This is a genomic window from Bacillota bacterium (assembly GCA_012727955.1).
In the GTDB taxonomy this organism is placed as follows: Bacteria; Bacillota; Limnochordia; order DTU087; family JAAYGB01; genus JAAYGB01.
In genome coordinates this window covers 1-84678 of the sequence record JAAYGB010000014.1, presented here as the reverse complement: position 1 = coordinate 84678, position 84678 = coordinate 1, and the positions used below count along the sequence as shown (strand labels likewise).

The 84678-nt window shown below is 54.6% G+C and carries 81 protein-coding genes and 4 tRNA genes; 14 read left to right on the top strand and 71 right to left on the bottom strand.

Going from position 1 to position 84678, the window contains the following annotated elements; genetic code table 11:
• The 7 genes from GX030_03620 to GX030_03590 all read right to left on the bottom strand — a co-directional run.
• Positions 1-167: flagellin (locus tag GX030_03620; protein ID NLV91466.1), on the bottom strand; the 167-nt coding region annotated here is incomplete at its 3' end.
• Between the two features lie 151 nt (positions 168-318).
• On the bottom strand, positions 319-1422 hold the full coding sequence (locus tag GX030_03615; protein NLV91465.1) for a Gfo/Idh/MocA family oxidoreductase: 1104 nt from the start codon (positions 1420-1422) through the stop codon (positions 319-321).
• Positions 1423-1455: 33 nt separating this feature from the next.
• Positions 1456-2118, bottom strand: coding sequence for a hypothetical protein (locus GX030_03610; protein ID NLV91464.1), 663 nt, complete (start codon positions 2116-2118; stop codon positions 1456-1458).
• Positions 2119-2153: 35 nt separating this feature from the next.
• Positions 2154-3311, bottom strand: a complete 1158-nt coding sequence (locus GX030_03605) for a Gfo/Idh/MocA family oxidoreductase (protein ID NLV91463.1) — start codon at positions 3309-3311, stop codon at positions 2154-2156.
• Between the two features lie 85 nt (positions 3312-3396).
• Complete coding sequence (locus tag GX030_03600; GenBank protein ID NLV91462.1) at positions 3397-4590, bottom strand: MFS transporter; 1194 nt, start codon at positions 4588-4590, stop codon at positions 3397-3399.
• Between the two features lie 250 nt (positions 4591-4840).
• A complete protein-coding gene (locus tag GX030_03595; GenBank protein ID NLV91461.1) occupies positions 4841-7279 on the bottom strand; it encodes a copper-translocating P-type ATPase in 2439 nt (812 codons plus the stop codon).
• Positions 7280-7544: 265 nt separating this feature from the next.
• Positions 7545-7910: a DUF4180 domain-containing protein gene (locus GX030_03590; GenBank protein ID NLV91460.1), complete on the bottom strand. Its 366-nt coding sequence runs from the start codon at positions 7908-7910 to the stop codon at positions 7545-7547.
• 318 nt (positions 7911-8228) lie between these two features.
• Here GX030_03590 and GX030_03585 point away from each other — a divergent pair, with 318 nt between their 5' ends.
• On the top strand, positions 8229-8843 hold the full coding sequence (locus GX030_03585) for a folate family ECF transporter S component (protein ID NLV91459.1): 615 nt from the start codon (positions 8229-8231) through the stop codon (positions 8841-8843).
• Positions 8844-8909: 66 nt separating this feature from the next.
• On the opposite strand, the gene GX030_03580 is transcribed toward GX030_03585, so the two are convergent.
• From GX030_03580 to GX030_03535, 10 genes are all read right to left on the bottom strand, one after another.
• Positions 8910-8986, bottom strand: a tRNA-Met gene (locus GX030_03580).
• 51 nt (positions 8987-9037) lie between these two features.
• Positions 9038-9113: transfer RNA gene (locus GX030_03575), tRNA-Met, on the bottom strand.
• An 84-nt stretch (positions 9114-9197) separates the two neighbouring features.
• Positions 9198-9755: a UbiX family flavin prenyltransferase gene (locus tag GX030_03570; protein NLV91458.1), complete on the bottom strand. Its 558-nt coding sequence runs from the start codon at positions 9753-9755 to the stop codon at positions 9198-9200.
• Positions 9756-9853: 98 nt separating this feature from the next.
• Positions 9854-9943: transfer RNA gene (locus GX030_03565), tRNA-Leu, on the bottom strand.
• A gap of 70 nt (positions 9944-10013) precedes the next feature.
• The gene (locus tag GX030_03560) at positions 10014-11636 is read right to left on the bottom strand and encodes a DUF501 domain-containing protein (GenBank protein ID NLV91457.1); all 1623 of its coding nucleotides are present in this window, start codon (positions 11634-11636) and stop codon (positions 10014-10016) included.
• Between the two features lie 100 nt (positions 11637-11736).
• On the bottom strand, positions 11737-12114 hold the full coding sequence (locus tag GX030_03555) for a S1 RNA-binding domain-containing protein (GenBank protein ID NLV91456.1): 378 nt from the start codon (positions 12112-12114) through the stop codon (positions 11737-11739).
• Positions 12115-12228: 114 nt separating this feature from the next.
• Positions 12229-12558 carry a septum formation initiator family protein gene (locus tag GX030_03550; GenBank protein ID NLV91455.1) on the bottom strand — a complete coding sequence of 110 codons (330 nt, stop codon included), beginning with the start codon at positions 12556-12558 and terminating at the stop codon, positions 12229-12231.
• A gap of 85 nt (positions 12559-12643) precedes the next feature.
• Complete coding sequence (locus GX030_03545; GenBank protein NLV91454.1) at positions 12644-13141, bottom strand: hypothetical protein; 498 nt, start codon at positions 13139-13141, stop codon at positions 12644-12646.
• A gap of 77 nt (positions 13142-13218) precedes the next feature.
• Complete coding sequence (gene yabP / locus GX030_03540) at positions 13219-13485, bottom strand: sporulation protein YabP (protein NLV91453.1); 267 nt, start codon at positions 13483-13485, stop codon at positions 13219-13221.
• Positions 13486-13579: 94 nt separating this feature from the next.
• On the bottom strand, positions 13580-14566 hold the full coding sequence (locus GX030_03535; GenBank protein ID NLV91452.1) for a SpoIID/LytB domain-containing protein: 987 nt from the start codon (positions 14564-14566) through the stop codon (positions 13580-13582).
• Between the two features lie 208 nt (positions 14567-14774).
• Here GX030_03535 and GX030_03530 point away from each other — a divergent pair, with 208 nt between their 5' ends.
• Both GX030_03530 and mazG read left to right on the top strand, forming a co-directional pair.
• Positions 14775-15050 (top strand): HU family DNA-binding protein, encoded by a 276-nt coding sequence (locus GX030_03530; protein ID NLV91451.1) that lies wholly within the window; start codon positions 14775-14777, stop codon positions 15048-15050.
• A gap of 87 nt (positions 15051-15137) precedes the next feature.
• A complete protein-coding gene (mazG, locus tag GX030_03525) occupies positions 15138-16676 on the top strand; it encodes a nucleoside triphosphate pyrophosphohydrolase (GenBank protein NLV91450.1) in 1539 nt (512 codons plus the stop codon).
• A gap of 99 nt (positions 16677-16775) precedes the next feature.
• Here mazG and spoVT read toward each other — a convergent pair whose 3' ends face one another.
• The 26 genes from spoVT to GX030_03395 all read right to left on the bottom strand — a co-directional run bounded on the left by spoVT (position 16776) and on the right by GX030_03395 (position 44948).
• Positions 16776-17324 (bottom strand): stage V sporulation protein T, encoded by a 549-nt coding sequence (gene spoVT, locus GX030_03520; GenBank protein ID NLV91449.1) that lies wholly within the window; start codon positions 17322-17324, stop codon positions 16776-16778.
• Positions 17325-17420: 96 nt separating this feature from the next.
• Complete coding sequence (gene mfd / locus GX030_03515) at positions 17421-20960, bottom strand: transcription-repair coupling factor (GenBank protein NLV91448.1); 3540 nt, start codon at positions 20958-20960, stop codon at positions 17421-17423.
• A gap of 73 nt (positions 20961-21033) precedes the next feature.
• Positions 21034-21609 (bottom strand): aminoacyl-tRNA hydrolase, encoded by a 576-nt coding sequence (locus GX030_03510; protein ID NLV91447.1) that lies wholly within the window; start codon positions 21607-21609, stop codon positions 21034-21036.
• Positions 21610-21616: 7 nt separating this feature from the next.
• A complete protein-coding gene (locus GX030_03505; protein ID NLV91446.1) occupies positions 21617-22243 on the bottom strand; it encodes a 50S ribosomal protein L25 in 627 nt (208 codons plus the stop codon).
• A gap of 129 nt (positions 22244-22372) precedes the next feature.
• Positions 22373-23323 (bottom strand): ribose-phosphate pyrophosphokinase, encoded by a 951-nt coding sequence (locus GX030_03500; GenBank protein NLV91445.1) that lies wholly within the window; start codon positions 23321-23323, stop codon positions 22373-22375.
• A gap of 49 nt (positions 23324-23372) precedes the next feature.
• A complete protein-coding gene (gene glmU, locus GX030_03495; GenBank protein ID NLV91444.1) occupies positions 23373-24746 on the bottom strand; it encodes a bifunctional UDP-N-acetylglucosamine diphosphorylase/glucosamine-1-phosphate N-acetyltransferase GlmU in 1374 nt (457 codons plus the stop codon).
• Between the two features lie 164 nt (positions 24747-24910).
• Positions 24911-25150 carry a hypothetical protein gene (locus GX030_03490; protein ID NLV91443.1) on the bottom strand — a complete coding sequence of 80 codons (240 nt, stop codon included), beginning with the start codon at positions 25148-25150 and terminating at the stop codon, positions 24911-24913.
• 20 nt (positions 25151-25170) lie between these two features.
• Positions 25171-25245 (bottom strand) — tRNA-Gln (locus GX030_03485).
• A gap of 115 nt (positions 25246-25360) precedes the next feature.
• Entirely contained in the window at positions 25361-26176 is an 816-nt protein-coding gene (locus tag GX030_03480) for an NTP transferase domain-containing protein (GenBank protein NLV91442.1), read from the bottom strand.
• Positions 26177-26227: 51 nt separating this feature from the next.
• Positions 26228-26935: a GntR family transcriptional regulator gene (locus GX030_03475; protein NLV91441.1), complete on the bottom strand. Its 708-nt coding sequence runs from the start codon at positions 26933-26935 to the stop codon at positions 26228-26230.
• A gap of 20 nt (positions 26936-26955) precedes the next feature.
• A complete protein-coding gene (gene ispE / locus GX030_03470; protein NLV91440.1) occupies positions 26956-27924 on the bottom strand; it encodes a 4-(cytidine 5'-diphospho)-2-C-methyl-D-erythritol kinase in 969 nt (322 codons plus the stop codon).
• Between the two features lie 92 nt (positions 27925-28016).
• Positions 28017-30692, bottom strand: a complete 2676-nt coding sequence (gene cphA, locus GX030_03465; GenBank protein ID NLV91439.1) for a cyanophycin synthetase — start codon at positions 30690-30692, stop codon at positions 28017-28019.
• Positions 30693-30739: 47 nt separating this feature from the next.
• Complete coding sequence (locus tag GX030_03460; GenBank protein NLV91438.1) at positions 30740-31543, bottom strand: cyanophycinase; 804 nt, start codon at positions 31541-31543, stop codon at positions 30740-30742.
• Positions 31544-31576: 33 nt separating this feature from the next.
• Positions 31577-32761, bottom strand: coding sequence for a D-alanyl-D-alanine carboxypeptidase (locus tag GX030_03455; GenBank protein NLV91437.1), 1185 nt, complete (start codon positions 32759-32761; stop codon positions 31577-31579).
• A 189-nt stretch (positions 32762-32950) separates the two neighbouring features.
• Positions 32951-34081, bottom strand: coding sequence for a DUF342 domain-containing protein (locus GX030_03450; GenBank protein ID NLV91436.1), 1131 nt, complete (start codon positions 34079-34081; stop codon positions 32951-32953).
• A gap of 149 nt (positions 34082-34230) precedes the next feature.
• Positions 34231-35862 carry a DUF3794 domain-containing protein gene (locus GX030_03445; protein ID NLV91435.1) on the bottom strand — a complete coding sequence of 544 codons (1632 nt, stop codon included), beginning with the start codon at positions 35860-35862 and terminating at the stop codon, positions 34231-34233.
• Positions 35863-35966: 104 nt separating this feature from the next.
• Complete coding sequence (locus GX030_03440) at positions 35967-37169, bottom strand: hypothetical protein (GenBank protein NLV91434.1); 1203 nt, start codon at positions 37167-37169, stop codon at positions 35967-35969.
• Positions 37170-37344: 175 nt separating this feature from the next.
• The gene (locus tag GX030_03435; protein ID NLV91433.1) at positions 37345-37620 is read right to left on the bottom strand and encodes a hypothetical protein; all 276 of its coding nucleotides are present in this window, start codon (positions 37618-37620) and stop codon (positions 37345-37347) included.
• A gap of 95 nt (positions 37621-37715) precedes the next feature.
• A complete protein-coding gene (locus GX030_03430; GenBank protein NLV91432.1) occupies positions 37716-38540 on the bottom strand; it encodes an N-acetylmuramoyl-L-alanine amidase in 825 nt (274 codons plus the stop codon).
• 263 nt (positions 38541-38803) lie between these two features.
• A complete protein-coding gene (locus GX030_03425; GenBank protein ID NLV91431.1) occupies positions 38804-39286 on the bottom strand; it encodes a hypothetical protein in 483 nt (160 codons plus the stop codon).
• Positions 39204-40190 (bottom strand): 16S rRNA (adenine(1518)-N(6)/adenine(1519)-N(6))-dimethyltransferase RsmA, encoded by a 987-nt coding sequence (gene rsmA, locus GX030_03420; protein ID NLV91430.1) that lies wholly within the window; start codon positions 40188-40190, stop codon positions 39204-39206. The genes GX030_03425 and rsmA overlap by 83 nt, the downstream gene beginning before the upstream one ends.
• A gap of 83 nt (positions 40191-40273) precedes the next feature.
• Positions 40274-41284, bottom strand: coding sequence for a DUF348 domain-containing protein (locus GX030_03415; GenBank protein ID NLV91429.1), 1011 nt, complete (start codon positions 41282-41284; stop codon positions 40274-40276).
• Positions 41285-41403: 119 nt separating this feature from the next.
• Positions 41404-41568, bottom strand: a complete 165-nt coding sequence (locus GX030_03410; protein ID NLV91428.1) for a hypothetical protein — start codon at positions 41566-41568, stop codon at positions 41404-41406.
• 41 nt (positions 41569-41609) lie between these two features.
• Positions 41610-43016: a replicative DNA helicase gene (gene dnaB / locus GX030_03405; GenBank protein ID NLV91427.1), complete on the bottom strand. Its 1407-nt coding sequence runs from the start codon at positions 43014-43016 to the stop codon at positions 41610-41612.
• A gap of 10 nt (positions 43017-43026) precedes the next feature.
• Complete coding sequence (locus GX030_03400) at positions 43027-43704, bottom strand: DnaD domain protein (GenBank protein ID NLV91426.1); 678 nt, start codon at positions 43702-43704, stop codon at positions 43027-43029.
• A gap of 134 nt (positions 43705-43838) precedes the next feature.
• Complete coding sequence (locus GX030_03395; GenBank protein NLV91425.1) at positions 43839-44948, bottom strand: D-alanine--D-alanine ligase; 1110 nt, start codon at positions 44946-44948, stop codon at positions 43839-43841.
• A gap of 285 nt (positions 44949-45233) precedes the next feature.
• Here GX030_03395 and GX030_03390 point away from each other — a divergent pair, with 285 nt between their 5' ends.
• Together GX030_03390 and GX030_03385 are read left to right on the top strand one after the other, a co-directional pair.
• Positions 45234-45455, top strand: coding sequence for a hypothetical protein (locus GX030_03390; GenBank protein NLV91424.1), 222 nt, complete (start codon positions 45234-45236; stop codon positions 45453-45455).
• Between the two features lie 5 nt (positions 45456-45460).
• Positions 45461-46225, top strand: coding sequence for a hypothetical protein (locus GX030_03385; GenBank protein NLV91423.1), 765 nt, complete (start codon positions 45461-45463; stop codon positions 46223-46225).
• A gap of 121 nt (positions 46226-46346) precedes the next feature.
• On the opposite strand, the gene lonC is transcribed toward GX030_03385, so the two are convergent.
• The 9 genes from lonC to GX030_03340 all read right to left on the bottom strand — a co-directional run bounded on the left by lonC (position 46347) and on the right by GX030_03340 (position 52697).
• On the bottom strand, positions 46347-48311 hold the full coding sequence (lonC, locus tag GX030_03380; protein ID NLV91422.1) for an ATP-dependent protease, Lon family: 1965 nt from the start codon (positions 48309-48311) through the stop codon (positions 46347-46349).
• Between the two features lie 96 nt (positions 48312-48407).
• Positions 48408-48854 (bottom strand): 50S ribosomal protein L9, encoded by a 447-nt coding sequence (locus GX030_03375; protein NLV91421.1) that lies wholly within the window; start codon positions 48852-48854, stop codon positions 48408-48410.
• A gap of 14 nt (positions 48855-48868) precedes the next feature.
• Positions 48869-49807: a YybS family protein gene (locus GX030_03370; GenBank protein NLV91420.1), complete on the bottom strand. Its 939-nt coding sequence runs from the start codon at positions 49805-49807 to the stop codon at positions 48869-48871.
• Positions 49808-49815: 8 nt separating this feature from the next.
• Positions 49816-50142, bottom strand: a complete 327-nt coding sequence (locus GX030_03365) for a hypothetical protein (protein NLV91419.1) — start codon at positions 50140-50142, stop codon at positions 49816-49818.
• Between the two features lie 125 nt (positions 50143-50267).
• Entirely contained in the window at positions 50268-50504 is a 237-nt protein-coding gene (locus tag GX030_03360; GenBank protein ID NLV91418.1) for a 30S ribosomal protein S18, read from the bottom strand.
• Positions 50505-50525: 21 nt separating this feature from the next.
• Entirely contained in the window at positions 50526-50918 is a 393-nt protein-coding gene (locus GX030_03355) for a single-stranded DNA-binding protein (GenBank protein NLV91417.1), read from the bottom strand.
• A 51-nt stretch (positions 50919-50969) separates the two neighbouring features.
• The gene (locus GX030_03350) at positions 50970-51257 is read right to left on the bottom strand and encodes a 30S ribosomal protein S6 (GenBank protein NLV91416.1); all 288 of its coding nucleotides are present in this window, start codon (positions 51255-51257) and stop codon (positions 50970-50972) included.
• A gap of 113 nt (positions 51258-51370) precedes the next feature.
• A complete protein-coding gene (gene ychF, locus GX030_03345) occupies positions 51371-52480 on the bottom strand; it encodes a redox-regulated ATPase YchF (GenBank protein NLV91415.1) in 1110 nt (369 codons plus the stop codon).
• A complete protein-coding gene (locus tag GX030_03340; protein NLV91414.1) occupies positions 52473-52697 on the bottom strand; it encodes a DUF951 domain-containing protein in 225 nt (74 codons plus the stop codon). The genes ychF and GX030_03340 overlap by 8 nt, the downstream gene beginning before the upstream one ends.
• Positions 52698-52846: 149 nt before the next feature.
• Here GX030_03340 and GX030_03335 point away from each other — a divergent pair, with 149 nt between their 5' ends.
• On the top strand, positions 52847-53731 hold the full coding sequence (locus GX030_03335; GenBank protein ID NLV91413.1) for a foldase: 885 nt from the start codon (positions 52847-52849) through the stop codon (positions 53729-53731).
• Positions 53732-53907: 176 nt separating this feature from the next.
• Here GX030_03335 and GX030_03330 read toward each other — a convergent pair whose 3' ends face one another.
• From GX030_03330 to GX030_03300, 7 genes are all read right to left on the bottom strand, one after another.
• Positions 53908-55386, bottom strand: coding sequence for an aminomethyl-transferring glycine dehydrogenase subunit GcvPB (locus tag GX030_03330; GenBank protein NLV91412.1), 1479 nt, complete (start codon positions 55384-55386; stop codon positions 53908-53910).
• The gene (locus GX030_03325; protein ID NLV91411.1) at positions 55379-56749 is read right to left on the bottom strand and encodes an aminomethyl-transferring glycine dehydrogenase subunit GcvPA; all 1371 of its coding nucleotides are present in this window, start codon (positions 56747-56749) and stop codon (positions 55379-55381) included. Before GX030_03325 ends, GX030_03330 begins: the two co-directional genes overlap by 8 nt.
• A 28-nt stretch (positions 56750-56777) precedes the next feature.
• Positions 56778-57158 (bottom strand): glycine cleavage system protein GcvH, encoded by a 381-nt coding sequence (gene gcvH / locus GX030_03320; protein ID NLV91410.1) that lies wholly within the window; start codon positions 57156-57158, stop codon positions 56778-56780.
• Positions 57159-57197: 39 nt separating this feature from the next.
• Positions 57198-58319, bottom strand: coding sequence for a glycine cleavage system aminomethyltransferase GcvT (gene gcvT, locus GX030_03315; GenBank protein ID NLV91409.1), 1122 nt, complete (start codon positions 58317-58319; stop codon positions 57198-57200).
• Between the two features lie 393 nt (positions 58320-58712).
• Positions 58713-60071 carry a hypothetical protein gene (locus tag GX030_03310; GenBank protein ID NLV91408.1) on the bottom strand — a complete coding sequence of 453 codons (1359 nt, stop codon included), beginning with the start codon at positions 60069-60071 and terminating at the stop codon, positions 58713-58715.
• A gap of 46 nt (positions 60072-60117) precedes the next feature.
• Complete coding sequence (locus tag GX030_03305; protein ID NLV91407.1) at positions 60118-60672, bottom strand: tetratricopeptide repeat protein; 555 nt, start codon at positions 60670-60672, stop codon at positions 60118-60120.
• A 71-nt stretch (positions 60673-60743) separates the two neighbouring features.
• Positions 60744-61808 (bottom strand): hypothetical protein, encoded by a 1065-nt coding sequence (locus tag GX030_03300; GenBank protein ID NLV91406.1) that lies wholly within the window; start codon positions 61806-61808, stop codon positions 60744-60746.
• 154 nt (positions 61809-61962) lie between these two features.
• Between GX030_03300 and yyaC the strand changes: the two genes are divergently transcribed.
• Positions 61963-62592 carry a spore protease YyaC gene (gene yyaC, locus GX030_03295; GenBank protein ID NLV91405.1) on the top strand — a complete coding sequence of 210 codons (630 nt, stop codon included), beginning with the start codon at positions 61963-61965 and terminating at the stop codon, positions 62590-62592.
• A gap of 395 nt (positions 62593-62987) precedes the next feature.
• On the opposite strand, the gene GX030_03290 is transcribed toward yyaC, so the two are convergent.
• From GX030_03290 to rpmH, 12 genes are all read right to left on the bottom strand, one after another.
• A complete protein-coding gene (locus GX030_03290; GenBank protein ID NLV91404.1) occupies positions 62988-63914 on the bottom strand; it encodes a ParB/RepB/Spo0J family partition protein in 927 nt (308 codons plus the stop codon).
• The gene (locus tag GX030_03285) at positions 63847-64608 is read right to left on the bottom strand and encodes a ParA family protein (protein NLV91403.1); all 762 of its coding nucleotides are present in this window, start codon (positions 64606-64608) and stop codon (positions 63847-63849) included. The genes GX030_03290 and GX030_03285 overlap by 68 nt, the downstream gene beginning before the upstream one ends.
• A 78-nt stretch (positions 64609-64686) precedes the next feature.
• The gene (locus GX030_03280; GenBank protein NLV91402.1) at positions 64687-65544 is read right to left on the bottom strand and encodes a ParB/RepB/Spo0J family partition protein; all 858 of its coding nucleotides are present in this window, start codon (positions 65542-65544) and stop codon (positions 64687-64689) included.
• A gap of 110 nt (positions 65545-65654) precedes the next feature.
• Positions 65655-66338, bottom strand: a complete 684-nt coding sequence (gene rsmG / locus GX030_03275; protein NLV91401.1) for a 16S rRNA (guanine(527)-N(7))-methyltransferase RsmG — start codon at positions 66336-66338, stop codon at positions 65655-65657.
• A gap of 25 nt (positions 66339-66363) precedes the next feature.
• Positions 66364-68283: a tRNA uridine-5-carboxymethylaminomethyl(34) synthesis enzyme MnmG gene (mnmG, locus tag GX030_03270; protein ID NLV91400.1), complete on the bottom strand. Its 1920-nt coding sequence runs from the start codon at positions 68281-68283 to the stop codon at positions 66364-66366.
• Positions 68284-68293: 10 nt separating this feature from the next.
• Entirely contained in the window at positions 68294-70324 is a 2031-nt protein-coding gene (gene mnmG, locus GX030_03265; GenBank protein NLV91399.1) for a tRNA uridine-5-carboxymethylaminomethyl(34) synthesis enzyme MnmG, read from the bottom strand.
• Positions 70242-71624 (bottom strand): tRNA uridine-5-carboxymethylaminomethyl(34) synthesis GTPase MnmE, encoded by a 1383-nt coding sequence (mnmE, locus tag GX030_03260; GenBank protein ID NLV91398.1) that lies wholly within the window; start codon positions 71622-71624, stop codon positions 70242-70244. Before mnmE ends, mnmG (GX030_03265) begins: the two co-directional genes overlap by 83 nt.
• Positions 71625-71749: 125 nt before the next feature.
• Positions 71750-72382: a protein jag gene (locus GX030_03255; GenBank protein ID NLV91397.1), complete on the bottom strand. Its 633-nt coding sequence runs from the start codon at positions 72380-72382 to the stop codon at positions 71750-71752.
• 1 nt (position 72383) lies between these two features.
• A complete protein-coding gene (locus GX030_03250; protein NLV91396.1) occupies positions 72384-73004 on the bottom strand; it encodes a membrane protein insertase YidC in 621 nt (206 codons plus the stop codon).
• 48 nt (positions 73005-73052) lie between these two features.
• Positions 73053-73262 carry a membrane protein insertion efficiency factor YidD gene (gene yidD, locus GX030_03245; protein NLV91395.1) on the bottom strand — a complete coding sequence of 70 codons (210 nt, stop codon included), beginning with the start codon at positions 73260-73262 and terminating at the stop codon, positions 73053-73055.
• 6 nt (positions 73263-73268) lie between these two features.
• Positions 73269-73616: a ribonuclease P protein component gene (gene rnpA / locus GX030_03240; protein ID NLV91394.1), complete on the bottom strand. Its 348-nt coding sequence runs from the start codon at positions 73614-73616 to the stop codon at positions 73269-73271.
• A gap of 29 nt (positions 73617-73645) precedes the next feature.
• Positions 73646-73780 carry a 50S ribosomal protein L34 gene (rpmH, locus tag GX030_03235; protein ID NLV91393.1) on the bottom strand — a complete coding sequence of 45 codons (135 nt, stop codon included), beginning with the start codon at positions 73778-73780 and terminating at the stop codon, positions 73646-73648.
• A 565-nt stretch (positions 73781-74345) separates the two neighbouring features.
• Between rpmH and dnaA the strand changes: the two genes are divergently transcribed.
• From dnaA to gyrA, 7 genes are all read left to right on the top strand, one after another.
• Positions 74346-75716, top strand: coding sequence for a chromosomal replication initiator protein DnaA (gene dnaA, locus GX030_03230; protein NLV91392.1), 1371 nt, complete (start codon positions 74346-74348; stop codon positions 75714-75716).
• A 340-nt stretch (positions 75717-76056) separates the two neighbouring features.
• Entirely contained in the window at positions 76057-77184 is a 1128-nt protein-coding gene (gene dnaN / locus GX030_03225) for a DNA polymerase III subunit beta (protein NLV91391.1), read from the top strand.
• Between the two features lie 17 nt (positions 77185-77201).
• Positions 77202-77429, top strand: a complete 228-nt coding sequence (locus tag GX030_03220) for an RNA-binding S4 domain-containing protein (GenBank protein ID NLV91390.1) — start codon at positions 77202-77204, stop codon at positions 77427-77429.
• A complete protein-coding gene (recF, locus tag GX030_03215) occupies positions 77419-78582 on the top strand; it encodes a DNA replication/repair protein RecF (GenBank protein NLV91389.1) in 1164 nt (387 codons plus the stop codon). Before GX030_03220 ends, recF begins: the two co-directional genes overlap by 11 nt.
• A gap of 58 nt (positions 78583-78640) precedes the next feature.
• The gene (gene gyrB, locus GX030_03210) at positions 78641-80557 is read left to right on the top strand and encodes a DNA topoisomerase (ATP-hydrolyzing) subunit B (protein NLV91388.1); all 1917 of its coding nucleotides are present in this window, start codon (positions 78641-78643) and stop codon (positions 80555-80557) included.
• Between the two features lie 125 nt (positions 80558-80682).
• Positions 80683-81705 (top strand): Gfo/Idh/MocA family oxidoreductase, encoded by a 1023-nt coding sequence (locus GX030_03205; GenBank protein NLV91387.1) that lies wholly within the window; start codon positions 80683-80685, stop codon positions 81703-81705.
• Between the two features lie 216 nt (positions 81706-81921).
• Positions 81922-84354, top strand: a complete 2433-nt coding sequence (gyrA, locus tag GX030_03200) for a DNA gyrase subunit A (GenBank protein ID NLV91386.1) — start codon at positions 81922-81924, stop codon at positions 84352-84354.
• Positions 84355-84678 lie beyond the last annotated feature (324 nt).

The window sequence follows — 84678 nt, the reverse complement described above, 5'->3', positions numbered from 1 at the left end:
ATCTGACCTCTCATTTTTTCAGAGATAGCCAAGCCTGCTGCATCGTCGCCAGCACGGTTAATTCTCATACCGCTGGAGAGTCTTTCCATGCTCTTTGAGCTGTTAGCTTGGTTTACACCCAACTGCCAGTGGGCGTTGAGGGCCATGATGTTGTTGTTAATCCTCATCGTATCTTCCTCCTTGTTATGTTGCTGTCCATCCTTGGACTGCTTATTACTTACCTCGGCAGTGGGAGAAATGAACTTTAGCGAAAAAAAGTCCACTTGCCGAAGTTTGTGACTCGGCAGGTGGACTATGTAGGTATTTTGGTTATGCTTCTTATTCGTCCAGTTTGTGTCCCGGCAATCCTAAGGGTAGTGCCTTCGGTCTTTCGCAGGTACTGGTCATGACGTAGTGTTGGCCTTGGGTGGCGGCATCGTGGAATCCGTGCATCATCTCCAGTACATGGTACATCATCTCGCCGTTGGCGCGATGTGGTCTACCAGACTGAATGGCATAGGCCATATCGGCTACCCCAATTCCCCTGGAGTTAGTGCTGTATCCGTGGGTTAAGGGTATTTCCGTCCATTCTTCCGCTCCCATCCGGCGTACTCTTACTGGCCCACCGAAGGTGTTGGGATCTGGAACGATTAATGTGCCTTCCGTTCCGTAAACCTCGATGCGAGGCAAAGTAGTAGACCACACATCAAAGCTGGTCAGGATGGTTCCTACCGCACCACTGGCAAACTCCATGATTCCCGCCACATGGGTGGGCACATCGACGGTGATCTTGGTTCCAAACTTAGACTGACTGGTTATCGTCCGCTCCGGGAAGGTGATTTGGGTCGCCCCTGTGACCCGGGTTACTGGACCCATTAGCGACACCAGAGCCGTTAGGTAGTAGGGCCCCATATCAAACATTGGGCCACCGCCAACCTTGTAGTAAAACTCTGGATCGGGATGCCAGCTTTCATGGCCATGGCAAAGCATAAAGGCCGTGGCCCCAATAGGCTTGCCGATCCAACCGTCGTCGATGAGCTTTCGGCAAGTTTGCAGGCCCCCACCTAGGAAGGTATCGGGAGCTCCGCCTACCCGCAGACCCTTGGCCTTCGCAGCTTCTAACACCTTGAGGCCATCTTCTCTGGTCACCGCCAGGGGCTTTTCCACATAGACATGTTTGCCCGCTTCAATGGCCGCTAAGCTTACCTCAGCATGGGCCTGAGGGATAGTCAGATTCACTACGATCCCAATTTCTGGATCCGCCAGCAATTCTTCGGTGGTACAGGCCTTGGGGATACCGTACTTCTCCGCCGCTGCTTGGGCTCGCTCCGGGATTAAATCAGCACAGGCCACAATGTCCAGGATCTCAAAGGTCTGTCCTGCTTGAAAGTAGATTCCACTAATATTCCCGCAGCCAATCACACCGACTTTCACTTTGCGCATGCCCTTCCCTCCCTTTCTGCTTCTCTGTTCTGTCTACTTGGCCGCCCACAAAACGCCCCGGCGCATCGTTTCCAGGGCCTCGGGAATGTCAAAGATATCGGCGTGATGGCCCAGAGAACTGTAGAAGACTCTCCCCTTACCCCAGCGCTTGGTGTACATCACCGGGACCTCCACGGGACCATTGGCAGTATGGGGACCACTAGTTCCGGGAGCCGGGAAGATGGTAGTAGCCAATACTTCCACCGCCGGATCCACATGGATATAATACTGTTCACTGGCTACCTTGAAATCAGGGATTCCCTCGACGATGGGACTGGAACCCCGCTTAATGTACACCATGTACTCCACCCCATCGTTGCCGGGGTGGGCCACCCACTGGGAACCGGTCATGAACTGCCAGTCAGTGCTTTCCCGGAAGGCGTCACACATTCCCCCGTGGCATCCCGCCAATCCTACACCGCTTTCCACCGCGGCCAGTACCGGCTGCAGCTGTTCCTGGGTAATCTTACCCATGGTCCATACGGGAACGATTAAATTCAGGCTCTTCAATTTGTCTTCATCTAAGAAGGCATCCAGGGTATCAGAAACCTCTACCTCAAACCCTTCTTCCTCTAGGGTCTTTCGAAAGATCTCCGAGACCTCCTTGGGTTCATGGCCTTCCCAACCGCCCCACACGATTAACGCCTTTTTCGCCACTTTGTAGTCTCCTCTCCCAATCCGTAAGAGATAGCTTACTTAACCTGCACCCAAGTTCTCTCTACTACCGACTTCTCCACCGCCTCAATCACTCGCTGGCACTCAACACCATCGACGAAGTTAGGCTCCGGCATCCGATCCTCAACAATACACTCGAAGAAGTCCTTCATCTCGTGGATAAAGGTGTGCTCATAGCCAATAATGTGTCCCGCCGGCCACCAGGCCTCCATGTAAGGATGGCTGGGATGTGTAGCCTGGATCACTCGAAAGCCTCGGTAACCATCTTCATCCTCGCGGTTGTAATACTCCAGTTCATTCATCCGCTCGAAGTTGAAGCGAATAGCTCCCTTACTGCCGTTAATCTCAAACCAGTTGGTGTTATCGTGTCCCGTGGCAAACCGGGTCGCTTCAAAGGTTCCCATCGCACCATTGGCAAACCGGGCTAGGAAGGCGGTACCATCATCGACGGTGACCTCTCCCATCTCCGCGTTCTCGCCGCCACCGGTGGCGCTGAGACCCTCCATGGAAGTTGGCAGGGGACGCTCCTTAATGAAGGTCTCACTCATCCCCACTACCTCGGCAATCTCGCCCACCAGCCACCGAGCAATATCAATGGTATGGGCACCCAGATCCCCTAAGGATCCTGAACCGGCAATATCCCGGCGCAGACGCCACACTAATGGAAAGTTGGGATCAACGACAAAGTCCTGGAGATACTGACCACGGAAGTGATAGATCTTTCCTAACCGACCTTCCTCAACCATTCGCTTTGCCAAGGATAGCGCCGGAGCGCGGCGGTAGTTAAAACCGATCATGTGCTTCACGCCGGCCTTGGTCACTGCCTCCAGCATTTCTTTAGCATCGGCCAAGGTTAAGGCTAAGGGCTTTTCGCAGAAGATGTGCTTTCCGGCTTCCGCGGCAGCAAGGACAATCTCCTTGTGGACGTTGCTGGGAGCGGTGACATCGATGACATCAATGTCATCCCGCTGAACTAGCTTTCTCCAATCCGTTTCATAGCTGGCCCAGCCGAACTTTTGGGCAGAACGTTTCACCCAATCTTCGTCCCGGCCGCAAATGGCTTGCATCACCGGTTCCACCGGCAGATCGAAGAACATCCCCACGTCCTTATAGGCGTGGCTGTGGGCTTTACCCATAAACTTGTACCCAACGAGACCGATCCTCAGCTGTTGCATAGGTCCATCTCCCTTCCACCGTCAGAATTTTCCCGACATTAATAAACTACCGAAGGGCTTGGCTTTTTCCTTTCTACTCGTCCACCTATCCCGCCACCCCAGTGGGACGATGCACTCTTTGCTCCAAGGCTCGCACCCATAGCGCGGCGATCAACAGCCACAGGGCAGTGACAGCCCCAAGCCCCAGACCGAAGCGAAATCCCCTAGTCTCAGCTAAGACACCAATCAGCCAGGGAAGAGCGGTAGCTCCCGTGGACATCGCCACCGACATCACCCCGATGGTTGTCCCTGCCCCATCGGGAAAGAGGGTGTTGACATAGGCCAACCCCGTGGGATACAGCCCCGAAAGTGAAAAGCCCGCCAAAGTCACTCCCAGGGCGATAAGTAGTGGAGAGGTAGCCAACACTGCCAAGGGATAGAAGATTACACTGCCCAAGGCACAGAGCAGCAGGACCTTGGAGTAACCTAGGGAGTCAGAATAGACTCGGCAGGTAAAGCGCCCAGTGGTTAGTCCCAGATAAAACAAGGACACCAGTCCAGAGCCCACCAATACGGAAAAGTCCAGACTATCCATATAGGTATTGAGCCAACCTACCAGACCATGGGCCAGGCCGTTATAGACAAAGGCAATGCTCAATAGGAGTAAGAAGACCGGGTGGCGCAGCAGGTCTGACAAAGCCACGGTGCTCTGTTGGGTACGGCTTCTGCCGGCACGGCTTTGTCCTTGCGTCTGGGGAAATTTCTGAGTGGCCATCAACAATCCATAGAGGAGCCAGAAGCCGGCAACGGCACAAAAAACCGCCTGCCAGGAGACCTGCAGGGACAGTACAAACCCCACTAGCAATGGTCCCACCAGGGATCCCAGACCAAAAAGGGCGTGGAGGGTGTTTAGGGCAGCTCCCCGGCGGTGGGGATTAATATCGGAGATCAGTGCATTCAAGGGGATATTGACAAACCCGCCCCCGATTCCCGCCAAGGCAAAGAGGGCCAGTACCATCCACCACTGGGAACATAGGGCAATCATCGCCAAGGCAACGCCTTGAATCACACAGCCCCACAGAACTACCGGTTTTCGTCCCCAATAGTCAGAGAGCCTCCCGCCCAAGGGGGATCCGATTAAGGACCCAATGGACTTGGCGGGAAAGATCGCCCCGGCAGCCACTAAAGTGATCCCGAAGTTATCGATCATCAGGGGCAGTGCCGGAGCATAGACCAAACCGATGACTCCAATGAGAAAATAACCGATATAACAGCTGATTGTTAATGCCCGTTGATTCATCCTATACTCTCCTTCGTATGTGTAGATGTTTTCTTTGCCTTACTCCAAGGAAGTAGTTCCCCTCATCCCCGGCGATTCCTCGATGGATTACCCCTTACCACAAACAACAGAAACCCGAAAGGGGAAACTCCCCCTCCGGGTCTGATTAGTTCATATCTACCTAGATACATTACCTATCCATTAGCTTCGTTGTTGGTATTCAGTTGTCACCTATCTCCCACTGGTGCTAGTCGAGAACCTGCTTATCCTCTTACCCCTGCTGCCGGTAGCGCCACCGCCGCAGACGCAAGGCATTGGAGACCACGGAGACGGAACTAAAGGCCATCGCCGCTCCCGCTAGAATCGGAGGCAGGAAGCCAAAGGCGGCAACGGGAATCCCAAGGCTGTTGTACACTAAGGCCCAGAAGAGGTTCTGCTTGATGTTGCGCATAGTGCTGCGACTAAGCTGAATGGCCGCGGGAATCCCCTGCAGGTCTCCCTGCATCAGGGTAACATCCCCGGATTCAATGGCTACGTCGGTGCCGGTACCGATGGCAAAGCCAACATCGGCCGTTGCTAGAGCCGGGGCATCGTTGATGCCATCGCCCACCATACCAACGGTGAGACCCCGCTGCTGCAGTTTCTCGACTTCCCGGGCCTTCTCCTCAGGCAGTACTTCCGCCAGCACGTGCTGGGGATCAAGTCCCACCTGGGCGGCAATGGCCTGGGCGGTCCTTCTGTTATCCCCCGTTAGCATGTAAACATCAACGCCCATGGACTTGAGAACCTCAATGGCCTGTCGGGAGGTGGGTTTGACGGTATCGGCCACAGCCACAATTCCTGCCAGCTGGCCATCTACCGCCAGCAGCATCGCGGTCTTACCTTCAGACTCTAGCCGCTGCACCTTCTCATCGAGTTCTTCGGTGGAAATTCCCTGCTCTTCCATCAACCGACGGTTACCCAAATACACCGAGTGACCATCGACGGTGGCACTAATTCCCTGCCCCGGAATGGCAGCAAAGTTCTCAGGCTCGCTCTGGGCCAGCCCCTTGGCCTCGGCTCCGGTGATAATCGCCTGGCCGAGGGGGTGCTCTGAGCCCCTTTCCGCGACGGCCGCCAACTGCAGCACCTGATCCTCTGAGTAACCACCCACACCGATAACATCGGTCACCGCGGGTTCACCCTTGGTGATGGTACCGGTCTTATCCAAAACTACGGCATTTACCTTGTGGGCCAGTTCCAGATGCTCCCCACCCTTGAACAGAATCCCATTTTCCGCACCCTTACCGGTACCCACCATGATGGAAGTAGGAGTAGCTAAACCCAGGGCACAGGGACAGGCGATGCCCAATACCGCGGTCATGTTAATCAAGGCCCGACTGAAGTTGCCGGGATCGCCCCAGAGCCACCAAGCAAAGAAGGTAATTACCGCCACCGCGATGACCGCAGGGACAAATCTGCCGGAGATGACGTCGGCAAAGCGCTGAATCGGAGCCTTGGAGCCCTGGGCTTCCTCCACGATCTTGACGATTTGGGCCAAGGTGGTCTCAGCGCCCACTTTCCTGGCTTCAAACTTAAAGGAACCGTGTTTGTTAATGGTAGCACCGATGACCTCATCGCCCACCGTCTTATCCACGGGAACGCTCTCGCCGGTTAACATCGATTCATCTATCGAGGAACTGCCTTCGACGATGATGCCATCGACGGGAATCTTCTCTCCGGGACGCACTACAACGATATCCCCAACCACTACTTCCTCGATGGGAATGTCGATTTGCTCCCCGCCTCGAACCACCCGAGCTGTCTTGGCCTGCAGTTCCATCAGCTTGCGCATCGCCTCTGAGGTTCGTCCCTTGGCCCTAGCCTCAAGGAGCTTACCCAAGAGGACTAGGGTAATGATCACTGCGGAGCTTTCAAAGTAGACACCCTGCTGTTCAAAGAGGTGATCCCAGAGAATCACTGCGAGGCTGTAGAAATAAGCGGCACTAGTACCCAGGGCCACTAACACCGACATGTTGGCACTCCTGGCCCGCAGGGTATAGTAGGAATCCTTATAGAACTGCCAGCCGGCGATAAACTGTACCGGAGTGGCCAGGACCCACTGGACCATGGGATCCATCACCACATTGACCCACTTGCCGGTGATGCCCACCATATGGGCAATCATCCCCAACAGCATCGGTGCGGACAATACTGCAGACAAAATGAACATTCGCTGTTGACGGCGAATCTCACTCTCCCGGGCCGCCCTTTCAGCATCGGCTTCTTCACTATCGGCAATATCGTGGGCACTGTATCCCAAATCCGCCACGGTTTGCTTCAGCTGCGAGACACTGACGGTGGAGCTGTCGTACTCGATGACTGCCTTCTCCGCCGCCAGGTTGACCACTGCGTTGCTCACCCCTGGCAGCTTAGCCAGACCCTTTTCCACTCGGTTAGCACAAGCCGCACAGGTCATCCCGGTGATTCCCAGTTCCACCCGATCCCGAATCACTCGATACCCCTGGTCTTCAACAATTTCAGCCAATCTATTTAAATCCACCAGCTCGGGATCATACTCAACGGCAGCCTTTTCTGCAGCCAGGTTCACGTTGGCGCCCTTGACCCCTTCGGCCTTGGACAAGGCCCTTTCCACGCGATTGGCGCAGGCGGCGCAGGTCATTCCACCGATCTTGAGCGTCCCTTTGCGCATATCTTCTGTAGTTGCCATGATTGTCACCTCTATCGATAACAGTGCCCAATCTCAACTGGGCAAAACCCTCGATTCGATCAAGCATTTTGCATCCTACTACAATACCCCCGTACGGTATATATTGTAGAGGAGAAACCCAGTATTGTCAATCGTTAAGTGGTGGTCACTGACTAGGATACTTTCGCGGTATTCTACCAATGGATGACTGGCACAGGGTTTAGAGGTTGTCCTACTAGAGGATGCTCAGCAATAACGTATAAAAGCTTAGCGGGAGTTGCCAGATTCAACTCCCGCTAAGCTTCTCGATAGCCTCTTCCGTGGTGGAAACAAAGAAGACGTGGCGGCCCTGGTTGCTTTCATAGATAAAATCCGCCAGACTCTTGCTGGTGTACATGGAGAAATCCCCCACGATAGCCACCTTCAGTTGGTAGTTAACCACCTTCTGCAGCACCTCACCGGCAATCCCCGTTCGCAGGTTGAAAAAGTCCTCACAAATGACGGACTTATCGAGAACGATCCGATTGCACCCGCTCTCATAGGATACTGTCATCAATATGTCTAGTGCCGACTGTCCATCCTTGATCAGCACTTCACTGCTGTCCACCAGAGCTATCTCCACACCCTGGATATTTACCTTAGATATCTGCATAGGCAATCTCTCCTCACCTGTCGCTGTCTGACTAGTTTGTCCTGAGACGTTGATGGTACTAACCAAACAGCGCCCTTTGTCTTGCTTAGCAATACCACAACGGCTCCTCCTATTCCTATCGGATCCCTTTGAAATACCAAGCCATAGATAGGTCAGTCCAGTATTGCCCCCTCAATCCCAGAGTGATATGATCAGACTACAATCTCACGCGGCAGAGTAGGTACCATGCGTTAAGTGTCAGGGAATGGGACGTTGTCTCTGAACGAAGGGGAAACCCGCGGTATGGTATCGCGTCCGCTGCCCATCGAAGAGCGAACTATGAAGGACCCTCTTTGGTGTGGTGAGGCATGCCGCACATTATCAGAGGAGGGAGTAAGACTGAAGACGAGACAGTGGGTATTTTTGAGTTTACTGGTGGCCCTCAGTGTGGTGTTAGCCCGGGTGGCCAGTATCAGAATCGCGATTGCCGGTGTGGAAGGAATTAGGATTGGATTTGGTGGATTGCCCATCATCTTGGCGGGCCTGATGTTTGGTCCTCTGGCGGGGGCAATCGTAGGCGCGGTGGCCGACGTCCTAGGGTATATGATCAATCCCATGGGAGCCTATGTCCCCCATTTCACCTTGACCTCGGCCTTGACGGGAGCTATTCCCGGATGGATGATGCTGGCCCAGGGTAGGCAGTCAATCACCAAGCTCAAGCTGATCATCGCCATCGCCGTTGGCCAAGTGATTACCTCGGTACTGATGGTTCCCTGGTTCTTGAACATGCTCTTTGGGATTCCCTTTGCTCCCCTGCTGCTGCCGCGGATCGTCGCCCAAGTTATCCAGATTCCTGTCTTTGGCCTCCTTAGCTTTATTATCATGGAAAGAACGGCTAAGCAGTGGGGCTACAGCAGCTGGTCAGCGGTCCCCCGAGGCAACGAGGAGAAATAGAACAATCGCAAGTAAAAAGGGAAACCCCAGCTTCCCCCCAAAGGGGAAAGCTGGGGTTTTTGGCTTTGGTAGCGGCGACTGGATTCGAACCAGTGACACTACGGGTATGAACCGTATGCTCTAGCCAACTGAGCTACGCCGCCATCTTGATCGGCAAAATCCCTCAACCGGTGTGAGGGATTTACCATACTAATTGGTTGCGGGGGCCGGATTCGAACCGACAACCTTCGGGTTATGAGCCCGACGCGCTACCAGCTGCTCCACCCCGCGACGTTTGACTGCACTAATAGTATATCATACTTTTCGAAAAATACAAGTTTGGGAGGCTGTCAAAACCTGGTTCCAATGGGAATGCTACCCTTCCCACACCTGATACCCCGCTACCGAGAGGCCAAATCGGGCCAAGATCCTCCCGACAAACTGAGTGCAAATATCATCGACGGTGACGGGTTTGGTGTAAAAGGCCGGTACCGGCGGCATCACAATAGCCCCGGCCTGGGTCACCCGCAGCATGTTGTCCAGGTGAATGGCATTCAAAGGAGTTTCCCGCACCGCCAAAATCAAGGGGCGCCGCTCCTTGAGACAAACATCCGCGGCCCGCAAAATCAAGGACTCAGCATAACCGGAAGCAATGCCCGCCAGGGTCTTGACACTGCAGGGGACCACCACCATCCCGGTGACGGGAAAGGACCCACTGGCCAAGGCCGCGGACACATCCCGGTTGCTGTAGGTCCGATCCGCCAAGGAAGCTAAGTAATCCAGCTTGTAATCGGTCTCCAGCTCCAGCGTCTGCTGCGCCGCGTCACTCACCACTAAGTGAACTTCACAGTCCCTTTGGGCCAGCGCTTCCAAAAGCCGTACTGCCAGAATCGAGCCGCTGGCGCCGGTGACAGCTACCACTAACCTGGTCACCAAGACCCTCAATCCTTTCTTCGGGAAAACTTGTCTACCCGATCATCCAAGTGATAATCCCGATAAAAAGAAAAGACGACCTCAACAGGCCGTCACAGTGGTGCCGGGAGCGGGACTCGAACCCGCACGGGCACAAAGGGCCCAGGGGATTTTAAGTCCCCATTGTCTACCTGTTCCAACACCCCGGCGTCAACTCACTTTATTATAGTACGTCAAGGCAGCGACGTCAACTATCTATCGGCAGGCAACCCCAGGAAGCTAAGCCTTGACCTTCCCCGCCTGCAAAATCATTCCCAGCAGCATATCGTTGGTGGATACCATGACTCCATCGGCGCCCAGCTGCTGCAGTACAGCCAAGGCAATAGCAACTCCCTCGGTGATTATATCAGCCCTAGCCGGGGGAAGTCCAGGGATGTTGACCCGCTTTTCCGGCGGTAAGGCGAAGAGCCTTCTGCCAATCTGATCAAATTCCTCCAGGGCTAGCCCCATGCCCTCTACCTTTGCCCGGTGATAGTCCCTCACCTCACCCCTAATAGCCGCTAGGGTAGTAAAGGTACCCCCAACGCCCACCACTTGGCTAGATGGGACCAACTTCTGGCCCTGGGTGGCAAGGGCTGCTTCAACAGCCCTGGTAGCAAAGGTAAGTAGCTCTTCCCACTGACTAGAATCTCCGTAGGCACCGTTGCCCTCGCCCAGCCAGCGCTCCGTCAACCGCACCGCCCCCACCTCAAGGCTGAGGACGAGCTCTCCCTGCTGGCCCATTATCTCGGTGCTCCCGCCGCCGATGTCGATCACCGTTGCTTCCTTTCTCTGTTCCTCCGGCAGCTTCGCGGTGGCCCCGGCATAGGACAACCGAGCCTCCTCGCTCCCAGAGATAATCCTCAGGTCCACTCCCACCTCTGCCTTAACTCTATCAACAAACTCCTCGGCATTGGCAGCCTCCCGCAGCGCACCGGTTCCCGCCAGATCCACTAAAGCTGCACCCCAGATCTCTGTTTGGGCCAGTAATTGCTTGAGAGCCGCGATGGTGCGGTCCACCGCCTCGGGACTTAAGCTCTTGGTCTCATCGACCCCGGCGCCGATCCGGGACTCTACACTCCAGTCAGCGACGACGGTAAGGTCTTGGCTGCGGCTAGGCTCCCCTTGGGTGACAACAATTCTACAGGAATTCGTACCCACCTTGCCCGCGGCAAGGAGCTTGCCCGCTTCGACCTCGGTATCTGGCTGGATTTCGTCTTTGGCCTGGGTAAAGCAAGGGATACTGCCCCCTAGCCCTGCTTCTTGACAAGGCAGCCATCCTCGGAGCTTTAGCTCCTTGTGCACCAGCTCTCCCACGGGGTTATCACCGGTGGCGAGAAAGTCGGCGTAGTGGGTATGCAGGCACTTGATTCCGCTGCCTCGAATTCCTCCCACTCCCGTCTGACTGATCACCGTAAACTGTTGGGGCCAACGGCTGGCCCAAGCGGTGTCGGTGACCAGCTCCCGGCGCTGGCGAGCGTGGCGGGCATGGGCGGTTTGTAGTCTTTCGGTCAACCTGGGATCCTTGTCTATTATTTCCTGTAACTTGGAAACCATTCCCTCAGCCTCTAGGCGAGCCACCGCGGTCAACAGCTCTGGGCAGGTGAGCCAGTACAGGGTAGGCAAAATCCGAGGTGGTGACTGGGGATCCTCTTCGTCAAAGGTTACCGGGATATTCTTAATTACCTGGGGAGCTCCGCTGGGGCATCGGGTGACTATCTCCGCCACACCCTTGGGTCTTCTGCCCAGCTGTGCTTCGATTAGGTCAATGTCCCTGGGGTCGACTTCCTTCCCCCTTCTTTTTCCCGTCACTGACAACACCTCCACTGCTTCCTGTTCTAGGACTAATATGTCCGAGAGCATGTCTTGTCTGCCGCCTCCTTGCCCATCGCTTCCGGGACTTGGACCGCTGCACCATACAAAAAAGCATCCCCGCAGGGATGCGTTATTAGCAAATCCTTACCTAAAAAGTTCTGGCTCGACTGGGGCCCCCTCGACCTCCTCGCTTCGAATCCATGCTTCGCCTCAGGTCCGATTGCCGCTCGTCGCTATCCTTGATAAAGCGGTTTAACATCTCTTCAAAGGAGGTCTTCGGCTTCGCATTCCGGCGAGGCTGAGCCTGTTTGATCGACAAAGCCACCTTTCCGTCGCTGATACTCAGGACCTTAACCTTAACGATGTCCTCTTCCTTCAGATAATCCTTCACATCTTTGACGTAGGCATCGGCGATCTCCGAAATGTGCACTAAACCGGTCTGACCATCCCCCAGTTCCACAAAAGCACCGAAATGCGTGATGCCAGCAACTCTTCCCTCGACAATGCTCCCGACCTCGATGGACATACGTGTATGTACTCCTCCTAGAAAAACGAATAACGGTTACAGGCTAACCTGCAGTGCCATTATACTTTATTGGGAACTTTTTTGTCAACGCACTAGAATCTTCAAAAAGCCAAGCTAGGGCTTGGGATTCGTCTGGGGGATGTCGTAGGGAGCCGGGAAGTCTTGGGGCTCAGCGATCTTATATACCGTTTCCCCGGGCATCACCAGGCGAAGTTTTTCCCTGGCAACTTTCTCCACATACTCCGGACTGTTCATGTAGTCGATGAGTTCCTGCAGACGCTGGTTCCGGGCTTGGACCGCCTGGATCTCTGCCTGCACCCTGCGGATCTCCGCCTCAACCTGCTTGACCCGCAGGTGCCTGTGGACAAAGCCGACCCCGACGACCAGCAACAGCCCCACCAATAGGGCTGTGGCAAATCGGCGGGGATTCGTCAGCCGCTTCATCAACACCACCCCCGATAGTCTAGGGGGTTCGACGTGGCCGCGGGCAATTCCTTGCCGGTAGCTGACCTGTAGGGTTGTTTTCCCGTCACCGGCCCTGCCACCAGAAGAGCCTGGCCGCAATCCCTCCCCGCCAGCGCATTCCCGGCCGTGGGCGGTAATTCGAAGACTTGGGCAGCCGACTCCAGCGCCACCGCCAACTTAAGTGCCTAATTAAGGCCACCGGGGCCATTAGGATCCTGCCGGTACCAGAGATCAGCAAAGCCCCCAGCCCGCCCACCAGGCGCCCGATGGTGACCACGGTGTTAATTACCAACCAACTGAAGACAGTGAAATACAAAAATAGCCCTAAAACCACTCCCAAAAGAACATAAAATCTCAGGTCCATCCAATTAGCCAAGATAAACTGCACAATCATGGTGGGAGTCATCACCACCCAAAAGAGGACATCCATAATCGTAGCCCAGTGATGCCGGGGGCGGATACCTCCCCGAATCACCCGGTACAGATCATAGAGGATGCCGAAGACAAACCCACTGAGGATTGTGATCATAAATGCGGTGACCTGATGGGTTAGGGTATCCAAAGGGCAGCCCTCCTTACCAAATCTCCCTCTAAAGTCCCTATAACTTTAGACTATGCCGAGGGCCTGCTTTTGTGCCTCTATTTGAACACCCGACTGAAGAATCCCCCGCTCCTTCTGGTGGCCTTGTCCCCGATATACTCCAGGGTGGTGACAAATCCATTGACCTGCAGGCTGGCGGTGTCGAGGTTCAGCTCCTTAATGTGCAGGTCCTCCCCCCGCACCACCAACATCCCTTCCTCAGTCTCCAGTAGAATTTCATGCTCGTCGAAGCTTTCCACATTTAACACGCCGTCCACCGAGAGGCTTTCCCGCCCCTTAAGGGCCAGCTGATGTCCCCGGCGCATCACAAGTTTTTTCTCCTCCACCCCAATACACCCCCGCACGAGACTTGTACTCTCTAGTCATGTCTATGCAAGGGAGCGTCAACTGATAACTAAATTATTCCCAAAGGCGCTTAATCGTGGCCTTGGGGAAGAATTTGCGAACGATCTCCTCGGGACTGGCGCCCTCCTTGGCCAGCATATAGGCGTCCCATTGACTCAGGCCCACGCCATGGCCGAAGCCTGACCCCGACATAGTCAACGTCCCATCGGCCCAGGATACCTCCGTCAGGAGCAGGCTTTTCAGCACCTTGGGATCCACTGCAATGCGAAACTCCGGCGCCGAGACCTCGGTCTGGCCCTCACTGCCGACAAAGTTCAAAGTGATGGCCCGGTTGCTGGGCCCTGTCTCTCCGATTTTCACCTCTTCGATGGTCCCCACATCGGCACCGAGCTTACTAAGGGCCTGCATAACAGTATCCTCCTCCAGCTCCACCGTCCAGGACTTCAACTCCTCGGGAACATATTCATTTTCCGGCAGGTCAATGCTGGTGATATACTCCGGTTCCTCACCCTGGTAGTTGAGGCCCTCCTTGGCGCTGGCGGTCTGCCCGCCGCTGTAGCTGTGAAACCACCCTTTGATCACCTTGCCATTGTAGGTTAGCACCTCTCCCCGGGTCCTTTCCACCGCGGCCTTGATGGTGTCGGTGATGGCCTCGGGATTATAGGCCTGGGCCTCCTCTACATCGGTGGAAATGTCGGTACCGTACTGGGACTTCTTGTTAGCATCGAGCCAATTCACTGTGAAGCTTCGGGCCAGGATCGCTTGAGCGGCATAGGCCTCCTCGGGCCAGTCGGCCTCCATCTCCCCGGCCACTACCCCTTCCAGATACTCCTCTAGCTTCATTTCCTTTTTCTCTTCGGTGTCCACGATATAGACCGTTAAGGTGGGCTCCTCCCGCTGCTCTCCTTGATTTTGTGCCATGGGTGCTCGATCCTGATCCCGCTGCCGAGGTTCAAAAAGGGAGGCACACCCCCCGACAACCAGCAAAGTGATGAGAAACAACCCGATTATCCAATACCATCTATTTCTTGGGACTTTCACCTCTGTCTCCTCCTCAGTCCGAAAATGCTCTCGCATCCTATAGTTTGGACAAATTCACCGGCTTTAGCCCCGACTTAGGTGTATAACATCCTAAGATGAAAGATAATAATTGCGAAAACCTCGTATTGAGGCAGGATCGGACAACCATGCACAGAATATACTCGAGAAGATAGATAGGCATTTTCTCTAAGGAAGAGGAGGAAACCAAATGAACAAGACGGATCTGATTGCAGCGGTCGCGGAGAAGACCGGAACTACCAAGAAGAATGCCGGCACCATCGTTGATGCCGTATTCGAGACCATCTCCGAGGCTCTGTCTGCAGGGGACAAGGTTACCCTTGTAGGATTTGGTACCTTTGAGGTACGAGATCGTGCCGCTCGCAAGGGCGTCAATCCTTCCACCAAGGAAACCATCGAGATCCCAGCTTCTAAGGTCCCTGCTTTTAAGGCCGGTAAGGGCCTCAGAGAAGCCGTGGCTAAGTAACCTAAGGCCAGTACACACTAGGCTTGGGTCTGCCAAAGGACCTAAGCCTATCTTTTTTAGGAGGCGATACCGTTGCCAAACCCAAGGATTACCGTCGTCGGGTTAGGCCCCGGCTCTGCCGATTTGATTTCCCTGGGAGCCAAGGCCCAGCTGATGGCCGATGTTCCCGTTTACTTTCGTACCACTGTTCATCCCTTGGTTCCAGAGCTGATCCAGGAGATTCCCGGTCCCGTTCACTCCTTCGATGACATCTATGAGTCCGCGGAGGAGTTCTCCAAGGTCTACCAGCAGATTGTCGATGAGCTGCTTACTGCTGCGAGGGAAACCCCGATAGTCTACGCCGTTCCGGGACATCCCTTTGTTGCGGAGACCACCGTCACCCTGCTCTTGGAAAGGGCCAGGGAGGCAGGCGTTGAGGTTCAGGTAATTCCCAGTATGAGTGGACTGGAGGCGATGATGGCGGAACTGGCCATCGATCCCACCAATGGGCTGGTGATCTGTGACGCCCTGGACATGCCTTCCGGGATTGATACCCAAAGTCCCCTCCTAATTACCCAGGTGTACAACCGCTGGGTGGCCAGTGACCTGAAGCTTTTCCTTTTGGACCACTACGATGGGGAGCATCCCGTCACCCTAGTCAAAGCCGCCGGAATCCCCGGACAGGCCCGTCAGGAGACAATGCCCTTGTACCAACTGGACCAGGTGGACTGGATTGACCATCTGACCAGTCTTTATGTACCCAAGGTGACCGACGGGGAAAAGATTCAAACCCGATTTAGCCTGCTGCCCATCGTCAAGGTGATGCAGCGGCTGCGGGCCGAAGATGGCTGTCCTTGGGACAGTGAGCAAACCCACATCAGCCTCAAGCCCTACCTCATCGAAGAGGCCTATGAAGTAGCGGAGGCAGTAGATGAAGGCGATGATGACCAGCTGATGGAGGAGCTGGGAGACGTCCTGCTCCAGGTGATCTTCCATGCTCAAATTGCCGCGGAAAGAGGGGCCTTTGATGCCGACGATGTGGTCAGAGTTTTGGTGGAGAAGATGATTCGCCGCCATCCCCATGTCTTCGGTGACATCGAGGCGAAAACCGCCCAGGCCGTCACCGTCAATTGGGAGGAGATCAAGCGCAGGGAAAGGGCTGCCAAGGGCGAGACCCGAAGCTCTGTCCTGCAGGGCATTCCTCCAGGACTACCCGCGCTGATGACCGCCAGAAAGATTCAGCAAAAGGCCGCCAAGGTAGGCTTTGATTGGGACGAGGTCCAAGGAGCCTACGCCAAGGTACTAGAGGAGCTGCGGGAGTTTGAAGACGTAATTGCCCGTCAAGGGACTGCCGAGAAGCAGGGCCCCGAGGGTGGAGACCCAGAGCTAACGGGAGAGTTCGGCGACATCCTCTTTGCCCTGGTCAATGTGGCCCGGCACCTAAGATTTGACCCGGAAATCGCCCTTCTGCAGTCTGTCAATAAGTTTAAGCGCCGCTTCCTGTACATCGAAGCTAAGGCTAAGGAGCAGGGACGCTCCTTGACAGAGATGACCCTGGAGGAGATGGATCAGCTCTGGGAGGAAGCTAAGGCCAGCGAGGGCGGGAAGGAGTCAACCCTAAGCACTCATTCCGATAACAGCAGATAGGCGCAAAAAAGCCAAGACACGGTATCCGAAATCTTAACCATCGCTTGATACCCGTCTTGGCGTATTGTTTTCTGCCTGGCACAACAGTCTGTGCTGCTGCTATTGTTCCATTTGCTTGGCCAAGAACCCGGCCGCGGTCTCCGCCAGCTTCCGTTCCAACTCTCCGAGTTTGACGTTAGCTTCCTTAGAACCGATCATGACGACTCCAACGGGATCGCCCTCAGATATAATTGGAGCTGCCACCATGTTGGGGAAATACCACAGATCATCTTCATCGTCCACGAGCATGTTACCGGTGTCTTCCGGGAAAATCACCGACTTTCGCCCGCTCATAACCTCTTCCACCGGTGGAATGATCGACTTGTCGATCCAATTCTTCTTCGGGGCCCCCGCGACTGCAACCACCGCATCCCTGTCACAGATGATGGATATATATCCCGTTGATTCAAAGAGGGAATCAGCATATTCCTGGGCAAAGTCACCTAACTCCCCAATGGGAGAATACTTTTTCAGAATAACTTCGCCATCCCTGTCAACGAAGATCTCTAAGGGATCTCCTTCTCGAATTCTCAAGGTCCGGCGAATTTCCTTCGGGATCACTACCCGACCTAGATCGTCAATTCGCCTCACAATTCCCGTTGCCTTCATTCGCGTCCCTCCTTTGGCTCTGCCAGGCTATTACGGTATTCATAATTTACACCGGGGCCACCCTTTTTATTCGCAGCTGCCAACTCTACCCCAAACTCAAGAAGTCCCTTCGATTTGCTTTACCGCATCGGTGAGGATAGACTCCAATAGGCCCAGGACTTCTGCCTCGGAAAGGCCTCGGGTGTTGAGGCGGATTTGCAGCTGTTTGCCTTTGGCCACCGTCAGTCGACCGCGGTATTGCTTCGTCAAATAGCTCAGCACCGATTCCGCCGGCTCCATCCCGGGGTGAAGTCTAATCACCGTTAGATTTCTTTGCTGCTGAATCGAGGCTACGGCGCAGCGCCTGGCCAGATTCTTGATCTTGGCAGCTACCAGCAAATTGACCACAGGAAGCGGTAGATCCCCGAAGCGGTCCTCTAACTCCTCCGTCACATCCATCAGGTCCTCTTCGCTGGCGATGGCTGTGACCTTGCGGTACATTTCTACCTTTTGCTGACTATCGGAGATAAACTCATCGGGCAGATAGGCATCGACGCTCAAGTCCAGTACTGGTTCTGGAGGTTCTTCTTTGGTTTCTCCCTTTAACTCCTGGATCGATTGCTCTAACAATTTGCAGTATAGTTCAAAGCCAACGGAAGCAATAAACCCATGCTGCTCCGGTCCCAACAGGTTACCGGCTCCTCGGATTTCCAAGTCCCGCATCGCGATCTTGAAGCCGGAACCTAATTCGGTAAACTCCCTAATAGCCTGGAGGCGCTTTTCTGCAGCCTCTGACAGTATTTTGTCCCGTCGATAGGTAAAATACGCGTAAGCCACCCTGTTACTTCTCCCGACTCGTCCCCGCAACTGATACAGCTGTGATAGGCCCAAGTGATCAGCATCGTAGACGATGAGGGTGTTGACGTTGGGGATGTCCATTCCTGTTTCAATGATGGTGGTACAGAGGAGAATGTCGTACTCCTGGTTGAAAAAGTCCAGCATGATCTTTTCCAAGCGATTCTCATCCATCTGCCCATGGGCTACCGCGATCCTAGCCTCCGGTACCAGTTGCTGTAACTGTTGGGCGAGGGCGTCAATAGTTCTTACCCGATTGTAGACAAAGTAAACCTGTCCCTCCCGGGCAAGCTCCCGCAAAATCGCTTCTCGAATCTGTTCCTCCTCATACTCCACCACATAGGTCCTGACGGGAAAGCGGTTCTCCGGCGGCGTCTCGATGACGCTCATATCCCTAACCCCAACTAGGGCCATATGCATCGTCCTCGGGATGGGAGTGGCGGTGAGGGTGAGAACGTCTACCCCCTTGGAGATCTCCTTGAGCCGTTCCTTTTGGACCACACCAAAGCGCTGCTCCTCATCGATGATTACCAGGCCCAGATCCTTAAACTTAACGTCCTTAGAAAGCAGCCGGTGGGTACCGATAATCACATCCACCTGTCCCTCTTTCAGTCGCCGGAGGGTCTCCTTTTGCACCGTCGCGCTTTGGAAGCGACTGACAATCGCGATATTGGCTCCGGTGTTTTCAAAGCGTTCCTTAAAGGTGCGGTAATGCTGTTGCGCCAAAATCGTCGTTGGGACCAGGACCGCGACCTGTTTGCCGTCCATCACTGCCTTAAAGGCACCTCGGATGGCCACCTCCGTCTTGCCATAGCCGACGTCGCCACAAAGGAGTCGATCCATTGGTCGGGGACGCTGCATATCCTGCTTCATCTCGACAATGGCCCGGAGTTGATCCTCCGTTTCTCTGTAGGGAAAACTGTCTTCAAATTCCTTTTGCCACACCGTATCTTCGCTAAAGGCATAACCGGGCTGGGATTCCCGCTCCGCGTAGAGTTTAAGTAGTCCCCGGGCGATATTCTGTACCGAGTCCTTAACCCGCTGTTTTGTTCGGGCCCACTCGGTACCCCCTAACTTGTAGAGGCGAGGCTCCTGGTCCTCGGTTCCCACGTACTTTTGCAAAAGGTGCACCTGTTCCGTGGGGACATAGAGCTTATCCTCCCCGGCATACTGCAAAGTCAGGTAGTCCCTGTGAACTCCCGCCACCTCCAGGGTATGAACCCCGAGATAGCGACCGATCCCATGGTTGACATGGACCACGTAATCACCGGGCTGCAAATCGGAGTAGCGGGTGATTCTAACGGCTTCCTCCACCGAGGGACGGCGCCGTTGCTTGGCCCGCCGACCGTAGATCTCGGTATCAGACAGCACCACCAGCTTGGCCCCGGCAAGCTCAAAACCGCTTTGTAGGCCCCCTACGGTCACCACTACGTTACCGGGCTTCAGAGCATCGCCGAGCTCCTCTGCAAAGACCGCGGGCACATCCCTTTCTTGGATGGTGGAAACTAGGTGCTGCGCTTGAGTCCGACTGGAAACCGATAACAATACCCGATAGCCCTGCTGCCGCCAAAACTTCAGCCGCTCCTCCAACAGCTCCGGTTTACCGTGGAAGGTCTCTGCCCCTCGACTGGAGCTGTTAATGGTCTGGCTGGGCTGCATCCCCTGAGCTCTGGTAGACAGCGTTGAGACGTAGACGATGGGATGTTCCTTGCACTGACGCAGCACTTCCGGCCAATCACAGTAATTGTCGGTCACCAGGGGTAGGACCCTGCCCTTTTCCAAGAGGTTAGCCACCATCTGACCAAAGTCTTCCAGCATCGACTGCAGCTGATCCCGAACCCGAGCGGGCTCATCGATAACCACCAGGGCATCGGTGAAATAGTCGATAATCAAGGTCGAATCGGGTACCAAAAGGGGACGGTATTGCTCGATTCCCGGAAAGTACATCCCATTGGACAGCTTCTCAATATGCTCCCCAATGCGCTTTTCTAGGGCATCGGCAGCTTCCAACAGGTTGCTGGACTCTAACTTGCGCACCTGGCGCTCCAGCATCGACTGCAGCTGCGGTACGATGGCCTGCCGATCCTGCGAGGTGACCAGAAGTTCGATGGCCGGGGAGATAAATACCTCGCTGATTTTCTCCAGGGAGCGCTGGGACTCTAGATCAAATTCCCGCAGGGAATCCACTTCGTCGTCAAAGAGCTCGATTCTAACGGGACGCTGGGCCACTAAAGGAAAGACATCGATGATTCCACCCCGAATGGAAAACTGCCCCACGCCCTCCACCATCTCCACCCGCTCATAACCGGCATCCACCAGGTGCTGGGCTATCTGTTCGGTGTCAATTCTGGTATCCATGTCGATGTGCAAGATCCCTTGGGCGCAGGCCTGGGGTGGAACGATACGCTCCACCACTGCCTGAATCGGCGCGATACTAATGGCCAGACGCTTCAAGACGGCCGCGGTCATCACCTGGATCCGCTCCCGGGCCAGGTCTAAGTTGCGATTGACTTCTTCATGGGGGTAGACTTCATTGGCGGGATAGAGCAGAACCTCGGTGTCCGGTGCCAGGCTGGATAACTCCTGCCAAAGCCGTTCTGCCTGGAGGGGCGAATAGGTAATCACCAGCAAGGGGCGCTGCAGCTCGTTGACTACAGTATGCAATCCCGCCATCAAAGCCGGTTTGTAGGAGCCGCTGGCCCCCACCACCAATTGCTCTCTATGTCCCCGACGCAATCCTCCTACCAGGTAAGAAAACTCATCGGTGGTTTGTATTAAATCGATCAGTCCATGCAAAGCCAAAACGTAACCCCCTGGAACATGGCAAAACAGGGCTTTTACAAGAAAAGCCCCGTGCCCATCAATTTCTGTTCTCTTACGGTTTTCCCACGATGCCGTTGAACTTGCTCATCGCGACGGTGACTCCATCGGTGATCCACAGCTCAGCGGCATCGGCAGCGGTGGTAATCACTTCTTCAACGAGGGGTTGATCTGCCTTGGGAAAATTGCTTAAGACGTAATTGATCACTTCCTCGCTGTGCGTGGGACGGTCGATTCCCAAACGCAGACGGGCAAATTCCTGGGTGCCCAGGGCAGCAATGATGGATTTCATCCCATTGTGCCCACCGGCACTGCCCTTGGCCCGCAGTCGCACCTCACCTAAAGCCAGATCCAGGTCATCGTAGATAACTAAGATGTCCTCCGGTGCAATCCGGTAATAATTAGCCGCGGGCCCTACCGCTCTACCGCTGTTGTTCATAAAAGTCTGGGGCATTAATAAGATTACCTTTTCCCCGTTAATTCTAACACTACCGCTGAGCGCGGAAAAAGAGCCGGCGGTGAGAGTAACCCCATGCCGCCGGACTAGTTCCTCTATGACCATGAAACCAAAGTTGTGCCGTGTCTGAGCATACTTGAGCCCGGGATTACCCAGGCCCACAACCAATTTCATGACTCAACTACTCCTCGTCCCCGCCGTCCTCTTCACCGACTAGCTCCGGTTCCGTGGCCTCATCCTCGTCCTCTGCAGGCTCAGCAGCAGGCAGAACCACAGAGACTACAGCCTCCGCTGGATCGACATCGGTTTCCACACCTTCCGGCAGCGTCAAATCGCCAACGGAAATGGCATCCCCAACGGTCAGGCCGGAAACGTCTACCGGGATGGACTCCGGAATGTTGGTGGGCAAGGACTTGACCTCAAGTTCAAAGAGAACTTGGGTAACAATTCCGCCGTCGCTGGCCCGGGCATCTTCGCCGGTGATGACCACGGGAACCACAGTGGCAATTACCTCGTCCAGGCGTACTTCGTGGAAATCTACATGGACCAGATCGTCTCTCACTGGGTCCCGATCCACAAGCTTGATCAACACGGTCTTAGTTTCCCCGGAGAAATCCAGATCAACCAGGTTAGTATGTCCTGCTTCTTGGTACACACGGACAAACTCCCTGGTCGGGGTTTGTACAGCCACCGTGTCCTTACCCGGACCATAGACAACACCAGGAATGTAACCAGAACGGCGCAACTTGCGAGCTGCACCCTTACCTAAGTCTTCCCTTCGCTCCACTGCTAACGTGATATTAGCCATAAGCGAACCCCCTTTACAGTTAGAACTTTCGGCTTGGTCACTCGCCATAAATTGAAGTATATCACTTATTTGGATAAATAGCCAATTTCCCGCTCCTTCGCACCGTCACAAAGGGGGAAACGCCGGCAGCTAATCAAAGAGCTTGCTCACCGATAGCTCTTCGTAAATCCGTCGGATGGCTTCACTAAACAAGGGAGCTACCGACAGGACTTTAATCTTGTCAATTTGCTTCTCCTCGGGCAGCTGAATGCTGTTGGTGACAACCACTTCCGTCAAGCAGGAGTTAGCGATCCGCTCCACCGCCGGCGGCGACAATACTGGGTGGGAACAGCAGGCATAAACGGCCTTGGCTCCCCGCTGGGCCAAGGCTTCAGCGGCCTGGACAATGGTCCCGGCGGTATCGATGATGTCATCGACCAGGATAGCCACTTTGCCCTCGATGTCACCAATAACGTTCATCACTTCCGACACGTTGGGCTCTGGACGTCTCTTGTCCACAATGGCCAGACCACAGCTTAGGTGATTGGCAAACTCTCGAGCCCGGGATACTCCGCCAACGTCCGGGGAGACAACAACCACGTCTTCGAAATTCTTGGCGGCGAAATATTCGGCTAGAATGGGCATCGCTCGAAGGTTATCGCTGGGGATATCAAAGAAGCCCTGAATCTGACCGGCATGCAGGTCCATGGTCAATACCCGGTCAGCTCCCGCGGTGGTGATCATGTTGGCTACCAGCTTGGCAGTCACGGGATCCCGAGGCTGGGTCTTTCGATCCTGACGGGCATATCCGTAGTAGGGAACCACCGCCGCCACTTCCCGGGCCGACGCCCGGCGCATGGCATCGATCATGATCAACAGTTCCATTAAGTTAGTATCCGCGGGATTACTGGTGGGCTGCACGATAAAAACGTGGGCACCCCGGACAGTTTCCTTGATGCGGACGCTGATCTCACCGTCTTTGAAGCGCTTAACTTCGCAATCCCCTAAACTAGTCCCCAAAAACTTGGCGATGTCTCGGGCCAATTCCGGATTGGCTGTTCCGGAAAAGATCTTTAACCTCCGATTCTGTTCAATTAACACGGGTGTCACTTCCTATTCAATTATGATCCAGTCAGTACTTAAGTAAACTTTATTTTTTCTTACGACTTTCTACCCAGCCTTCTCGCACCGACTGTCGCGATCGCCCAATACCCAAAGCCTTGGCAGGCACGTCCTTGGTGATCGTGGAGCCGGCAGCAATATAGGCACCTTCACCAATGGATACCGGTGCCACCAAATTAGAGTTACTGCCGATAAAGGCATTGTCCGCGATTACAGTCCTGTGTTTTCTTTCACCATCAAAGTTACAGGTAATGGTCCCGGCACCCACATTGGCGTTGACACCTACATCGGCATCTCCCACGTAGCTCAGATGGGGGATCTTGGCATAGTCGGCAACGTTACTGTTCTTAATCTCAACAAAGTCACCGATGCGAACGTGGTCTCCAATCACGCTGTTGGGCCGCAGGTAAGCATAGGGGCCAACGGTAGTCTCTCGGCCCACCTTGGACTCCAGGAGAGTAGATTGAACAATCTCAGCTCCGGCACCAATCTCACAATCCACAATGCGAGTATGGGGACCGATGATCGCGGATTCATCGATCCTGGTCTTACCTTGTATTATCGTAAAGGGATAGATTACCGTATCCGGTGCAATCTTGACATCGGCGTCAATATAGGTTGTTGCCGGATCAATGATAGAAACTCCCGCCAGCATCAACTCTTCTAAGACCCGGGTCCGCATTACTGCCGCGGCTTCCGCCAGCTGCACCTTTGTATTGATCCCCAAAGTTTCTTCGGGATCGGGGCAAACCACCAAGGCAACCCTTTGACCCTTCTGGCGCAAAATCGCCGGCACATCGGTCAGATAGTACTCTCCCTGGGCATTGTCGTTGTTCACTTCCTCCAGACAGGCAAAGAGGGCTTCCCGTTGGTAGACGCCGACTCCGGTATTAATCTCGCAGATCTTCTTCTGTTCCGGGTCGGCATCCTTTTCCTCAACGATGGCGGCAAAATTCCCCTCTTCGTCTCGAACAATCCGACCATAGCCCGTGGGATCGCGATAAATAGCCGACAGGCAGGTACAAGCTGCACCCTCGGCTTCATGCTGCTCAAAGAGTTTTGCCAATGTCTCGGGACGATACAAGGGAGAATCTCCGTAACCCACCAAGACCGGACCAGACCCATCGGCCAAGGCCTGCCGGGCCTGCATGACCGCATGTCCCGTTCCCAACTGCTCCCGTTGCCAGACAACTTCTACCGCTGCGTAATCTTGCAGAAACTTTTCTACTTCGGCCCCCTGATGTCCCACCACTACGATGATCCGGTCGATGCCGGCCGCCAAGTAGGTCTCAACGACGTGGGCAATCATCGGCTTGCCCCAAATTTCGTGGAGCACCTTGGCCTTATTTGAACGCATCCGCGTTCCGTGACCCGCAGCTAGGACAACTGCGGCCTTCTCCATGTTCTATCCCTTCTTCCCTTGATGTGCTTTCGGCTCAGCACTTCGGCAAAGACTGCCATAAGTCCTTCCCTATAAGTATTGTTCCCAATGCAAAAGAAAAATGAAAAAAGCCCACCTATTGGCAGGCTTTACCTCACCGCGGTTTGCTATACATCAATGCCACCCTACCGGGACTTTAGGATCTCTTCCCGCTGCTTCTCTTCCGCGGCAATTTCCGCTTCGGCAGCGGCAATACAGGCCCGGGCGCTTCCGCCATCAACCATCCCACACCGCCGGTTATCCATGGTGGGGACCCCATCGACGGAGCCAATGGTGCCAATCTCCTGCTTATAACGATCCAGTTGAGACAAAGCCCGGCGCAAACTGGCCTGGCGGGATTCTACCCGTTGATTACCTTCTGTCATGACCAGTACCCCCCAAATCTTGGCTGGGGTGCCTGGATTCGAACCAGGGAATGCAGGAGTCAAAGTCCTGTGCCTTACCCCTTGGCTACACCCCAAGATACTGCCAAAGTACTGCAGTCTAAAACTGCAATGTTGCCATGCAGTAGTAATATCTCCGCTGCAGTCTCCGCCTAGACTGGGAATAAAAGCCAAGGTAGTGGTCATAGAGCTTTAGGCTTCCTGAATTTTCGCCTCACATCCCGCCGACTCTGCAACTTCGCCCTGCTGGTTCCCCTCCGTCGCTAAAATCCTTGTCACCAAATCCAAATCGCTGGGTTTATCAACGTCGACGCCAATTTGCGGGAAGGGGGATTCAATCGCCACTCCAGTAAACCCGAGAATTCTTTCTGCCCGCTTTTCAATCTCTGCTATCGTCAAGCGATTAAAGGCTAACCGAATGATAAAGGAAAGGCCCAACATCCGCACCAATTTCACCGGCTGCTTACGCAGGGCTACGACCCGCTCCAACAGTTGGTAACACTGGCTGATCACCTTGGGCTCCAACAGAGCCAGATTGCCACCGGTGAAGACTCCGTCCTTTAACTTCAGGTATGTGCGCTCCACGTTGGGATAGGCGGCTTCATTGCTCTCTTTCCGAACGATGGGATAGTAAATTGCCGCCTCATGGGCTTGGCACCGATGGAGAAAGTCGGTTACGGCTTCCCCGGTTAGTAGTGGAATATCCGCGGTCACTAACAACACCTTGGCCTCCGGCGAAACTTCCGTGAGTCCCACCTTTACATTCTCTACCATCGATTCTCGATGGAGCTTGACCCGGATCTTAGGATCCCGATACAGCTTCTGTAAAGACTTTGGTCCAACGATGATGATCCGGTCAATCTGGCCGCAATCCAGCAATGCCTGGACCACATAGTCCACCAAAGGACGGCCATTGACTGCAATCAGCGCCTCATATTCCGCCGCGGATCGGGTTTTTAATGGGCCATCGTTTCTCGCCCCGGCCAAGACAATCGCATCTACCTTCATCTGCTCACGGCCCTCTCTTTGAAATTGTGGGGCCACGCCTCCTCGTTGTGGCTACCGAGAATCCCCGGCCTTCATATAGGCCTGGGCAGCACTCTGGATATGCTCCTGGGAGCGCTCCTTGGCAGCTTGCAGCTCGCGACGAGCCACCGCGTCGACAATGGCACGGTGCTCTTTGAGTGCGATTGCCATTCGCCCCGGTTTTGCCAAAGACTGTAACCGAAATCTATGAACCTGTTTTCGCAACTGACTTAAGATTCCCTGCAGCTGCTGATTACCGCTGGCTGCGTACAACAACTCATGAAACTGGGTATCCAGTTCCACCACCCGCCGGAAATCTCCGGCCTCTATTGTCTCGTCGATCTTCTCCAACAGATCTTCCAGCTCCCGGATCTGTTCCTCGGTGGCCCTTTCGGCAGCCAGCCGGGCAGCTAGTCCCTCCAGGGCGTAACGAATCTCGAAGACATCGGCCAAATCACTCATAGAGATATCGGTGACGTAGGCTCCCTTGCGAGGAACTAGCTCCACCAATCCCTCTTGCTCCAGCTGCCGAATGGCCTCCCGTACTGGAGTGCGGGATACTCCTAGCTCCTCGGCCAACTGGACCTCCATTAACCTTTCCCCAGGGGCTAAGTCACCGCTGATAATAGCTTGTCGCAAGGTATCAAAGACAATCTCCCGCAATGGTCTATACTCATCTAAGCGTACCGGTTCCAAGGGTCTACCCACTGATATTCTCCTCCAGTCACTAATACCGGCCATCACCTACCCAAAACCTCTCCCTAGAGGATCCCAGCCCCCCGACGGCCAAGGCCGGTGACCAGGATCTGCCCGCCGGCCAGTTCACCGACAAGCTCCGGCTCCAACAACCTTGCTGCCCTGTGGGCCTGTGCCTGGTTGGGAAAAAGAGCAAAGAGGGTTGGACCACTGCCGGACATCAACAGGGCAAAGTCCTCTCCTTCCACAGCCTGACGGGCCGCCTCCCCTAGCTTTCCCTTCCACTGCTTCAGAGTCGGGGCCAGGGCAAAGCTAGCCGCCTCCAACCGGTTGAACACCGTCTGCCCCGTCTGGGTCAGATTTCTTTGCGCCAAGGCCTCCACCATCGGCTCTACGGACCGCAGCTCTCCTTGGGTCTCGGACATCTGATCTAGGGTTTGATACACTGCCTTGGTGGCCAAGGTCAGTGGCGGTTTGAGCAGCAAAACATACCAATCAGGGGTAACAGAAAGGGGTGATAACTGATCGCCTCGATGGGTGCAAAGCTGACAGCCCCCAGCCAGACAGAAGGGGACATCGGCGCCTAGGGTGGCCCCCAGCTCCAGCAGCTGGGAAAAGGGCAGCTGGAGCTGCCACAGCTGATTCAAGGCCACTAAAGTCGCCGCGGCATCGGCGCTGCCGCCGGCCAAACCTGCCGCCGCGGGAATGGCCTTGCTAATCGAAATTCGCGCCCCGGCACTCACCCCGGCAAATTCCCGCAGAGCCTCCGCGGCCTTCCAGGCCAAATTCCGAGCATCGGTGGGAATCTCCACCGCCAGATCATCCATGGCTGGTCCCACCGCCCAAGTGGCTCCCTGAGTGATTGGGTCAGCCCAATTCCACTCCAAACTAAGCTCCTTCGCTGGGGCGACGGTCACCAGATCGTGTAGGGCTAAGGTCTGCATCACCGACTCCAGCCGATGATAGCCATCGGGCAAAAGCCCCACAACCTCTAGATATAGATTAATTTTAGCATATCCCGCAGCCCGGATCATTTCCCTTTTACCCCCTACAATGGTGACGAGCAACATAAGGACTATAACTTCTTCCTGGAGGATGGGATCCCTTTTTTACCATCCTTACATCACTATACCATGGGTTGGGGGCGATGGGACAGGGCACCGGAGACCAATTCCGCTGGCATCGGAGCCCCGGAGGGTTCTGCCGTCTGCTCTAGAGTGTTAAGGGCCCTGGTGACGGCCTGCCAATCCTCGTAGAAGACGACAACCAAATCGCCGGGATCTGCCCTGCGGACGGCTTCCACAATGGCCTCCTCCTCATCGAGAACAATCGAAGTATTGCCAAGGGATAGAGTTTTACTCACTGCCGACTGAAGAATCCCCGCTACTTCTCCCTGGTGCCGGCCCCGCAGGTCCCGATCTTCTTTGATGATCGCAAAGTCCAGATACCGCCCGGCAATATGCCCCACCTCCTGCAGCAGGGCATCGGGGCGATCTCCCGGGGCTCCAATTACACCGATGATCCGCCCGGCGGTCAGCTGCTGAGCGGTTTCCAGCGCTGCCTGATACCCCGCGGGGTTGTGACCGTAGTCGATAAGGATGTTGACTCCGTTAATCTCCGTGAGGTTCATCCGTCCTTGGTTCATCTCTGCCGAGGCAGCAAAGGTCTCTAGGCCCCGCTTAATCAGTTCCACGGGCACTCCTGCTCCCAGAGCCGCCCCCACCGCAGCCAAGACGTTGGCCACGTTATGCCGGGCCCTTCCCTGCAGGGTGATGGGGATGGTGTCCACCGAGGCAATAATGGTCTCCTTTTTCCCGGCCCACACCACGATCCGACCCTCTTTACAGGCCACCACCAAATGACCCTGGGCTCCCAGCCGGCGAATGGCGGCATCGCTTTGGCTCATGGTAAAGAAAATGGGCTTTCCGTCGGAGTGATCCGCCATAGCTCGCACCCTGGGATCATCGCCGTTGAGCACCAGATACCCCCCAGGTTTCACACACTCACCGACTAAGCTTTTAACATAGGCGAGGTCCTCTAGGGTGTCAATTCCATCCTGACCGAGATGATCGGCACTGATATTGGTGATCACCGCGATATCGCTGTAGTCATAGCCTAGGCCGGAGCGAAGGATCCCTCCTCGGGCCACTTCCACCACCGCGGCCTGTACCCTGGGGTCCTTGAGGATCACACCGGTACTCCAGGGCCCGGTGGTGTCACCGGAGCAAATCAACTCCTCCCCGATTATGATCCCATCGGTAGTGGTCATCCCCACTGTCTCTCCAGTAAGGGAGATAATATGGCGAATCAGGCGGGTAACCGTGGTCTTGCCGGTGGTGCCTGTGACTGCGATCAAAGGGAGTCTCCCATTGTCTCCCAGGGGAAAGAGGTGATTGACAATTAACCCGGCCACGTCCCGGGGTTGCCCTTCCTCGGGGTAAAGATGCATCCGCAGGCCCGGCGAGGCGTTAATCTCAATGATATAGGCCCCAGCCTCTGCTAAGGGTGCTGTGATGTCTTTACAAACCAGGTCCACCCCGGCGATATCCAGTCCGATGGTGCGCACTGCCCGAAGGGCCATGGCCTTGTTCTCTGGGTGAACCTCATCGGTGACATCCAGGGAAGTTCCACCGGTACTGAGGTTCGCGGTGCGCCGCAGTACCACCACTTCCCCCTTAGCCGGGACACTGCCTGGAGTATAGCCTGCCTCGGCCAAGACCGCCAGAGACACAGGATCTAGGGCCAGTTTCGTCAGGGGTGTGGCGTGACCATCTCCCCGCCGGGGATCTTGATTGGTCGCGGCAACCAGTTGGGCGATGGTACTGGTTCCATCGCCGGTAACCGCTGCCGGCTTTCTCAGGGCGGCAGCCACCACTTCTTCTCCCACCACCAGCAGGCGATAGTCATCGCCAAAGACTTGCTCTTCGATGAGAACAGTGCCGTCCAGCTCCGCGGCCAAGGCATAGGCCTGCTGCAGCTCTTCCTTGGACCGCACTCCCACGGTGATTCCATTTCCGTGGTTGCCGGAAGCCGGTTTGACCACCACCGGCCCCTCAATCTCCTCCGCAGCCTTGAGGGCCCCTTCTAAACTCTCCACCAGTCTAGCCTTGGGGGTGGGAATTCCAATCTCTTCGAGAAACTGTTTCGTCAGGCACTTGTCGCAGGCGATATCCACACTGATACAGGAAGTAGAGCTGGTGGTGCTGGCTTGAATTCGCTTTTGCTTGGCCCCCCAACCCAACTGAATCAAGGAGCAATCACCGATGCGAATCACAGGAATTCCCCGAGCCAGCGCAGCCTCCACGATGGCTGCCGTGGTTGCCCCTAGGCCATACTGGGCCTTAAGCTGCCGCAAAGGCTCAAGAATCTCCTCCCTGGGCGGCAGTTCCTCACCGGCCAGCAGCCGATTAATCAGCTGCAGGGCAGTCTGGCCCGCGGCCTCCCCCACCTCGGGAACTTCATATTCATAGACCACTAGGGAGTGCCCCGACTGCTCCATTTCCCGGGCCCGGCCAAAGGAGACCTGGCAGCCCACCGCCGCCTGCAGTTCCAGGGCCAGATGCTCCATCACATGGGCCATATATGTACCTTCCCGCATCCGCCGGACAAACCCGCCGGGCACTCCCAGGGAACACTCATGACTGGCCAATCCGGGGACTACTGTGAGAAGACGTTCCGTGAAACCCGGTACCTCTGTCGTAGGGGTGTCCTTTGCCTCCTCCAAATCCACATGGATGGCAATTACCCTCCGGTAGCTGTGAATGTTAGGACCTGTATAGGTGCTACTGGACAGAATCTTCACGGTACAATAACCTCCTCGGCTGCAATTACATCAGCCGAATCCCTTTCTTATTCCGCAGCTAATGGCATCCTGGTACTCAAGTCAAACCGATATCCATGACTGAGAATATGCAAGGTCAAATTCCCGATGGCAATGGGGCCATCCCTAGTCCCATCACTGACATTGGTCAAGGTGGCTTTGCTCCCATCGATAATAGTCACCGTATTGGCCCCGATCACCTGGGCGAAACCATCGCTGGTGATATGAATCGCGGTGTTTTCGTCAACCCCGATCCCGAGAATATGGGGATTTTGGGCCACCACGGTGACCAGACGCCCGATGCGACCCCGCTGGGCAAAGTGTTGATCCACCACTGCCTCTTCCAAAAAGCCCATCCCGGGAGCCATCGAAAGATTCCCCTTGGCGGGGGACTCATCGTCTTCGCCGTCGATGATCATGGTATCGCTCATCGCCGCCGCGCCGGCACTGGTCCCGGCGATCAGAAGACCCTCGGCGAAGCGCTCATGGAGCAGCTGATAAAACCTGGTGCCGCCGAGAATGCTGGTGAGACGCAGTTGGTCTCCCCCAGAGAAAAAAACGGCACCAGCCTGCTCTAGGGCAGACTCTGCGCCGCCGGCGTTGGCTGCCTCCCGACTGTGCAGGGGAAGCACTTCCATGTCCACATGCAAGGCAGCAAATGCAGCCCGATACCCCTGGGCTACCTTAGCTCCCACGGTGCTGGCCGTAGTGACCAACACAAGGGGACCCTTGTCCCTGATTTGCTCCGCCAGGTGGGCGAGGACTTCCTTGTTGCCGGATTTGTCCTCAGCCCCCCCGATAATCAGCAAATTGCCTCTAACCTTTTCTCCCATTAACCCCATCACACTCCACTACTGGAGCCGTTACTACCGATCCCGCAGGGAAGCAACTAGACCAAGGATGAGATCCCGCACCCAGCGCCACAACCGGACAAACCAGCTGGCCACGGCAATATCTTCCTCTGCTACGGCAGGAACTTCACTGACTACCTCACCATCGAGCACCGCTCGGTAGGTGCCGAGCACGTCACCCTTGGCAATGGGTGCCGACAGCTCGGTGTTGGGCACCAGCTCAGTGACCACCTCACCCTGCCGTCCACTGAGGACGAGAACCTCCAGTTCCTGCTGTGCCACCACCGGTACCTGTTCCCGGGCGGCATTCTCCACGGCAATGGTTCCAAGGGCCTCGCCCTTTTTGACCACCGTCATCGGTACAAAGGCCCGAAAACCGTAATCCAACAGCCGTGCCGACTGCAGCTGCCGCTCCAGATCCGACTCCGTTTGCATCACGATGGACAACAGTCGCAGACCGTTGCGCTGGGCAGTCCCCACGAGACAATATCCCGCTTCCCGGGTATACCCGGTTTTGAGGCCATCGGCTCCTTCATAGGACCCAATCAGTTTGTTAGTATTCCATAATGCCGTTAGGGGATTCTCCCGAAAAATCGCATAGGGGATGGAAGTCCACTCCAAAACCTTAGGGTATTTCAGCAGCTCTCTGGCCATGATGGAGATATCCCTAGCGGTGGTCATCGTTGGCTGTTGCCCATCCTCCGGCGGTAATCCGGTGACGTTGGTGAATACAGTGTTATTCATACCCAATGCCCGGGCCTTGGCATTCATCGCATCGACAAAGGCTCCCACACTGCCGTAAACATGCTCTGCTACCGCCACGGCCGCGTCGTTGGCAGAGGGAATTGCAATGGCCCGCATCAGCTCCTCCAGGGTAAAGACCTCTCCCGCGACGAGCCACACCTGGGACCCGCCCATGCTCTCGGCAAAGGCACTGACCCGTACCTCATCCTCGAGGCTCACCCGCCCCTCCTCCACAGCCTCCATGGCCAAAAGCATCGTCATTACCTTGGCGATACTGGCCGGCGGCAGCTGCCTGTCCACCTCCTTGGCATAGAGGATCTGACCGGTCTTGGGCACCATCAGCATGGCCACCGGCGCATCGACATCAAAGCTGGGCTGCGCCTGGGCCAAGGCCGTCGTCGCGAAGAGTAAAGGTATGAAAAGAAAACAGATCAGAAGATGACAAATTCTCTTCACAGGTTTCACGCTCCCTCAGTTAGTATGTCTCCTACAGCTTGCCAATTAGCCCCTACTCCCCCCTTTTTCCGCTGCAGGCTTGGGTCCAATAATTGGGAAATAGTTAACCATTTAGTTTTCGGCAAAACTGCAGCTGCACCCTGCCCTGACAGAAAGAAAGCCGGCTCCTGCCGGCACGTCAACCATCTGCTAGTCTCTGGCGATGTTGAGTAGAACCCCGAAGCGATCGTAGGAATACTTCAGTTTGGGAATAAAATCGCTGAGGCTGGCTACCTTTTCAATCTTGCGCAGCTTCAAGAACTCCCCTAGCCAGAAGTCCACCTCTTGATAGGTCTTGCGCAGCTCCTGCTTTTCCCTTTCCATCTGCTCCTCAAGCTCTCCCAGCTGCTCCCGCAGGCGATGGTTTTCTTCCTTCAGTTTCTGGAAGGTGGTAAACTCCGCCTTGTGCTCCGAGATAATTCCACCGGTCCTTTGAATCCCGGTGCCCAGTTCCTCAAGGACAAACTCCATCTTTTCCCGGAGCATCTGGTAATCCAGCTCCAGCTGGTCCATCCGGCTGGTTAGCCTGCGCAGCTGCCGGGGAAAGCGCTTCAGGGCCTCGAAAATATCCTCGTCACTGTCACTGTCCTCGGTGAAAGTATCGTTTTCCTGGCTGTCATCTAGCTCCTCTTGCAGGCCAAGAGCTGCAGCATCGGTACTGTGTTCTTCCATGCTGCGCTCTTCTGCGCCAACTTCTACGGGCTCTGCTTGTCCCGTGGCAGGGACCTTTTCTCGTTCTGCCACTGGTACCTCCACAATTCCCATGGGCTCTGCAGCCTGGGGATCGGTGAAGAACAGCTCCTCGGGACCTTCCGATTGGACCTTGAGATAGGCTTCATTTTCCCGCTTCAGCTCCGCCAGCTTGGCCATGCAGTCAGGTACAGACCTACCTAATTCCGCACTGATCTCCTCTAGGCTCATTCCCGCCCGGGTTAACCGCCAAAGCCGCATTTCCCCCTCCCGGGTCCAGGGGGTCTCTTGTCCCTTTCTCTCCTCGGACTTGCTGGGTACTGTCCCCTGGGCGGCTTGGGCTTGAGCCTGTGCTCGGGCCCGCATCTGACGGCGATACTCCTCCGGGGAGATCCCCTTCTCCTTGATGATCGCGTAGAAGCGCTGGGCCAATGCGGCTTTGGTTCTCCCCAAGCGACGACACAAATCAGGGCGTGCAGACCGGTCCCACCAATGATCTAAAATCTCTTGATCTTCCTCCGCGGTGTACATCCGATTGGCGTTGCCTGGGATCTGCAACTGTTGCGAATGCTCTTCTTGCGAAATGTTCATCCAGGGTACCCCTCCCAACACTAGTCTCCTCGTAGTTTACATTGTTATCATAGCCGGTCCCAGGCAAATATATGCTAATTTGGCAAGGAACAACGGGACAAACCGACAATGGGCCGCTCCGATGGCGGCCCACTTATCTCGTCGGTTTCTTAGTTAGCTTCCTCTAGGCTGTCCTGGGGCTGGGTTTGCCTGGGGATAAACAACCGCATCCCGATGGGCAAAAAGCCCTCCTGCTCCACATCCCCCAGTCCAGGGTTGTAATTGAGCAGCAGCTCCACGGTACTGCCGTACCGGGCGGCAATCTTCCAGAGGGTATCCTCCGGTTGGACCCTGACACAGACGTAGGAAGGTGGCCGTCCCTTGGTGGTCTTAACCTCCACGGCCTCCGCGACAACCTCCCGCTCGATGACCTCCACTACCTGGGCCTCGATGTTCACCTGCCCATGGACCTCACAGGTTTCCCGGTTAATCAAGTCGGGGATCAGCTCTGCGACTTCAACATCAACCTGCACATCCATTCCCGACTCCGCGCCGGGAATCTCCAACAGCGTTTCGAAGGCCGCGGCATTCCCCCACTGGGCAAAGTACACCGGCGGGGCATCTAAGTCCACGTGGCCCTCATAGAGCATCTCCACGTCCACAAATCCGGTGACGGTGATCCGGCTTCCCTCCATGGTGACGTCTGCGACCTTAGCCCTTCCCTGGAAGGAAATAATCCGGTTGACCGGTGGTTTGGATTCCGGCACCTCAATGGTAAACTTGCTGTCAACATAGCGATTGGCCCTACCGATGTGCTGCTCCAGACGTATCTCCTCGCGACGACAGGCGATAGCCGGCCCCTCTCTGTCGGCAGCGATGGACTCCACCAGATTGATCGAACGACTGTGGACCACCTTGACCTCCAAAGCCAGGTGAACCTGAACCTCCAAGCCGGTACCACCGACCACCGGTCGGGTATAGAGATCCGTGACCCTCACATCGACGATGGGTTGACTGCCCGGCTTAGCCCCGGCCAGATCCAACACCTGCTCAAAGCGCAGAGCATCCTCCCACTTCAGCAGGCGCACCGTCTCCTCGCCCTCAGGGCGATAGAGAATCTCCAGGGTAACGCTTCCGGTGACCGCGACCTCTTCTTCCCGACACCGAGCGGAGCGGACCACCGGCTGTGCTTCGGCGTAAAAGACCTGATCGATGGCGGGACCTCGATTGGCTACTGCCACCGTCTCGCCCACCTCAAAGCGCCCCTCGGCCCAACCTAAGACCTCCTGCACCTTGACGGTCTCCACATCCACGTCCAACCGCCGAGATGCGGTGGACAGGGCATTGGTGACCACCCAGGCGCTGTACCTGTTGGTGACCTTAGCAAAGCCATCGACCAACCACTCCGCCTGAACAGAGCGCCCATCCCCGCTGATATCCAGAGTTGGTTCCTGGAGTTCAAACTCAACCTCGGCCTTCATCCCCGGCTGTACTCCGGGAATTTCAAAGAGGTGGGAGAAGGGTAGAACTCTCTCCCAGGTAACGGATTCATAACCGGACAAACCATCTTCGTCGGGCGACTTCAAGTAAATGAGAGTGACCTGCAACAGCCCTTCAGCCACTACACAGTCCTCTTCCACCTGAATCATCTCTGCCCGGGGTTTTGCAATCACTTTGACGATCTCGGCAATCCCTGGTTTGTTGGCCGGCAGTACTAGGGCGCCTTCGGTGATTACCTGACCTTTGTTCTGTCCGACATGAGCCTCAAGCTGAAGCAGCTCTTCTGTCAGTTTGATGGACATGCAACTCCCCCTTTCCCCAGCAGGCCCTGTGACACAAAGTTTGGGTACTCACACCAATGTATATGTCTGTCCCTTGCATTTCTTGTCTTAAACGGGAAGAAAAGTTAGTACTGGCCGATGGACATCTCCTCCTTGAGCAGCGGCCAGATCCCATTGGCTTCATAGCCCAGGGGAGACAGGTAGATTCCCGCCAGTTTGGCCCGACGGATCACCGCCAGTTTCCCCTTGATGGTTTCGTTGTTTTCATACCAGGCCTCCACCAGCTCTTCGCCCTCTCGATAGGAGAAGGTGAGGCTGTGGTGGATGGGATCCCTGGTAACCATAGCTTGACTGCGGTAGGCTAGGGTGCGCACTTCGTTGTAACTGACTCGCTGGCCGCCACCCAGAATCCCTCCCATCGGAAGATGCTGAATCAGCTGCCAGGCCGGTACCACCCGCAGCCAGCGCTGCAATGCCCCAGTCAGTTCCTCTAGGGAAAGGAGACTGGCGGGACTCTCCGGTGGAGGAACCTCCAGCACGATATAGTGGACCAACTCCCCCAGCCCCTGCCAATCCAGGCCCCAGGCGCCCTTTCTCGGTTGGCTCCAATGGGGAGCCACCAGGAACAGGAGTTTCTTGTGCTTGTGGGCCTCGCCCGCGGCAAAACGCAGCAGCCTAATTACCCTCGAGTTCAGAGCCGGTGGAACTTGACCAATTCGAAGGAGAAAGCCGCAGATGTCATCCCTCTTGCACTGGTCGGCAATGGCCCGTCGCAAGCGGGGATAGGTCTCCCGCTGGGCTAGGGCTTCCACCAGATTGGCCTGACTGTCCTCCTCTTGGGCCAGGGGCGAAGGTAGGCCAATGGTGGGTAACAGGCGAGCTCCATAGGCCTCAGCCACCTTGGTGACCAGCTCCGAAGGTGCCCTAGGCCCGGAATTCTCCCCATCCAGGGGCCACCACCGGTAGGTAAGGGCCGTCAAGGCCTTCTCCTCGCCAAAATCCAGGGGATACAGCCTGGGCTCTGGTTCCGGCAGGGAACCCAGGAGCCAGTGAAAATCCAGGCCCTGGGAAGTAATGGGATGATGCAGCAGGCGATGGACCATGGGCCCGGCTATCCCATCGACCCGCAGACCAAAGCGCCGCTGTAGTGCCTGGACAGCATCCTCGGTTAAGTACCCAAAGACACCATCGGGGTCCTGATGATACAGCCCCAGGTCCGCCAGTAAACTTTGCAGGGCTTTGACCCGGGCGCCCTTGCTGCCCACCCGCAGCACCTTGGCGGTGATGGGCCACCGACTCCTTGCACCTTGCTTTGGGAACCAGCCCATACTCCTCTCACCCCTAAGGCATATCTATGCCAGGGGCTCGGTCAATTAGTCCGGTAAAAGGGTAAAAAAATAGCCGGCAACCTACCGGCTCAATTAGCTGGCCGGCAGATCATCGGCAGTACCGTGACAGATAAACTTATGAAAGGGAAATGACAAGCATCCGAGGGATTGTGGGTTAAGATCCCACAGCACCTACTGCCTCGTCATCATCGTGAAAGGTTATCTCCACCGTTTCGGTTAGAACATCGGCATAGGTATATGACATACGCCTGACTGCATTACTCTTGTCTAGCCGAACTACGAATACCTTAGGATAGGTCTTTTCCAACACTCCGTCGGCCTCAATTACCTTCCGGCGTCCTCTGTTGGCCCGAAGGTGAATCCTTTTCCCAACGTTGGCATCAAAGGCTTCCTTGATGTCCGCCAACGAGTTAACCTTTGGCGTTGCCACAATATCACCTTCTTACCTGAGATACTAGTATTATAGCACAGCCGACGGCACTTTGTCAAATATTTTTTTAGTTTACCAAAGCTGATAGAGAGATGTCAAGGTCTTCGCGGTGGTTTTTCTTCAAAAAATTCTCGGATCCCCCGGAAGATGGCTGCGGCACTGCGATACTGACCCTGGGGCTCCCGAAGAATTTTCCCGTCCTGGGGATTGCTCAAAAAGCCCACCTTCAACAGGAGCGCCGGCTCTGGCAATTGCCGCAGCAGATAAAAGCCTGCTTCCTTTACCCCCCGATTCCTCGTTCCCAACTCTTCCACCAGTTGATTGAGAGTATACATGGCTAACCGGGCACTGGGATGACTTTCATAATGATAGACCTCGGTACCCTGGGCCTTGGAAGAGGGATGATGATTACAATGCAAACATATGAAGGCATGATAGGCAAAGGAGCTGGCAATACCCAGTCGTTCCTGTAACGAGGGATAAGTCTCCAGCCCCCAAGTGGTAACTACCTCAGCCCCGGCCACCTGGAGCAGACCCGCCAGGACCCGCCCGATGACAAAATCTGGCTGTTGGTCCTTGCTGCTGGTTAGTCCTTGATCCTCGTCATCGCCTCCCGGTCCCACATCGACGACGATCCGCTTACCTGCCAAGGATTCTTCCCTTCGCCCCATCAACAAGAGCTTGTTGTTTTCCTCTAACCGCCAGTTAACCTGGAGAAAATCCGCTAACATCGGTACTTCGATCCAGTTCTGAGCGAAACCCGATGCCAAATCCCCCGTTGAGACAGAAAGGTCCAGTTTACGGCCACAGTAGGATAGTTGTACCCGCTGGGTACGCGGCTTCCACCGGATGGTGGCCCCGGACACTTCTGCACAATGGCGCAAGGAAAGGGTGGGGATTCCCTCGCAGGTAAAGTCCATATCCCGCCTCCCCACGGTTCGGCCATTATAGATCATAAACGCTTTCACTGTCCTTACCCCTTTCATCGTCGAGCCCCTTGGCTCTCAGGCACCTTCAGGACTCCACGCCGCCGCATCCAGTCCGGCAAACAAATACTATGCTACCCCTAGCCTATGAGCAAAGTCTCGGCCTGGGAACCGGGACTTTGCCGCAAGGAGCTAGGGGTAGCTGGAATGAGGGGTATAGAGTTAAGTAACCAGCAAAGCAAGAAGATGAACCCAGCTTACCGGGTAAATCGATCGGCCACTTTGGACGCGCCAAAGGAGTCGGGCTTGATGCGGGCATCGAACCCGCTGCCTACCACCATCCCGACGACCTCCCGGATGAGATCCTTGGTATCACCGTTGGTTCCGATATCTAAGTGGATTTCGATACTCAAGTCGGCATGATCCGTCTTACCGAGGTAGTTCATCACTGCACCACCAACGGCTAGACTGCGGGAGGCCTCAAGGAAAATGCGCTGCCTCAGGCTGGGACCAACCCATTCGGTGTCCCGGTGGTAGAAATAGCGGGCACCTTTACCCAAACGATGGACGATAATCGCGGTGACAAAGGAGGTAGCCTTCTCACTGTACAGTGAATCGGTTCCAATGATAATGTTGTACTGCGCCTTGGGCTCCGCTTCAATGTAGCTCTGGATGCTCTCCATCATCTGGGCCAAAGTCACTTTTCCGATGGCGGGACTGATGAAGTGAGTGGGAATCATTGTCGTCGGCCTCACTGTTCTTGGATGTAGTTGTCTTGAGATAACGGGGCAACAGGCGATTCAAAAGGGCAAATTCCTCTAGGCTGAGGGTTTCCCCCCGGCGAGTGGGTTCGATGTTGGCTGCTTCCAGCCACTGGGTAATAACCTCCGGGGTCAATTCCCGCCAGGGAAGCCCCCGCAGGGCCCGCCGCAGCATCTTTCGCCTTTGCCCGAAGGCAGCCCTGACGATCTGAAAGAAGGTCTTGGGATCGCCAACGGCAAAGGGCAGCCGATGACCGGCCACATCTAGGGCCACCACCGCGGAATGCACCTTCGGCGGCGGCAAGAATACCGTGGGCGGAACGATGGTCACAATCCTGGGGCTGCTGTAGAACTGGGTAAAGACACTAAAGGCACCGTAGTCCTTGGTACCGGGGCTGGCTACCATCCGCTGGGCCACTTCCCGCTGCACCATCACCACCAGCTCCGTCACCGGCAGGCCCTGTTCCAACAGCATCGTCAGCACCGGTGTGGTGATGTAGTAGGGCAGGTTGGCCACCACCTTAAACCGATCAATCCCCTGCTGGGCCAACAGCTCCGGCCAATCCACCTGCAGCACATCCCGATGCACCAGGGTGACATTGTCCACCCCGGCCAGTACTGCCCTTAGGGCTTGAATCATCTCCCCGTCCACTTCAATGCAAATTACCTTCTTGACCCTCTGGGCCAGCTGGAGGGTTAACACTCCCACTCCCGGTCCGATTTCGATCACTGTATCGGAGGGATCAAGGTCCGCGGCCGTTAGGATCCGCTGGACATAATTGGCATCCACCAAAAAGTTTTGCCCCAGACTTCGCTTGAGGTGGATGCCCTGGGATTCGAGAAAACGAAGTACCTGCGTAGGACTAGTTAGTTCGATGGTCACGACAAATCACATCCGCTGCTATTTTCTCCAAATTCCTGGATAGAAGAAACAGGGCGCGCTTAACTTCGCCGCCCTGTAGCTACTCATTCTAAGACATATACTTTCAGCATTCTTCTGCCAAAATGCACGGCTTCCCGATAGGTATCAAAGCACAAATCAATGCGGTGACCCTTAATGGCTCCGCCGACATCCGCGGCCAGGGCAACCCCATAGCCGGGAATAAACAACCGGGTCCCCAAGGGAATCACTCTGGGGTCCACCGCGACGATGCCGTGTCCCGCCACTTCTCCCGTGGCGGTGATGCCGTCCGCGTAAACACCGGTACTTTCCGGTCCCGGGTAATAGGCCGTGGCCTCCATCTCCAAGACATCGGTATACCGAATGGGGCCGTTGGCCGTCATCAACGTCCGCACCACAATCTTAGTACCAATACCGATGATCTTGTTGCGGGGTTCTTGGGCAACGGTGTTGGAGACCAGAACCCGATCTACTTCCTTACCATCCTCGGTGGTAACTTCATACACCAGCTCCCGTACTCCCTCTCGGCCCTCTCGCAGGATTGCCGTCTTGCCCTTCTCCAGATTGGGCTCTGCCCAACGCAGCACCTCGTAGGCGATGGGCTCCGTCTCCGTCACCAGGGACTTGTTAACCCGAACCACTCGAATTTCATCCCGGGGCTGAACCAAGTGGGAGAGCCCTGGAGTTACCCGGTCCAGATCAGATAGCTCAATCCCCAGCTTATCCAGCAAACTGGCAACGGTGCCGCCGGGAGTTTGCACCCGGTAGCTGGACTCCGCCGTAGTCACGGTGACGGGAAAGGCGGTATTGATTTCGATCCTGGCTCCATCGGCAATGGTCTCCGTGAGCGCCGGTGTCACCCCGTCGGAAACCCGAGGGGCCAAACCCATCTGATCCAAAACCCCCGCCACGGTGGTGCGGACTGTCCGGACCTCCACGGGTTCACCGTCCACTACTACCGTCACCCGATTGACCATATTGGCTTCCACCAAAGTAATTGCTACGATAATTCCCAATACCAAAACTACCCCGACAACCTTGGTCCACCGCTGCACCAGGAGCGATAGAGTCGACACGCCATCACCTCCTTGTTGACAAGGAGCAACACCTTTGCCCTTGCCTACTGAGACTACCTCTAACTACCAATATATGTTGGGTTTTCGTCCATATGTTTCCTGAGGACCCAAAAGGGGAATTAGCTCCCGAGAATCTCTTCGATGCGCTCTTGCATCTCGGCCATCGTCAGCTGATCTAGTTGTTCCAACAGCTCCGACAATTGCTCCGCTTGGGTCTGGCTGAGGACCCCCTGCTGCTCCAACCGGTGAATGGCAGCCAGCAGACTAATCCCACAAGCCTCCAAATCGCCGCGAGCATCAAAGGCTTCCAGCTTTGCTCATCTCCTTAGTTGACGGGAGGGCCCGCCTCCCCCGCGGGGATGGGAGCCTCCTCCACAAACCTGGTGTACTCCTTGATAAACCGCAGGGTGACCTTACCGGTGGGACCCCGCCGCTGCTTAGCGAAAATAACCTCTACCTGTCCCTGGGTCCCGTTTTCTGCCGCTTGCTCAGGATAGTAATAGTCGTCTCGATACAGGAACATAATCACGTCGGCAAATTCCTCGATGTTTCCACTATCCCGCAGGTCCGACATCATCGGGCGCTTATTGTCTCGACTCTCTACGCCGCGATTGAGCTGGGACAACATGATAATCGGCACATCCAATTCTCCCGCCAGATCCCGAATTTCCCGCACAATCTCACCGACCACCAGGGCCCAGTTCTTGTTGGAGCCCGGGGGAGGTTTAATCAGCTGTAGGTAGTCGATGATGATCAGTCCCAACTCCGGCAGCTCCGCCTTCACCTGCCGGGCCTTGGCCCGGATCTCCGCAGCCGTCAAGCCCCGGCGGTCTACGATCTTAATCGGCAAGCTGTACAGCTCGTTATAGATGCTTTGCACCTTTTCGAACTGGTCGGGATCAAGTTTCGTGGAGTAATCAAAGGAGGTAATCTCCTGACCGGAGGGCCTAAATCGCATCAATTCACTGAGGACAATCCGGTCACCGATTTGCTCATCGTCCATCTCCAAACTAAAGATCAAGACGGGAATGTCCCGCTTAGCCACATTGGTGGCAAAGTTCAAAGCCAAGGCGGTCTTTCCCATACTGGGACGGGCCGCCAGAATGATTAAGTCCTTCTTCTTAAAACCTGTAGTGAAGGCATCGATGGAGGGAAATCGCACCGACAACCCATAGGTACTGATTCCCTGCTGGCGTTCCAGCAAATTGGAGAAACACTTGTTCAGCACTTCCAGCAGATCCTTGGCATCGGACTCGTCGGCCCCCGCCTGGGTAGCGGCAAAGATCAGCTCCTGGGCCATGGACTTGCATTCCTCCAGGGATAGCTCCTCATCGATGAGGAGCATCCGCTGAATCTGCTCCGTGGCCTCCATCAGTTTGCGTTTGGCCCGTTTCTCCACCAGGATTTCAACACTGGGGGCTAACTCCGCAACACTAATAAAGGCCTGAGTCAGTCCCATCAGCACCGTCTCCAGGTCGGGAATGTGGCCCTCTCGGCTGAGGCTGCGATACAGCTGGGTATAAGACACCCTACCGGTTTTGGTGTAGCTGTCAAGGATCGCTCGGTAAATGGTCCGATGGGTTTCATGGGAGAAGTGTTCGGGAGACAAGCGGTCGACGACGGCATCGGCCTGTTCTGGATGTCTGACAAGGATCCCTAAGACCCGCCTTTCCGCAGACAGATCCGTCAGCGGCTCCTGGGGAGCTTCTATGTCCTTTGGTCTTACCGCCATAGTCTCACCTCTACAACTCTTCTGTCCTCAAAATTTCTAACAATCCCCGAAAATCCCTGACACCCTGAACATACCACTGGCGCAATTGTTGTTCAATGGTATGGAGTGAAGCCAAGGAGTTACGCTTGGTCACATAGTCCACGGCATAGGCAATTACATCGGCGGCTACACCCTTGGCCTCCAACCAAAATCGCAGTTTGGCCCTTTGCATCGGGCTCAAGGTGCCTAAACGTTTTTCATAGACATCCACCACCGCGGCCACGTCAGCCTCTAAGGCCTCCCGCCTCAGGTCCCCGGAATTGGTCTGGGGCAGGCGCCCTTCGGGAAGTCCTTCCAGCACCGCAGCCTCCGAGGGAAAGTCGGGGGGAACCTGTTCCATCCCGTCCCCGGGAGCCTCCTGGGGATACAACAGAGTGCAGGTCTGTCCCTCCACGGAGACAAGGTTGTTTTCCACCAACAGGCAAAAGCCCTGCTGCACCCGAAAACTGTCCCACTCCAGTTGATCCTGCAGCCAACTGAGGACATCAACGGCTTCACCCTGCTGCAGGGTGTGGCTCAACAGCTGGAGATAGATCCAGACGATCACTCCATCAAGGCCAACCCGTTGTTTGTAGTCAAGCAAGAGAGATTCCGGCACCGTGATTTGGCGTGTGTTTTGCCTTACATTCCAAGTCCACTCAGAATTCAAGCTAATCATCCTCTGATCAGAGCTCGTTTGCCGCGGCAAAGACCACAACATCCGCCGGGTAGAATTGACTGGTATTCATCACTTCGCCAATTCCACAGTCTTGTCCTGCCCCCACCTAGCCATGGTCCCCGTCCTCAGTCTAGGTAGCTGGTGCGATTGCGTTGTTTGTCCTGGTGCCGCTCTAGAGCTAACTCCACCAATCGATCCAGAAGCTGGGGATAACTCAGACCCGACACTTCCCAGAGCTTGGGGAACATGCTGATCGGGGTAAAGCCGGGAATGGTGTTAATTTCATTGACATAGACCTTCTCGTCCTCGATCCCGACAAAAAAGTCTACCCGGGCCATACCCGCGCAGTCCACTGCCTTGTAGACCTGCAATGCCAAATTACGTACTTCCTCTGTGGCCTTTTCACTGATCCTGGCGGGGATAATCAATTGGGAGTCACTGTCTTCATACTTGGCGGCATAATCATAAAACTCCCGATCGGGGACAATCTCCCCCAACACCGAAGCCTTGGGGTGGTCATTACCCAGAACTGCACACTCCACCTCTCGACTGGGGGGAGCGCCTTGCTCAATCACTAGTTTCCGGTCAAATTGACAGGCCAAGTTGATGGCCGCCTCAAGGCTTTCTCGATCATGGGCCTTGCTGATCCCAACGCTGGAGCCCAGGTTGGCGGGTTTAACGAAGCAGGGAAAGCCCAGTTCCTCCTTGACCCGGGCCAGGACCTCCTCGGGCTGAGTCTCCCATTGCCATCGCAACACCACCAGATAGGGCAGCTGCGGCAGACCATGGGCCTCCAAAAGGGCCTTGGTCATCGCTTTGTCCATGGCCACTGCTGAAGCGGTAACCCCTGCGCCCACATAGGCAATGTTGGCCAGTTCAAAGAGCCCTTGAATACTGCCATCCTCTCCATAGGTGCCGTGGAGTACCGGGAAGATCACGTCCAGCTCCTCCTGGATCACTTCGGAAATCTTGGCCTCATCGATGCTCACCAGCTTCTGACTGGTGGGATCCGGTAGGAGAGAAACGGGAAGCAAGTCGGTATCAAGGCGGCTTTCCAGCGCGGGCAGGGCCCCTTCCCCCATCAACCAGCGACCGGCCTTGTCGATCCCGATGGGGATCACCTCATACCGCTCCCGATCCAGATACTTAAGTACCGACCGAGCCGACGTTAGGGACACCTCATGCTCTCCGGAACGGCCGCCAAAGACCACTCCAATTCTAATTTTTCGTGCCATAACCACTACCACCTCATTCTCTAGCTGTGCCAATACCGACGGGTACAGCCGCCGGCCTATCCTTCATGACTCTCATTTTATGTATATTGTGCCTACAAGGGGTAAACAACTCACATCGAAGAAGTGGGACCAATAATTCCCTGCCCAGTATCACTTTCCTCCTGCCCCTTGGGAAAAAAGGTATGGGATTCCACTTTGTTGAAATAATGACGGTAAAGGACATGTCACCTGCACGAGGTGTTTTCGATACTATCAAGCAACATAAGTAGAAGGGGGCTTCAGCATTTGAACTATGGGAAAACCTGGGAGCAAATTGCTGAGCTGCAGCGAAGCGTAAATCAAAAGTTGACGGAACTAATGGAACTGATTGATGTCAATCTCTTCGACACCGGACCGATTAGGGACTACAAAGAAGAAGCCAGCAACGTGATTATCCGAGCGCAGCGGGAGTTCAATCACGTTTGCAAGGTTTATCTGCAGGACCTAACCAATAAAACAAAGGAGTGACCGACATGCCACAGACCAAGACCTTCGGTTTCGTCCTTACCTCCGCCGAAGGCAAGCGCCTCATCGCCAAGGGCGTCGCCGCCTTGCCCTGCGTCCAGCAGGCCCTGGCCGAGGGTACCATTATCATTGGGTATGGAACCACCAACGGCTTTATTGCTGAAGAGCTCACCGGTCAACCCATCGACAAGGGCCGCTATGCTGCGGGAATTGTCGCGGGAGGCCAGTGGACCGTCACCGACAGCGATTCCCGTCTACCTACCATCGTGCTGGAAAAGGGTACCACTAGCTCCACCCCATGGCTGGAAGCCCTGGCCAACTTTACTGCCGATGATGTGTTTATCAAAGGGGCTAACGCCATCGACCTTGAGGGTAATGCCGGTGTCTTGGTGGGATCCCCTACCGCCGGTACCTGTGGAGCGGCCCTAGGCACGGTGTACGCCAGTGGTGCCCATTTGGTGGTGCCCGTTAGTTTGGAGAAACTGATTCCTTCCGTTCCCTTGGCGGTGCAAACCCTGGGCATCTCCCGTCTCGACGAGTGTACCGGCCTTAAGGTGGGAATGTATCCCATGGTTGGTGGCGAGATTATTACCGAAGTCGAGGCCCTGGAACTGCTCTTTGACGTTGAAGCAGTGGCGGTCTCCGCGGGAGGCATCGGCGGTAGTGAAGGCGCCATTGGCCTGGCCGTTACCGGATACCCCGAGACCATCGATGAGGTCAAGGAGCTAATCGATGAAATCCAAGGAGAAGCGGCCCTTCCCGATCCCCGGTAAGTCTTAGGATAGAGATCGCTGCCAACACCGGGCTAACCCTCCGGAAAGCAGCCACCAGAGAGTCCATATTAAAGGTCCACAAGGCACCCCACGAATTAGCGAGGTGCCTTTTTTCCTATCGTCATACAGCTCCCGGAATTCCCGGTGAATGGGAGTAAAGGGATGGTGCCAGGGGCCTTTGCTTTGCCTCACTGAAAATATGGGCAAAGGCTTCCTCAATCCGGTCTATAGCCACAACCTCCAGCCCTTGGATATCCGAGGGGACATCGGGGAGGTTATCGGCAGGGATCAAGACCTTACGGACATTGGCCCGCATCGCTCCGTAAAGCTTTTCTGGGATCCCACCTACGGGTCTCAGCCTACCTTGGATGGAGATCTCTCCCGTTACCGCCACATCTTGGCGAATCGGGCGTCCTTTCAGGGCACTGATCATCGCCAGGACCACCGCGGCTCCTGCCGAAGGTCCATCGATGCGGCCGCCGCCCACCACGTTGACGTGTAAATCGTAATCCGCCAAGGTCTCACCGGTGACCAAGCGGACTACGGAACTGGCGTTAAACACCGAATCCTTGGCCATGGACCCTGCAGTATCGTTGAAGCGGATGGCACCCTGCCCCGGCGCCTTAGCGGAAAAGGCCACCGCTTCCACTTCGATAATGGATCCGATAAACCCACTGACTCCAAGGCCCAGAATTCTACCCACCTCTTCTCCTTCAAAGGCCTGCAAAGAGGTGTGAAAGGACAGTCGCCCTACCCGGGCCACTTCCTCCACCATTGCCCGGGTAATCACTACGCCCTCGGCCTCTCCCTCTTGTTCATGCAAGGCCATCCCATAGGCATCGGCCAAAATTCCCGTGGCCTTACGTCCCTCCACCGTCAGCTGCGCGATCAGGTCAGCCACCCCTGGTTCTAAGGCAGCTCCCAGTCGCTGCGAGGCATTGGTGACAATGGTCTTTACATCCTCCACCGATAGGGGATGGAAAAATACTTCGGCACACCGAGAACGCAGGGCCGGGTTAATCTCGTGGGGAGCCCGGGTGGTGGCACCGATAAGGACAAAGTCCGCGGGAGCTCCTTCCTCAAAGAGCTTTTTAATATACTTGGGTAGATTGGGATCTAAGGGATCGTAATAGGCCGAATCAAAGTAGACCCGCTTGTCCTCTAAAACCTTGAGCAGCTTATTTTGCAGAATGGGATCCATTTCTCCGATCTCATCGATAAACAAAACTCCCCCATGGGCCTCGGTCACCAGTCCCAGCTTGGGTTCCGGTACACCACCCTCGGCCAGTTCTCGGGTGGCTCCCTGGTAGATAGGATCATGGACCGAACCCAGCAAAGGATTGGTAACCTCCCTCGGATCCCACCGCAAAGTGGTGCCATCAACCTCCACAAACTTCGCCTCAGGAGAAAAGGGACTGTGCTTCATCGCCTTCGCGGCCTCCAAGGCAAGGCGCGCCACCGTGGTCTTTCCTACTCCTGGAGGGCCATAAAGGATGACATGCTGAGGATAGGGAGACACGCATTTGGCAAATAGGGCCCGAATGGCCGAGTCCTGACCGACAACCTCTTCCACCGTACCGGGCCGGAGCCGCTCGGAAGCGGTCTTGGTTAACTTCCGCCGCTCCAGCCTCTCTAGTTCCGCGTACCGCTTCAAGGTATGGGGATTGTCGGGGCCCTTGCCCTCTTGCAAGACCTGCTTGCGCAGTTCCTTGACGTACTCCTCCTGCCGCTGCTGCATCTTCTCTGCCACTTTTTTCTCAATGCGTTGTTCTACCGTTTTCCTTGCTACCAACTCCGCCAAGTAGTCTTCCAGCTCGGCAATGAGATTGGATAATTCTACCCGCATGGGTATCCTCGCTAGTGTGGGGTCCTCCTTGACCAAGCGCTGCAGCCCCAGTACCCGCTCCTCTAGAATATCGGAGCGCATCAGGTGTAGGGCGTCAACTTTGCCCGCTCGCAGGATCAGCCCTTCCCGACCATACAGGTTGGTCAAGACATCGTAGAGAGCATCGACCTGTGCCGCCAGCTTGTCTGTATCCCTGACTCGACGCACGGCCCGCGGGCTTCTTGGTTTGAATCTAGACAGAAGATGGTTAAGCTTCACGCCGGAACCCCTTTCTAATTAGGGCAGGACTAGCCTGCCCAAGAAAACGAGGCGGAGTTTCTCCGCCCCAATTGTCCTTTATGACTCAGCCTCTACCTGGACCGTCAATTCCGCCACTATACCGGGAAGCAAGCGAATGGGAACCCGATAACTGCCGAGACTCTTGATGGGTTCCGCCAGCTGCACCCGGCGCTTGTCGACTTTGACACCCCTTTGCTTTAAGCCGTCGACAATATCGGTAGAGGTGATTGACCCGAAAAGTTTGCCGCCGTCGCCGGTTTTAGCCTTGAGCACCAAGGGTTTGGACTCAAGCTCCTTGGCCAGCTCTTGGGCCTCTATCTCTTCCCGCTTGGCCTTTTGACTTTGGACCCTGCGTTCCTCCTGCACCTGCCGCAGAGCTGACTTAGTAGCCTCGATGGCCAATTTGCGGGGGAAAAGGAAATTACGGGCATATCCTTCGGCCACCTTCACGACCTCGCCCTTTTTTCCTAAGCCCTTGACATCTTGCTGCAGGATGACTTCCATATCATCGCCTCCTGTCACTGATTGTCTTGCCTCTCCAACTTACGCCAGTCAAACCATGTATCCAAGACACCGAGGAAAATGAGCATCGTGGCAACGGGAGAAGTGATTGCTAAAAACAATAATAAGACCCGAATAAAGGTGGCAACCTGCCAATTGTTAAGGAACCACCAGGCAATGGCCATCCCTTGCAGCAAGTACACGTAGTTGAAGATTATCTCTAGGTTCATCGCCACTTGCAGCAACAAGGGATTGTTCTGGGTCTGAAGAATCAACAGTAAAGCCTTGGCCAGGATAAATCCCCACACCAAATAGCTGGCGAATTTCCAGTTCCCAAAGGGTTGAAACCAAGGTACTTCCTTGGAGGTAAAGCGTCGCAGTAGGGTTCTGGTGAGCCAGTAGTTGACAAAGGTAATGCCAATCCCCGTCAGCACCACCGCCGAGGGCAGGATGGTTTTCATCATCGCAATTAACTCAGCTACCGATACCCCACCGAGAATTTGACTGGTATCTACGCCCATACTCTCATACAGAGAGTAGGCATACTCAAAACTTTCCTCCATCATCTCAAAGCTGCGCTCCACCAGGTCGGCGCCAAAGAACAACATCGCTACGCCCGTTAGCAGCACTAAAGCGATTACCGCAACACCGGATCCAATTACCATCACCATCGGGGCCGATTGATTCTCCCGCAATGCCCCACCAATGGCTATCCCCACCAGCCCAATCACCAAGAGGAAGATAAAGGTGGTCACCATGGTGCCAAAGAACCCGGAGATCATCGCGGCAGTAACAGAAACTAGAATTCCGGCTCGCAACCCGTGCCGGTACACCAAAATGGCAATGGGAACGGGAACGATGAACAGCAGATAGCTGAAAAAGTATACACCCAGCAGAGCCAAGACAACGGTAATGGCCGCGAGCATAGCCCCTTCCGTTAGGGATCTCGTGTCCATCGGAGTTTTCACCGATTATCACCTCGGATTTCCTCAGAGTACCGAGCTAAGGCCGAGAAATCACCAAACCATTCTTCGATCTCGTGGGATTGTTCAATATTCGCCTTCACTTTGCTCGCAATCTTGGCGTCCAGGGTCGCAAACCCGATGCCCAACCTCTCGGCCAAAATATAGGCGGTGACCACAATCCCCGCCAAGGAGTCTAGAATCTTGTCCTCTGCACCCCGGACTAGTCCTCGCATCAGCTCACCGGTGCCACTTACTAATTCGGCCTTGAGCCACTCAACGGTTCTAATGTTCTTGGCGATACCTATCTTCTGATTCGGCAGTGGCACTGACAACCCCTCCTGGCAACAATATGTAGGTCCACGGCAGCGCTAGAGACAAAAAAGAGGAGCATATAGCCCCTCCCTTTTCCGGCTCATAGGTGCAGCCGTGTTTTGCCAAAATACTGTGTTTCTTACTCTATCGTAAAGGGCAAAAGGGCAACTTGCCGCGCCCGTTTGATAGCAGTGGTTAGCTGGCGCTGATGCCGAGCACAATTACCGGAAATTCGCCGTGGGAGAATCTTACCCCGCTCCGTCATATACCGGCGGAGACGTCCCACATCCTTGTAATCGATGGTTCCAACTCTATCAACACAGAACGCGCAAATCTTCCTCTTTCCTCTGCGGCCCCGTCTGCGATCTCTGGCCACTTAGCTCACTCCTTCGGAAGATTAAAAGGGTACTCGATCGATAATACCCAAGTCGTCCTCTAGTCCGGCAGAGCCTTGATTCTGGGAATCGCCGGCGCCCCTATCCAAGAACCGAACGTCATTGGCGACCACTTCCGTCACCCAGCGCCGGGTCCCGTCTTGAGCTTCATAGGAACGCACCTGAATTCGACCCTCTACTGCAACTAAACGACCTTTGCTTAAGTAATTGGCGCAGGTCTCTGCCTGTTTATCCCAGACGACAATGGGGATGAAATCTGCTTCACGTTCGCCGGCTTGATTGGTGAAAGGTCTATCCACCGCGAGCCGAAAATTGGCTACTGCGGTCCCGGACTGGGTATATCGCAACTCAGGATCGGCCGTTAACCGACCTATCAATATCGCCTTGTTTAGCATGAGGCTCCCCCTCCATATTCACACCTAAGTCCTATCCGGCGACGACAACTGTTATGCTACTTCTCGGACGATCAGGTAACGAATGACTTCGTCGGTGATCTTGATAATCCGCTCGAGCTCCATCGCCGTTGGACTGTCAGCGGTAAACTTGATCACAACATAGAAGCCTTCGGTGAACCCCTTGATTTCATAGGCCAGCCGCCGGTTACCCCAGGTATCGGTTTCCCGAATCTCTCCCCCACCGTTGGTGATGATGTCGGTGAAACGGGTGAGAATGGTCTCAACGGCTTCCTCTTCTAAATTGGGTTGCATAATCAGCATGATCTCGTATGGGCGCACCTTAGCTCCACCTCCTCCCTATGGGCATTGGCCCCGGACAACCCCGGAGCAGGGATTAACACATTACAGTATATCATTGCCGGACAAGGGACGCAATGGCAATCTTCCCGTTACTAGCTAACATTGAAGCGAAACAGCACCACATCACCGTCGGCGATCTCGTAGTCCTTACCTTCAGATCGGACCAAACCTTGGTCCCGGGCAGCGGCAAAGGAGCCCTGTTGGAGCAAATCCTTGTAGGATACCACTTCTGCCCGAATAAAGCCCTTTTCCATATCAGTATGAATCTTCCCCGCGGCCTGCGGCGCCTTGGTGCCCCGCTTGATGGACCAGGCCCGGGTTTCCGGTCCCTTAACGGTGTAAAAGCTCAATAAATCCAGCAATTGATAACTGGCGGTAACTAGTTTACCCAAACTTAGCTCAGAGATCCCCAATTCTGACTGAAAGGCCGCAGCTTCTTCGGGATCCATCTCCATCAGTTCCGCCTCAATGCGAGCACTGACGGTGACCACTTCGCTTCCTTGCTCCCGGGCGTAGGCTCGCAGTTCCTCCAAGGGTGCCAAGGGCTCCGTCTCATCGGCAATGAGCCAGTCTTCATCGACATTGGCTGCATACAACACCGGTTTGGCAGTGAGGAGGAACAACTGGGACAGCCACTGGGCATGTTCCTGGGAGGTGGTCCGCAGCATCCTGGCTGGCTTGCCGGAGTCCAATAGAGCCTCCAGCTCCTCTAACCAGGCCATCTCCCTCCGGTACCGTTCCTCTCCCGTCTTGAGCATCCTGGCGGTTTTCTCCTTCCGATTGGCCACCGTGGCCATATCCGCCAAAAGCAGCTCTAGCTCCACGGTCTTGGCATCCCGAACAGGGTCGACGCTGCCTTCAACATGGGTAATATTGCTGTCACTAAAGCAGCGCACCACTTGCACAATGGCATCCACTTCCCGGATATGGGCAAGAAATTGGTTTCCCAGGCCCTCCCCGGTACTGGCGCCTCGCACCAACCCGGCGATATCCACAAACTGGACCACTGCCGGGGTGAGTTTTTCCGGCTGAATCACCTCTGCAATGGCCTCTAACCTCGGATCGGGGATGGCCACCACCCCGATGTTGGGTTCAATGGTACAAAAGGGGAAGTTTTCCGCCGGTGAATGACTGCGAGTCAGGGCGTTAAACAAAGTGGATTTTCCGACATTGGGCATCCCCACGATTCCTAAACTAAACATTGCTTTCCCCCCGCTCCTCCGCTCCGGAAGAATTGGTGCTGATTATTTCCTTGAGAGCCCTTTCGAACTTACGCCGGGGGATCAGCATCACCCGCCCGCAATTCAGACAGCGCAGCCGAAAATCCATCCCCACCCGCATGATCTCCCAATCATAGCCGCCACAGGGATGGGGCTTGCGCAGGCGCACTTGATCTCCAATGTGATACTTATCTTCCATTATTAGGTCACCTCGATGGGTATGATTTCTCCCTTTGCCAATTCCAATCCTTTCCCATTGGGGAAACTGAAGTTTTGGGCAGGTCTTGGTACCCCGACCCCGAAGATCACCTATATTCACTAGAACCCAAAAAAGGAGTGGATTAGTACTTGAAGAACCAAAGACAGCTAGTCACGTTGGCACTACTGGCGGTGTTTACTTTGGCCTTTGCCGCGGTGGGCATCGCTGCGCAGCAGGAGTCGGAGTCCATTGTCGCCGTCAACGGAACCCCGATTACCACCGATGTCTTTTACTCTACGTTGGAGCGAGCCGCGGGGGATCAGGTGATCCAGCAACTGATTATCGAAACCCTCTTGCTCCAGGAAGCCGAGGCCCAGGGTGTTATGCCCACCGATGATGAAGTTGAGATGCAGCTGCTGTTAATGAAGAGTCAATTTGGCAATAATGATCAGATTTTTGCTCAGTACTTACGTCAATACGGTATCGATGAAGCTCGGCTGAGAGAGGAAATTGTCCTCACCTACGTCCTCAATCGCCTCGCGGTCCTGGGAGTTACCGTCACCGAGGAGGAGACCAGGGAATTTTTCGAGGCCAACAAAGATGAATTGGTCCGAGTGCGAGCTCGCCACATCCTGGTAGATACCGAAGAAGAGGCCCGGGAGATTTTGGCTCAACTCCAAGCCGGCGAGGACTTTGCCGCTTTGGCCCAGGAGTATTCCCAAGATGGTAGTGCCGCCAGCGGTGGTGACTTAGGCTTCTTTGGTAAGGGACAGATGGTGCAGCCCTTCGAGGACGCGGCCTTTGCCTTGGCTGAAGGGGAGATCAGTGACGTAGTTCAGTCCCAGTTTGGCTACCACCTGATTAAGCTGGAGGAGCGTCAGGAACCGGAGTTTTCCGACGTGGAAGAAAGCCTCCGCCAACAGCTAATTAAGGGCAAGGCCAAAACCCAAGAGGAGGTTATTAACGGCTTGATCGCCAAGGCCGATATCGAGGTCTTCTGGGATCGCTACTCCCACCTAGAGCAGCATCCCTAAAGTCTAGAAAAACAAATTGAACGTAAGAGCGGGGAGGTCACCCTTTGGTGGATCTCCCCGCTCTTGTTTAGTCCTTGTTGTGATCTCATCATTGTTTCCCGCAGCTTCGGGGTCTTACCGATAACTACCTTCATACAGGGAAACTCCGTCCGGATCTCGATCCCCCTTGGCAAAGCTCACCCTTGAGATTGGGGCTGCCACTGGTACCGCACATCGGGTTGGCGGGCGGCCTTGGTTTCGTCTAACCGCCGGACAAGGGTACTGTGGGGCGCCTCCAAGAGGAGATTGGGATCCTCCTGGGCCTCCCGGGCAATCTGCTTCATCACTGCGATGAAGTGATCCAAGGTCTCCTTACTCTCCGTCTCCGTGGGTTCGATCATCATCGCTTCATCGACAATCAGCGGGAAATAGACGGTGGGAGCGTGGATCCCGTAATCCAATAGTCTTTTGACCAGATCCAAGGTCCGCACCCCATGGGCAGCTTGCCGACTGCCGCTCAGTACGAACTCATGTTTGCAGAACCGGTCATAGGGAAGAGCAAAGTCCTCCTTGAGTTTGGCCAGCAGGTAGTTGGCGTTGAGCACCGCTACTTCGCTGACTCGCCGTAATCCTTCAGCTCCCTGGCTGAGAATATAGGCATAGGCTCGAATCGCCACTCCAATATTCCCATAGAAATTCTTAATCTTGCCAATGGACTTGGGCCGTTGATAGTCCAGGGCATATCCCTGCTCCCCTTTGACCACCCTAGGGACCGGTAGGTAGGGAACTAAATCCTCCCGGACACAAATGGGGCCCGCTCCTGGACCTCCCCCGCCGTGGGGCGTTGAGAAGGTCTTGTGAAGGTTGAAGTGCACGATATCAAAACCCATGTCTCCGGCGCGGCTGATCCCCAAGATGGCGTTGGCATTGGCCCCATCATAGTAAAGTAGGCCGCCGGCCTGATGGACCAGCTCGGCAATTTCCCGGGTATTCTCGTCAAAGAGCCCCAAGGTGTTGGGGTTGGTTAGCATCAGCCCAGCGGTCTGGGGTCCCACTGCCCGGCGTAGGGCCTCCAGGTCCATTCCTCCTCGATTATCGGAGGGAATCTCGACAACCTCATAGCCGCACATGGCGGCACTGGCGGGATTGGTGCCATGAGCGCTGTCGGGAATAATGATCTGGGTTCTTTGCTCCCCCTCTCCCCGATCCCGATGGTAGGCCTTAATCAAAAACAGTCCCGCCAATTCCCCGTGGGCACCGGCAGCCGGCTGCAAAGTACAGGCCGCTAACCCCGAGATCTCACAGAGCATGTCTTCCAGCTGGTAAATCAATTCCAACATGCCCTGCACCGTCTCCTCGGGCTGGTAAGGATGAAGATCGGCAAAGCCCCCCTGGGAGGCGATGTCCTCGTTCACCTTAGGGTTGTACTTCATCGTGCAGGAACCTAAGGGGTAAAAGCCCACGTCCACCGCGTGGTTTTTCCGAGACAGAAGGGTATAATGACGCACCACCTCGGGCTCAGAAACCTGGGGCAAAGGCACCGGTTCCTTCCGCAGCAGGGCAGCGGGAATCAACTCCGTGATCTCCTGTTCGGGAACGTCTAGGTCCGGGAGCCGGTAACCCCTTTTTCCTGATTGACTGAGATCAAAAATCGTGGAAGAGCTTCCATCAATCATTGGCCATCAACCCCTCCCACAAAGAAACTAAGCCATCGAGCTCAGCTCGAGTCCGCTTTTCGGTCACCGCCATCAGCAGCGTCCCTTCCAAGGAGGGAGCGATGGACTCCGGCAGGAAGGGCATCTTCCCCAGGTTCAAGCCCGGCAGATATCCTGCCTCCAGGGACTTGGCCCACAGGGTGTCCAGGTCCATTTTCGGGCGGAAAACAAATTCATTGGCAAAGGGTCCCGACCAGACCAAGTCTCCTAACCCCTTGGTGGTCAACTGATTGGCTAAGTAATGGGCCTTTTGCACACTTTGATAGGCCACATCCTTCAGTCCCTCGGGGCCCAGCAGGGCTAAGTAAATGGTAGCCGCCAGGGCGTTGAGGGCCTGGTTGGAGCAGATATTGGAGCTGGCCCTTTCCCTGCGAATATGTTGTTCTCTAGCCTGCAGGGTGAGGACGTAACCCACCCGTCCCTCCAGATCTGTAGTCTTGCCGACGATTCTGCCCGGCAATCGCCGTAAGTACTTGGCCTTGGCAGCAAAAAAGCCTAATGTCGGCCCACCATAGTGCAGGCGCCCACCCAGGGGCTGCCCCTCGCCGACGACGATGTCTACACCGACCTTTCCGGGACTGGTCAATAATCCCAACATGATTGGGTTGGCGCAAAGGATGAACAATGCGCCCACTGACTGCGCGGCCTCGGCGATGGGCAGAAGGTCCTCAACTTGACCGACGAAGTTGGGCTGTTGGACAACCACCGCCGCGGTTTCCTTGTCTACCAGGGCTGTGAGCTTTCCTAGATCGGTTCTTCCCTCCCGGCTGGGAGCTATCGTGATTTCCCACCCCTGGGCAGCAGCATAGGTCTTTGCTACTGCCAGATGATCGGGATGAACCGTATCGAGGAAAACCACCCGATCCCGCCGAGTTGTTGCCCTGGCAATCCCCACCGCCTCAACAATAGCGGTTCCGGCATCGTAAACCGAGGCATTGGCTACATCCATTCCCGTCAAGAAGCAAACAGCCGACTGATACTCATAGATCGACTGCAGTGTACCTTGGCTAACTTCCGCCTGGTAGGGGGTATAGGCAGTGTAAAAATCGGATCGGCCTACTAAGTGGGCTACCGCCGCAGGGATGTGGTGATCGTAAAGCCCAGCACCTAAGAAGGATACCAACTGCTCGGTGCTTTGGTTTCTCCCCGCCAATTGCCGGCAGTGCCGAACAAGTTCCGCCTCCGATAGGGCCTGAGGCAAAGACAGCTCCCGCTCTAGGCGCATTTCCCGGGGAATATCGGCGAAGAGTTCATCGATGGAACTCACTCCGATGGCAGCTAACATCTCCTCTTGGTCTGACTGAGTAATTGGGATGAAGCTCATACTGATCCCACCTAATTCAAAGTCGTTGTTACTCGTTAGTCAGCTCTTCATACTCTGCGGGCGATAGGAGTTTCTCAACCTCTTGGGGATTAGACATGCTCACCTTGGCAATCCACCCCGCCCCGTAACAATCCTCGTTGACCGCTTCTGGAGTATCCTCCAGCTGGGCATTGACTTCCACCACGGTACCGGACACGGGACTGAAAATGTCGGACACAGCCTTGACGGACTCAATGACGCCCAGGGGATCTCCCGCGGCCACTTCTATATCTGTCTCCGGCAATTCAACAAAGACCACATCCCCCAACTCCGATTGAGCAAAGTCCGTGATCCCGATTACCGCCACATCTCCCTCAACCCTGACCCATTCATGATCCTTGGAGTACTTTAAATCTGCAGGAACACTCATAACTGCACCCTCCATCTAGAGTGATATGTAAGATTCTAATTACCGCTTTACCCTCGGTTGGACAAAGGGCTTCTTTACTACGGTACCCGGCATTCTGGTGCGTCTAACCTCGATTTCTAACTGCTGCCCCTCCTGGGAGTATTCCGCCGGCACATAGGCCAGACAAATGGGTTGCTGTAATGTGGGTGACCAGGTTCCCGAGGTCACTTCGCCCACCAGAGTATCGCCAACATAGACGGGGTAGCCCATTCTGGGAATACCCGCCCGGCGTCCCTCCACCTGGGGAGGTATGGTAATGGCCACTAACTTACGGGTCACTCCCGATTCTTTGATGGCGGCAATGGCATCTCGACCGATAAAATCCTTGTCCAGTTTGACGATCCAGCCCAGTCCCGCCTCTAAGGGATTGGTGCGTTCACTGATATCGTTCCCGTATAGGCAGTAACCCATTTCCAGCCGCAGGGTATCTCTGGCCCCCAGCCCAACGGGGATCAGATCCTCCTTGCCAAAGGCCATAATCCGTTTCCACAACATCGTGGCAACGGCCGGCGGTAGGTAAATTTCAAACCCATCCTCTCCGGTGTACCCGGTACGGGAAATCATAATCTGCTTCCCTTGGTAACTACTCATCATAAAGGTGTAGTAGCGTAACTCCGCGATCTCGGGACCAAGGGTTTTGACCAGTATCTCCTCTGAGGCAGGCCCCTGCACCGCGATCAGGGCCGTCTCATTGGAAACATCGTCGATGACAACACCCCGCTCCGGCCGATGCCGACGCAACCACCGCAGATCCTTATCCTTGTTGGCAGCGTTGACCACCAGTTCATATCCCCAAGGATGGCGATAGATCAAGATGTCATCAACTATTCCTCCCTCCTCATTGCACAAGAGGGAGTACTGGATCTGCCCCACTTCCAGACGCTCGAGATCATTGGTAGTGCATCCCTGGAGAAAGTCATGGGCCTTGGAACCGGAAATGCGGATCTCACCCATATGGGACAGATCAAAGATCCCGGCCTTCTCCCGCACAGTTTTGTGTTCCTCTAAAACACCGGAGTATTGTACCGGCATCAACCAACCGGCATATTCCACAATCCTAGCGCCCAGTCCCCGATGGGCTTCATACAAAGGAGTTTTTTGAGCGCCATTTCCAACTGCCATTTCAGTCGCCTCCAGTCGGACAAGATCAGACAGAAACAATGGATTCTACTTTTCTCGGATACGCCCAGTATCCGTTGTAGGAGAGGAATCCGCACAGTTCACTGGACCCAGCGTATACTAAAGCAGATCTGACAACGGAAGGATTGACACAGCCTATGGGACTTATCAGCTGGATACTAAACCCCATACTACGCCGAGCCGGAAAGACCGTATTAATAGTGATCAAACGCAATCGCGCATAGCGGTGGATGCCAAGGGGTACTGTATCCCTTAACTTTCATGCAGTAACAAGGCAGTTTGTACCACTATGTGTGAAACTCCACCGTCGGTGACATCGTCGCCGACGGTTTTTTCTTGGTACTGGGGTTCTCCTCCTTTGCAGGTTTTCCTGCTCTATGGGGCTACCCGCAAAACCCTATGCCGGGGAGGATACACCGTCTCTTCGACCTTAGTACTTGCCAACACCCTCTGACCGGTCTCATCCATCACCACCCGATATACCTCCACCCGGTATCCTGGTCTACCGGCGTCAACCTCTTTCCAGGCTCCGGGGGGTAAGGTGGGATCCTCTACTGTCCTGGTTTCTGGCTCAATCAAGCCGACTAATCTGCTCTGTAATTGCACGCGGTGGTTATCGGTGGGAGTTCCATAGAAGGCTATTTCCAATTGGTTATCGGTGACGTTGGTGTCAATGAGAAGGTGATGGGAACGGGTGTTGGTGAATTGAAAGTCGATGTAATCGTAGGCGACAGTGGCATCCTGTCCCAGGGGTACGTAGGTCACCGGAAGGGAATGGGCCACCCGATTAGTGACCGCTAAGTCTGCGAGAAGAACTACGTTATATAGGGTGGTGGAGACCTGACAGACCCCTCCCCCTATTCCCGGTAACAGCTCACCGTCGATAATCACCGGAGCCGGTCGATATCCATATCGGGCTGAGCGGGGACCGGTGGTCCTGTTAAAGGAGAAGGTCTCCCCGGGAGCAACCAATACATTCTGTAGGGCCTGGGCGGCCAGAAGGATATTGTGGCTGCGATCGACATCATCGGGATCAAACTCAGTCACATAGCTAGCTACCTTGGCAGTGATTCCCATGGATTCAGCTTGGGCGGTAGTAAGGGCAGGAGGCACATCGATCAGGGCTACCTCCACCACCCGATGGGACAACGAGCGGCAGGCAGCCAGAAAATCCGCCTCCAATTGTTGGTAATCAACGACCACTCCCGATTGGGAGGGCACGATTGAGACCCGATCCTCAGAAATGACAAACTGAGCATCCACCGGGTCCGTCTCAATGGCCGCGACAATAGGCTGAAGACTCTCCGCGAGTTTGGCGTAGTTTACCGTTAGAATCAGAGGAATTTCCAAACCGTAATTTCTAATCTTGTGGCGCATCCGCCACCGAGTCACGAAGGAACCGGTGTTACCGGCCTCCACCGCCCGGCGTAATACCGCGGCGGTATCCACCAGGACTCCGCAGTCTCGGGGAATTACGCTCCAGCTCTGGGTACCGGCGATAACTTCGACGGGCCGGGCGGCGAAGTCACTAAAATACCCACTGAGATAAGCCGCCGCGGTTTGCTCCGTGAGACCTCCCAGCTGCCAGCCGTGGATTTGCACCCCGGGAAGGATGGTGGTCTGGCTCGCTCCAACTAGGTAAGCGTTGACGGTGACGGGAAGGGCTAGCACCGTAAGGATAACAAATAACCAAAGGTTGAATTTAACCAGATATCCTTTGATCATTGAAACCATACAACCGGCCCTCCTTTGCATATTCCCTATGGGGCAAGACTGGTGATCAGCCTCCTATGGATCGAGAGATCAGATAGAAAATGAGTACCCCCAGACCCACCATGATCGCCCAGGCAATATTCCGCTGCTTCTTTGGGACCTTTTGCAAGTCGCTCTTGGCGTAATTGCGCTGCAGGCGAGCTGCCTTTTTCAGGTTGTTGATGGACTCTCCGATATCCCCCTTCTCCCTTAAAGCCACCCCGAGATTATGGTAAGCGGTGGGAAAGTCAGGGTCGGCCTTGATGGCCCTCTTGTAAAACTCAATGGCCTGGTCCAGGTTCCCGGCCTCCTTAGCGAGATTGCCCAAATTGCTGTAGGCCGGTGCGTTTTTGTCATCGAGACGAATAGCCATCTCCCAGCACTCTTTGGCCGCTGCCTTATCCCCCATGCGGATCTTGGCCACTCCCAACTTACTCCAGGCCTTCGCGTTGTTGGGATCTTGCTCCAATATTTCCTGAAACAGCTTCTCCGCATCGCCGAGGTTGTTTTTATCCAACTGAATTTCAGCTTCCAGCAGCCTTTGCTGAAGGTCAGGTTGTTGTCCCTGTCGATGTTCATTCATACTGCAGGATCCTCCAAACTCGTATTTTGCCTAGTTATTGTATTAGTTTCGTTATCAGCTCCAGCATACCTCTATCTAGGCTGGCTAGGGATAGCTAGTTTTAATAACCAGTACCCAAAGAAAACTAAAGCTATATACCCTATCGCCGAGTAAGCGGTACCAACGATTACCACAAATTCAAAGTAGGACAAAGGTAGGGACAAAGCGACTATGGCCGCTGTTAACCAGGAATGCCGCCAAGGGACTTCCTCGGCGAGACGACGAGCCATGCCGTATACATTTACTACCGCAGTGGTTAACATCGCCGCGAGCATCGACAAGATACTTGCCCATCCCAACCAAGGATGTGTCTGCTGGGCTACCACTAAGGTAGGCACTGGGTAGCGGTGGATGTCTGGACCGGCAATCCACAGGGCCAGGGAAACGCAGACCAACAGGAGCGCGATAATTCCCGAACCCAGCCAAGCGCCAAGAACTCCACTTCGCGGAGACACAGAACCACTAATACTGCTTAGGCCGGACATTGCCAGAAAGATGTTATAGGCAGGATGAATCAAGGCAGCCATCCACCAGTGGGTGACATAGGGATTGACGGCTGCTTTCCAGGTGGGCACATGGCTGTACTTCAGCGCTTGACCTAAAGCCTTGCCCCCCAGCCCGCACAAGGTGACGATGAGTACCGGCACAAGAATGACGTTGAATCGGACGACACTGGTGGACGGCCCGGAAGCCACCAATACCACTATCAATGCCGCCAACACCGTGCCTAACATCCGATTAAAACCAGAATGCTGCTCTAAAACGGTACCGGCCCCGGTCAACATCAAGGCAGTACTGATGACAAGAAAACAAAGGAGCATTCCATCAACGGCACGAGCCATCCACCCTGAGGTGGTTCTCATCAGGAGCTCTAGATGAGATCGCACCCGGAGCTCAGCGGCCGTTACCACCACCAGATGGGTGAGTACGCCAAAGAGAAGGCTCGCCAGGAACAATCCCCAGAGTCCCTGCTTACCAAAGGCGACAAAGAACTGCAGAATTTCCTGCCCGGAGGCGAATCCGGCCCCAATCACCGTCCCTACTATAGTAAACCCCACCTGTATAGCGTTCATCCAGTGGTTCACTGGCTTGTGCAAGAGCCACCCCGCCTTTCACCGCATTGTCAGCAAATCCGGCATCCTTTCTTTTCCCGCTATACATGTATAGTTTCAATCGGGACATCATATACTTGTAGCAGCCGTTGTTTGTTATTTCGTTCCAGGATTTTACAGGGAGGAGGAAACCCTATTCATGCAGCTACCTCGAGACATTGTGCGCTCCGACATAACACCAGACACCTATTCCCGAGTTCATGTTGACAACCCCAACGCAGCGCATTACTTAGCCCAGGGACTGTTACATTACATCGAAGGTCGTGGCTTTGCCGCCTCCCATCGACCCTTGGTAGTGGTTTGCGTCGGAACGGATCGGTCTACGGGAGATGCCCTCGGTCCCTTAGTGGGAACGCACCTTGAGGAACTTAATTTGGCTAATATGCATGTGTATGGCACCTTGGAGGATCCTGTCCATGCTACTAACTTGGAAGCTAGATCCAGGGCTATTTACCAGAAACACAAGGGTTCCCTAATCCTTGCCGTCGATGGCTGCCTAGGGAAAAATGAAAGTGTAGGTTTCCTTAGTCTGAAGGGGGGACCTCTCCTACCGGGAACGGGAGTTAACAAGGATCTGCCTGCCATCGGCGAACTGCATTTGATCGGAGTCGTTAATGTCGGTGGATTTATGGAATACTTCGTATTGCAAAACACCCGTTTGTCCTTAGTACTGAGAATGTCTCGAGTGATCGCCAGGGCCCTAGCCCTGACCGCTGAAGCCTTACCAAACCTATCCCCTACTAGAGGCAGAACCAATCTGTTTGCATAGAGGGCTTGACCGTGATGAATGTTCCACGTGGAACAGTGACCTTCGGTGAGGGTTGCCCTTTCCCTTCACTCCGGTGTTCCACGTGGAACACCCGTCTTCACCTCTCTTCTCTCCTCCCTCATGACTGCGAAAAATCTAGCCCTTCGCCGCCGGTCTTCTATAGAAATCGGCAATTTCCCATACAAAGTCACAAAAACCTACAAACAATTATAGCCTCTTCTCATTGTTCCAAGTAAATTTCCAACCCCTTGCGAGACTGGCTGTAACCCTCTTCTCTGGAAAACCCCTTGGTTCCACGTGGAACTTTCCGTGGAACACTGCTCCCACCGGGGATGCAAAAAAATAACCGGACTCAACGTCCGGTCGCCTTTGCAGTATTCTTCTCTGTCATCCCGTTACCCCAAAAGGTCAAGAATCCGATCTAAATCCTCTACTGAATAAAACTCGACTTCGATTTTTCCCTGGCTATATTTTTCATCCTTGGCCTTAATGGTAACCTTGGTGCCCAGGGCCTCCTGCAGTCTTTCCGCCACCGCCCTCAACTCCGGCGGCGGTGAAGAGGCTACACTTCTAGTGCGATTTCGCCGGGATTTCTTGGTCTCCCCGCTAACCAGTTCCTCCAGCTGGCGGACCGACAATCCCTCGGCCAGTACCCGCATGGCATACTCCCGTTGTCCTGTATCCGACAGTGAGGCCAGCACCTTGGCATGTCCAGCGCTTAACTTACCATCAGCCACCAGTTGTCTTACATCAGGGACCAGGGACAAGAGCCGCAAGCTGTTGGCAATGGTGGCCCTACCCTTGCCCACCGCCCGTGCCACCTCTTCCTGGGTAAGGGAGAACTCCTCGATGAGCCTCCGAAAGGCCTCTGCCTCTTCGATGGGATTAAGGTCCTCCCGCTGCAGGTTCTCAATCAAAGCCACTTCCATTACTTCCTTGTCGGTGTAATCACCGACGATGACAGGAACCTTCTCCAATCCCACCATCCGGGCTGCCCTCCATCGTCGCTCCCCGGCAACGATTTCAAACCCTCCGTCAACCTCCCGGACCACCAAGGGCTGGAGCATGCCTCTGGCTTTGATGGATTCTCCCAACTCCTGTAACTTCTCCTCATCGAAGTGCCTGCGAGGCTGGGAACGATTGGGTACCACCAAGTCGATATCTACTTCCTGCAGCCCAGAAGTGCCGGGGTCACTATCCTCCACCTCCAACCGCTGCGGAATCAGGGCTTCTAAACCCTTTCCCAGTGCTTGTCTAGCCACGCTCCACCACCTCCCTGGCCAACCGGCGATACGCCTCGGCACCCTTGGAACTGGGATCATATTGAATAATACTTTCACCGAAACTAGGAGCTTCACTTAGGCGCACGTTGCGGGGAATCACCACATTGAAGACGATAGAGCCAAAGTGTTTTCTCACTTCCTCCACAACCTGCTCCGACAGATTGGTCCTGGCATCATACATCGTCATCAGCACACCCTTGATATCCAGCGTGTCGTTTAGATGGGTCCGAACCAAGCTAATGGTTCCCATCAACTGACTAACTCCCTCCAGGGCGTAATATTCGCACTGGATGGGGATCAAAGCAAAGTCTGCTGCCGTTAAAGCGTTGAGAGTTAGCAAGCCCAGTGAAGGGGGTGCATCAATCAGTACGTAATCGTATTGATCGCGGATTTTATCTATGGCATTCTTCAAGCGGTATTCCCGGGACATCATTGAGACCAGCTCCACTTCAGCGCCGGCCAAATCGATCCGAGCCGGAGCAACATGGAGATTCTCAAGTTCCGTTGCCTGCACCACTTCCCTCAGGGTCGCATCACCGACAATCACATCATAGATGCAGGATTTCACTTCCTGTTTATTAACACCGATACCGCTGGTAGCGTTTCCCTGAGGGTCCACATCCACCAAGAGTACACTCTTACCCAACTCAGCGAGACATGCTCCCAAGTTGACAGCCGTGGTACTCTTGCCGACTCCACCCTTTTGATTCACAATGGCTATTACCTGTCCCAAACCTTTTCTCCCCTTACTGGAATGACACGCAGATAACTCGAGGTCGAGTCTGCCTGTTGGCAATCTTTTCTCCTACTTCTACGGTTCCGTGCGGATGCGGATGACCATTTCCAAGGTGTCGTCAACTACCTGTTCCTTGAAGTCGATGACACTGCCACCCTCCCGCATATCGGCCACCAGCCGCCGAACACTATTGCGCAACAACCGCACATCGGGATGGAATCGCCTTACCTTCTGGGTAGGCTTGTCCTCCTCTAACATCTTACGAACTAGATCTTCTGTTTGTCGTACATTTAATCCATCGCCGACGATCTTCTCCAAGGCCTTGAGCTGATCCGCCTCTGACTTCAGGGATAGCAACGCCCGAGCTTGACGCTCTCCCAACATTTCCTGGGACACGATGTGGCGAACGGATTCCGGCAGCTTCAGCAATCGCAACTTGTTGGCGATGCTGGACTGACTACTCCCCAATCGCTGGGCCAACTGTTCCTGAGTCATTCCAAATTCATCGAGCAAACGACGGTAGCCCTCCGCCACTTCTATGCAGTTCAAGTCCTCCCGCTGCAGGTTCTCGATTAAAGCCAATTCCGCCGAGTTCTTATCGTCCAGTTCCTTCACGATCACCGGAATCTTGTCCCAGCCCAACATGCGGCAGGCCCGCAGGCGGCGCTCTCCCACCACCAGCTCGTAGCGTTCTTCACCGATGGGCCTCACCACCATGGGATGCAAAATCCCGTGTTCCTTAATCGATGCAGCCAATTCACCCAAACTTGCTTCGTCAAAGAAACTCCTGGGCTGAAAGCGGTTGATCTCCACGGAATCAATGGGAATGGAGATAACCTGTTCGCTCCATTGCTCCTCCTTGACTTCTGGCTCCGGTGCGGCGACCTTCTCTTGATTGGCAGCTCTACTTCTTAGCAAATCCCCCAGCCGCATGGAACTCACCTCCGTTTCTCGCACATTGTCAACTTCTCCTCTTACCCCACAACTCCTCCCGGTACAGACAAGGACCGACCAAAGGTCGGTCCCTGATAGTTATCATCGAGCTACTTTCCCAGGGGTTTTCTCGCCGGTATTCCGGCCCTGCGGGGATATTTCCCTGGGGTAGGAGTAACTTTCTGGAAGATCACTAAGGTACGGCTTCCCATCTCCTGGGGCAAATCATACTCCTTCAGGGCAGCCAGCTTTCCTCCCAGCTCCTTTGCCGCCACCTCTGCATCCTCTAGTTCTTCCCTTACCTGGGGGCCCTTGTAGGCCACAAACCAACCTCCCAGACGGCAGAGGGGAAGGCAGTATTCCAACAGCACCGACAGCTGGGCCACCGCCCTGGCCACCACCAGGTGATAGCCCTCCCGGTGCATCGTGTCTCTTCCCATCTCCTCAGCCCGTCGATGCCACAGATCCACTCCCGTTAATCCAAGCTCGTCGACCACCACCTGCAAAAAGCCCACCCGCTTTGCCAGGGAATCCACCAAAGCCATGGGCATGGTTGGCCTGGCAATTTTCAGCGGGATCCCGGGGAACCCAGCTCCGGTACCCACATCGACGGCTGGGCCGGAGAAAAACTCCTCCCCCAGCTTAGTCAAAACCAAGGAGTCCAGCATATGCTTGACCGCGGCTTCCTGGGGTTCCACAATGGTTGTCAAGTTCATCCTGGCATTCCATTCCACAAGCAACCGGTAGTACCCCGCCAGTAATTCCCGCTGCTCTTCGCTAATGGCCAGACCCATTAGCTCCTGATTTTGCCTCAGGTGATCAGAAAACTCCTGGACCTTCGTCTCTCGATCGATCTGCCTCGCCCCCTTGCCGATTCCGCCCCCGGGTCTCCAGATACACCAGAAGTACCGAAAGGTCTCCTGCCGAAACTCCGCTGATCCTGCCGGCTTGGCCCATGGTCTGGGGCCTTACGGTGGATAGCAACTCCACTGCCCCCCGGGACAGACCGGGAATCTGGCTGTAATCTATGTTATCGGGAATAACTCGTTCCTCCATTCGCTTGAATCTCTCCACCTGAGCCTCTTGCTTGGCAATGTACCCCGCATACTTGACATTAATCTCCACCGATTGGCGGATCCGATCATCCAGCTCCTCTTCTGAAGGGCACAGATGAACAACATCATCATAGGAAAGCTCAGGACGCTTGAGCAAATCGTAGGCACTTACCGGCTCCGTCAGGGTGGAGGATCCTCGCTGAGTTAGATAGGTATTCACCGACTCCGAGGGGCGAACCAGGCTATCCTGCAACCGGCGGATCTCAAGTTCCCGCTGCTCCAGCTTCGCAGCCAAAAGCTCCCTGCGCTCCCGGCAGGCCAGTCCGATCTCTGCCCCGATGGGAGTCAGTCGCTCATCGGCGTTATCCATCCGCAGCAGTAAACGATGTTCCGCCAACCCGGTGAGCATCCGGTAGGGTTCATTGGTGCCCTTGACCACCAGGTCATCGATGAGCACCCCGATATATCCATCGGTGCGGCTCAGGGTAATCAAGGGTTCACCCTTCACCAGGCGGGCAGCGTTAATGCCCGCGATTAACCCCTGACAAGCTGCCTCCTCGTAGCCCGAGGTGCCGTTCACCTGTCCCGCAGTAAAGATCCCCGGCAGCTTCCGCAGCTGCAGAGTAAAGTCAAACTGCCCCGAGGCCAAACAGTCATACTCCACGGCATAGCCGTAGCGCAGGATTTCCGCCCTTTCCAGCCCGGGAATCGTTCGCAGGATTTCCCGCTGCACCGCGGGTGGAAAACTGTTGGACACTCCGCTCAAATACACCTCGGTGGTGTCCCTCCCCTCGGGCTCTACGAACACCGGGTGGCTCTCCCGATCGGGGAAAAGCACAATCTTAGTCTCGATGGAGGGACAGTACCGGGGTCCAATCCCGGTAATGGCTCCCGAATACATCGCCGAAATCTCCAGGTTTTCCGAAATGATCCTATGGGTCTCAGGAGTAGTATAGGTAAGCCAACAATCCAGTTGAGGCCTCTCATCGTAAATCGGCAGGAAGGAAAAACCATGGGGAACCCGATGTCCCGGCTGTGCCTTCATTTTGTCATAATCCAAGGAACGGGCATTGACTCGGGGCGGAGTTCCCGTTTTAAAGCGGACTAACTCCAGTCCCAAATCCCGCAGGGCATCACTGAGCCGGTAGGCGGGAATCTGACTGGCCGGGGCGGAATCGATGGTCACATCGCCCAAAAACAGTCGACTGGAAAGATAGGTCCCCGTTGCCAACACTACGGCCCTTCCCCGATACTGGTCCCCTTCCGCGGTCTTGATCACCGTTCCCGACGGGCTGGGATCAATGGACTCCACCAGTCCCTGCTGCAAAAACAGATTCTCCTGGTTCTCCAGGATCCTTTTCATCTGCAGGGAATAGACCTTTCGATCCACCTGGGCCCGCAGAGCTCTAACGGCAGGACCCTTCCGAGTATTCAGCAGCCGCATCTGCAAATGGGTGGCATCGGTCACAATTCCCATCTGCCCACCTAGAGCGTCTATCTCCCTGACCAGAGTGGCCTTAGCCGGCCCTCCGATGGAAGGGTTACAGGGCATTAGGGCTATGTTATCGAGATTCAATGTCAGAACAAGGGTTCTGCACCCCAGCCGCGCCGCGGCCAACCCCGCTTCACAACCGGCGTGACCGGCCCCAACGACAATCACATCATACTTCTCCACTGGCCTCATCCCCTAAGAACTAACTACTCACCCTGGCCTCACTGTCCAAGCCTGACCCTGGGACGTTCCTGGACTGCCCCTTGCTGGGTGCTCCCCCTGCAAGGGAACGAACATAGATGGCCAACACTGAAACATCCGCGGGGGAAACACCGGGTAACCGCGCGGCTTGTCCCACGGACAATGGCCTGACGGCCTTGAGGCGATCCCTGGCTTCACTACGCAAACCCTTGATGGCATCGTAATCGATGGATAGCGGAATTGGCAAATCCTCAAGTTCTCGAAATTGGGCTACCTGTCGCTGCTGCCTTTCAATATAGGAGGAAAACTTGATTTCAATCTCCACCACCTCCGCGGTGGCCTCCGGCAGCTTAGGCACCCCGGGGATCACCTTCTCCAGATCCCGATAGCCAATCTCTGGCCTTTGCAGTATTTCTGCGGCGGTGACTGACTTGGCTAAGTCTCCACTTCCCAGCTTCTGTAATGCTTCCCTTACCTCTCGGGTCGGGTTCACTTGAGTGGACCGCAGCCAGCTCACCGTTTGCTCAATAGCTCGCTTCTTGGCAAGAAACTTGGCATACCTATCATCTCCGATGAGCCCAATCTCTCTCCCGATTTCCGTCAACCGCAGGTCCGCGTTATCGATGCGCAGCATCAGACGATACTCAGCCCGGGAGGTCATCATCCGATAGGGCTCCGTCACGCCCTTGTTGACCAGATCATCGATCATCACGCCGATGTAGGCCATGGAGCGATCCAAAATCACCGGCTCCAGCCCCTGACACTGACGCGCGGCGTTAATTCCGGCCATCAAGCCCTGCCCCGCGGCTTCCTCATAGCCGGAGGAGCCGTTAATCTGCCCGGCGGTAAATAGGCCCTTGATCCGCCGATTCTCCATGCTCAAGGTCAATTGACTGGGATCGATGTAATCGTACTCCACCGCGTATCCCGGGCGCATCAACTCCGCCCGGCTCAGACCCGGCAGACTGCGGACGATTTTGATCTGCACATCCTCGGGCATTGCGGTGGTCATTCCCAGGGCATAGAGCTCCGTGGTATAGTGCCCTTCCGGCTCGAGGAATACCATGTGCCGAATCTGATCGGGAAATCTCAGTACCTTGCGGTCGATGGAAGGGCAAAACCGTGGCCCCTCTCCCACCACAGCTCCCGTCTGAATAGGTGAGCGGTGCAAATTGGCCTTCACCACCGCGATGGTTTCTTCGTTGGTGTGGGTGTACCAACAGGGCAGCTGCTCAGTGATAAACTCCTCAGTTTCATAGGAAAAGGCCAAGGGGCGACTACTGCCGGGCTGCTCCGTCAACTGGGAAAAGTCCACGGTCCGGGCGTCGATTCGGGGAGGAGTTGCCGATTGAAACCGCTTTAACTTCAGCCCTAGCCTCTCCAGGCACTGGGACAACTCCGTGGCCGCGGGCTCTCCTTGCCGTCCGCCCTCATAGCGGATATCCCCCACCACCAACATCCCTCGCAGGAAGGTACCGGTGGTCAACACCACCGTCCTGCCCCAATAAGTGACACCGGACTTGGTGACTACTCCCTGAACCCTGCCGCCTTCCACCACTAGGTCGGTGACAATGGCTTGCTTGAGAAACAAATCCTCTTGGGTCTCCAGGGTGTGGATCATTTCCTGCTGGTAGCGCCGTTTATCGGCCTGGGCCCTGATGGCCCTAACTGCCGGACCTCGGCTTTGATTCAGCTCACGAATATTCAAATAGGAGCGATCGATGGTTTTGGCCATCTGTCCCCCTAAAGCATCAATTTCCCGTACCAGATGACTCTTGGCCGCGGGGCCGCCGATGGCTGGGTTACAGGACATCTGGGCGATGGTATCTAGGCTCATCGTTAACAGTAGGGTCTTACACCCCAGGCGGGCTGCTGCCAAGGCTGCTTCACAGCCGGCATGTCCAGCGCCTACTACAATGACATCGTAACGTTCCACTCTCTTACCTCCGCTATTTTCCCAAACAGAAGCGCTCAAAAATCCGATCAATAATGTCTTCCTGCACCGTTTCTCCGGTGATCTTCCCCAGGGCATCCGCGGCCAGCTGCAAATCAATGGAGGCCAAATCATAGGGAAGATCGCTGGCAATGGTCGCCAAGGCATCCCGCAGTGCCTCTACTGCATCCTTAATCGCTTCCCGATGCCGCTCCCTGGTTACGATCACTTCATCGCCGCTGGCCAACGTACCGCTGACCCCGATCAGGTTCCAAAGGCATTCTTCTAACTCCTCAAGATTAGTGCCTTCCTGCGCAGACATTTCCACCCACTGCGCCTTGGGGACCAACTCAGCTAGTTCCCCTTTCGAAACAACGATCCCTTGATCCAGTTTATTGATCACGCCGAGAACCTTGGTATCCTCCAGCAACTTAGCGATCTCTCGGTCATCATCGGTCAACGCAGTAGAGCCATCGATTACAAACAGGACAATATCGGCCTCGGCGATGGACTCCTTGGCCCGAGCCACTCCTAGGGTCTCGACCACATCCTCGGTCTGCCGGATTCCCGCAGTATCGACAATCCGGACGGGAATCCCCCGCAGATTCATCGTTTCCTCGATGAGATCCCTGGTGGTTCCCGCAATATCCGTCACCAAAGCCCGATTTTCCCGCAGCAGCAGGTTGAGCAGACTGGATTTGCCGACATTAGGTCGGCCGACGATGGCCACCGCCACTCCCTCCCGCAGGATCCTGCCGGTGTCGGCAGTGGCTAAAATCTCCTCTAGTGCGGTCTCCACCTGCCGGAGCTGATTGACCAAATCATCCTTCTCCAACACATCAATGTCTTCATCGGGGTAATCCACCGCGGCTTCAATGTGGGCAATGGCATCAATTAGCTGGGAACGCACCGGCTTAATTCTTTCCGACATCCTTCCCGTCAGCTGCAACACCGCGGAACGCAGGCTTAGATCCGTCTTTGCCCGGATCACATCGATGACCGCTTCCGCCTGACTCAGATCCAATCGGCCGTTAAGAAAGGCTCGCTTGGTAAATTCCCCGGGCTCCGCCAATCTCGCCCCATGGCTCAACACCAAATCCAGCACCCGGCGCACCACGGCAATCCCTCCGTGGCAGTTGATCTCCACAATATCTTCTCTGGTATAGGAATGGGGCTTTCTAAAGACAGAAACCAACACTTCATCGACAACTTCATTCTCTGTACCCACCCGGCCATAGACAATTCTCCCGGCCTCAACTTCCCTTAAGGGCCGGGCTCCCCGATAGATTTCATCGGCAATGGCGATGGCCCGATCACCGCTGAGCCGAACTATTCCGATACCGCCCTCTCCCAGCGCGGTACTAATGGCTGCAATGGTATCTGCGGACAATGGTGTCAGTCCTCCTTCCCTACGAATAATCTACCCTGGCCCCTGATAGATATCAACCCACGAAAAAAGACGTGCCAGAAAAACTAGACACGTCAATCAAAGTCAAATCCCGCGAGATTACACCGGCCTACCTGCTAACGGCCCTTCTTCAGTGTAACTACCACCCGCCGATAGGGTTCGGTACCTTCGCTATGAGTGGCCAATCGCGGCTCATTCTGTAAGGTCATGTGGATTATTCTCCGCTCATGGGGATTCATCGGTTCCAATACAGTACGCCGGCCCGTCTTCTTTACTCTCTCCCCGACCTTGCGAGCCAGTCGTCGGAGGGTCTCATTGCGCCGATTGCGATAGCCCTCGGCATCGAGCAGGATCCGATTCCATTCGCCATCTTTGTTGGCGTACAAACTGACTATGTATTGGATGGCATCCAAGGTAGCACCCCGGCGTCCGATGACTAATCCAATATTCTTACCACTCATCTCTAACTCAATGGTGTCATCGGAGGACTTTGCCTCGACGGTAGCGTTAACACCCATCTTCTCTAAGAGTTGGAGTAAGAACTCCTTCGCCCTCTCGGCCTTTTCTGCCACCAGGTCCCGCATGGTGACTCGCACTCTGGCATCCTTCGCGCCCAAAAGTCCTAGAAATCCTTTACTGCCCTCATCCAAGACTTCGATGATCACTTGATCCTGGGTGGCGTCCAACTGTGCTAAGGCATCAGCCACCGCAGCATCAACAGTCTTCGCCGACACCTCGACGCTCTTCATCTTAAGCTTTTCCTCCCTCTTGGGCAACAGACAATTGCTTGTTCAACACATACTGTTGCACCGCGGAAAAGATATTACTCACTACCCAGTACAAAACCAATCCCGATGGGAAATTCAGGCTGATATAGCCAATAAACACCGGCATGATCAAAGTCATCGCCTTCTGCGATTGGTCTGTACTGGTCAACATTGTCTGCAAATAGGTAGTAACTGCCGATAGAATAGGTAGAATGTAATAAGGATCGGGCGCTGACAAACTCGTCAGCCACAGAAAACCGGAGGTAAATTCATAGCTGCGTAAGACCGCAAACAGAGCAAACAAAACCGGTAATTGCAAGAGCATCGGCAAACATCCACCCATGGGATTGACATTGTGTTCTTTGTATAACTCCATGACTTTCTGCTGATACTCTTCTGGCTTATCCTTATACTTCTCCTTGATTTCTTCCATTTTGGGCTGCAGTTCCTTCATTTTCGCCATCGACTTATTTTGCCCGATTGTCAAAGGAACCAGAATCAGCCTAATCGCCAAGGTCAAGAGAATAATCGCAAGACCGTAATTGCCGGTTATTCCATAGAAAAAGTCCAACAGGCTCTTAAACCAAGATTGTAATAGCCCCACAACCAGTCTGCCCCCGATCTAGCTCATAGCCACTGTATTTCTGTCTTTTCATTGGACAGGATCGTAACCTCCCGGATGGAAGGGATGGCACCTCAAGATCCGCTTTAACAACATCCACGATCCCCGTAAGGCACCGTACTTGTTGACAGCCTCGATTCCATAGGCCGAACAAGTCGGGTAAAACCGACAAGAATTTGGTTTCAGGGGCGAGAGCCAGCGACGATAAAGGCCGATGCCAAATAGAACCAAAGACTTCAAAAAAGCTCACTCCCCCCGGATTTGCCCATCGAGCCGCGACAACAATTGGTCGACTTCCTTTTTCAGATCACCAAAGGTGGCATCCCGGGCTGCAACTCGGGAGGAGATCACTATGTCGATGCCTTCAGGTATGCAATCCTGCCGAGCTCTGATTATCTCGCGTAGACGCCGTTTTACCCTATTGCGGACTACCGCTTTCCCGAGTTTACGACTAACCGAAAAACCCACCCGTGTTTGGGCCGAATTGTTTGCTAGCCAATGAAGCACGAACAATCTTGACTTCAGCACCCGACCGTGCTCGTAAACTCTTCGGAAATCCTGAGGCCGACGCAATCGGTCTACTTTCTGTGCCAATGTCTTAGCCTCCGAATCTGCCCTAATCCCTATGCAGACAGAACCTTGCGACCCTTAGCCCGGCGACGCTGGAGAACACGACGGCCAGCCTTGGTCTTCATCCGAGCGCGAAAACCATGTACCCGCTTGCGATAACGACGACTGGGTTGATATGTCCGCTTCACTCGCTACACCTCCCTATTAGCCAAAAGTCCTAGGCTGTGAATTACAGTTAGAACCACACTATCATACCAGGTTGATTATATTATGGCTGACAATACCTGTCAAGAATACCTCCTTGCAAGCCATTATCCAAGGTTTTCCCTAGTTTCCACAACTTCCACACCGGTCCCAGGAAAGTTCCTACTATATAACATATAGCTTTAGGATCCCGCCCCTCCATAAGTTTTCCACAGAATCCACGGATTTTGTCCACAACCTGTGGAAAACGTGGATAACTTGTGGAATGTCCGGGGAAATCACCCCATTGGGCAAACATATGGTCCCAGCACCGAGAGCGCGAATCCTAGGCCCACAAGCAGGATCTCGGGCCCTTACGTAGAAAACCCGATCTGTGGATAACGTTGCCCACGACACTGTGAATAAATTCCACCCAATCGGGGATTGGCCTTTTTTTGGCCAATCTCCCCGTTGTCTTTGGGTATATTAGCCGGGTACTTACTCCAATTACTAACGGTAACCCGAGGCGAGCGGCGCAGTTGTCCAAGCCTTTTGAGGGGAGTTTTTTTCATGTCTAATAACCTTGATGAGCTATGGAGCGAAGCTCTAGCGCGCCTTGAGGCGGAAATGCCTGAATCCAGTTTCAACGCCTGGATGCGTGCCACAAAACCCATCGGTGTTTACAACGGTACTTTCTACGTAGCGATTCGAGATGGTTTTGCCCGGGAATGGGTCCAGGCCCGGTACGCTACCGATATGACTAGGATTTTGGCACAAATGACCGGCAAACACTACAACATTCACTTCGATACCGAGGATGCTATTTCTGAGGAAATTAAGCAATCCGCCGTCACAGATCTAGTCAGCGACACCATTGTACAGCCGGGACCGGTTTCCGATTCCGATGAACTCAGCCCCGGGATCCTAAACCCCCGCTACACCTTTCACACCTTCGTCGTCGGCAATAGTAATCGCTTTGCCCATGCAGCGGCCCTCGCCGTGGCCGAAGCCCCGGCCCGAGCCTACAACCCCCTATTCCTTTACGGAGGAGTGGGACTGGGGAAAACCCACCTGATGCAAGCCATCGGTCACTATGTCCTGGAGAAGGGCACTGCGGAAAAAGTGGTGTACGTATCTTCAGAAAAGTTTACCAACGATTTGATCAATGCCATTGGTCGCAAGTCCATGGGAGACTTTCGGAACCAGTACCGCAACGTTGATGTTCTGTTAATCGACGATATTCAGTTTGTCGCGGGCAAGGAAAGTACTCAAGAGGAGTTTTTCCATACCTTCAATGCGCTCTATGAAGCCGACAAACAAATTATTATTTCCAGTGACCGGCCACCGAAGGAGATTCCCACCCTCGAAGAGAGATTGCGATCCCGCTTTGAATGGGGACTGATTACCGATATCCAACCTCCGGACTTTGAAACTCGGATCGCGATTTTGAAACGTAAGGCCGATAGCGAAAACCTCCCCGTTCCCTCGGCGGTCCTGGAGTTTTTAGCGGACCAAATTGATTCCAACATTCGGGAATTGGAGGGGGCATTGAACCGGGTAGTGGCCTTTGCCAGCTTAAACGGCCGGCCCATCGATCTGGAGATTACGCAGCAAGCCCTGGCAGGGCTGATCAAGCCCCAAAGGCCCAAAACCATTTCCATCGCCACAATTCAGCAAATTGTCAGCGATTATTACGGCATTAAGGTCCATGAAATGAAGGGTAAGAAAAGAACCAGGGCTATTACCTTTCCCCGTCAAGTGGCAATGTATATCGCGCGAGAACTAACGGAATCTTCCCTTCCGAAGATCGGCGATGAATTTGGCAAAAGGGACCATACAACGGTTTTGCATGCCTGCGACAAGATTGAAAGGGAACGCAAGGAAAACCCTGAGCTGCAAGAAGCCATCGAGGAAATTACGCGGCAGCTGAAAGAATTGTAACGGGCAAAACAGAGAAAATTGGCATTGTTCGAGAAATTCCGGGCCACTGGATTATTTTTTTCGCCGATTTCGTGTTTCGTTATCCACAAAATGAATCTAAGGGACACAATGCCACAAATAGATTGATCGTTAGTAGCAGTAGTAGTAGGTGCTGTGGATTTGTGTATAGGATGAGCTAATGCCCAAAAATACTGGGTTTGTCTCTGTGCATAAAAGGTGGACCCTTTGTTATAGGTTGTCCACAAATCCACAATCCTGCCCAGAAGGGGAACTTGTCCACAGCTGGTGAACAGGTTCCTCCACAGATTACCCACAACAGTTTGCAGAGAGGGGTCCGACGGTGCATATTAACTGTTTAAGTGATGAACTAGCCAAGGGCGTCCAGATGGTGGAGAGGGCTGCCGCCACCAAGGATACCGTTCCTGCCATGAAGGGAATACTGATCGAGGCGGGCACTGAGGGCATTCGGCTGGCGGCAAACGATCTGGAGATCGCCATCGAATGTGGTATAGTAGGATCAGTACTAAATCCCGGTAGGGTGGTCTTGGAGGCGCGGTACCTCGCCCAAATTGTTCGTCACCTACCGGAGGGGAATGTTGATCTAGCCTTGGATTCCGCCACCAACACTGTGGCCATCAGTGCAGGTAAGGCCCACTTTACCGTTAACTGCCTGCCTGCCGATGAATTCCCGGCGATTGCAGCCCTAGACTTGGCCACGGCCCTAAGGGTCACCAAGGAAGATTTGCGGTTGGGAATCGAACAGACGATCTTTGCCACGGGTAGGGATGAGAGTCGCCCCTTTATGACCGGGGTATTGATGGAGTCTACCGATAATGCCCTCAATTTGGTGGCGACGGACAGCAATCGTCTCGCCTTCACTCAGGTTGCCTATGTCGAGGCCAAGACTGAGGGCCAGGGGGATCTCAATGTGTTGATCCCAACCCGGGCGATGGGTGAGTTAGTTCGGATTCTTTCCGTCGGCGAGGGTGAAGTTTACATCGCGATGGCTGAGAATCAAGTGGGCTTTGTCACCGAAGAGGCGAAACTTACCTCGCGACTGATTCAGGCTCGGTTTCCCAACTATCAGCAGGTGATTCCCACGGAACACAGTGTTTCCTTTCAAGTGGATCGGCGGCTGTTCCAAAGCGCCTTGGAACGTTCCGCACTGATTGCCAAGAAGGGACCGGCCATCGTTGTTTTCCGCCTGGAAAGCGGTCAGCTGAATTTGTCATCCCGGGAAGCAGAAGTGGGCAGTTCCTCGGAGGTCCTTGAGGTAGAACACACCGGAGATGATATCACCATCGCCTACCAGGTTAAGTTCCTGTTGGATTGTCTCAAAGTTCTGAGAACAGAGAAGGTGGAAATGCGGCTTCGGCCGGGAATCGGTGCCGCCACGGTGGTTCCCGTAGGTGCCGATAGCTATCGTTATGTATTGATGCCCGTCAGAGTTCCTGAAGTGATGGGTTAAGTTAAGAGGGTGAGAGGATGGATGTTGTCGAAGTTCCGATAAAGACCGAAAAAATCGCCTTGGATCAGTTTCTCAAATGGGCCCGGATCGTGGGAACCGGGGGAGAAGCGAAAATGCTGATCCAGGAGGGCCTGGTGACGGTAAACGGCTATGTGGAACTGAGGAGAGGACGCCGACTCCAGCCCGGAGACGAAGTCGTTGTCCGGGGGCAAGGAGGGTTTCGGGTGGTAACCCATGAGGGTTGACCGACTGATTCTCAGACAGTTTCGTAATTACCAGGAGGCAGAGCTGAGCTTTCACCCGAATTTGAACATCCTGGTAGGGGATAACGCCCAGGGCAAAACCAATGTAATCGAGGCTCTGTATTTTTTGGCGCTGGCTCGGTCCCACCGTACCCACGTTGATCGAGAGCTGATTCAGTGGGACAAGGACTGGGCCAGCTTGAGCGCGGCTGTTACCACTGATCTTGGTAAGTTTGAGTTGAAGGCCAATTTACAAGCCCGTCGACGCAAGCGTTTCATGGTGTCCGGCAACGAACTAAAAACCCTCTCCGACCTTTATGGATACTTTAATGTCGTCTTGTTTTCTCCCGATGATCTGCAATTGGTAAAGGGCAGCCCCTCTTTGCGTCGTCAGTTTCTGGACGTGATGTTGGCGCAATCCAACAAGGTCTATCGCAGCTATTTAGTGGACTACAATCGTGTTCTCCAACAAAGAAACGCCACACTGAAGCTGATCGCGGAGCAAGGAGCAGATCTCAAGATGCTGGAAGTCTGGGATCTGCAGCTAATTGATCTCGGCTCCAGGATTATCCAGAGTCGCTACGAGGCCCTGCAGCTGCTGCAGGATGAGGTGGCTAAGATCCATCGGCAGATGACTGGAGACCGGGAAGAGTTGATGATGCTTTATTTCCCCTTCTTCCTGAATTCCTCTAGTCGCAGTGAGTTTGTGCCCGAGGCCGACAATGTACCCGATGAAGTCCCCAGCTATGATGAAATTTATGCTCAGTTTTCCGATGCCCTGAAGGAAAAACGTCCGGTTGAGTGTCGGCGAGGGGTTAGTTTGGTCGGTCCCCAAAGGGACGATATTGGCTTTTATATCAATGGAATCGATGCCCGGACCTATGGGTCTCAGGGGCAGCAGCGGACCGTGGTGTTATCCTGTAAGTTAGGCGAAGCTGAGTATATGCGGTCCCAGACGGGGGAGTTTCCGGTCTTATTACTAGATGATGTGATGTCTGAGCTCGACGCCGGGCGCAGACGGTTTTTCCTAGAGGCCATTGAAAAGAAGATCCAGATTCTCTTGACAACTACCGCAACCCACAGCTTTACGGAACAGATGTTAGCTGATGCCAGAATATACCGAGTGGAAGCCGGAACAATTGCGGTTGTCAACTAATAGGCGAGGCCGAAGGGGTTCCAAGAGCGGGATGGCTTTGGAAAATGGAGGTAGATGAATGGCTAAGCAAGAAAATCATCAGCATTATGATGCCCAACAAATACAAGTTCTCGAGGGCCTGGAAGCTGTCCGGCGCAGACCTGGAATGTACATTGGCAGTACCGATGTGCGGGGATTGCATCAGCTGTTTTCAGAGGTTGTGGACAATAGTGTCGACGAGTTTGTTGCCGGTAATGGAGAGGAGATCATTGTTACCATTCACCCCGATGGTTCCATGACGGTTTCCGACGATGGACGGGGAATCCCCGTTGATATCCATCCCAAGACCGGTCGTCCCGCAGTGGAAACGGTGATGACCACCCTCCACGCGGGCGGAAAGTTCGGGGGAGATGGCAGTGCCTACAAGGCCTCGGGAGGACTCCATGGGGTTGGGGTTTCCTGTGTTAATGCCCTGTCGGAATGGATGGAAGTTACCATTCGCCGCCGGCCCAACATCTATCGGCAGCGGTATGAACGGGGAGTTCCCGTTACTGACCTGGAAATCATTGGTGATACCGATTCTACTGGAACGGAGATCCGGTTTCTCCCCGATGGTACCGTTTTTGAAACCTTAGATTTCGATAGTGACGCCATCGTCAGTCGGCTCCGGGAGTTGGCCTTTCTCAATCGGGGTTTGCGGATTATCTTTACCGATGAGCGGACGGGCAGAGAGGTTCGGTTTCAGTATAACGGTGGGCTTGTCTCCTTTGTGGAGTACCTAAACAGAAGTAAAGAGCCCATCCACAAGGAAGCTATTCACTTCGAACGAACCCAGGACGACAACATCGTGGAAGTAGCGATGCAATATACCGACTCCTATGCCGAAGTGATTTATACCTTCGCGAACAATGTCAACAATCGGGAAGGCGGCACTCATCTGTCGGGCTTTAGATCTGCCATTACCAGAACGATTAATGATTATGCCCGCAAGAACAATCTCCTGAAAGAAAACGAAGATAACCTCTCCGGCGACGATGTGCGGGAGGGTTTGACTGCGATTGTCAGCATCAAGATTCCCGATCCGCAGTTTGAAGGTCAAACCAAGGGTAAGCTGGGCAACAGCGAGGTCCGGGGGATTGTTGAGTCCATCGTAGTCGAGGGCTTTGGTACCTATTTGGAGGAACATCCCACCAACGCCCGTCGGATCATCGATAAAGCTCTAGCTGCAGCCAGGGCCCGGGAAGCGGCCCGCAAGGCCAGAGAGTTAACCCGTCGGAAGAGTGCCCTGGAGGTCAGTTCCCTCCCAGGAAAACTAGCCGACTGTTCCTTGACGGATCCTGAGGTTTGCGAACTGTTCCTGGTGGAGGGCGACTCTGCTGGGGGAACCGCGAAGCAAGGCCGGGATCGCAGATTCCAGGCGATTATGCCCCTGAGGGGTAAGATCCTTAATGTCGAAAAGGCCCGACTGGATCGGATCTTGAGTAACGATGTGATTCGGTCCATGATTACCGCCTTAGGTACGGGAATTGGCGAGGAGTTTGATTTGTCCAAGGCTCGATACGGTAAGGTGATCATTATGACCGACGCGGACGTTGACGGGGCCCATATTCGCACCTTGTTGCTCACTTTCTTTTACCGGTATATGCGACCCTTGGTGGAAAATGGCCACGTTTATATCGCATTGCCTCCCTTGTATGGGGTAAGGCGGGGGAACCGGATGGTGTACGCCTACAACGATGAAGAGTTAGAGAAAGTTCTCGACGAAATGGGTCGAAGAGGGGTAACCATTCAGCGGTACAAGGGTCTGGGAGAGATGAATGCTGAGCAGCTCTGGGAAACGACAATGAATCCAGAAAACAGGACGATTCTGCAGTTGACCCTGGAAGATGCGATGGAAGCTGAGGAGATTTTCAGCACTCTGATGGGGGAAGCCGTTGAACCGCGGCGCAAATTCATCCAAACCCACGCCAGGGAAGTGGAATACCTGGATATCTAGTCGTAGAGCTAATTTTGTCGAGATATTTTCCAATGTCTAGCAGGAGTATTCAAGTCAGTAATTAATATGCTACTTGATAGCATGTGAAATATACAATTGCAGCGAGATCAGGAGGTATAGTCTAAGTGGAAAAGGTTAGAGTCGCCCTAATTGGATGCGGTAGAGTGGCGTCGGTCCATGCAGATGCTCTGCGCGCTTTGGACACCACCGAGTTGGTCGCCTGTGTTGACATCCGCAGGGAGAGAGCTGAGAATTTCTCTGAAATGTACACCGACGGCAAGGCCCAGGTCTTCACCGATTACAAAGAAGCACTGGCCCTGGATAACGTGGATGCAGTACAGATTTGTTTGCCCCACCACCTGCATGCTCCAGTTACCATTGATGCCTTGAACGCCGGCAAGCACGTCCTCACCGAGAAGCCAATGGCTATCACCGTTGAAGATATGGATGCCATGATCGAGGCCGCTGAAAAGAACAACAAGACCCTGGGAGTCATTTTCCAGAACCGGTATAACGACTCCACCGTCGCTGTCAAGGAGGCCATCGACTCCGGTAAGCTCGGTAAGATCATTGGTGCTCGCGCCTTTGTTACCTGGAAGCGTACCGATGAGTACTACAGCCAGAGCGACTGGAAGGGTACTTGGGACAAGGAAGGCGGCGGAACTCTGATCGACCAGGCTATTCATACCATCGACTTGATGCACTATCTGATTGGTATGCCCACCGAGATCAGTGCTTCCTACTTCACCCGGGATCACGAGCTCATTGACGTTGATGACGTTGCCGAGGCTTTGATTCGCTTTGACAACGGTGCCAAGGCATGTCTGTATGCCAACTGCTATTACGTCTATGACGCACCGATTTACCTAGAAATCGTCGGTGAGAAGGGCCGCGCTGAAATCCGGGCCGACAAGGCAGATATCTATATCGGCAACACCCACACCCACGTCGAGCCCACCATTGAGCCCACCACCGGTAAGACCTACTGGGGCGCCAGCCACAGCCGGCAGATTGCCAACTACTATGAGAGTCTGCTAGCGGGCAAGACCCCGGATATCGATGGACGTAAGGGTAAGGTAGCCGCGGCTATGGTCTTGGCTATGTACGAGTCTGCCCGCAGCGGTGAGACCATTAAGTTTTCTGTCTAACAGCAAGCGGCGTTAGCTAAAAAGTAAGGCGTAGGATCTTTAGCTGGATCCTACGCTTTTTTCATCCTGGGAAGGGGATGTGCTCCTCCGGCAATGCCCTAATAGTGCCAATCTTAGGCCTTCCTGAAGGATAAAGGGCGTCATTAAGGGAAATATACAATGTTGGTAACCCCAGGGAACGGGAACAGGTCCGATGGAAAAGGTGGATGCAGTAATATGGAGTTTCGTGATGGTAAGATAGTTACCACAGATATTGAATCGCAAATGCGTACATCCTATCTGCAATATGCGATGTACGTAATTGTCGATCGAGCACTTCCCGATGTTCGCGATGGCCTCAAACCCGTACAGAGACGGATTCTTTACGGGATGGATGATTTGGGCCTTCGTTCCGATCGCCCCTACAAGAAATCAGCGAGAATTGTGGGAGAGGTTATGGGTAAGTACCATCCCCATGGTGATTCTTCTATCTACGACACCATGGTGCGGATGGCCCAGGACTTTTCCTATCGCTATATGCTAGTTGACGGCCATGGTAACTTTGGTTCCGTCGATGGCGACCCCCCAGCTGCCATGCGATATACCGAGGCTCGTCTCTCCCGCCTGGCGGAGGAGATGCTGCGGGATATCGACAAGGACACCGTTGATTTTGTCCCCAACTTCGACGAAAGTTTGGAGCAGCCCAGTGTTCTGCCGTCGCGGTTTCCTAACCTGCTGGTGAACGGGGCAGAGGGAATTGCCGTTGGTATGGCCACTAAAATCCCGCCCCATAACCTGAGAGAAGTGGTAAATGGGATTGTAGCTCTTATCGACAATCCCGAGTTGACCGCGGCTGACTTGATGAGATACATCAAAGGTCCCGACTTTCCCACCGGAGGCCTCATCCTAGGCAGAGATGCTATCCGCTCCGCGTATACCACCGGGAGGGGCCGAATCAAGGTCCGGGCTAAGACCCAAATTGAGCAGATGAGCAATGGTAAGTCCCGGATTTTGGTCACCGAGTTGCCCTACATGGTAAATAAGGCAAGCTTAATTGAGAAGATCGCGGACTTAGTCCAGCAAAAAAGGATTGAGGGTATTACTGACCTGCGGGATGAATCGGACCGGACCGGAATGCGGATCGTGATTGAACTGCGAAGAGATGTCAATCCCCGCATTATTCTCAATCGTCTTTATAAGCACACCCAGATGCAGGAAACCTTTGGCGCGATTATGCTGGCGCTGGTGGATGGGGAGCCGAAGATCCTTAATCTAAGGGATATCCTCCAACACTATATCGATTTCCAGAAGGAAGTAGTAACCCGGCGTACTCGCTTTGAACTCAGGAGGGCCGAAGATAGGGCTCATATCCTGGAGGGTTACCAAATTGCCTTAGATCACATCGATGAGATTATCCAACTCTTGCGCAGCTCTCCCGATGATCAGGTTGCCAAAGAGGCCTTGATGGAGCGCTTTGGTCTTACCGAGCGGCAAGCTGTCGCTATTTTGGACATGCAGCTCCGGCGCTTGACAGGGCTTGAGCGGGACAAGATCGATGCCGAGTACCAGGAGCTGCAGAAACAAATTGCCCGCTTCAGGGAGATTCTCTCCGATGTCAATCAGGTGCTGCAGATCATCAAGGACGAGCTCACGGAGATCAGCGACCGCTTTGGCGATGAACGCAGGACGGAAATTACCGGTGCCGATGGAGAGATAGAAATAGAGGATCTCATCGCCGATGAGGATATTGTGGTCACTTTGACTCACCACGGGTACATTAAGCGACTTCCCGTTTCCTCCTACCGAAGCCAGAGGCGAGGAGGACGGGGAATCAGTGCCTTGAGTACGAAGGATGACGATTTTGTCGAGCATCTCTTCATCACCTCAACCCACTCCTATATAGTGTTCTTCACCAACCGCGGGAGAGGGTTTAGGCTCAGGGGCTATGAAATCCCCGAGGCCTCTCGTCAAGCCCGGGGTACGGCCTTGGTCAATTTATTGCAGCTGGAACCCGGTGAAACGGTCCAGGCGACACTACCTGTCAGTTCCTTCTCCGATGACAATAGCTACGTAGTGATGGCTACTAAACAAGGTCGGATCAAACGCACCGCTGTCTCGGAGTTTGATAGTCCTCGAGCCGGGTTGATTGCCATCAAGTTGGTGGAAGGCGACGAGTTAATCGGGGCCCGACATACTTCCGGTTCTGAGGAGATTATCCTAGTCACTGCCGGTGGAATGTCAATCAGATTCCAGGAGACCGATGTTCGCAGCATGGGTCGCGCCGCCCAAGGTGTGAAGGGAATCGAACTGGAGCCGGGAGATTACGTTGTGGGAATGGACGTTGTTACCGATGATGCCCAGCTCTTGGTAGTCACCAAGAACGGTTACGGTAAGCGGACTCCTCTGGAGGAATACCGGATCCAGAACCGAGGCGGCAAGGGTATTAAGACCATGCAGATGAGTGAGCGCAACGGATCCATTGTCGGCGTGAAGGTAGTGCGGGATGATACTGAGCTGATGATCATCAGTGTCGAAGGGATCATGATTCGGATTAGGGTCGATGAAATATCAATTCTCGGTCGGAATACCCAAGGGGTACGCCTGATGCGCCTTGATGAGAATGACAAGGTTGTAGCTTTGGCTCACCTGGCAGCCAGAGATGACGATTAGTCAGTGGTGGAGGTAAGCAAAAGGGCCGACATTGTCGGCCCTTGGAAGGGGAGTAGGGATTTGCGTGGTGTCAAATCCGCTGTTCCTACTATACCCCGCCCTTTGGGGTTCCAATCCGGATACTTTTGGCAGTTGCGTTAGCCAAGATAACCTGGTAAGATAGCTTTCGTCGCCCGAGCGGGGATGCCGGAAGAAAACATCTAAAGTGCAATAGCAAATGCAACGGCTAGCCAGAAACCCGTTCTATAAAGCATTTCACAGTTGCGTCCAGCTTCGATAGTTCCTCCTGGAAGAGCTCCAACGGTGTGCGGTAACCCAAGATCT

Bases quoted from the DNA above. Each gene is read 5' to 3' on its own strand.
- GX030_03440 (NLV91434.1), bottom strand. From the start codon at position 37,169: ATGGGCTGGTTCCCAAAGCAAGGTGCAAGGAGTCGGTGGCCCATCACC.
- dnaA (NLV91392.1), top strand. From the start codon at position 74,346: ATGTCTAATAACCTTGATGAGCTATGGAGCGAAGCTCTAGCGCGCCTT.
- GX030_03310 (NLV91408.1), bottom strand. From the start codon at position 60,071: ATGGTTTCAATGATCAAAGGATATCTGGTTAAATTCAACCTTTGGTTA.
- GX030_03490 (NLV91443.1), bottom strand. From the start codon at position 25,150: ATGACAGAAGGTAATCAACGGGTAGAATCCCGCCAGGCCAGTTTGCGC.
- GX030_03595 (NLV91461.1), bottom strand. From the start codon at position 7,279: ATGGCAACTACAGAAGATATGCGCAAAGGGACGCTCAAGATCGGTGGA.
- GX030_03430 (NLV91432.1), bottom strand. From the start codon at position 38,540: ATGGACTTTACCTGCGAGGGAATCCCCACCCTTTCCTTGCGCCATTGT.
- GX030_03280 (NLV91402.1), bottom strand. From the start codon at position 65,544: ATGCGGCTGGGGGATTTGCTAAGAAGTAGAGCTGCCAATCAAGAGAAG.
- GX030_03560 (NLV91457.1), bottom strand. From the start codon at position 11,636: ATGCTCTCGGACATATTAGTCCTAGAACAGGAAGCAGTGGAGGTGTTG.
- GX030_03255 (NLV91397.1), bottom strand. From the start codon at position 72,382: ATGAAGAGCGTCGAGGTGTCGGCGAAGACTGTTGATGCTGCGGTGGCT.
- GX030_03330 (NLV91412.1), bottom strand. From the start codon at position 55,386: ATGATTGATGGAAGCTCTTCCACGATTTTTGATCTCAGTCAATCAGGA.
- mnmG (NLV91399.1), bottom strand. From the start codon at position 70,324: ATGCCCTGGGGAAGATCACCGGAGAAACGGTGCAGGAAGACATTATTG.
- GX030_03600 (NLV91462.1), bottom strand. From the start codon at position 4,590: ATGAATCAACGGGCATTAACAATCAGCTGTTATATCGGTTATTTTCTC.
- mnmG (NLV91400.1), bottom strand. From the start codon at position 68,283: ATGAGGCCAGTGGAGAAGTATGATGTGATTGTCGTTGGGGCCGGTCAC.
- yyaC (NLV91405.1), top strand. From the start codon at position 61,963: ATGCAGCTACCTCGAGACATTGTGCGCTCCGACATAACACCAGACACC.
- GX030_03450 (NLV91436.1), bottom strand. From the start codon at position 34,081: ATGAACATTTCGCAAGAAGAGCATTCGCAACAGTTGCAGATCCCAGGC.
- GX030_03605 (NLV91463.1), bottom strand. From the start codon at position 3,311: ATGCAACAGCTGAGGATCGGTCTCGTTGGGTACAAGTTTATGGGTAAA.
- yabP (NLV91453.1), bottom strand. From the start codon at position 13,485: ATGCGCCGGGGACATCAGCTGGCCCTTAAGGGGCGGGAAAGCCTCTCG.
- gcvH (NLV91410.1), bottom strand. From the start codon at position 57,158: ATGAGTGTTCCTGCAGATTTAAAGTACTCCAAGGATCATGAATGGGTC.
- recF (NLV91389.1), top strand. From the start codon at position 77,419: ATGAGGGTTGACCGACTGATTCTCAGACAGTTTCGTAATTACCAGGAG.
- GX030_03530 (NLV91451.1), top strand. From the start codon at position 14,775: ATGAACAAGACGGATCTGATTGCAGCGGTCGCGGAGAAGACCGGAACT.
- GX030_03375 (NLV91421.1), bottom strand. From the start codon at position 48,854: ATGGAAGTCATCCTGCAGCAAGATGTCAAGGGCTTAGGAAAAAAGGGC.
- glmU (NLV91444.1), bottom strand. From the start codon at position 24,746: ATGGAGAAGGCCGCAGTTGTCCTAGCTGCGGGTCACGGAACGCGGATG.
- GX030_03615 (NLV91465.1), bottom strand. From the start codon at position 1,422: ATGCGCAAAGTGAAAGTCGGTGTGATTGGCTGCGGGAATATTAGTGGA.
- GX030_03460 (NLV91438.1), bottom strand. From the start codon at position 31,543: ATGGGAGAAAAGGTTAGAGGCAATTTGCTGATTATCGGGGGGGCTGAG.
- dnaB (NLV91427.1), bottom strand. From the start codon at position 43,016: ATGGCGGTAAGACCAAAGGACATAGAAGCTCCCCAGGAGCCGCTGACG.
- GX030_03555 (NLV91456.1), bottom strand. From the start codon at position 12,114: ATGTCCATCGAGGTCGGGAGCATTGTCGAGGGAAGAGTTGCTGGCATC.
- ispE (NLV91440.1), bottom strand. From the start codon at position 27,924: ATGATCCGGGCTGCGGGATATGCTAAAATTAATCTATATCTAGAGGTT.
- GX030_03510 (NLV91447.1), bottom strand. From the start codon at position 21,609: ATGAAATTGGTTGTGGGCCTGGGTAATCCCGGGCTCAAGTATGCTCAG.
- GX030_03480 (NLV91442.1), bottom strand. From the start codon at position 26,176: ATGAAGGTAGATGCGATTGTCTTGGCCGGGGCGAGAAACGATGGCCCA.
- spoVT (NLV91449.1), bottom strand. From the start codon at position 17,324: ATGAAGGCAACGGGAATTGTGAGGCGAATTGACGATCTAGGTCGGGTA.
- GX030_03370 (NLV91420.1), bottom strand. From the start codon at position 49,807: ATGGACACGAGATCCCTAACGGAAGGGGCTATGCTCGCGGCCATTACC.
- GX030_03585 (NLV91459.1), top strand. From the start codon at position 8,229: ATGAAGGACCCTCTTTGGTGTGGTGAGGCATGCCGCACATTATCAGAG.
- ychF (NLV91415.1), bottom strand. From the start codon at position 52,480: ATGTTTAGTTTAGGAATCGTGGGGATGCCCAATGTCGGAAAATCCACT.
- GX030_03425 (NLV91431.1), bottom strand. From the start codon at position 39,286: ATGATTCCCACTCACTTCATCAGTCCCGCCATCGGAAAAGTGACTTTG.
- GX030_03355 (NLV91417.1), bottom strand. From the start codon at position 50,918: ATGCTAAACAAGGCGATATTGATAGGTCGGTTAACGGCCGATCCTGAG.
- GX030_03220 (NLV91390.1), top strand. From the start codon at position 77,202: ATGGATGTTGTCGAAGTTCCGATAAAGACCGAAAAAATCGCCTTGGAT.
- GX030_03550 (NLV91455.1), bottom strand. From the start codon at position 12,558: ATGAAGCGGCTGACGAATCCCCGCCGATTTGCCACAGCCCTATTGGTG.
- GX030_03505 (NLV91446.1), bottom strand. From the start codon at position 22,243: ATGGCTAATATCACGTTAGCAGTGGAGCGAAGGGAAGACTTAGGTAAG.
- gcvT (NLV91409.1), bottom strand. From the start codon at position 58,319: ATGGCAGTTGGAAATGGCGCTCAAAAAACTCCTTTGTATGAAGCCCAT.
- GX030_03340 (NLV91414.1), bottom strand. From the start codon at position 52,697: ATGGAAGATAAGTATCACATTGGAGATCAAGTGCGCCTGCGCAAGCCC.
- GX030_03590 (NLV91460.1), bottom strand. From the start codon at position 7,910: ATGCAGATATCTAAGGTAAATATCCAGGGTGTGGAGATAGCTCTGGTG.
- GX030_03290 (NLV91404.1), bottom strand. From the start codon at position 63,914: ATGATCCCAGTTCCAAGGGTGCCGAGGCGTATCGCCGGTTGGCCAGGG.
- GX030_03325 (NLV91411.1), bottom strand. From the start codon at position 56,749: ATGAGCTTCATCCCAATTACTCAGTCAGACCAAGAGGAGATGTTAGCT.
- rsmG (NLV91401.1), bottom strand. From the start codon at position 66,338: ATGGGTCTGGCCATTAGCGAAGAGCAGCGGGAATTACTGGCGGGGTAC.
- GX030_03395 (NLV91425.1), bottom strand. From the start codon at position 44,948: ATGGCACGAAAAATTAGAATTGGAGTGGTCTTTGGCGGCCGTTCCGGA.
- GX030_03305 (NLV91407.1), bottom strand. From the start codon at position 60,672: ATGAATGAACATCGACAGGGACAACAACCTGACCTTCAGCAAAGGCTG.
- GX030_03385 (NLV91423.1), top strand. From the start codon at position 45,461: ATGCCACAGACCAAGACCTTCGGTTTCGTCCTTACCTCCGCCGAAGGC.
- gyrA (NLV91386.1), top strand. From the start codon at position 81,922: ATGGAGTTTCGTGATGGTAAGATAGTTACCACAGATATTGAATCGCAA.
- GX030_03475 (NLV91441.1), bottom strand. From the start codon at position 26,935: ATGGCCGGTATTAGTGACTGGAGGAGAATATCAGTGGGTAGACCCTTG.
- gyrB (NLV91388.1), top strand. From the start codon at position 78,641: ATGGCTAAGCAAGAAAATCATCAGCATTATGATGCCCAACAAATACAA.
- GX030_03445 (NLV91435.1), bottom strand. From the start codon at position 35,862: ATGTCCATCAAACTGACAGAAGAGCTGCTTCAGCTTGAGGCTCATGTC.